Origin of the sequence: Streptomyces sp. NPDC004647 (genome assembly GCF_040609575.1) — a bacterium.
Taxonomy (GTDB): domain Bacteria; phylum Actinomycetota; class Actinomycetes; order Streptomycetales; family Streptomycetaceae; genus Streptomyces.
This window is the reverse complement of sequence record NZ_JBEXKU010000006.1, coordinates 1-115,343: the sequence shown is the minus strand read 5'-3', so window position 1 is coordinate 115,343 and position 115,343 is coordinate 1. Positions and strand designations below refer to the sequence as shown.

General features: G+C 69.9%; 92 protein-coding genes and 1 pseudogene (1 of these 93 running past the window's edge). 24 read left to right on the top strand and 69 right to left on the bottom strand.

The window, feature by feature from the left end; genetic code table 11:
* Positions 1 to 111, top strand: the final stretch of a protein-coding gene (locus ABZW18_RS04565; RefSeq protein WP_356181985.1) for a cytochrome P450. The gene continues 1,119 nt to the left of window position 1, outside the view; only the last 111 of its 1,230 coding nucleotides appear in the window; the start codon falls outside the window, past its left edge; it ends in the stop codon at positions 109 to 111.
* 53 nt (positions 112 to 164) lie between these two features.
* Here the strand turns inward: ABZW18_RS04565 and ABZW18_RS04560 are convergent, their stop codons facing one another.
* Positions 165 to 734: a dihydrofolate reductase family protein gene (locus tag ABZW18_RS04560; protein ID WP_356181984.1), complete on the bottom strand. Its 570-nt coding sequence runs from the start codon at positions 732 to 734 to the stop codon at positions 165 to 167.
* A 231-nt stretch (positions 735 to 965) separates the two neighbouring features.
* Here ABZW18_RS04560 and ABZW18_RS04555 point away from each other — a divergent pair, with 231 nt between their 5' ends.
* Complete coding sequence (locus tag ABZW18_RS04555) at positions 966 to 2,495, top strand: UDP-N-acetylglucosamine 1-carboxyvinyltransferase (protein WP_356181981.1); 1,530 nt, start codon at positions 966 to 968, stop codon at positions 2,493 to 2,495.
* Between the two features lie 73 nt (positions 2,496 to 2,568).
* Here the strand turns inward: ABZW18_RS04555 and ABZW18_RS04550 are convergent, their stop codons facing one another.
* The 6 genes from ABZW18_RS04550 to ABZW18_RS04525 all read right to left on the bottom strand — a co-directional run bounded on the left by ABZW18_RS04550 (position 2,569) and on the right by ABZW18_RS04525 (position 8,192).
* On the bottom strand, positions 2,569 to 3,474 hold the full coding sequence (locus tag ABZW18_RS04550) for an amino acid ABC transporter permease (RefSeq protein WP_356181978.1): 906 nt from the start codon (positions 3,472 to 3,474) through the stop codon (positions 2,569 to 2,571).
* A complete protein-coding gene (locus ABZW18_RS04545; RefSeq protein WP_356182032.1) occupies positions 3,471 to 4,136 on the bottom strand; it encodes an amino acid ABC transporter permease in 666 nt (221 codons plus the stop codon). The genes ABZW18_RS04550 and ABZW18_RS04545 overlap by 4 nt, the downstream gene beginning before the upstream one ends.
* A 91-nt stretch (positions 4,137 to 4,227) precedes the next feature.
* Positions 4,228 to 5,061: a glutamate ABC transporter substrate-binding protein gene (locus ABZW18_RS04540; protein ID WP_356181975.1), complete on the bottom strand. Its 834-nt coding sequence runs from the start codon at positions 5,059 to 5,061 to the stop codon at positions 4,228 to 4,230.
* Between the two features lie 67 nt (positions 5,062 to 5,128).
* A complete protein-coding gene (locus tag ABZW18_RS04535) occupies positions 5,129 to 5,911 on the bottom strand; it encodes an amino acid ABC transporter ATP-binding protein (protein WP_356181972.1) in 783 nt (260 codons plus the stop codon).
* Positions 5,912 to 6,558: 647 nt separating this feature from the next.
* Complete coding sequence (locus ABZW18_RS04530; protein WP_356182029.1) at positions 6,559 to 6,951, bottom strand: RidA family protein; 393 nt, start codon at positions 6,949 to 6,951, stop codon at positions 6,559 to 6,561.
* Between the two features lie 110 nt (positions 6,952 to 7,061).
* Positions 7,062 to 8,192, bottom strand: a complete 1,131-nt coding sequence (locus tag ABZW18_RS04525; RefSeq protein WP_356181969.1) for an acyl-CoA dehydrogenase family protein — start codon at positions 8,190 to 8,192, stop codon at positions 7,062 to 7,064.
* Positions 8,193 to 8,339: 147 nt separating this feature from the next.
* Between ABZW18_RS04525 and ABZW18_RS04520 the strand changes: the two genes are divergently transcribed.
* Positions 8,340 to 9,986 (top strand): AMP-binding protein, encoded by a 1,647-nt coding sequence (locus ABZW18_RS04520; protein ID WP_356181966.1) that lies wholly within the window; start codon positions 8,340 to 8,342, stop codon positions 9,984 to 9,986.
* A 4-nt stretch (positions 9,987 to 9,990) separates the two neighbouring features.
* Positions 9,991 to 10,824: a PaaX family transcriptional regulator C-terminal domain-containing protein gene (locus tag ABZW18_RS04515; protein WP_356181963.1), complete on the top strand. Its 834-nt coding sequence runs from the start codon at positions 9,991 to 9,993 to the stop codon at positions 10,822 to 10,824.
* Positions 10,825 to 10,929: 105 nt separating this feature from the next.
* On the opposite strand, the gene ABZW18_RS04510 is transcribed toward ABZW18_RS04515, so the two are convergent.
* The 24 genes from ABZW18_RS04510 to ABZW18_RS04395 all read right to left on the bottom strand — a co-directional run bounded on the left by ABZW18_RS04510 (position 10,930) and on the right by ABZW18_RS04395 (position 45,367).
* The gene (locus ABZW18_RS04510) at positions 10,930 to 13,284 is read right to left on the bottom strand and encodes a bifunctional salicylyl-CoA 5-hydroxylase/oxidoreductase (protein WP_356182026.1); all 2,355 of its coding nucleotides are present in this window, start codon (positions 13,282 to 13,284) and stop codon (positions 10,930 to 10,932) included.
* Between the two features lie 68 nt (positions 13,285 to 13,352).
* Entirely contained in the window at positions 13,353 to 14,180 is an 828-nt protein-coding gene (locus ABZW18_RS04505; protein WP_356181960.1) for an enoyl-CoA hydratase family protein, read from the bottom strand.
* A gap of 152 nt (positions 14,181 to 14,332) precedes the next feature.
* Complete coding sequence (argF, locus tag ABZW18_RS04500) at positions 14,333 to 15,340, bottom strand: ornithine carbamoyltransferase (protein ID WP_356181957.1); 1,008 nt, start codon at positions 15,338 to 15,340, stop codon at positions 14,333 to 14,335.
* A gap of 79 nt (positions 15,341 to 15,419) precedes the next feature.
* A complete protein-coding gene (locus ABZW18_RS04495; protein ID WP_356181954.1) occupies positions 15,420 to 16,646 on the bottom strand; it encodes an arginine deiminase in 1,227 nt (408 codons plus the stop codon).
* Between the two features lie 41 nt (positions 16,647 to 16,687).
* Entirely contained in the window at positions 16,688 to 18,409 is a 1,722-nt protein-coding gene (locus ABZW18_RS04490) for an acyl-CoA dehydrogenase family protein (protein WP_356181951.1), read from the bottom strand.
* 82 nt (positions 18,410 to 18,491) lie between these two features.
* On the bottom strand, positions 18,492 to 19,040 hold the full coding sequence (locus ABZW18_RS04485; protein WP_356181948.1) for a PadR family transcriptional regulator: 549 nt from the start codon (positions 19,038 to 19,040) through the stop codon (positions 18,492 to 18,494).
* 574 nt (positions 19,041 to 19,614) lie between these two features.
* Positions 19,615 to 20,523 carry a homocysteine S-methyltransferase gene (gene mmuM / locus ABZW18_RS04480; protein WP_356181945.1) on the bottom strand — a complete coding sequence of 303 codons (909 nt, stop codon included), beginning with the start codon at positions 20,521 to 20,523 and terminating at the stop codon, positions 19,615 to 19,617.
* Positions 20,524 to 20,820: 297 nt separating this feature from the next.
* The gene (locus ABZW18_RS04475; RefSeq protein ID WP_356181942.1) at positions 20,821 to 21,744 is read right to left on the bottom strand and encodes an LLM class F420-dependent oxidoreductase; all 924 of its coding nucleotides are present in this window, start codon (positions 21,742 to 21,744) and stop codon (positions 20,821 to 20,823) included.
* Positions 21,745 to 21,930: 186 nt separating this feature from the next.
* Entirely contained in the window at positions 21,931 to 22,404 is a 474-nt protein-coding gene (locus tag ABZW18_RS04470; protein WP_356181939.1) for a DUF6099 family protein, read from the bottom strand.
* A gap of 136 nt (positions 22,405 to 22,540) precedes the next feature.
* Positions 22,541 to 22,882, bottom strand: a complete 342-nt coding sequence (locus ABZW18_RS04465; RefSeq protein ID WP_356182024.1) for a nucleotide pyrophosphohydrolase — start codon at positions 22,880 to 22,882, stop codon at positions 22,541 to 22,543.
* A gap of 296 nt (positions 22,883 to 23,178) precedes the next feature.
* Positions 23,179 to 24,321, bottom strand: coding sequence for an ATP-binding protein (locus ABZW18_RS04460; protein ID WP_356181937.1), 1,143 nt, complete (start codon positions 24,319 to 24,321; stop codon positions 23,179 to 23,181).
* A gap of 74 nt (positions 24,322 to 24,395) precedes the next feature.
* Positions 24,396 to 24,806, bottom strand: a complete 411-nt coding sequence (locus ABZW18_RS04455) for a cell division protein SepF (protein WP_356181934.1) — start codon at positions 24,804 to 24,806, stop codon at positions 24,396 to 24,398.
* A gap of 438 nt (positions 24,807 to 25,244) precedes the next feature.
* Positions 25,245 to 25,997, bottom strand: a complete 753-nt coding sequence (locus tag ABZW18_RS04450) for an SDR family NAD(P)-dependent oxidoreductase (protein ID WP_356181932.1) — start codon at positions 25,995 to 25,997, stop codon at positions 25,245 to 25,247.
* A 14-nt stretch (positions 25,998 to 26,011) separates the two neighbouring features.
* Positions 26,012 to 27,361: a hypothetical protein gene (locus ABZW18_RS04445; protein ID WP_356181931.1), complete on the bottom strand. Its 1,350-nt coding sequence runs from the start codon at positions 27,359 to 27,361 to the stop codon at positions 26,012 to 26,014.
* A gap of 51 nt (positions 27,362 to 27,412) precedes the next feature.
* Positions 27,413 to 28,438: an NADP-dependent oxidoreductase gene (locus ABZW18_RS04440; protein ID WP_356181928.1), complete on the bottom strand. Its 1,026-nt coding sequence runs from the start codon at positions 28,436 to 28,438 to the stop codon at positions 27,413 to 27,415.
* 46 nt (positions 28,439 to 28,484) lie between these two features.
* Complete coding sequence (locus ABZW18_RS04435; protein ID WP_356181926.1) at positions 28,485 to 29,708, bottom strand: FAD-dependent monooxygenase; 1,224 nt, start codon at positions 29,706 to 29,708, stop codon at positions 28,485 to 28,487.
* A gap of 15 nt (positions 29,709 to 29,723) precedes the next feature.
* The gene (locus tag ABZW18_RS04430) at positions 29,724 to 31,208 is read right to left on the bottom strand and encodes an aldehyde dehydrogenase family protein (protein ID WP_356181923.1); all 1,485 of its coding nucleotides are present in this window, start codon (positions 31,206 to 31,208) and stop codon (positions 29,724 to 29,726) included.
* Positions 31,205 to 32,617, bottom strand: a complete 1,413-nt coding sequence (locus ABZW18_RS04425) for a cytochrome P450 (RefSeq protein WP_356181921.1) — start codon at positions 32,615 to 32,617, stop codon at positions 31,205 to 31,207. The genes ABZW18_RS04430 and ABZW18_RS04425 overlap by 4 nt, the downstream gene beginning before the upstream one ends.
* A 28-nt stretch (positions 32,618 to 32,645) precedes the next feature.
* A complete protein-coding gene (locus ABZW18_RS04420) occupies positions 32,646 to 33,503 on the bottom strand; it encodes an SDR family NAD(P)-dependent oxidoreductase (protein WP_356181919.1) in 858 nt (285 codons plus the stop codon).
* The gene (locus ABZW18_RS04415) at positions 33,500 to 33,925 is read right to left on the bottom strand and encodes an ester cyclase (RefSeq protein ID WP_356181916.1); all 426 of its coding nucleotides are present in this window, start codon (positions 33,923 to 33,925) and stop codon (positions 33,500 to 33,502) included. The genes ABZW18_RS04420 and ABZW18_RS04415 overlap by 4 nt, the downstream gene beginning before the upstream one ends.
* 12 nt (positions 33,926 to 33,937) lie before the next feature.
* Complete coding sequence (locus tag ABZW18_RS04410) at positions 33,938 to 36,358, bottom strand: KR domain-containing protein (protein WP_356181914.1); 2,421 nt, start codon at positions 36,356 to 36,358, stop codon at positions 33,938 to 33,940.
* Between the two features lie 5 nt (positions 36,359 to 36,363).
* A complete protein-coding gene (locus tag ABZW18_RS04405; RefSeq protein ID WP_356181912.1) occupies positions 36,364 to 42,435 on the bottom strand; it encodes an SDR family oxidoreductase in 6,072 nt (2,023 codons plus the stop codon).
* Positions 42,432 to 43,958: an acyltransferase domain-containing protein gene (locus tag ABZW18_RS04400; protein WP_356181910.1), complete on the bottom strand. Its 1,527-nt coding sequence runs from the start codon at positions 43,956 to 43,958 to the stop codon at positions 42,432 to 42,434. Before ABZW18_RS04400 ends, ABZW18_RS04405 begins: the two co-directional genes overlap by 4 nt.
* On the bottom strand, positions 43,955 to 45,367 hold the full coding sequence (locus tag ABZW18_RS04395) for an NAD(P)/FAD-dependent oxidoreductase (RefSeq protein WP_356181908.1): 1,413 nt from the start codon (positions 45,365 to 45,367) through the stop codon (positions 43,955 to 43,957). Before ABZW18_RS04395 ends, ABZW18_RS04400 begins: the two co-directional genes overlap by 4 nt.
* An 858-nt stretch (positions 45,368 to 46,225) precedes the next feature.
* Between ABZW18_RS04395 and ABZW18_RS04390 the strand changes: the two genes are divergently transcribed.
* From ABZW18_RS04390 to ABZW18_RS04380, 3 genes are all read left to right on the top strand, one after another.
* Positions 46,226 to 47,071 carry an IclR family transcriptional regulator C-terminal domain-containing protein gene (locus tag ABZW18_RS04390; protein ID WP_356181906.1) on the top strand — a complete coding sequence of 282 codons (846 nt, stop codon included), beginning with the start codon at positions 46,226 to 46,228 and terminating at the stop codon, positions 47,069 to 47,071.
* 83 nt (positions 47,072 to 47,154) lie between these two features.
* Complete coding sequence (lpdA, locus tag ABZW18_RS04385; RefSeq protein WP_356181904.1) at positions 47,155 to 48,561, top strand: dihydrolipoyl dehydrogenase; 1,407 nt, start codon at positions 47,155 to 47,157, stop codon at positions 48,559 to 48,561.
* Between the two features lie 13 nt (positions 48,562 to 48,574).
* Entirely contained in the window at positions 48,575 to 49,117 is a 543-nt protein-coding gene (locus ABZW18_RS04380; RefSeq protein WP_356181903.1) for an FABP family protein, read from the top strand.
* 524 nt (positions 49,118 to 49,641) lie between these two features.
* Here ABZW18_RS04380 and ABZW18_RS04375 read toward each other — a convergent pair.
* A complete protein-coding gene (locus ABZW18_RS04375) occupies positions 49,642 to 49,983 on the bottom strand; it encodes a hypothetical protein (protein ID WP_356181900.1) in 342 nt (113 codons plus the stop codon).
* 121 nt (positions 49,984 to 50,104) lie between these two features.
* On the opposite strand from ABZW18_RS04375, the gene pglW reads away from it, so the two are divergent.
* Both pglW and pglX read left to right on the top strand, forming a co-directional pair.
* Positions 50,105 to 54,829 carry a BREX system serine/threonine kinase PglW gene (gene pglW, locus ABZW18_RS04370; RefSeq protein ID WP_356181898.1) on the top strand — a complete coding sequence of 1,575 codons (4,725 nt, stop codon included), beginning with the start codon at positions 50,105 to 50,107 and terminating at the stop codon, positions 54,827 to 54,829.
* The gene (gene pglX / locus ABZW18_RS04365; RefSeq protein ID WP_356181896.1) at positions 54,826 to 58,455 is read left to right on the top strand and encodes a BREX-2 system adenine-specific DNA-methyltransferase PglX; all 3,630 of its coding nucleotides are present in this window, start codon (positions 54,826 to 54,828) and stop codon (positions 58,453 to 58,455) included. The genes pglW and pglX overlap by 4 nt, the downstream gene beginning before the upstream one ends.
* Before the next feature lie 36 nt (positions 58,456 to 58,491).
* On the opposite strand, the pseudogene ABZW18_RS04360 reads toward pglX, so the two are convergent.
* The 5 genes and pseudogenes from ABZW18_RS04360 to ABZW18_RS04340 all read right to left on the bottom strand — a co-directional run.
* A pseudogene (locus ABZW18_RS04360) lies at positions 58,492 to 58,885 on the bottom strand (transposase family protein); the annotation flags it as partial.
* Between the two features lie 113 nt (positions 58,886 to 58,998).
* Positions 58,999 to 59,841 (bottom strand): hypothetical protein, encoded by an 843-nt coding sequence (locus ABZW18_RS04355; protein ID WP_356181893.1) that lies wholly within the window; start codon positions 59,839 to 59,841, stop codon positions 58,999 to 59,001.
* Between the two features lie 17 nt (positions 59,842 to 59,858).
* Positions 59,859 to 60,158 carry a hypothetical protein gene (locus ABZW18_RS04350; protein WP_356181890.1) on the bottom strand — a complete coding sequence of 100 codons (300 nt, stop codon included), beginning with the start codon at positions 60,156 to 60,158 and terminating at the stop codon, positions 59,859 to 59,861.
* 517 nt (positions 60,159 to 60,675) lie between these two features.
* Complete coding sequence (locus tag ABZW18_RS04345; protein WP_356182022.1) at positions 60,676 to 61,920, bottom strand: DUF6596 domain-containing protein; 1,245 nt, start codon at positions 61,918 to 61,920, stop codon at positions 60,676 to 60,678.
* A gap of 8 nt (positions 61,921 to 61,928) precedes the next feature.
* Positions 61,929 to 62,336, bottom strand: coding sequence for a YciI family protein (locus tag ABZW18_RS04340; RefSeq protein ID WP_356181888.1), 408 nt, complete (start codon positions 62,334 to 62,336; stop codon positions 61,929 to 61,931).
* On the opposite strand from ABZW18_RS04340, the gene ABZW18_RS04335 reads away from it, so the two are divergent.
* Positions 62,335 to 62,892: a transposase gene (locus ABZW18_RS04335; RefSeq protein WP_356181886.1), complete on the top strand. Its 558-nt coding sequence runs from the start codon at positions 62,335 to 62,337 to the stop codon at positions 62,890 to 62,892. The two genes, ABZW18_RS04340 and ABZW18_RS04335, sit on opposite strands and share 2 nt — an antisense overlap.
* A 15-nt stretch (positions 62,893 to 62,907) precedes the next feature.
* Here the strand turns inward: ABZW18_RS04335 and ABZW18_RS04330 are convergent, their stop codons facing one another.
* From ABZW18_RS04330 to ABZW18_RS04315, 4 genes are all read right to left on the bottom strand, one after another.
* Positions 62,908 to 63,384 carry a nitroreductase family deazaflavin-dependent oxidoreductase gene (locus ABZW18_RS04330; RefSeq protein ID WP_356181883.1) on the bottom strand — a complete coding sequence of 159 codons (477 nt, stop codon included), beginning with the start codon at positions 63,382 to 63,384 and terminating at the stop codon, positions 62,908 to 62,910.
* Positions 63,385 to 63,721: 337 nt separating this feature from the next.
* Positions 63,722 to 63,916, bottom strand: coding sequence for a DUF397 domain-containing protein (locus ABZW18_RS04325; protein WP_356181881.1), 195 nt, complete (start codon positions 63,914 to 63,916; stop codon positions 63,722 to 63,724).
* A complete protein-coding gene (locus ABZW18_RS04320; RefSeq protein WP_356181878.1) occupies positions 63,913 to 64,122 on the bottom strand; it encodes a DUF397 domain-containing protein in 210 nt (69 codons plus the stop codon). The genes ABZW18_RS04325 and ABZW18_RS04320 overlap by 4 nt, the downstream gene beginning before the upstream one ends.
* Positions 64,104 to 64,946 (bottom strand): helix-turn-helix transcriptional regulator, encoded by an 843-nt coding sequence (locus ABZW18_RS04315; protein ID WP_356181875.1) that lies wholly within the window; start codon positions 64,944 to 64,946, stop codon positions 64,104 to 64,106. The genes ABZW18_RS04320 and ABZW18_RS04315 overlap by 19 nt, the downstream gene beginning before the upstream one ends.
* Before the next feature lie 178 nt (positions 64,947 to 65,124).
* On the opposite strand from ABZW18_RS04315, the gene ABZW18_RS04310 reads away from it, so the two are divergent.
* The 9 genes from ABZW18_RS04310 (at position 65,125) to ABZW18_RS04270 (ending at position 80,673) form a co-directional block, all read left to right on the top strand.
* Positions 65,125 to 65,469: a hypothetical protein gene (locus ABZW18_RS04310; RefSeq protein WP_356181873.1), complete on the top strand. Its 345-nt coding sequence runs from the start codon at positions 65,125 to 65,127 to the stop codon at positions 65,467 to 65,469.
* A 71-nt stretch (positions 65,470 to 65,540) separates the two neighbouring features.
* On the top strand, positions 65,541 to 65,720 hold the full coding sequence (locus ABZW18_RS04305) for a hypothetical protein (RefSeq protein WP_356182019.1): 180 nt from the start codon (positions 65,541 to 65,543) through the stop codon (positions 65,718 to 65,720).
* A gap of 335 nt (positions 65,721 to 66,055) precedes the next feature.
* Complete coding sequence (locus ABZW18_RS04300; RefSeq protein ID WP_356181870.1) at positions 66,056 to 69,958, top strand: DUF6079 family protein; 3,903 nt, start codon at positions 66,056 to 66,058, stop codon at positions 69,956 to 69,958.
* The gene (gene pglZ / locus ABZW18_RS04295; protein ID WP_356181867.1) at positions 69,955 to 72,861 is read left to right on the top strand and encodes a BREX-2 system phosphatase PglZ; all 2,907 of its coding nucleotides are present in this window, start codon (positions 69,955 to 69,957) and stop codon (positions 72,859 to 72,861) included. Before ABZW18_RS04300 ends, pglZ begins: the two co-directional genes overlap by 4 nt.
* A 114-nt stretch (positions 72,862 to 72,975) precedes the next feature.
* The gene (gene brxD, locus ABZW18_RS04290) at positions 72,976 to 74,310 is read left to right on the top strand and encodes a BREX system ATP-binding protein BrxD (RefSeq protein ID WP_356181864.1); all 1,335 of its coding nucleotides are present in this window, start codon (positions 72,976 to 72,978) and stop codon (positions 74,308 to 74,310) included.
* Positions 74,310 to 76,523 (top strand): DEAD/DEAH box helicase, encoded by a 2,214-nt coding sequence (locus ABZW18_RS04285; protein ID WP_356181862.1) that lies wholly within the window; start codon positions 74,310 to 74,312, stop codon positions 76,521 to 76,523. The genes brxD and ABZW18_RS04285 overlap by 1 nt, the downstream gene beginning before the upstream one ends.
* A 623-nt stretch (positions 76,524 to 77,146) precedes the next feature.
* A complete protein-coding gene (locus ABZW18_RS04280) occupies positions 77,147 to 78,151 on the top strand; it encodes an aldo/keto reductase (RefSeq protein WP_356181859.1) in 1,005 nt (334 codons plus the stop codon).
* Between the two features lie 46 nt (positions 78,152 to 78,197).
* A complete protein-coding gene (locus ABZW18_RS04275; protein WP_356181857.1) occupies positions 78,198 to 79,172 on the top strand; it encodes an LLM class flavin-dependent oxidoreductase in 975 nt (324 codons plus the stop codon).
* A 796-nt stretch (positions 79,173 to 79,968) separates the two neighbouring features.
* The gene (locus ABZW18_RS04270; RefSeq protein ID WP_356182016.1) at positions 79,969 to 80,673 is read left to right on the top strand and encodes a response regulator transcription factor; all 705 of its coding nucleotides are present in this window, start codon (positions 79,969 to 79,971) and stop codon (positions 80,671 to 80,673) included.
* A gap of 105 nt (positions 80,674 to 80,778) precedes the next feature.
* On the opposite strand, the gene ABZW18_RS04265 is transcribed toward ABZW18_RS04270, so the two are convergent.
* Positions 80,779 to 81,876, bottom strand: a complete 1,098-nt coding sequence (locus ABZW18_RS04265; protein ID WP_356181855.1) for an FAD-dependent oxidoreductase — start codon at positions 81,874 to 81,876, stop codon at positions 80,779 to 80,781.
* Positions 81,877 to 82,099: 223 nt separating this feature from the next.
* Here ABZW18_RS04265 and ABZW18_RS04260 point away from each other — a divergent pair, with 223 nt between their 5' ends.
* Positions 82,100 to 82,573, top strand: a complete 474-nt coding sequence (locus ABZW18_RS04260; RefSeq protein WP_356182014.1) for a MarR family transcriptional regulator — start codon at positions 82,100 to 82,102, stop codon at positions 82,571 to 82,573.
* A 33-nt stretch (positions 82,574 to 82,606) separates the two neighbouring features.
* Here the strand turns inward: ABZW18_RS04260 and ABZW18_RS04255 are convergent, their stop codons facing one another.
* The 20 genes from ABZW18_RS04255 to ABZW18_RS04160 all read right to left on the bottom strand — a co-directional run bounded on the left by ABZW18_RS04255 (position 82,607) and on the right by ABZW18_RS04160 (position 102,778).
* Positions 82,607 to 83,752 carry an acyl-CoA dehydrogenase family protein gene (locus tag ABZW18_RS04255; protein ID WP_356181852.1) on the bottom strand — a complete coding sequence of 382 codons (1,146 nt, stop codon included), beginning with the start codon at positions 83,750 to 83,752 and terminating at the stop codon, positions 82,607 to 82,609.
* 49 nt (positions 83,753 to 83,801) lie between these two features.
* Positions 83,802 to 84,383: an NAD(P)H-dependent oxidoreductase gene (locus tag ABZW18_RS04250; protein WP_356181850.1), complete on the bottom strand. Its 582-nt coding sequence runs from the start codon at positions 84,381 to 84,383 to the stop codon at positions 83,802 to 83,804.
* A 134-nt stretch (positions 84,384 to 84,517) separates the two neighbouring features.
* The gene (locus ABZW18_RS04245; protein ID WP_356181847.1) at positions 84,518 to 85,309 is read right to left on the bottom strand and encodes an SDR family oxidoreductase; all 792 of its coding nucleotides are present in this window, start codon (positions 85,307 to 85,309) and stop codon (positions 84,518 to 84,520) included.
* Between the two features lie 89 nt (positions 85,310 to 85,398).
* Positions 85,399 to 86,430 (bottom strand): methyltransferase, encoded by a 1,032-nt coding sequence (locus ABZW18_RS04240; protein ID WP_356181844.1) that lies wholly within the window; start codon positions 86,428 to 86,430, stop codon positions 85,399 to 85,401.
* Positions 86,423 to 87,727: an MFS transporter gene (locus ABZW18_RS04235; protein WP_356181841.1), complete on the bottom strand. Its 1,305-nt coding sequence runs from the start codon at positions 87,725 to 87,727 to the stop codon at positions 86,423 to 86,425. The genes ABZW18_RS04240 and ABZW18_RS04235 overlap by 8 nt, the downstream gene beginning before the upstream one ends.
* Positions 87,724 to 88,488, bottom strand: coding sequence for an SDR family oxidoreductase (locus ABZW18_RS04230; protein WP_356181838.1), 765 nt, complete (start codon positions 88,486 to 88,488; stop codon positions 87,724 to 87,726). Before ABZW18_RS04230 ends, ABZW18_RS04235 begins: the two co-directional genes overlap by 4 nt.
* 60 nt (positions 88,489 to 88,548) lie before the next feature.
* Positions 88,549 to 90,012, bottom strand: coding sequence for an FAD-dependent monooxygenase (locus ABZW18_RS04225; protein WP_356181836.1), 1,464 nt, complete (start codon positions 90,010 to 90,012; stop codon positions 88,549 to 88,551).
* The gene (locus ABZW18_RS04220) at positions 89,967 to 90,806 is read right to left on the bottom strand and encodes a 4'-phosphopantetheinyl transferase superfamily protein (protein ID WP_356181833.1); all 840 of its coding nucleotides are present in this window, start codon (positions 90,804 to 90,806) and stop codon (positions 89,967 to 89,969) included. Before ABZW18_RS04220 ends, ABZW18_RS04225 begins: the two co-directional genes overlap by 46 nt.
* Positions 90,807 to 90,835: 29 nt before the next feature.
* Positions 90,836 to 91,771 (bottom strand): aromatase/cyclase, encoded by a 936-nt coding sequence (locus ABZW18_RS04215; protein WP_356181830.1) that lies wholly within the window; start codon positions 91,769 to 91,771, stop codon positions 90,836 to 90,838.
* An 18-nt stretch (positions 91,772 to 91,789) separates the two neighbouring features.
* A complete protein-coding gene (locus ABZW18_RS04210) occupies positions 91,790 to 92,575 on the bottom strand; it encodes an SDR family NAD(P)-dependent oxidoreductase (RefSeq protein WP_356181828.1) in 786 nt (261 codons plus the stop codon).
* A gap of 34 nt (positions 92,576 to 92,609) precedes the next feature.
* On the bottom strand, positions 92,610 to 93,518 hold the full coding sequence (locus ABZW18_RS04205) for an alpha/beta fold hydrolase (protein WP_356181826.1): 909 nt from the start codon (positions 93,516 to 93,518) through the stop codon (positions 92,610 to 92,612).
* Between the two features lie 2 nt (positions 93,519 to 93,520).
* Entirely contained in the window at positions 93,521 to 93,784 is a 264-nt protein-coding gene (locus ABZW18_RS04200; protein ID WP_356181823.1) for an acyl carrier protein, read from the bottom strand.
* A 105-nt stretch (positions 93,785 to 93,889) separates the two neighbouring features.
* A complete protein-coding gene (locus ABZW18_RS04195; protein WP_356181821.1) occupies positions 93,890 to 95,008 on the bottom strand; it encodes an acyl-CoA dehydrogenase family protein in 1,119 nt (372 codons plus the stop codon).
* Positions 95,005 to 95,631, bottom strand: a complete 627-nt coding sequence (locus ABZW18_RS04190) for an antibiotic biosynthesis monooxygenase family protein (RefSeq protein ID WP_356181818.1) — start codon at positions 95,629 to 95,631, stop codon at positions 95,005 to 95,007. The genes ABZW18_RS04195 and ABZW18_RS04190 overlap by 4 nt, the downstream gene beginning before the upstream one ends.
* A 122-nt stretch (positions 95,632 to 95,753) precedes the next feature.
* A complete protein-coding gene (locus tag ABZW18_RS04185) occupies positions 95,754 to 96,434 on the bottom strand; it encodes an antibiotic biosynthesis monooxygenase (protein WP_356181815.1) in 681 nt (226 codons plus the stop codon).
* Between the two features lie 47 nt (positions 96,435 to 96,481).
* Positions 96,482 to 97,252 (bottom strand): SDR family oxidoreductase, encoded by a 771-nt coding sequence (locus tag ABZW18_RS04180; RefSeq protein WP_356181812.1) that lies wholly within the window; start codon positions 97,250 to 97,252, stop codon positions 96,482 to 96,484.
* Between the two features lie 97 nt (positions 97,253 to 97,349).
* Positions 97,350 to 98,354, bottom strand: a complete 1,005-nt coding sequence (locus ABZW18_RS04175; RefSeq protein WP_356181810.1) for an LLM class flavin-dependent oxidoreductase — start codon at positions 98,352 to 98,354, stop codon at positions 97,350 to 97,352.
* A 128-nt stretch (positions 98,355 to 98,482) separates the two neighbouring features.
* Entirely contained in the window at positions 98,483 to 100,525 is a 2,043-nt protein-coding gene (locus tag ABZW18_RS04170) for an SDR family oxidoreductase (RefSeq protein WP_356181807.1), read from the bottom strand.
* 290 nt (positions 100,526 to 100,815) lie between these two features.
* Entirely contained in the window at positions 100,816 to 101,520 is a 705-nt protein-coding gene (locus tag ABZW18_RS04165; RefSeq protein ID WP_356181804.1) for a hypothetical protein, read from the bottom strand.
* 43 nt (positions 101,521 to 101,563) lie between these two features.
* Positions 101,564 to 102,778, bottom strand: coding sequence for a ketosynthase chain-length factor (locus ABZW18_RS04160; RefSeq protein ID WP_356181801.1), 1,215 nt, complete (start codon positions 102,776 to 102,778; stop codon positions 101,564 to 101,566).
* Positions 102,779 to 103,056: 278 nt separating this feature from the next.
* On the opposite strand from ABZW18_RS04160, the gene ABZW18_RS04155 reads away from it, so the two are divergent.
* The gene (locus tag ABZW18_RS04155) at positions 103,057 to 103,389 is read left to right on the top strand and encodes a hypothetical protein (protein WP_356181799.1); all 333 of its coding nucleotides are present in this window, start codon (positions 103,057 to 103,059) and stop codon (positions 103,387 to 103,389) included.
* Positions 103,390 to 103,406: 17 nt separating this feature from the next.
* On the opposite strand, the gene ABZW18_RS04150 is transcribed toward ABZW18_RS04155, so the two are convergent.
* From ABZW18_RS04150 to ABZW18_RS04140, 3 genes are all read right to left on the bottom strand, one after another.
* Positions 103,407 to 104,678 (bottom strand): beta-ketoacyl-[acyl-carrier-protein] synthase family protein, encoded by a 1,272-nt coding sequence (locus ABZW18_RS04150; protein WP_356181796.1) that lies wholly within the window; start codon positions 104,676 to 104,678, stop codon positions 103,407 to 103,409.
* Positions 104,675 to 105,004, bottom strand: a complete 330-nt coding sequence (locus ABZW18_RS04145; RefSeq protein ID WP_356181794.1) for a TcmI family type II polyketide cyclase — start codon at positions 105,002 to 105,004, stop codon at positions 104,675 to 104,677. Before ABZW18_RS04145 ends, ABZW18_RS04150 begins: the two co-directional genes overlap by 4 nt.
* A gap of 241 nt (positions 105,005 to 105,245) precedes the next feature.
* Positions 105,246 to 105,848 carry a hypothetical protein gene (locus ABZW18_RS04140; RefSeq protein ID WP_356181791.1) on the bottom strand — a complete coding sequence of 201 codons (603 nt, stop codon included), beginning with the start codon at positions 105,846 to 105,848 and terminating at the stop codon, positions 105,246 to 105,248.
* 741 nt (positions 105,849 to 106,589) lie between these two features.
* Between ABZW18_RS04140 and ABZW18_RS04135 the strand changes: the two genes are divergently transcribed.
* Positions 106,590 to 106,895: a MarR family transcriptional regulator gene (locus tag ABZW18_RS04135; protein WP_356181789.1), complete on the top strand. Its 306-nt coding sequence runs from the start codon at positions 106,590 to 106,592 to the stop codon at positions 106,893 to 106,895.
* Positions 106,896 to 107,148: 253 nt separating this feature from the next.
* On the opposite strand, the gene ABZW18_RS04130 is transcribed toward ABZW18_RS04135, so the two are convergent.
* From ABZW18_RS04130 to ABZW18_RS04115, 4 genes are all read right to left on the bottom strand, one after another.
* Complete coding sequence (locus ABZW18_RS04130; protein WP_356181786.1) at positions 107,149 to 108,102, bottom strand: LLM class flavin-dependent oxidoreductase; 954 nt, start codon at positions 108,100 to 108,102, stop codon at positions 107,149 to 107,151.
* Positions 108,103 to 108,196: 94 nt separating this feature from the next.
* Positions 108,197 to 109,375 (bottom strand): ABC transporter substrate-binding protein, encoded by a 1,179-nt coding sequence (locus tag ABZW18_RS04125; protein ID WP_356181784.1) that lies wholly within the window; start codon positions 109,373 to 109,375, stop codon positions 108,197 to 108,199.
* A gap of 541 nt (positions 109,376 to 109,916) precedes the next feature.
* Positions 109,917 to 111,245 carry a class I SAM-dependent RNA methyltransferase gene (locus tag ABZW18_RS04120; RefSeq protein WP_356181781.1) on the bottom strand — a complete coding sequence of 443 codons (1,329 nt, stop codon included), beginning with the start codon at positions 111,243 to 111,245 and terminating at the stop codon, positions 109,917 to 109,919.
* A gap of 101 nt (positions 111,246 to 111,346) precedes the next feature.
* Positions 111,347 to 113,401 (bottom strand): APC family permease, encoded by a 2,055-nt coding sequence (locus ABZW18_RS04115; protein WP_356181779.1) that lies wholly within the window; start codon positions 113,399 to 113,401, stop codon positions 111,347 to 111,349.
* Positions 113,402 to 113,899: 498 nt separating this feature from the next.
* On the opposite strand from ABZW18_RS04115, the gene ABZW18_RS04110 reads away from it, so the two are divergent.
* Positions 113,900 to 114,568, top strand: coding sequence for a TrkA family potassium uptake protein (locus ABZW18_RS04110; protein ID WP_356181776.1), 669 nt, complete (start codon positions 113,900 to 113,902; stop codon positions 114,566 to 114,568).
* The gene (locus ABZW18_RS04105; protein WP_356181773.1) at positions 114,565 to 115,242 is read left to right on the top strand and encodes a TrkA family potassium uptake protein; all 678 of its coding nucleotides are present in this window, start codon (positions 114,565 to 114,567) and stop codon (positions 115,240 to 115,242) included. Before ABZW18_RS04110 ends, ABZW18_RS04105 begins: the two co-directional genes overlap by 4 nt.
* The last annotated feature ends 101 nt before the right edge of the window (positions 115,243 to 115,343 follow it).

Sequence of the window (115,343 nt, the reverse complement as noted above, 5' to 3'; positions counted from 1 at the left end):
GCCCTGGACGCCGACCCGGCCGACCTCGTCCGGCGTCCCAGCCTCCTACGCGGCCTGAGCCGTCTGCCCGTGCGGTACACCCCGGCCGCGGAACCCGGCGCGCGGGGCTGAGCCCTGCGCCCGGGCGTACGTCACTTCCGGGCTCTGTCACTTCCGGGGCTCTGTCACTTCCGGGCGTACGTCATGATGGCCGCGCCGCTCTCGAAGAGGCGACCGGCGGTGAGTTCGAACTGCAGGGGGCTGAACTCCGCCGAGAACATCGGGGTCCCGGAGCCGGCGACGACGGGGTAGATCTTCACGATCAGTTCGTCGATCTCGGGGAGCAGCGCCCCCGCGAGCTGTCCGCCGCCGGCCAGATAGATGCCGAGCCCGTCCTCCTCCTTGAGCTCCCGGACCATCGCGACCGGGTCGCCGGAGACGATGTGCACCGCGGGGTCGGGGCTGGCGGCGAGGCTGCGCGAGACCACGTACTGCCGCAGGTGCTGGTACGGGCTGGTGATGCCCTCCCTCAGGGCCGGGTCGTAGGTGGCCCTGCCCATCACGATGGTGTCGAAGTGCTTGTTCTCGGAGTCGACCCCGAGCGCCTTGCGCGCATGCGTCGGCAGCGTCTCCGGGTACTCCGAGGCGATGTGGGCGAGCAGGTCCTCGCCCAGGGGATAGAAGTCGGCGGAGCCGTCGGGGGCGGCGATGAAGCCATCGATGGTCAGCGCGATGTAGTACGTGAGCTTTCGCATCCGGTCCTCTTCACAGCGGGGGGTGGCGGCCGCCGGGTGCGGCAGCGGCTTCGCGGCAGCGGGGTCGCCGAGCACCCGACGATCGGGCCTCGGGCCTCCGGCCAGGCGGGATTCGCCTGATTGGCGGAATAGCGCCATACGGCCCAATCTGGAGATGAGGAGGGTATCGGCCATACGCGCGGCGCAGCCACCGATACCCGCTCAATCTCATATATGAGATAACCTCGACTCATGACTGATGACTACCTCGTACGCATCGGGAAGCTCATCCGCGACGCCCGTCAGCACAGGGGATGGACACAGTCGCAACTTGCGGAGGCACTCGGTACCAGCCAGAGTGCGGTCAACCGTATCGAGCGTGGCCACCAGAACATCAGCCTTGAGATGATCGCCCGGATCGGCGAGGCGCTGGACAGTGAAATCGTCTCCCTCGGCTATGCGGGCCCGATGCATCTGCGCGTCGTGGGCGGACGCCGCCTGTCCGGCAGCATCGATGTGAAAACGAGCAAGAACGCGTGCGTGGCGCTGCTGTGCGGCTCGCTGCTCAACTCCGGGCGCACGACGCTCCGGCGGGTCGCGCGGATCGAGGAGGTCTACCGGATCCTGGAGGTGCTGGGCAGCATCGGTGTCCGCACGCGATGGATCAACGGCGGCGGCGATCTGGAGATCGTCCCCCCGGCGCGTCTCGACCTGGACACCATGGACACCGACGCGGCACGCAGGACGCGCAGCGTCATCATGTTCCTGGGCCCCCTGCTGCATCGGATGGACCGCTTCCGGATTCCCTACGCGGGCGGCTGCGACCTCGGCACGCGGACCGTACAGCCCCATATGACGGCGCTGCGCCACTTCGGCCTCGAGGTGACGGCGACCGACGGCACGTACCACGCGCAGGTCGACCGCGCCGTCTCCCCGGGCCGCCCGATCGTGCTGACCGAGCGGGGCGACACGGTGACCGAGAACGCACTGCTGGCCGCGGCCCGGCACGACGGCGTCACCGTGATCCGCAACGCCAGCTCCAACTACATGGTCCAGGACCTGTGTTTCTTCCTGGAGCAGCTGGGCGTCAGGGTCGAGGGCATCGGCACGACGACGCTGACCGTGCACGGCCTGGCGCATATCGACCGCGATGTGGACTACGCGCCCTCGGAGGACCCGGTGGAGGCGATGAGCCTGGTCGCCGCCGCGGTGGTCACGGAGTCGGAGCTGACGATCCGCAGGGTGCCGGTCGAGTTCATGGAGATCGAGCTGGCCGTGCTGGAGGAGATGGGGCTCGACCACGAGCGCACCCCCGAGTACCCGGCGGACAACGGGCGCACCCGGCTGATCGACCTGACCGTACGGCCGTCGAAGCTGCACGCTCCGATCGACAAGATCCACCCCATGCCGTTCCCCGGGCTCAATATCGACAATGTGCCGTTCTTCACGGCCATCGCCGCGTCGGCCCAGGGCTCTTCGCTGATCCATGACTGGGTCTACGACAACCGCGCGATCTACCTCACCGACCTCAACCGGCTGGGCGCGGACGTCAAACTGCTCGACCCGCACCGGCTGTTGGTCGAGGGGCCGACGCGCTGGCGGGCGGCGGAGATGATGTGCCCGCCGGCGCTGCGGCCCGCGGTGGTGGTGCTGCTGGCGATGATGGCCGCCGAGGGCACGTCGGTGCTGCGCAACGTCTATGTGATCAACCGGGGTTACGAGGATCTGGCGGAGCGGCTGAACTCGGTCGGCGCGCAGATCGAGATCTTCCGCGACATTTGACGCTCTCCCAGGTCAGGAGACCTCTTCTCGGTCCCCGAACCTCCCGATACCAGCGGTCGGTAGGTTCGTCCCGTCACTTCTTCTCGTCGGTCGGGCCGAGGTGCTCGCCCGGCGTCGCGAGCTCCTCGACCGCGCCTGCGGTGACGACCGCGCCAGTGGACTTCCTGCCGCGACGCAGCCTGCCCTCCAGCCAGGTCGCGAAGGTGGTGAGCGCGAAGTTCAGCAGGACGAACATGACGGCGACAATGGTGAAGCTGGCGATGGTGTTCGCACCGTAGTTCGCGCTCATCGGGCGGACCGATGCCAGCAGTTCGGAGAAGCCGAGCAGCGCGCCACCGAGGGCGGTGTCCTTCACGATGACCACCATCTGGCTGACGATGGCCGGCAGCATCGCGGTTACTGACTGCGGCAGCAGCACGTACCGCATGGTCTGCCCCTTGCGCATACCGATCGCCTTGGCCGCGTCGGTCTGACCTGCGGGCAGGGACAGGATGCCGGCCCGCACCACCTCGGCGAGCACCGACGCGTTGTAGAGGACGAGACCCGTGACCACGGCGTACAGCGGCCGGGTGTCAGGGCTGATGTCGGTGTACTGGGCGTACAGCGCGTTGGCGAAGAACATCAGGATGAGCACAGGGATGGCGCGGAAGAACTCCACGACGGCGCCGGCCACGCCGCGCACCCACCAGTGGTCGGAGAGCCGGGCGATCCCGAAGAACGCTCCGAGAGGCAGCGCGATGACCATGGCGAGGGATGCGCTCTTCAGCGTGTTCTCGAGCCCTGGCCAGAGGTACGTCGACCAGGCGCGGGAGTCGGTGAAGAACGGCTTCCACTTGACCCATTCGAGCTGGTTCTTGTCGGCGAGACTCTGGATCACCCACCAGATGAGCGCCGCGAGGGCGACGAGGAACACCACCGTGTACAGGACGTTTCGCCGCTTGGCGCGCGGGCCCGGGGCGTCGTACAGAAAGGAGGTCATCGCTTCACCGCCACCTTCTTGCTCACCCAGCCGAGGATCAGTCCGGTCGGGAGGGTGAGGCAGATGAATCCGAACGCGAAGATGGCGGAGATGAGAAAGAGCTGAGCCTCGTTCTCGATCATTGTCCGCATCAGCGACGCGGCCTCGGCGACACCGATCGCCGCCGCCACCGTGGTGTTCTTGGTCAGCGCGATCAGCACGCTCGCCAGCGGACCCACCACCGAGCGGAAGGCCTGCGGAAGGATGATCAGCCGCAGCACCTGGATGAAGTTCAGGCCGACGGCGCGCGCCGCCTCCATCTGACCGACGGGGACCGTGTTGATGCCGGACCTCAGTGCCTCGCAGACGAAGGCGGAGGTGTAGCCGGTCAGGCCGAGCACGGCGAGCCTGAAGTTGATGGTCTCGAAGTTGTCGGCGCCGAGGGTGACGCCGAGCGTCTGGAAGAGGCCGAGCGAGGTGAAGACGATGATCACCGTCAGGGGAATGTTCCTCACGATGTTGATGTAACCGGTGCCGAAGGCGCGCATCAGGGGCACCGGGCTCACCCTCATGGCAGCCAGGAGCGTTCCCCAGATCAGGGAGCCGATGGCGGAGTAGACGGTGAGCTGTACCGTCACCCAGAAGGCCCCCAGCAGGTCGTAACCCTCAAGAAAGTCGAACACGATCTCCCGCACTTCCGCGTGTGTGGAGGACATGGGCGCGCCGCCTCGGTGGGCGGCGCGCCGGTAGTGCTCTGATTCAGCCGACGGTGCTTCAGCTGACGATGTTTCCGATCTTCGGGGCGGGCTCGTTCTGGAAGTTGGCCTCGCCGAAGTTGGCCTTCACGGCCTTGTCCCAAGTGCCGTCCGCCTCCATCTTCTCCAGGGCTGTGTTGATCTTGGCCTTGAGTTCGCTGCCCTTCTTGATGCCGACGCCATAGTTCTCGTTGCTCAGCTTGAAGCCGCCCAGCTTGAACTTGCCCTTGAACTCCGGCTGCGCGGCGTAGCCGGCGAGGATTGCGTCATCGGTGGTCAGGGCGTCGATGACCTTGTTCTCCAGGCCGGTCAGGCACTCTGAGTAGCCGCCGTACTCCTGCAGCTGGGCCTGTGGCGCAAGCTCCGTCTTGACGTTCTGCGCGGAGGTCGACCCGGTGACCGAGCAGAGCTTCTTGTTGTTCAGGTCTGCGGGCTTGGTGATGGAGTTGTCGTCCGCCCGGACCAGGATGTCCTGGTGTGCCAGGAAGTAGGGGCCGGCGAAGTCGACCTTCTGCTGACGCTCCGGGGTGATCGAGTAGGAGGCCGCGATGAAGTCGACGTCGCCACGCTGGAGGAGCGTCTCGCGGTCGGCGCTCTTGGCTTCCTTCCACTCGATGTCACCGGGCTTGTAGCCGAGCTGCTCGGCGACGTACGTGGCGACGTCGACGTCGAGGCCGGTGTACTTGCCGTCCGGAGTCTTCAGGCCGATGCCCGGCTGGTCGAACTTGATACCGACCGTGACCTTCTTGCCGCCGTCCGTGCCGCCTTCGCCTCCGCCATCGCCGCAGGCCGAGGCAGACAGGGACAGCGCGACCGCAGCGGCGGCCGCGATGGAGACCTTAAGCAGTTTCATGGTGATTCCCTAGGAATTGACGTGTGGAGATTGGTCTGCCGAGCGGGACGGGTTCAGGGCGTCGGGCTCAGTGGTGAAGGATCTTCGACAGGAAGTCCTTGGCACGGTCGCTGTTGGGGTTGCTGAAGAACTGGTCCGGCGTCGTCTCCTCCACGATCCGTCCGTCCGCCATGAACACGACACGGTTGGCGGCGGAACGGGCGAATCCCATCTCGTGCGTGACGACGACCATGGTCATTCCGTCACGGGCGAGCTGCTGCATCACCTCCAGCACTTCATTGATCATTTCGGGGTCGAGCGCCGAGGTCGGCTCGTCGAAGAGCATGATCTTCGGTTCCATGGCCAGAGCTCTGGCGATCGCCACGCGCTGCTGCTGACCGCCGGAGAGCTGCGCGGGGTACTTGTCCGCCTGATCGGCGACACCCACCCGTTCGAGGAGCGAGCGCGCCCGCCCCACGGCCGCCTTCTTGTCCTTCTTGCGGACCTTGACCTGGCCCAGCGTCACGTTCTCCAGCACGGTCTTGTGCGCGAAGAGGTTGAAGGACTGGAAGACCATGCCCACATCGGCCCGCAGACCGGCCAGCTCACGCCCCTCTGCGGGCAGCGGCGTGCCGTCGATGGCGATCCCGCCCGAGTCGATGGTCTCCAAGCGGTTGATGACACGGCACAGCGTGGACTTACCGCCCCCGGAGGGCCCGATGACGACGACGACCTCGCCAGGGGCGATGGTCAAGTCGATGTCCTGGAGCACATGCAGCGTGCCGAAGTGCTTGTTGACCTTGTCCAGTACGACCAGGGCATTCTCCATGCCCGGCACGGCATCTTCCTTGGTCACTGATACTCCGCTCATCGGCTCCTTGCTCCCTCCTCGCTCCCTCCTCCTCGAGTCGGTCCGCACACTGACGACCGAGCACGAAGCGGGTGCCGCAGCGGGGAAGCCGAGGTCAGGGAACGAGGACTGACCGAGGCGTCCCGGACCTCCCATGGGATCGAGCACCCGCTCGATCCGGAAGAATGCAGCACTATGTCCAATATTCTGATCCCTATGAAGCGGTATGTGAGCCCCGCCACGCTGAAAATGAGCTGGTCCGGGAGCCCCGCGAATGCGCGGGTGAGGACTGCGGCACATCGTGGAGCTCGGTCCGTACCGATGTCGTCGCCGTCCGTAATCCCACCCGTGTGGTCCGCTCGCTCCGGGAGGGCTGACGGCCCCCGGACACACCCGATCCCGAACGGCACGGCCGCGTGATCGACGCCGTCCTGGCACGCATCGCCGGAGAGGGCCTCGCCGGCGCCTCGCACCGCAAGGGGAGGTGAGGGGGCGGCGGGTCGGCCGTGTCGGCCTGCCGTCAGCGGGATGGTCAGCCGGCGAGGGCGACGGGCTCGCCGTCGACGGGTCCGTCTCCTGCGAGCCGGGCGCCGCCTCGCGCTCGGTCGCCGCCTCGGGCTGCGCCCCCGCTTCCGGGGCAGTCGGGGTCTCGGGCTCGGACTGCGTCGCTACGGCAGGACGGCGAAGCCATCGAGTTCCACCATCGCCTGTTCGTCCCAGAGCCGGACCGCCCCGATCACCGCCATCGCCGGGTAGTCGCGGCCGGCCAGCCGCCGCCAGATCCGGCCGAGTTCGGCGGCGTGGCTGCGGTACGCCGCGACATCCGTGGCGTAGACGGTGACACGGGCCAGGTGCTCCGGTGCCCCGCCGGCCGCGCGCAGGGCGGTGAGGAGATTGCTGAGCGCGGTCTCGAACTGGGCGGGGAGATCGTCGCCGACGACCTTGCCGTCCCCGTCGAGAGCCGTCTGGCCCGCCAGGAAGACCAGACGGCCGCCGGTGGCCGTCACGGCGTGGCTGAAGCCGGCCGGCCGTGACAGCTCGGCAGGGTTGATCCGCTCCAGGCCGGTCGGCTGCCCGGTCGCGGGAGGTCCTGTCACCGCTTGCGCTGTCGCCGACGGGCCGGGCACAGGTTGCCCGCCGCCCGCACGTGATTCCGAGTCCGGCAGCTCGCTCATCGGTACAGCTCCTTCGCAATGATGGTGCGCTGGACCTCGGTGGCGCCCTCGTAGATCCGCGGTGCCCGGACCTCGCGGTAGAGGTGTTCGAGGAGATGCCCGTGCTGGAGGGCGCGGGCGCCGTGGATCTGGACGGCGGCGTCGACCACGTACTGCGCCGTCTCCGTGGCGAGCAGCTTCGCCATCGCGGAGCGTTTGGCGATGTCCGGGGCGTCGCTGTCGTAGGCCGCCGCGGCCGCGTGGACCAGCAGCCGGGCGGCCTCGGTGCGGGTGGCCATCTCGGCCAGCTGGTGGGAGACCGACTGGAGGTCCTTCAGGGGACCGCCGAAGGCCGTGCGGCGGGCGGCGTGCGCCAGGGTCGCGTCGAGCGCGGCCTGCGCCATGCCCACCGCGAACGCGCCCACGCTCGGCCGGAAGAGATTGAGGGTCCGCATGGCGACGCCGAAGCCGTGTCCCGGCTCGCCGAGCAGGTCCGCGCGGGACACCGGCACGCCGTCGAAGCACACGGTGCCGATGGGGTGCGGGCTGAGCATGTCCAGGTGCTCACCGGACAGACCGGGGCGGTCGGCGGGCACGAGGAACGCGGTCACGCCCCGCGCGCCCGCGCCCTCACCCGTACGGGCGAATACGGTGTAGAAGTCGGCCTCGGGGGCGTTGGAGATCCAGCATTTCTCACCGCTGAGACGCCAGCCCGCCTCCCCGTCCGGCTCGGCCGCCAGTACGAGCGCGGCCGCGTCCGAGCCCGCACCCGGCTCGCTCAGCGCGAAGGCGGCGACCGCGCGGCCCGCCACCACCTCCGGAATCCACCGCTCGCGCTGCTCCCGGCTGCCGGACTGCACCACCGGATACGCGCCCAGCCCTTGCAGGGCGAGCGCCGTCTCCGCTTCGGTGCACTCCATGGCCAGGGACTCCCGCAGCAGGCACAGGTCCAGCGCCGACACCCGGTCCTCGCCCGGCGCCGGGAAGACCCTGGCCAGGAGTCCGAACTCGCCGAGCGCAGCCACCAGGGGGCGGTTGACCCGGCCGGGCTCGCCCTTCTCGGCCAGCGGGCGCAAGCGGCCGGAGGCCAGTTCACGCAGCTGCGCGCACCACTCCCGGCGCTCCGGCTGCAGCGCGGATACGGGCATCGGCGCACCTCCCTTATCGCGGACTGTTGACTGTCGTCACCATCACGTTACGCTCGTCTGCAACCGCACGGCCGGATCAACCAGGAATCCCCCGCCCGCCTCCGGCGGCCGGGCCCCATCGGACCGGCGCAAGGGGGCGCATCCACCATGGAGCTCGGGGCCTCAGCCCACGTGGACACCTTCGCCCGCGACCATCTCCCGCCGCCGGACCAGTGGCCGGAGCTGCTGTTCGACCTGCCGGGGCTGCGCTACCCGGACCGGCTCAACTGTGGTGCTGAGCTCCTGGACCGCACCGTGGAGAGGTTCGGTGCGGAGCGGCCCGCCTTCCTGGACGCCGCCGGACAGGTCTGGTCGTACGGCGAGCTGCTGGACCGGGTCGACCGGATCGCGCATGTCCTGACCTCGGACCTCGGCGTGGTGCCCGGGAACCGCGTGCTGCTGCGCGGCCCCACGTCGCCCTGGCTCGCCGCCTGCTGGCTCGCGGTGATGAAGGCGGGTGCGGTCGCCGTGACCGTACTCGCCTCGCAGCGGCCGCTGGAGCTCGCGGGCATCTGCGAGATGGCGCGGGTCGGGCACGCGCTCTGCGACAGCCGGTCGGTCGACGACCTGGTGAAGGCGGAGGTACCGGGACTGCGGATCGCGACCTACGGCGGGGAGGGCCCGGAGGACCTTCTGGACCGGTGCGCGCACACACCCGGAAGGTACGAAGCGGTTCGGACGTCCGCCGACGATGTGGCGCTGATCGCCTTCACCTCCGGAACCACGGGACGCCCCAAGGGCTGTATGCACTTCCACCGCGATGTGCTGGCCATCGCGGACACCTTCTCGGAGCGCGTCCTGCGGCCGCACCCGGATGATCTGTTCGCGGGCAGCCCGCCGCTCGGCTTCACCTTCGGGCTCGGCGGGCTGGTCGTCTTCCCGCTGCGCGCCGGGGCGTCCGCGCTGCTGCTGGAGCAGGCCGCACCGCCCCAGCTGCTGCCCGCGATCGGCAGGCACCGGGTGTCCGTGCTGTTCACCGCGCCGACCGCGTACCGGGCCATGCTCGAACAGCTGGACGGGCACGATGTGTCCTCGCTGCGCCGCTGCGTATCGGCTGGAGAGAACCTCCCGGCAGGCACCTGGAACACCTGGCACGAGCGCACCGGGCTGCGCATCATCAACGGCATCGGTGCGACCGAGCTGCTGCACATCTTCATCTCCGCCGCCGACGAGGCGATCCGGCCCGGCACGACAGGGGTTCCGGTGCCCGGCTTCCACGCGCGCGTGGTCGGGCCCGACGGTTCACCCGTGCCGGACGGGCAGCCGGGTCTGCTCGCCGTGCGCGGGCCGACCGGTTGCCGCTACCTCGCGGACGAACGGCAGCGCGAGTACGTCCGGGACGGCTGGAATCTGACCGGGGACACGTATGTGCGGGAGCCCGACGGGTGGTTCCGCCATGTGGCACGCGCCGACGACATGATCATCTCCGCGGGGTACAACATCGCGGGCCCCGAGGTCGAGGACGCGCTGCTGCGCCACCCCGATGTGCTGGAGGCCGCGGTGGTCGGCCGGCCCGACGAGCGGCGCGGGGAGAGCGTGGTGGCGTACGTGGTGGCGCGGGACGGCGCCCGGCGCGACGAGGAAGCGGTCGAGGCACTGCGTCGGTTCGTCAAGTCGGTGATAGCGCCGTACAAATGCCCGCGGGAGATCGTGTTCCTCGAAGCCCTGCCGCGCACGCCGACAGGGAAGCTGCAGCGCTTCCGGCTCCGGGGACTTGGGGCTCAGCACGCCGTGGGCAGCGACGATCTAGAGTGACCGCGTGGCAGAGCAGCACACTCCGCGGTCCCTGATCGTCACCTTCTACGGCGCGTACGGCCGCGGCCGCGGGCCGGGCGGCGGTCGGCCGGTGCCGATCGCGGCGCTGATCCGGCTGCTCGGCGCCGTGGATGTGGACCCGCCGTCCGTGCGTTCCGCGGTCTCCCGGCTCAAGCGCCGCGGGCTGCTCGTCCCGGCCCGTACGGAGAGCGGCGCCGCCGGTTACGTGCTCTCCGACGACGCCCGCCAGCTGCTCGACGACGGCGACCGGCGCATCTACGACCGGCCGGCCGCGCGGCTCGGCGACGGCTGGGTGCTGGCCGTCTTCTCGGTTCCCGAGCAGGAGCGGCACAAGCGCCATCTGCTCCGCTCCCGGCTGTCGCGGCTGGGCTTCGGCACGGCCGCGCCCGGGGTCTGGATCGCGCCGGCCCAGCTGCTGGAGGAGACCCGGCACACCCTGGAGCGGCTCGAACTCTCCTCGTACGCGGACCTGTTCACCGGTGCGCACGCCGGATTCGAACCGACGGCCCGGTCGGTGGGACGGTGGTGGGACCTGGAGGCGGTGGCCGAACTCCACCAGGCCTTCCTGGATGCGCACGAGCCGATGCTGCGGCACTGGGAGGGGCGGCGGACGGTGGACCCGGCGCAGGCCTACCGCGACCATCTGCTGATGCTGGACTCCTGGCGCCGGGTCCCGTACGCGGATCCGGGGCTGCCCGCGGAGCTGCTGCCGGGCAACTGGCCGGGAGGCAGGAGCGCCGAGGTCTTCGCGGCGCTTCATTCCCGGCTGCGGGACGCGGGCACGGCACACGTACGCGCCGCCCTGTCCGCCGAGTGAGGCCGGGCGGCAGGCGCTCCCCAGCTCAGCAGGCGCGGCTATGCCGCGGCAGGTGCTGTGCCCGTGCCACCCCAGGTGCTGCTCACGCCGCGGCCCCCGCCGCCGTCATCCGCCCGTGCGCAGCCTGGGGTTGGGGGCGTCCGTGCGGCCGGACGGAGGCTTGCGGCTGCCCGCCGCGTACGGGAGCGGCCAGGGGGCGCCGGGGCCGGTGTAGTCCTGCTCGGCGGCGGCGTGCAGCGTCCAGTGCGGGTCGTAGAGGTGCGGCCGGGCCAGGGCGCACAGGTCGGCGCGGCCGGCGAGCACGAGCGAGTTGACGTCGTCCCAGGAGGAGATGGCGCCGACCGCGATGACGGGAATCCCCAGGGTGTTGCGGATCCGGTCGGCGTACGGGGTCTGGTAGGAGCGTCCGTACTGCGGCTGTTCCTCGGGTACGACCTGGCCGGTGGAGACATCGATGGCGTCGGCGCCACGGGCCGCGAAGGCGCGGGCGATCTCGACTCCGTCGTCGGCCGTGGTGCCGCCGTCGGCCCAGTCGGTTGCGGATATCCGGACGACCATCGGGCGGTCGTCGGGCCATACCGACCGTACGGAGTCGAAGACTTCGAGGGGGAAGCGGAGACGTGCCGTGAGGTCGCCACCGTAGGCGTCGGTGCGCCGGTTGGTGAGGGGCGAGAGGAAGCTGGAGAGGAGGTAGCCGTGCGCGCAGTGGAGTTCGAGGAGGTCGAACCCGGCACGGACCGCGCGGCGTGCCGACTCCGTGAACTGCTCGCGGATCCGCGCCAGACCGGCCGTGTCGAGGGCGTGCGGAGTCTGGTTGACGCCGGGCCGGTAGGGCAGCGGCGAGGGGGCTTCCACCGGCCAGTTGCCCTCCGGCAACGGCTGGTCGATGCCCTCCCACATCAGACGGGTCGAGCCCTTGCGGCCCGAGTGGCCCAGCTGGACACCGATCGCCGTACCGGGCGACCGGTCGTGCACGAAGTCGGTGATGCGCCGCCACGCCGTCTGGTGATCCGGCGCGTACAGACCCGCGCAGCCCGGGGTGATACGGCCTTCCGCGCTCACGCACACCATCTCGGTCATCACCAGGCCCGCACCGCCGAGTGCGCGCGCGCCGAGGTGCACCAGGTGGAAATCGCCGGGTGTGCCGTCCTCGGCGGAGTACATGTCCATCGGGGAGACCACGACGCGGTTGCGCAGGGTGAGACCGCGCATCCGGAAGGGGGTGAACATCGGGGGCGTACCGGCGCCGGCCCCCTCGCCGGCCCCGTCCCTCATCCCGTCCCCGTCGCCTTCCTGGGGCAACACCTCGCGCTCCACGGCGGCGACGAACCCGGGGTCGCGCAGCCGCAGGTTGTCGTGAGTGATGCGGCGGCTGCGGGTGAGGAGGTTGAACGCGAACTGGCGGGGCGGCTGGTCCAGGCAGGTGTCGAGGTTCTCGAACCACTCCAGGCTGGCACGGGCGGCACGCTGGGTGGACTCGACCACGGGCCGGCGCTCGGCCTCGTAGGCGGCCAGGGCGGTCGGCAGATCGGGCTCTCCCTGGAGGCAGGCGGCGAGGGCGAGAGCATCCTCGACGGCCAGTTTGGTGCCGGACCCGATGGAGAAGTGCGCGGTGTGCGCGGCGTCGCCGAGCAGGACCGTACGGCCATGGCTCCAGCGCTCGTTGACGACCGTGGCGAACCTGATCCACGCGGAGCCGTTGCCGCGCAGCGGACGACCGCCCAGCGCCTCGGAAAAGATCTTCGCGCACCGCTCGGTGGACTCGGCTTCCTCGCACCGGTCCAGGCCCGCGCGCTGCCAGACCTCTTCGCGCATCTCGACGATGACCGTGCTCGCGCCACCGGTCCGCAGCAGGCCGGAGGTAGGCGACGAGGCGTGAGCGTACGGATAGCCGTGCAGCTGCATCACGCCGTACTCGGTCTCGGCGATCTCGAAGCGGAAGGCGTCGAAGGCGAAGTCGGCGGCGAGCCAGATGTAGCGGCAGCGGTGCTGGGCGAGACGGGGACGGAACACCTCCGCGTGTTCCTCCCGGGTGGCGCTGTGCACGCCGTCCGCCGCGATCACCAGGTCGTGGGTGCGGGCGAGTTCGGCGGCCGTGGGGGCTTCCTCGCGAAACCGCAGACGTACGCCGAGAGCACGGCAGCGCTCGTGCAGCAGCGCGAGCAGCCGGCGCCTGCCGAGAGCCGCGAAGCCGTGCCCGCCTGAGGTCAGGGTGCGGCCCCGGTGGACGACGTCGATGGCGTCCCAGCGCACGAACTCCTTCTGGAGAGCGCGGAAGACGTCCGGGTCCGCCTGTTCGATGCCGCCCAGGGTCTCGTCGGAGAGAACGACTCCGAAGCCGAAGGTGTCATCGGGTGCGTTGCGCTCCCAGACGGTGATGGCGCGGTCCGGGTCCATCCGTTTGAGGAGCGCGGCCGCGTACAGCCCGCCCGGTCCGCCGCCGATCACCGCGACACGCAGCGGCCCCGACGCCCGGCTCGGGCCCGGCGCAGCAGCCCGCCCCGGGACCGCGGTCCCACTCGGCACGGCTACCTGCCCTGCCACTTGGGCGGCCGCTTCTCGCTGAAGGCGGCGTGGAACTCGGCGTAGTCCGCGCTGTTCATCAGCAGCGCCTGGGTGGCCGCGTCCATCTCGATGGCGGCGGCGAGCGGCATGTCGAGTTCCGCCGTGAGCAGCGCCTTCGTCTGTGCGTGGGCGAGCGCCGGGCCGTCGGCGAGCCGACGGGCGAGTGCGGCGGCCTCCCCATCGGCCCGCCCCTCCTCCACCAGTGCGCTGATGAGCCCGATCCGCTCCGCCTCCGGGGCACGTACCGGCTCGCCGAGCATCAGCAGCCGGGTCGCGTGCCCGAGCCCGATCACACGCGGCAGCAGATAGGCGGCACCCATGTCGCCGCCGGAGAGCCCCACCTTGGTGAAGAGGAAGGCGAAGCGCGCCGACGGGTCGGCGACCCGGAAGTCGGCGGCCAGCGCGAGGACCGCGCCCGCGCCCGCGGCGACGCCGTGCACCGCGGCGATCACCGGGAAGGGGCACTCGCGGAGCGCCCGGACGACCTGGCCGGTCATCCGGTTGAAGTCGAGCAGCTGACCGGTGTCCATCCCGAGAGTGGCGCCGATGATCTCGTCGACGTCCCCGCCGGAGCAGAATCCGCGCCCCTCGCCCCCGAGCACCAGGGCGCGTACGGATCCGTCCCGGGCGAGTTCGGCGATCAGATCGCGCAGATCGGCGTACGCCCCGAAGGTCAGGGCGTTCAGCTTCTCGGGGCGGGCGAGGGTGACGGTGGCGACTCCCCCGTCCCGGGTCAGGCGGAGATGCCGCCACTCCTCGGTCGTCCGGGCGGAACCGGTGAACGGACTCATGGAGTACGGCCTCCTTCAGCCGGACGGGCTGCTGCCTGCCCACCGAAGTTATCACTCATTCATGACTGTCGTCATGAGTGCGCGATATGGACTCCGCGCCGAACGCAGGGCAGAGCCGCGCCAGGTCTGATCGGGAAGGCCGTGGCGGAGACCTATTCAGGTGTTGCGAGGGTGGCGACGAGCACGGCCTTGATCGTGTGCAGCCGGTTCTCCGCCTCGTCGAAGACGACCGAGTGCGCGGACTCGAAGACCTCGTCGGTGACCTCCAGCGAGGTCAGCCCGTGCCGCTCGTGGATCTCCCGGCCGACCTTCGTGCCGAGGTCGTGGAAGGCCGGCAGGCAGTGCAGGAACTTCACGTCGGGGCGGCCGGTGGCACGCAGCACATCCATGGTGACGGCGTACGGGCCGAGCAGCTCGATCCGCTCGTCCCACACCTCCTTCGGCTCGCCCATCGACACCCACACATCGGTGGCGACGAAGTCCGCGCCCCGCACGCCCTCGGCGACGTCCTCGGTGAGCGTGACGCGAGCGCCGCTGCCTTCCGCGAGCTCGCGGGCGCGTGCCACGACCTCCTCCGCGGGCCACAGTGACGTGGGCGCGACGATCCGTACGTCCATGCCCAGCAGTGCGCCGGTGACGAGGTAGGAGTTGCCCATATTGCTGCGGGCGTCGCCGAGGTAGGCGTACGCGATCTCGCCCAGCGGCAGATCGGTGCACTCGGTCATGGTCAGCACATCGGCCAGCATCTGGGTGGGGTGCCACTCATCCGTCAGCCCGTTGAAGACCGGGACCCCGGCGTGCGCGGCGAGCTCCTCGACGACGTGCTGGCCGTGCCCGCGGTACTGGATGCCGTCGAACATCCGGCCGAGGACACGAGCCGTGTCCTTCACCGACTCCTTGTGCCCGATCTGCGAACCGCTCGGGTCGAGATACGTCGTCGAGGCGCCCTGGTCCGCGGCCGCGACCTCGAAGGCGCAGCGGGTGCGGGTGGAGGTCTTCTCGAAGATCAGGGCGATGTTCCTGCCCCGCAGCCGCCGCACCTCGGCACCGCTGCGCTTGACGGCCTTCAGCTCGGCCGCCAGCTCGAGGAGGTGGCGGAACTCCTCGGCGCTGAAATCCAGCTCCTTGAGGAAGTGGCGGCCCGTGAGGTCTATCGCCATGAGGTGGGCTCCTCGGTTCACGACGGGACAGGGAATACCTGGAAGTGTATACGAGGGAACGTATCCCTATACAGGATCCCTATACAGGATCCCTTTCGACGGGACAGCTCATGCACCGCGGCCCGCCCCGCCCCCGCCCCAGCTCACTGCCCGGGATCGTTATCACCTCGATGCCGCGCTTGCGCAGATACGTATTGGTCGTCGCGTTGCGCTCGTACGCGACCACCACGCCCGGCTCCACGGCGAGCACATTGCAGCCGTCGTCCCACTGCTCACGCTCCGCGGAGTGCACATCCTGGGTGGCGGTCAGCACCCGGATGCCGTCCAGGCCGAGCGCGGCCGCGATCGCCCGGTGCATGTGCTCCGGCGGATGGTCGGTCACCTTCAGCTCGCGCTCGCCCGAGCCCGGCTCGATGGTGTACGAGCGCAGCATCCCCAGCCCCGCGTACTGGGTGAAGGTGTCGCCGTCGACCATCGTCATCACCGTGTCCAGGTGCATGAACGCCCGCCCCTTGGGCATGTCGAGCGCCACGATGGTCCGGGCGGACCCGGCCGCGAACAGGCCGCGGGCCAGCATCTCCACCGCCTGGGGCGTGGTCCGCTCGCTCATCCCGATGAGCACCGCGCCGTTTCCGATGACGAGCACATCGCCGCCCTCGATCGTCGAGGGATAGGCGCTCTGCCCTTCCGACCAGACGTGGAAGGCCCCCGAGTGGGTGAAGAGCGGATGGTGCCGGTAGATCGCCTCGAAGTGCACCGTCTCGCGCTGCCGGGCGGGCCAGCGCATGGCGTTGATCGACACCCCGTCGTAGACCCAGGCCGAGGTGTCCCGGGTGAAGATGTGGTTGGGCAGCGGCGCGAGCAGGAAGTCGTCCAGGTCCATGACATGGAAGCGGACCGAGGTGGGTTCGGGGTGCCGCTCCAGGAACTCCCGCTTCGTCATCCCGCCGACCAGCGCCTCCACCAGCTCGGGGATCGGCAGTTCGTCGAACGCCGCCCGCAGATGGTCGGTGGCCAGCGGGCCGTACTCCTTCTCGTCGAAGACCCGGTCCAGTACGAGCTTGCGGGCCTCGTGGACCTCCAGACTCTCCCCCAGCAGATCCCCGAAGAGGTGCACCTCGACGCCGAGCTCGCGCAGTACGTCCGCGAAGCCGTCGTGCTCCTGCCGGGCGCGGCGCACCCACAGCAGGTCGTCGAAGAGCAGCGCGTCCTTGTTGGTGGGGGTGAGCCTCTTCAGCTCCAGATCCGGGCGGTGCAGGATGACACGGCGGAGCCGCCCGGCCTCGGAGTCAACATGGAATGCCATCTCTCCATCCTGGCTGAGGCGGGCGGCCCGCGCGGCTTTACTTAAGGCTTCATTTCGTACGCGCCCGAGAGCGCCTCGACGCGGGCCCAGACACGGGCCGAGCGCTCGGAGTCGGTGACCGGGCGGCGGACCGCGCCGAGCGCCCACTCCTGCTGCGCCTCGGTGGCGGAGTCCTTGCCGTGCAGCTCCACCGCGTGGGCGGAGAAGTCGCGGACGAGGATGCCGAACAGCTCGTCGAGGATGTCGGTGTCGAGACCGGTGAGCGCGGCCTGCTCCAGGATCAGCTGGCCGTGGACGACGAGGGCGAAGAGCTGGCCCACGGCGAGGAGCAGGTCGAGGTCCGAGCTCTGCGACTCGTCGGGGGCGGCGGTGGTGACGAAGGCGCACAAGGCGTCGGCCTGCTCGCGGAAGCGGGCGACGTTGGGGACGCCGGCATGCGCGTCGTACGCGGCGCGCCAGTCGTGGAAACGGACGGCTCCGAGGCCGCGGGCCGGGCCCTGGCCGAAGAGGAAGCCGTCGTCCGCCGCGTCCAGACGGGTGGGCACGGGGGCGTACTCGGCCGGGTTCAGCAGGTAGTTCCCCATGAACTTCAGGATCAAGGCCAGGTTGACATGGACCGTGCCCTCCAGCTTCGGCAGACCGCGGATCTCCCGGGCCGCCTGCTCGAAGTAGGTGTCCTTCTCGAAGCCCTTGGCCGCGATGACATCCCACATGAGGTCGATGACCTTCTCGCCCTCGGTGGTCACCTTCATCTTCGTCATGGGGTTGAACAGCAGGTACCGGCGGTCGTCAGGACCCGCGCTGCGGAAGTAGTCGACGGCGCGGTCGCTGAACAGCTTCATACCCGCGAGCCGGGCGTACGCGTCCGTCAGCTCGCGGCGTACGTGCGGGAAGTCGGTGACGCGGCGGCCGTACAGGATCCGGTTGTGGGCGTGGGTGACGGCCTCGTATATCGCGTGCTCGCAGATGCCGATGGAGGCGGTGCAGAGGTTGAACTTGCCGACGTTGACGGTGTTGAGGGCGGCGTCGAAGGCGGCGCGGCCGGTGTGCAGCACGTCCTCCGGGCGTACCGGGTAGCGCTCGAGCCGGAACTCGCTGACGTACTTGGAGGAGTCGACGACATTCTTGACCAGGTTGTATGCCGGATGGCGGCTGTCCGCGGCGAAGAAGACGTAGCCCTCGGGGCCTTCGATGTCGGCGCGGCGGCCGAAGACGGAGACCAGCCCGGCCGCGTTGCCGTTGCCGATGTAGTACTTGGAGCCGGTGGCGTGGAAGCCGCCGTCGGGGTCGGGGGTCAGCACCATGTCGGTGGAGTAGATGTCGGCGCCGTGGGTCTTCTCGGAGAGGCCGAAGGCGAACACCTCGCCCTGGTCGAGGAGTTCGGCGGCACGGGCGCGCGCGTCGGCGTTGTCGCTCTGCCAGACCGGGCCGAGACCGAGGATCGTGACCTGCCAGGCGTACCAGTAGTCGAGGCCGTAGAAACCGAAGATCTCGTTGAGGGCGGCGATACGGGCGGTGTCCCAGCGCTTGTCCGCATGGTTCCCCGCCGCGGTGGCGGGGGTGAGGAAGGTCGCGAACAGGCCCTCCTTCGCGGAGAACGCGAGGAAGTCGTCCAGCCAGGTCCGGCTGCGGTAGTCCTCGATGAGCTTCCGCTTGCCGCGCTCCTCGAACCAGTCGACGGTCGCGCGCAGCAGCCGGCGCGTCTCGGGGTCGAAGTGGGCGGGGTCGTAGGTACGCGGGTTGAACAGCAGGGCGTCGGCCATGATGCTGGGCGCCTTCCTGGGCGGGGGTGAGTCGGTCAGTTCTGGTTTGCCGGTGCGGCGCAGAGTGGCGGGGGTGAGTCGGTCAGTTCTGGTTGCCGGTGCGGCGCAGAGTGGCGAGGACGTCCTCGAGCCAGGCGAGGGTCATCCGCTCGTACGCGATGCCACCGCGGAGCACGACATGCTGGAGTTCCTGGCCGGTGTCGAGCGCGCCGGGGTCCGGGAAGTCACGCCGCTCCCCCGCGAGGTAGCGGGCGAGCCGGTCGGCGTGTGCCTCCCGGTGGCGCTCCACCTCGGCGATCAGCCCGGCGGGGTCGTCGAACGCGGCGCCGCGGATCTTCACCGCCAGGTCGTGGCGGACGCTCTCGGGTTCCACCGGCTCGTGCAGCCACGCGGAGAGCGCGGCCCGGCCGGGGGCTGCGACGGAGTGGACCTTCTTGTCCGGCCGTCCTTCCTGGGGCACGTCGCGGACATCGATCCAGCCGTCGCTCTCCATCCGCTTGAGTACGCGGTAGATCTGCTGGTGAGTGGCGGTCCAGAACTGGCCGATGGACCGGTCGAACCGCCGGGCCAGCTCGTATCCGGACCCCGGCTGCTCCAGCAGGGAGACGAGAATCGCGTGCTCGAGTGCCATGCCCCGCATCCTGCTATGCAACTTGTTGCATAGACAAGACCGAACCACGCGGGTGAGACACGGCTCACTCCGGCGCCCCGAGGTCGGCGGTCCGGCGGCCGGAGGCCGGAGGTCCTGCGTGTCCTGCGGCCCGGTGGTCCGGCGCCCGGAGGTCGGCGGACGGCGGACGGCGGTCCTGCGTGTCCTGCGGCCCGGTGGTCCGGCGCCCGGAGGTCGGCGGTCCGGCGCCCGACGGCCGGAGGTCGGCGGACGGGAGCAGCCGCGCCCGTCGAGTACCCCGACGTACCTGAGGGCGCCAGATGCCGCGGTCCGGCGCACCGGCGCGGACAGATGGGGGCACGCTGCGGCAGTCCCACAGTGGCGCGGTCCCACGGTAGCGATCCCGCAGTCCCGCAGTCCCGCGCGGCGGCTATCAGTCCCGGCATTTCCGTAGCGCGGTGACGAAGTGGCCGCGGAGTACGCCAGGACGGAGGCGGCAGCGGAAGACGCCAGGACGGAGGTGGCAGAAACAGCCGGGAAAGGGAGCACCCGTCCCGGTGAAGGTCGGCCGCGCCCCTCCTTCACAGAGGTGCTGTCAACGGGCGGTGCCTGCCAGTTGGGCGACTTCGGCGATCCGGTCCGGTCCCACGCGGCAGCAGCCACCGATGAGCCGGGCACCGGCGGACCGCCACTCCCGGACGCGGGCGGGCTCGAAGGCCGAACCGCCGCGCCAGGCACGGGCCCGTGAGTCCCAGGTCTCACCACTGTTGGGGTAGACGACAGCCGGCTTGCCGGTCGTCTCCCGCACGATCCCTACAGCGCGGTCCGCGTCGCGCGGATGGCAGCAGTTGACGCCGGCCGCGATCACTTGGTCGTTTCCGGCAACGAGCGCCAGGGCCTGCTCCAGCGGCTGTCCGGCTCGGGTGGTACCGCCCGCCACGGTGTACGACAGCCAGACCGGCACTCCGGTGCCCGCCGCCGCCCGGAGCAGGGCCTCCGCCTCGTCGGCGTCCGGCACGGTCTCCAGGGCGAGCACATCCGGTTCCGCGGCGCAGAGTGCCTCGATCCGGGGTCGGTGGAAGCGCTCCAGCTCGCGCACGCTCAGTCCGTACCGCCCCCGGTACTCGCTGCCGTCGGCGAGCATCGCCCCGTACGGGCCCACGGACGCCGCGACCCATACGTCCTGCCGCGCCCCCGCCGCGTGCCGCGCCAGCTCCACGCTGCGCCGCAGCAGCGTCGAGGTCCTGTCCTGCCCCAACCCCCGCCGGGCGAAGCCCTCATAGGTCGCCTGGTAGCTGGCGGTGATGAGCACCCGCGCACCCGCGCGAACGTACGCCGCGTGAGCCGCCTCGATCTGCTCGGGAGCGTCCGCCAGCAGCCGGGCCGACCAGAGCGCGTCCGACAGATCGCAGCCCTGGTCGGCGAGCTGGTTCGACAGCCCTCCGTCGAGGATGACGGGCCCCTCAGCGAGGGCGGCGGCAAGCGGTGTGACGAGGGCGGGCATCGCGAGCTCCTGAGGTGCTCCTGTGGTCGTCCGGGAGCCGGTCGGGGAGACGACGGTCGGTTCGGGAGCCGGTCGGGCCGGGAGCGGATCGGGCTGATGGCCGACCGGGACGGAAGGCGCCCGGGACGGAAGGCGCCTGCCCGGGACGGAAGGCGCCCGGGACGGAAGGCGCCTGCCCGGGACGGAAGGCGCCCGGGACGGAAGGCGCCTGCCCGGGACGGAAGGCGTCCGGGACGGGAGCCGGTCTGTCGTGCGGCTGGCGGGCCGGTCGGCCGTCGGCTATCCGTCGGCTGTCGGTCAGGTGAGCTGGGGCTGCACCTGGGAGGAGATCAGCTCCAGTTGATCGAGGTCGTCGAGGTCCAGGATCTGGAGGTAGATCCGCGAGGCGCCGATACCTGCGTACCGGCCGATCTTGTCGACGACCTCGGCCGGCGATCCCGCGAGTCCGTTCTCCTTCAGCTCGTCCACCTCCCGTCCGATGGCCGCGGCCCGGCGGGCGATCTCGGCGTCGTCCTTGCCGACGCAGACGACCAGCGCGTTGGAGTACACCAGGTCGCTGCCCTTGCGCCCGACCGCCTCGGCCGCTGCCCGCACACGCCCGAACTGCCGCTCGCTGATCTCCACGGACGCAAAGGGCACGTTGAACTCGTCGGCGTACTGCGCGGCCAGCCGCGGAGTACGCGTCGGGCCGTGCCCGCCGATCAGCACCGGCAGCTTGGCCTGCGCGGGCTTCGGGAGCGCGGGCGAGTTCTCCAACTGGTAGTACGTCCCGTCGAAGCTGAACGTCCGGCCGATCTCCGTCTCCCACAGGCCGGTGACGATCGCCAGCTGCTCCTCCAGCCGGGCGAACTTCTCCTTCGGGAACGGAATCCCGTACGCCTTGTGCTCCTCCTCGAACCAGCCTGCGCCCAGGCCCAGTTCCACCCGCCCCCCGGACATTTGATCGACCTGTGCCACCTGGATGGCCAGCACACCCGGCACCCGGAAGGTGCCCGCGGTCATCAGGGTGCCGAGCCGGATCCGCCGGGTCTCGCGGGCCAGTCCGGCCAGGGTGATCCAGGCGTCGGTGGGCCCCGGGAGCCCGTCGGCGGACCCCATCGGGAGGTAGTGGTCGGAGCGGAAGAACGCATCGAACCCGAGGTCCTCGGTGGCCTTGGCGACAGTTCGCAGGGTGTCGTAGCTCGCCCCTTGCTGGGGCTCGGTGAAGATTCGAAGATCCATACCTCCATCCTGCCCTCTTCCACGCCGGCCGGCCCTGCTTCCACCGCCTGGTCCGGTCCGTACCGGCGAGGCGGACATCCAACGACCCGCCAGGGCAAGTCCCCCGCTCCGATGGCCGATGCGAGAGATGGGTACCGGCCCGGGCACCGCCGGGCCACCGTCCCGCGACGACCGAACGCGCCGGCCTCACCACGGCCCCGCAGCCGAGTCGGGCTGCGGCCTCTCCCGGTCCGCCAGCTGCCGCAGCAACCCCCGCACCCGGTCGCCGGACTCGTCGGCTGCGTCCATCGCTTCGATGCACTGCCAGTAGAGCCCCTCCTCGGCCGCGGCACAGGCGACCCCGACCAGCGCTATCCCCACTTCGCCGAGCAGTCCACCCAGCCCCAGCAGTGCGCTCCGCGGATTCTGCACTCCGGACAGCTGCGCCGCCCGCGCCCCGCCACCCTGTCCCACCCGGTGCAGCGCGCCGCACGCCCGGCCACCCGCCTCGCTCAGGCCATGTGCCTCGGACCGCAGCTCCGCCGGACCGCTGGCCAACAGATGGCTCCCCACCGCCTGGGCCAGCGCCTGCGCCTGCCAGGCCTCGGTCACGATCTCCTCCGGCGCCCGCGACTGCGCCAAGGCATGTCGGGTCGCACCGATCAACCGAATCGCGTCCATCCGCGCGTCCTCTCCCCCGCTCCCTGCAGCCATCGTCGGCCGTGACCCGACCACTACCCAGAGTGACTCCGAACGGCCCGAAAAGCTAGGGGGTTTCCGAATTTTGTGGACAACTGTGCCCTTGTTGATAACTCGCTCACTCCAGGGAGTGACGACCCGGCCGCTTCCCGGGCGGAACCGGGAAGCGGTGCTCGTTCCGGTCGATCTTCGCCGCCAGCGCCGCCAGTGCGTCGATCCCCAACACCTCGCAGAACTGCAGCAGATACGCGAGCACGTCCGCGACCTCGTCCGTCACCCGGTGCGCCGACTCCGGGTCCTCCATCACCCGGGCCGACTCCTCCGGCGTCAGCCACTGGAAGATCTCCACCAGCTCGGACGCCTCGACACTCAGCGCCGCGACCAGGTTCTTGGGCGTGTGGTACTGCTCCCAGTCCCGCGCCGCCGCGAAGGCCGCGAGCCTGCGCTGCAGCGCAGGCACATCGTGCCCGGCCGCCCCCGGGCCCTCCGCCGCGGAGGCCTCGGGTCCGGCACCGGCGGTTGCTTCGATCCCGGCTTCGGTCCCGGCTGCGATCCCGGCTTCGGCTCCACCTCCCCCCGTCGTGACGTCGGCCGTTACTCCGCCCGTGGCTTCGGTCGTTGCCTCCGCCGTGGCCTCAGCCGCGGCTTCCGCCCTACCTTCCGCGGTGGACCGCGCGATTGCCTCGGCGACGGTCCTGGGGGCGGTCTCAGGATCGGTCTCAGGATCGGTCTCGGGATCGGTCTCAGGAGCCTCGTTCACACCCCCAGGTCTACCACCGAGACCCCCTCCACACCGGCCGCGTCCGCCGCTTCCCGTACCGCACCCACCAGCCGCACATGCCCGCGCTCCCCCATCCGTACCGCCAGCGCCAGCAGTTCTCGCGACTGGCACCGGTCCAGGCACCGGTCGAAGCCGTCCGCCAGCACCGTCAGCGCCTGGCGGGCCGGCAGTACCTCGGCCACCGGTTCCATCGCCAGCACACCCGGCCCGGTCAGCAGCACCAGGGCCAATGCCAGATAGCGCAATTCCCCGTCCCCCAACCGCCCGACGGGCGTGGTCCCGAGCCCGCCCCGGTCCAGTACGGCCCGCACGGTGCCGTCGGCCAACTCCTGGGCCGCCAGGTCCTCGACCACGCCCGCGCACCCCGCGCGGGACGCCGCGACCAGCGCCGCGTGCCGCGTCGCGCACTCCGACCGGATCCGTTGCAACACCTCCGCCAGATTGCCGCAGCCGCCCCGCAACCGCCCCTCCCCCGCCGCGACCGGCGCCCGCATCCGCTCCGGCTGGGGGTCGCAGGCGAAGACCGAACGCAGTGCCACGACGGCCTGTTCCGCGGCGGCGAGCACCAGCCGCTGCCCCTCGGTCGTGCCCGCGACCCGCAGCGGCAGCAGCGTCGTACCCAGCCGGTCGTCCGGCAGCGGCGCGCGCGTCACCGGTACGGAACCCGCCGTGTGCCACGCCGCCTGGACCGTACGCCGCCCGGGGTCGCGGAGCGCCGTGGCCAGCAGGATCTGGCCGTTTCCGGTCAACCGTTCGCCCACGACGCGCAGTTCGGGCTCGGCCTGGACGGCGACATCGAGCCGTACCTGGCCCGCGGGGCCCTCGACCGTGCAGCCGATCCGGAATCCCCGCCGCCGTTGGGCGTCCGGCCTCGCCTGCTCCGGCACGCAGGCCGCCGCGTCGGGGAACACCTCCTCGAGCGATGCGCCGCCGCCGAGCCGGGACAGCGCCTCGTACGCCTCCAGCGCGCTCGACTTGCCGCTGCCGCTCGGCCCGGCGAAGACGGTCATCGGCCCCAGGGGAAAAGCCGCTCCACGGTGCAACCTGTAGGAGGAGAGCCGGAGTTCGGTCACTGCGGGGCGGTCTGCGGTCGTGGCTCGCGCGCTGGTTCGGTCCATGAACGGACCGTATGCACCGACCGGTCAGCCGAACCGTTCCGCCGACGTGACCTTCCTACGATCGGGGTACGCGATCAATCCAGCGCAACGGCGCCGGCCCCGAGCCGGGGCTGCTCGACCTCGGTGCCGGCCGGAGTCAGCAGGAAGACATTCTTCTCGACCCGGTGCATCTTCGCGCCCAGGCCGAAGGCCACCCCGCTCGCGAAGTCCAGGATCCTCTTGGCGACATCCGCTTCCGCGGCGCTCAGATCCAGCAGCACCGGCACCTGCCCCATCAGATGCTCCGCGACCTCGCGTGCGTCGGCGAAAATCTGGACCCGCAGGACGACGAAGCGCCGCAGGTCCTGGCCGCCCCCCGCGGCCTGGCGCCCGGCCTCCGGCATCGTGCGGCGCCCCGGCCAGGAGGGCCAGGCATCGCCGCCGCGCAAGGGGACGACCTCGGCGAGCCCCTCCCACTGCTCATCGGTGACGTCATGCCTGTTCACCGGACCTCCCCGCAGGCGAGCTCGCTGGATATACGCATCCCGCCACCCTAGTGACAACCACCCGAAGATCGGGCGGAGCGACACAAGTCGCGCCCCCCAGGTGTGACAAGGACCATCCCGTGCCGTGGTCCGTAACCGGTCACAGCACGGGGCCCTGTCAGCGAGTTGTCCCGCGGCATGAGGATCGCAACGCGCGCCCCATGCCGGCTTCCGACCCCGCGCTCACCCGGGCCAACCGCCACAGACGCACATGGCGTTGCACCGACTCGAAGCCAGCGGCCGATCTCCCCGTTCCCCACAACCGTTTCGCCGTCGAGCACGGGGTCCGGCACAAGCACGCAAGCGGCTTGCGAGGCCCCGGGGAACTGACGGGAGAGACGGCCCGGTTCACATGTCGGGTCGGCTCACAGGACCACGCATACGGCGGACCCGCCTGGTTCAGACCGCAGCATATCCGCCGTCCACCGGGTAGTAGCTGCCGTAGACGAACGATGCCCGATCGGAGAGCAGAAACGCGGTCAGTTCCGCCACTTCCTCCGTCGTGCCCATCCGGCCGGCCGGGTGCAGGCTGGTGAAGTATTTCTTGGCGTCGTCGTCGAAGTCCACGAGGAAGGGTGTCTCGACGAAGCCGGGGCCGACCGCGTTGATACGCACCCCCAGCGAGGCGTATTCGAGGGCCGCCGTCTTGGTGAGGCCGATCAGGCCGTGCTTGGCCGTTGTGTATGCGGGCGATCCCGGAAGCACCTTCGTGCTCAGAATCGACCCCATGTTGACGACCGCGCCACCGCCCGAGGCGACAATCGCCGGGAGTTCGTGGTGCAGGCTGTTGAAGACACCGGTGAGGTTGGTCGCGATGACCCGCTGGAACTCCTCGGGCGGGAACTCTCCGGTTATCCCCTTCGGGCCGGGGACACCGGCGTTGTTGACGGCGAGATGCAACCCGCCGAAGGTGTCGACCGCCGTACGGACGGACCTGGCGACCGCGTTCGGGTCGGTGACATCGGCGACGGTGGCAAGGGCCTGGTGGCCGGCCGCGGTGATCTCAGCGGCGACCTTCTCGATCTTCTCGCTGTCACGGCCGGTGACCACGACGGACGCCCCCGCCCCGGCCAGCCGGTGGGCGACGGCGCGGCCGATTCCCGACCCTCCCCCGGTGATCAGAGCGACCTTGCCGACGAATTCCATGGACATAAGGAGTCTTCTTTCTATGGGGAGTCGGTTGAGCCGAAGGATGGGGAGCGCCGGGCGGCGAGCAGGGCGCGCACGGCCATCCCGGGACGCATGACTGCGGTGGGCGGTGCGAGAAGCTGCTGTACGTCCATGAGCGCCCGGTTCACCGGCACCGACACATGGCTGGCCAGCAGCACGCGCCCGGTGTACCAGTTGAGGAAGTGTGTGCCGCGGGGCTTGGGCCCCGTGGTCTCCGGATATGCGAAGTCGCTCGCGGCCGCCATCTGCCAGGGGAAGTCGGCTATCTTGGCGACGGACGCGTAATACGTACGGGCCATTCCGGTGCCCGCGTCCCCTGCCCGGTCCAAAGCGTGGCCGAGTGCGACCGCCTGCTGTGCGGCCACCGTCATGCCCTGCCCGTACAGGGGGTTGAAACTGCAGAGCGCGTCGCCCAGGGCCACAAATCCGGCAGGCAGTGTCCGCAGCCGCTCGAAACGCCGGCGCTTGGCCGCGGGAAAGGTGAACTTCTTCGGGATGTCGCCGGCCACCGGTTCGGACCGGAGCACGATGTCGCGTACGGCCTTGCTCGGCAGCGCTGCCGCGAAGTCGGCGAAACCGGCCGGATCGGTTGGAGCATGTGTGTGGTGCCAGCCACCGAGGGTGACCATCCAGCGGTCGCCCTCAACCGCAAAGACAGACGCGGCCCGCTTGTCGCCCTCCGCCCCCGCCATCAGGAGGAGCAGCCCGTCACCGGCCAGCCGCTCTCCGAGACGCCGGTGGAAGAGCCGAGTGGTGTATCCAACGCCGACTTTCACGACATCGACCTCGGGAGCCGGGCAGCCGAGCGACCTCAGCCATCCGTCGGCGCCCGCCCCACCGCGGCCCGAAGCGTTGACCACCAGATCCGCGGGCAGGGTCTCGCCGTTCGCCAGTGCCACTCCGGAGACCCGGCCGGGCGTGCCCGTCAGCCCGTACACCGCTGTGCGGTCCCGTATCTCCACCCCGGGCAGGGCGGCGATCCGGGCGCGCAGGGTGAACTCCAGGAAGGCACGCGTGAGGCTGACGCCCTGGTTTCCGCTTCTGAAACGTCGGCGCAGAGCACCCTTCTGGTGCATGAGAAGGTCGTGGCCGGGGTCGAAGGGCACTCCGCCGCGGGTCACCAGTTCGTCGCCGATCCCCGGGAACAGCTCCTCCAGCTTCTGTTTGCCGCCGAGGAGGAGCGCGTGCCCGTGTTCTGCGTGCGGTACTCCGCGGCGCGGACGCACGGCGTCGGGCAGTTCGTCGCGGTCCAGCACCGTCACCCTGGCGAAACGCTCGATGAGAATGCGGGCTGCCGTCAGCCCGCCCATCGATCCGCCGATGACCACGGCATGTCTGCCGGCCACCCCCATGTTCCCTTCCTCTCCCGTGTATGCGTGTGGTGCTTGCCGCAGGGCCTAGTGGTCAAGGCGGACGATCATCTTTCCGGTGTTGTCACCGCTGAACAGGCCCAGAAATGCCTCAGTGCCTTTCTCGATGCCCTGGACGACGGTCTCGCGCCATGTCAGCTCGCCGGAGCGGACCCATGCCGAGACGTCCTCGGTGAACCGCGGCAGAAGCGTCTGGTGGTCCGTCACGATCATGCCGCGCAAGCTCAGCCGCTTGCCGATGGCCTCCGCGAGGTTGCGCGGTCCCGGCGGTGGCTCGATGTCGTTGTACTGGGCGATGGCACCGCACAGGGCGACGCGTCCGTACTCGTTGAGCGAGGAGATCGCGGCTTCCAGATGGTCGCCGCCGACGGTGTCGAAGTAGACATCGATACCATCGCAGGCGGCCTGCTCAAGCTGCTCGGCCACGGGAGCGGTGCGGTAATTGAAGGCCGCGTCGAAGCCGAACTCTTCCAGCAGCACCTTGACTTTCTCGTCGGTGCCGGCGGAGCCGATGACTCGCGAGGCGCCGCTCAGCCGGGCCAGTTGGCCGGCCTGGCTGCCGACCGCGCCGGCGGCGCCGGAGACGAAGACCGCGTCTCCCTTCTTGAAGGATGCGATCTCGAAGAGGCCCGCGTAGGCGGAGAGGCCGGTCATTCCGAGGACACTGAGATACGCGGTCAGGGGAACTGATTGGGCGTCGATGCCGGTGGCTTCCTCGGCCGGGACTTCGGCGTACTCGCGCCAGCCTCCGAAGTGCAGGACATCGTCACCGACGGCGAACCCGGGAACGTTCGAAGCGATGACTTCGCCGACCGCGTGTCCGCCCAGCACCTCTCCGAGTTCGTACGGTGGAAAGTAGGCATAGCCCGGTGTGACGCCCATGCGACCGCGCATGTACGGGTCGACGGAGAAGTAGTGGTTACGGACCAGGATATGTCCCTCGGGGGGCGCGGTTACCGGGGCCTCGCGCAGCGCGAAGTCTTCCGGCCTCGGCTCGCCCTCGGGGCGAGCCACCAGGTGCCATTCACGGCTGGTGGCGGGGAGTGCGGACATGCGGATACGACCTCTCTCGTACTCGTGGAGCGGCTGCCGGCGAATGTCAGTGCTCGTCGGCCGGGTCGATGCTGTGCGGGGTGTTGAGCAGCTTGTCGAAGACGCGGTACTTCAACGGAAGGGCGTTCAGAAGCCGGAATCTGGTGCGCCGCTTAACCGTCTGCCACGGCGTACGCATGGCCAGGGACGCCTCTTGCCGCTTCTGGAAGCCGGTCACAAAGGCCTTGTGCATACGCCGCACCGCGATGAATTCGGCGAACGTACTCGCCCGCACGCTGTGGTCCCCGCCGCCCTTCGCCAGTGCGGAGGCGATGAGCGGAGTCAGGCCCACCACATCCTGGATCGCCAGGTTGACTCCCTGCCCCAGCGTCGGCGTGGCGGTGTGGGACGCGTCCCCGACAAGAATGAGGCCGTCCCGTGTCCACTCGTCCAGCTCCGCGTTGAAGACCTCCAGAAAGCTGGTGTCGTCCCAGGAGCGCAGATGCTCCTCGACCAGTGGGGCCAGCCGGGGGTCGATGGAGGCCACCCGTCTGCGGAAGCTGTCGAAGCCCTTCTGGCGCAGCGCGCCCAGTCCACGCTTGGGCAGGTTGTGGCTCACCCGGAGAGCGTCCGGATACGTCGGCAGCACCGCGAGGTGCTGATCGTGGTCGACGACGAGCTCCGACTCCAAGGCCCAGTCAGCGGGCCGCGGCAGCCTGAACGAGAGCAGGTCCCGCTCTGCTTGGGCCAACCTCGGCTTGATGCCCGCGGCCTTGCGCACCTTGGAGAAGCGTCCGTCGGCGCCCACGACCAGCCGGGCCCGAACCTTCGTGGGCGCGCCGTCACCCTGCTTGAGCACCGCGCCGCACACTGCCCCGTCCTTCTCCAGCAGGCCGGTGAACTTGGTGCCGGCGGCGAAGTGGTGGTTGGGCAGCTCCGCCGCTCTCTCCTGGAAGGTGCGGATGAGCGGGGGCTGGGGGAATTCGATCGGCAGTGTGCCGATCGAGAACCGTTTGTAGTCGACGTGGAAGATCCGGCGTCCTTCCAACCACATGGCGACGCCAGAACTCTCCAGGTAGCCGTGACTGTCCAGTGCGTCGCCGAAACCCAGCTTCCGAAGGGTGATAACCGAGGGTGCCGCAAGGCTTTCCCCGCGAAAGTCGCGTTCGAAGTCGGCCTGCTTCTCCACGACGAGGACATCGATCCCCCGGCGGGCGAGAAGACACCCGAGCAGCGCTCCGGCAGGACCGCTGCCCACGATCAGCACATCTGTCTCGTTCGGAATTCCCATTGCAACTCCGGTGTTCTATCCGTAAACGATCCGTATAAGGCGCATCAAAGCATCCATCGTTCGAGGAGAGCGCTCGAAGGACAACGGCCGGAGAAAGGGACGCACCCGCTGCCTTGTTATGGATTGGGTACGCGTGAATTCCCGCAGTCCCTCCGGACCGTGCACCCGGCCGAATCCGGAAGCTCCGGTGCCGCCGAAGGGAAGTCCGGGAACCCCGGCGAATGCCAGCACTGAATTCACCGACACCATTCCGACACGCAGTTTCCGGGCGATCTGGGGGCCCCTGGCGCGGGAGTACACCGCCGCTCCGAGTCCATAGGCGCAGGCGTTGGCCTGTGCCACCGCCTCGTCCATCGTCGCGACCCGATTGACCACGATCACCGGGCCGAAGGTCTCCTCGGTGAGGGCCAGGGAGCCCTCGCGGACCTCGGTCAGAACCACCGGCTCCACAGTGGAAGGCCGCACCGAATCCGGGCCGCCCAAGGCGGCGCGAGCGCCGCGGGCCAGTGCGTCGCGGATGTGTTCCGCGACGATGGAGGGCTGCTCGCGCGTGGCCATCGGGCCGATGTCCGCATCGCGCCCGACACCGGTGCGCAGCGCCGCGGCGTTCTCGACGACCAGTTCGGTGAACCTTTCGGCTACCGCCTGGTGGACGTACACCCGCTCGACACCGACGCAGGTCTGGCCGGCGTTGGACAGTCCGCCCCATACCGCGGCGTCCGCCGCCGCCGCGATGTCGGCGTCGCGGTCGACGAGCATCGCGTCCTTCCCCCCGCACTCGAGAAGGACAGGCGTCAGGCTCTCGGCGCAGGCCGCCATCACGCGTTTCCCAGTCGAGGTCGAACCGGTGAAGGCCACCTTGTCCACGCCGGACGTGCACAGCGCCGCGCCGGTGTCACCGAATCCGAAGACCGCCTCCAACACGGTCTGTTCGCCCACGACTTCGCCCAGCGTGTCCGCGAGCCACTTCCCCACTCCCGGTGTGTACTCGCTGGGTTTGAACACCACGGTGTTCCCCGCTGCCAGGGCGTGCGCGATCGGACCGATCGGGATGAACGCCGGGTAGTTCCAGGGGCCGATCACTCCGACGACCCCGAGCGGATGGTGGTCGACCGTGGCACTGTGGTTGTACATCAGCAGGCCCGGACGCACGTGCCGGCGCCGCAGCACCTTCCCGGCGTGTGCGGCCGCCCAGCGCAGGTGGTCGACCACGAGGATGGCCTCCAGCTGCGCGTCCGCTGTGGTCTTGCCGGTCTCGGCCGAGATCAGCTCCACCAGTTCGGAAACGCGCCGCAGGATCAGCCGCCGCCAGGCGTCCAGTCTGCTGCGGCGGGCGGCGTAGCCCAGGCCGGACCACCAGCTCGCGGCCCGCCGCGCCGCCGTGACGGCCGCGGCCACGTCGGCGGCGGAGTGGAGAGGGTACCGGCCCAGCTCCCGGCCGTCGCGTGGATCGGTGGACACGACCTCCTCCAGGGGCGCATCCACCGGGGGCCCCGTCACGCGCGCACACCCTCGTCCTGCGCGGGGGCCCGTCCGCTGTCCGTATCACGCGGATGGAGCGTCACCAGGACTTCGCTCATCGGCCGCAGTGAGATCGATGTGTCGCCGTAGCGGATGAAGTTGCCCGGCAGCAGGCTCAGCCGGAAGCGCTGGCTGATCATGGCCACGGCTATCCGCAATTCCAGCAGCGCCATGAAGTTGCCGATGCACATCCGGGCGCCCGCACCGAAGGGGAAGTACGTCATCTTCGGCCGCTGCTTGGCGCGTTCGGGATCAAAGCGGTGCGGGTCGAACGCCTCCGGGTTCTCCCAGAAGCGCGGGTTGCGGTGGGAGACGAGCGGCGAAAGGAGGACCGAGGAGTTCGCGGGGATGGGGTAGCCGCCGAGCTCATCGGCGTCCACCGCGTCCCGCGGATAGACCCAGATCGGTGGGTAGAGCCTGAGGCTTTCGTCGATGACGCACTTGGTGAAGTGCAGGTCCTCCACGTCTTCCGGGCGGGGCACCCGTCCGCCCAAGACCCGGTCGACCTCCTCTTCCATCTCTTCCTGGACTGCCGGGTTGTTGGCGGTGGACAGCAGCGTCCACAACAATGCGACCGCGGTGGTCTCATGCCCCGCGAGAAAGATCGTGAGCATCTCGTCACGGATTTCCTCGTCGGTCCACCGAGCCCCGGTGACCGGGTCGGTCGCCGCCTCCATCAGCTCCATCAGGCGGCCCTCACCGGTCGCCGCGTGACGCTCCCTGATCTCGTCGACCAGCCTGGTGAAGATCCTGCGGTCCCGGGAGATGAGCCGGTTCCGCTTCGTCGGTACCCAGGAGGGCAGCATCTCCGTCACGGAACCATGCTTGAACATCACCTCGATGACGTTGTCCACAACGTCCTTGAGCACAGGCGTGGCGGGACGGATGTCGAACCCGAACAGCGAGCGGCTCAGAGTGATCAGGGTCAGCCGCAGAGTCTCGGTGATCAGGTCGACGGGCTCGCCGCGGCGCGCTCGTGCCTCCCAGTCGTCGAGCATCTCGTTCGTCGCGTCGACCGTATACGGCCCGACGGCGGACACCGCCTTGCGCAGGAAGGCGGGTTGGACGGCACGGCGGTGGGCTTTCCAGAACTCACCATCGGTGGTGAGGAGCCCGTCGCCCATGACGATGCGGAACTGGTCGTAGAGAGCTCCCCGGACGTAGTTGCCGCTATTCCCCTTCAGCACGTGGCCGACGGCGTCCGGATCGGAAACCAGATATACGTTCTGGGGGCCGAGTTTGATACGGCTGATTTCGCCGTAGTCACGCTGCACTCTGAGCAGGAATTCGGCGGTGGAGGCCTTCCACTGCGGAAGACTGCCCAGTATGGGTACGCCCCGCGGTCCCGGCACTTGCCGCGGGGCCGCCGTATGCGACACGGTGGTCATGCTGTCATCACCTCGTAGTCGGTTTCATTTACGGCACTGGGAACTGTCGGCGTACGAAGGTGTTGTCGAAGACCGAGTCGGGGGCCAGACGCCGCAGCGTGAGGGTGCTGGAGGCAAGGAAGCCAACCGGGTACCGCGCCCGCGGTCGGCGTGTCCGTACGGCCTTTTCGATGACCGCCGCCACCTGGTCCGCCTCGATGGCGAAGGTGCCCGCCAGGCTCCTTCTGGTGTGGCTGTAGATGGCGTTGTAGTACTCCGCCATACGCTCGTGGAAGCGCTGGTAGGGGGAGTTCTCTGCGCCGGCGGGCAGATGGTCCATGAAGGTTTGCCCCCAGGGCGTGCGCACGGGCCCCGGCTCCACGACCACGACCCGGATTCCGAAGCCCGCGACCTCCAGCCGCAGCGCGTCGCTCAGCGCTTCGACCGCGTGTTTGCTCGCGTGGTAGAAGCCGCCGCCCGGTACCGCGTATCGGCCGAAGATCGAGGAGACGTTGACGACCCTGCCGGATCCCCGTTGCCTCATGCCGGGCAACACGAGTTGCGTCAACCGGACCAGTCCGAAGACATTGGTCTCGAACTGATCACGTACACGGTCGAGTTCGGTCTCCTCGAAGGTGCCGGACAGGCCGTAGCCGGCGTTGTTGACGAGGATGTCGACACCACCGTGCCTGGCGTTGACGGCCTCGACTGCGGCGTTGACCGAGTCGCTGTCGGTGAGGTCCAGGGCCCGGGTCTCCATGCCCAGCTCCGCCAGCTCGGCGAGCGTCTGTGGCTTGCGCGCAGTGGCGACAACCCGGAGGCCGGCTTCGTGCAGCCGGAGGGCGGTGGCCCGGCCGATCCCCGACGAACAGCCGGTGATCAGTGCGACGGGCCGCGGCGCCGTCATTCCAGGGCCCCGAGCTGCTTGACCAGCTCCAAGCTGTCCATCGAGAACCAACTCTCGACGATCTTGTTGTCCTTGAACAGGTCGATGACGATGCCCCAGATCTCGAAGCTCCGTCCGGATGCCGGGATGCCGTGGTACTCCGCGCCCGTGTGCGAGCCGCGTGCGGTGAACCGCTGGACGACCTTGTCGCCCTCCTCGATCCAGTCCTCGACGACCACATGCAGATCGGGGAATGAGGCACGCTGGATCCTGACCCACTCCCGCAGGTGCGCGACGCCCTCGAAGCCCTCGGCCACCGTGCCGTGGCTGATGTGGTCCTGCACGGCCTTGGCGTGGACGGCGTCGAGGTTGCCCTTGTTCAGGCATTCCTCGTAGTAGTGCTCCAGGAGTTGACGGTTGGGGCTGGAGGCGGTGGTGGCCATGGGATTTCTCCTTCACTCATCGGTCGGCTGGGGCGGCGGTTCCGTCGGCCAGCTGGTGTGGCCCGGGGGCCGATGGAGCACGGCCACGGGGGCGCCGTTGGCGGCGTCCGTGACGCGCCATACCCCCAGCGCGGGATCTCCGTCGATACGGGTGCGGTCGGGCGCCGGTCCACGCAGGGAGATGGCGCTCACAGTCAGCGGGTCGGGTGTGGTCGACAGGCCGGGCATGCGCTCGGTGACGGCCCGGACGATGTTCTCGATCGCGGCGATGGGAAGCGCGAAGGCCGGCGGCTGCGGCAGCGCCCACAGGTCCCCGGGATGGCAGCGGCCCACTTCGGTGACTAGCTTGTTGGGCCCCTCGCCTCGCCATGCGGCGAGGGGCATCGCCAGGCCACCCCAATGGAGCACAGGCCGGTCGGTGAAGAGCACGGCCTCGCCGGCGGGCCGACCGGTGGGCGGCAGTTCTGAGCTGTTGTCGGCCTGCTTCTCGCCGTAGACCAGCCGGAGCCGGGCCGCCGGGCCCTCGTCAGTACCGTCGTCCGTACGGAACACGGCATCAACGGTCCACCGGCCGCCCCGGGTTTCCCCGCGGAGGTCGCGGCGCAGCCGCACGCGCCCGTTGGAGCCGCAGCGCAGCAGCGACCACGGCACCGAGAGGTCCTCCACCGCTAGCAGGGTCTTCCGGTGCAGACGCTCCGGGACGAGCCACTCGGCGCCGCGTACCGCGTTCTCCACCAGCAGGCCCACCGGTAGGGCGGGGACCCCGTGCACGGAGAAGTCCCGTACGGCCGGGGTGGTCTCCGCGTCGAACTCCACGAGGCCGACCAGCTGTGCCTGCGGCCGGTACACCTCGGGTGTTCCGAGGTGGAAGACCTTCGGATACGTGTCCACGAACCCGGGCAGGCACGGAGGCATGGGGTAGCTGACCGCCTGCACCGGGTCCAGTGCCTGCCCCAGCGGCCCGACGAAGCTGACTTCCCCGGACGTGGCGGCCAGCAGCTCGGCCCGCCAGTGATCCAGGCCCTCCGTCACGTCCATGGCGGCCATGTAGCGCAGGCTGGCCTCGAAGTTCGCGATCAGTCCCAGCCGTGCCCAGGTTGGCCAGGCCAGGGTCATCACAGGGAAGGAGACCTGCCGCTGGGCCCATTTGCCCAGCCGGGCCAGGCACTCGTTGGCCGCCGCGTAATCGAACTGGCCGACCATGCCGCCCAGCCGTCCGGTGAGCGAGCCCACGATGCACAGCAGCTTCAGTTTCCGGCCGCGTACCGCCTCCAGCACATGAACGAAGGAGTCGACCTTGGTCGCCACGACGTCGGTGATGTCGGCATCGGACTTGCGCGGCAGCCGGGTCGGGCGGTCCACCCCGGCGTTGTGCACCACCGCGGTGAGCCCGGACAGGCCGGCGACGAGCGCACCGACCTCTTCCCGGTTGGTGAAGTCGCACGGCAGATAGTCGATCCGCAGCCCCTCCGCTCGCGCGGACAGCAGATTGCCCACCACTTCCCAGGTGTTCTCCGCACGGGCGATGTCCCTCCGGATCCCGGCCACCGGCCGGCCCTCGCCGTGCTGGGCCCACAGGGCGTCCCGCCGCTTGTTCAGCGCAGCTGCCGTCAGTCCGGCCCAGGTCTCCGGAGGAGGCAGGTCGGAGCGGCCGGTGACCACCACCCGCATCCCGAACTCACCGGCGAGCCGACGGGCCAGAGCCATCCCGATGCCACGCCCGCCGCCACTGATGAGCACGGTGTCGGAAGCGTCCCACGCCACTTTGGCCGGCCCGGGTGCGACCACCTCCGGGGTCAGCGTCCAGCGCTGCCCGTCCCGGTGACCGATCTCGCTGAGGCCTGTCAGGCACAGCTCATCGGCGACACGTTCCGGTAGCTGGTCGAGGTCCGCGAGTGACGTGTCGACGATTCTGGCCGAGCAGTTGGGCAGCTCGCGGTGGAGCGTCTTGGCGAGTCCGGCCCACAGGCCACCCAGCGGCTGGGCGAGGTCGTCGTACTGGTGATAGCCCATGCCGCCGCCGAGGTAGGTGACGGCGAGATAGCTGAGCCGCCCAACGGCCGTCTCTTCGCTCCACTCCCCATAGCAGTGGCGCAGCCAATCGAACGTGCGCAGCAGTTCGTGACGCCACTGCCCGGTGTCACCGGGCACGAAGGGCTCTGACAGCGTCAGATCGACCAGCGTGTCGGGGACGCGTCCCCGCCGCTCCCCGACCAGGTCGGCGCCCCGGTCGAGCAGCTCCGCCCGCACGCCGTCGGCAACGGATGGCGTACCACCGATGACCGCGACGCGGCGGCCGGCAAGGGACCGCTTTCCAGCCTCGGCGTCCGCGGGCGCGAGGTTCCACACCATGCGCCGGACGGTCTGGGTCCCGTCGTCCGGGCCGCCGGTGGCCGCCTCGGCGGCCGGCGCGGCGCCCATCGGGACGGTCATGGCACTCACCCGGCCGCTCGGACCGGGACATCGCCCGCTTCCACGGACCGGGGGGGACGAACGACGCCGGTGTCCGTTTCCAGATAACCGATCACGACGGCGTCCAGCCCCTTCATCTGCGCCGCGACATATCCGCCAGGGGTGACCGCCACGAACCGGTTCTCGAGTCGCCGGCTCTCTTCGGAGCCGGAGAATCCGGGGTTGGTGACGTAGAGGTCGAAGTGACCGTGTGCTTGCATCAGCTCGATGTCGTTGGCCTGCTGGTAGAGGTCGATGCGCCGAATCGACAGGGGCGCGGCCACCGGCACCAGCCCATCGACCGGATCGAGCACCCCTGTACGGGCCAGTGCGTCGAGCAGCACGGTCGGCACCAGGAAGGACGGCCAGGGCCCCGCTTGCGTATCGAGCTGCGCCCGAAACTCCGACCGGGCACCCTGGGCGTGCCGACGGGTGTTCGTGGTCGCCTTGAAGGGCCCGGTCAGCAGCACGGGCGCGGATTCGGCGTGGTACGGGTCGGGGACCGGCTGTTCCCCCGCCCGGTTCCAGCTCCGCCACTTCGGCGCTGCGGGGAACCCGCTGCTCACCAGCACCCGTGCCGTGAAGTGCGTCCGGTCGGGGCGGAGCAGCACGCCCGACGGGGAGATCACGTCGTGGGTGACTCGCACGGCCACGGTGGTCACGTCGCCGACCTGCTCGACGACGTGGGCCGTGATCCGCTTCGGCGGCTGCCGCACGTCCCGGCGCACTTGGAGGAAGTGGAGGAACTGTACGTCCTCGAAGGCGACGACCGACCCGCCGGGCACCAGGGCGAGGGCGGCCTCGGCCGCGATCTCGGTGACGAAGGTGCCGGGCAGAGTGGGCACACCGCGGACGAGGTGGTGCTCCAGATAGCTGTCCGTGCCGAGGTCGAAGGGGCACTCGAACCGTACGGCGCGCGCACCGTCCTGCGGTGCCGCCTCCAGGGCTCGCCGCAGATAGAACCGGCCCCGTTCGGCGGGCCGCACGGGCTCGGTGGCGCCCGCGCAGCGGTCGAGGTAGCCGGGGTAGAACCGCTCGACGGTGGCCCGCTCGGCCTCGCCGACGTGCACGATCGACGGGACGCGCCGGGCCGTGCCCAGCTCCGCGAGGAAGTGGCGTACGCCCTCCGCGACCGGCATATGGCTGTACGAGCCCGCCTTCTTGAAGAAGTCGCGGGTCAGCTCATGGGCACCCATGCCCACTTCGTCCCAGAGTGTCCAGCCGATGACGAACTCGTCCGTGGCGGTGGTGGCGGCCGCGTACTCGGCCGCGGTGGCCAGGTAGTCGTTGCCTGAGGCGTAGTCGGCCTCACCGCGCTGTCCGAAGTAGCCGAGCAGCGAACCGAAGTCGCACCACATGCGCGGGGCACGGCCTGCCAGGGCCCGGTGCAGATTGCGGTGGGCCGTCACCTTCAGATCGCGGATTCTGCGGAACTCCGCGAAGTCCTTGTCGCGGATCAGCGCGGACCGGTTGAGTCCGGGTGCGTTGATCACCAGGTCGATGCCGCCGTGCTCGGCGATCACCGTGTCGATCGCGGCGTGCACGGAGTCCTCATCCCGTGCGTCACAGTGCAGATACGTCACCTTGTCCGCGCCGCTGCTCGCCGCCATGCGAGCCAGGTTCCGACGAGCCGCACGCGCATCCACCATGCGGTCGAAACGCCTGCTGATGTCGGCGACCGTGCCTCTGCCGCTTTTGAGCTCCGCGGAGATGAACGCAGCCCTCTTCGCCGCGAACTCCTCGTCGGTGCCGTCGAAGGTTTCGGCGGGGTAGTCGTCAATCGGGTTGCTGCCCAGCGCGTAGATACGGCTCTGGTACCGCTCGGCGAGAGCGGTCAGCAGCTCGGCGGTGATACCGCGAGCGCCACCCAGGGCCACGACCACGGAGCCGCGGCTCAGCGGCCGGGGTGTGTCGGCGTCAGGCTCCGGGTCCTGAGCCGGTTGCGGACCGAGGGCCGGCACCAGCCGCCGGGTACCGTCGTGGTGGACGACGGGGAAGACGCGCTCGGCGGCACGCTCCCGGCCGATCAGCGCGGCGGCTCGGTCGGCGTCAGCCGTCTCGGCGAGGAGGGCGAAGCAGTCCGCGCCGGCCAGTTCGAGATGCACGCACTTGGTGAGACCGGTGAACAGCCCCGCGTAGGGGTGGGGCGCCTTGTCCACCACCGCGCCGAGGAGCGCGAAGACCACGGAGGCCGCCGGGTCGTCCAGCTCTTCGTAACGCTCCTTGATGACCAGGAAGGCCAGGTCGTGCAGAGCGGTCACCGGCCCGGCGTCCGAGGTGAGTGCCGTGGCCGCCGGGGCAGTGCCGGACAGGTCGGTCACGACCACGACATTCCGCAGCGGTCCCGGCAGGGAGTCGAGAACCGATCGCACGGACTCGGGCGTGCTCTGTACGTGGTGACACCCGGGCTGCTCCCCGGCGAAGGCCGTCGTGCTCAGCACGGTGGTGCCTTCGGCCGGCCCGGCGAATTGCTCGGCCAGCTCGGGGCGGTCGGTGAGGAGCACGGCCCCGTCGGGCACGGCCGGGCGGACGGGGCCGCTGAGCACAGCCGGTTCGGGGCGCAGGGAGGTGACATAACGCTGCACCGTCTCCCGGCCCGCGTCGGCGTTGTCGGGGGCGGCTGTGTCATCGGCGGCGGTGACCACCAGGCGCGTGGCGATATCCACGCCCTTCTCGTGGCAGCCGATCTCGATGGAACCCGCAGGCTGCTGCAGGGCTCGCAGAATCTCCGCCCCGCCCGCGGCGCCGAGATAGCGGCCGTACGCGCCTGTCGAGCCGCAGTCGAGCACGGTGCCGGAGCCATCCGCAGGCTGCCGGTGCTCGAGTTCGTCGACGAATGCCAGTATTTCCACGCCGGCCTGTCTGGCCCTGCTCTCGGTGGTCAGTCCGAACAGGAATGCTCCCTCGGCGAGTTCGGTCCCCCCGCCCTCGAACACCTCGGTCAGCAGGGCCCCGTACTCGGGAAGGCTGTTGCCGTTGATGCCGCCCGCGAGCACGAAGTCCAGCTCGCCGCTGCGCAGATAGCGCATGGCGGTGGTGAAGGCGGACAGCGTGGACGCGAGCCCCGAGTCCACCGTGAGGTTGGGGCCGTGCAGATCGAAGTAGTTCGCCACCCGCGCGGAGATGATGTTCGGCATGATGCCGGGGAAGGAGTCCTCATTCGACGGCGGCACCATCGAGCGCACGCGCTCACGCAGCCGCTCCAGTGTTTCGGGGAGCCGGGGGGAGGAGGCGAGTGCGTCATCCGCGCGCAGGGCGCGTTCAATGTCATCGAGGTAACAGCGGCCGGCGTAGAGCATCGCCGCCCTGGTCGGCCCCATATGGCCGAGGACCACTCCGGTGCGCTCGGCGTTCTCCTGCCAGAAGTCGGGAAGCTGGTCGCGCAGCGCGTGGGCACACTGGACGGCCATCAGCTGGCAGCGGTCGATGGTCCGTACGGTCGCCGGGGGCATCCGCACCTGCTGGAACGGTGGGGCCGGGTACTTCTCGCCGTATCCCGTCTCCACCTCGCGCGTACCGGAGAGCCACTCCAGAACCTCGTCCCGGCTGTCCGCGCCGGGGAGCTTGGCAGACCAGCCGACGACGGCGATGCGGTCGTCGGACGCCGGCCGACCGGAGCGCGGCGGCGCGGGGCGGGGCCCTTCGGCCCCGGGCTCGGGCTCGGGCTCGGGCTCGGGCTCGGGCTCGGGCTCGGCGAGGATGAGGTGGGCATTGGTGCCGCCGAATCCGAACCCAGAGACAGCTGCCGTCCTGGTGCTTTTGGGAGAGGCGGGCCAGGGGCGCGAGGTTCCGGATATCTCCAGCTCCGTCGAGTCCAGTTCGAAAGCCCTGGGTGCTGAACGGAAGCGGAACTGCCCCGGGATGACCTGCTCCTGCAGGGCGAGGACGGACTCGATCAGAGACACCACTCCGGCCGCCCAACCGGTGTGTCCGATCAGGGACTTGTTGGAGGTCACCAGGGCGGGACGACCCACGCCGTAGTGTCCGCGCAAGGTGGTGAACTCCGCGAGGTCCCCGACGGGGGTGCCGGTGGCGTGCGCGTTGACCCAGTCGATGTCGTCACCGCTGATGCCACCCGCTTCCAGTGCGCGCCGCACAGCCAGGCTCTGCCCGGACGAGCTGGGGGCGTAGATGGCCTTTCCCTTCCCATCGGACGAGGAGCCGAAGGCCTTCAGCACGCCGAAGATACGGTCGCCGTCGGCCCTGGCCCGGCTGACCCGCTTCAGCACGACGACGCCGGCGCCGTCCGCGAAGATGACGCCATCGGCCTCGGCGTCGAGGGCGTGCACCGCGGCCCGCTCGGAGAGTCCCTTCAACTTGGAGAAGAGGACGGTGCCGCGCGGCGCGAGCGCGAAGGCGCCTCCGCACACGGCTATGTCCCGTTTGCCCATGAGCAGGTCTTTGCTGCCGATGTCGATGGCGTACAGCGAGGAGGAACAGGCGGTGTCCACCATCTGCAGCTGGGTGTCCTCGGGCAGCACCCCGGACATGGCCTCGCGGCCGACCTGGTGCGGAAGGAACCGCGGGGACTTGGCGCTTCCGCGGTGGTAGCGGCCGGACAGTACACGGTCGACACCGGACAGCAGCGCTTCGCGCTCTTCCCGGGCGATGTCCATCTCGGCGGTAACGGCCGAGGTGAGGTGCCTGGCCGAGGCGAGCACCCCGGCCTCCTCCAAGTGCTGACTGCCGTCGGCGGTGTAGCCCACGTGGAAGGAGTACCGGTCGGTTTCGGTCCGCCGTACGCCGTCCAGTGCCTGTACGAGCGAGTGGCGCAGCCACAGGGTGGTGAGCTCGGTGTCGTCCGGTGTACCGGACAGGCCCTCCAGAGCACCTGGTTCGGGGTGGAAGTCGGTGATGAACACGCAGGTGTCCTGGTAGGACTTGTCCTCGTCGGCGTGGTCGGGCGACGAAAAGCTCTCCCGCTCCCACCGGTCTTCCGGCACCTCGATGAACAGCTCACGTCCAGTCGTACGCAGCTGCCAGAACTCCTCCGGGCTGTTGGCTCCGCTGACCGCGAGCCCTATGCCGACGATGGCGATCTCGTCGTCCCAGTTCTCGGCGGCACCGACCTCCTCGGCGGCTCCGCCGACCGGGACCTCCTCGGCGTCCGTTCCGCCGGCGCCGGCCTCCCCGGCGGGTGACGCGGGCTCTTCCCGCGCAGCGGTGGTCTCCGGCGCGGCGGTGGTCTCCGGCGCGGCGGTGGTCTCCGGCGCGGCTGCGACCCGTTGGCTGGGGCCGTTCCGGCCGGTCCGCGCGGACGGATGGAGCTGAGCGTGCGGGGACATCAGGGAGGCGCCCAGGCTGAGACCACCGTCGGCGAGCACCACCTGGCCCGTGATCCAGCTGGCCTTGTCCGAGGCCAGAAATCCCACGACCTCGGCAAACTCCTCCGGGGTGCCCAGCCTTCCCAGTGGGGTCCCGGCGGCAACCGCGGCCTGCATGGCTGCGGCGTCGGGAAAGGCGTCGGCCACCTCGCTGCTCAGCATGGCTGCGGAAGCGGTGTTCACCCTGATGTTCAACGGGGCGAACTCCACCGCCAGATAGCGGGTGGCCGCCTCGGCCGCGGCCTTCGCGGGGGCGCAGGCCAGATAGTTGGCCATCACCATGTGGGAGCTGCCAAGCGCGGACACGGTGACGATGGACCCGCCGTCGTTGCGCGCCATGAGCGGCGCCGCGGCCCGCGCACAGCGCAGGCCTCCCTTGAAATTGACGTCCAATGCCTTGTCGAGATGGTCGTCGGCGATCTCATCCACCGGCAGCAGCGCGCCGTCGGCCGCGTTGTTGACCAGGATGTCGAGCCTGCCCCAGTGGCGCTCGATCTCCCCGAACATCTTCATGACCTGCTCGGGCCGGGCCACGGAAGCCCGCAGCAAATCCACCGCCGCCCCGCGGGCCCGCAGTTCCTCCTGTGTTCGCTTCGCCTGCTCGTGTGAGTGGAAGTAGTTGATGATCACATGCGCACCCCGGTCGGCCAGCGTGGTTGCGATCGCCTTGCCCACGTTTTTGGCACCGCCGGTCACCAGTGCGACTTTGCCCGTCAGATCTCTCGTCCGGCTCATGCAGCGGCTCCTTCGAGCCGGTGCCGCCTCAGTCCTTCTTCGATCATGCCTACGACCTTGCCGAGGGTGTCGTAGTCGGACAGCCGGAAGTCGGGATCCCGCGTGGACAGTCCGAAGAGCTGCGACGCGCGGCCCAGCAGCTCCATCTGCTTGACCGAGTCCACGCCCAGTTCTGCCTCCAAGTGGGCGTCGGGGGTCATCACGTCTTCCGGGTACTCCAGCGCCCCCGCGTACAGCGATCGCACGGCCGAGAACAGTTCACTTCCGCTCGGCACGGCGGCGGCAGCGACAGCGGGCTCCGGCGGGACCGGGGAAGCCTGGGGCACAGCGGCTGTGGGCTCACCCGCGTCGCTCGCTGCGGCTCCGCCGGCGTCACGCGCACCGCGGAACGCGCTTGCCCTACGGCTCACCAGCTCAAGGACCTCACGCCCGGCGGCCGCCCAGAAGTCGGCGAACTCCTCGTCCGAGAACTCGGGCGTCAGATACGGGCGCAGCGTCTCCACCCCGTATGCGGAGGCCATGCCCATCGTCCGCAGGGTCGTGAGGGTACTGGTCAGCGTGTCCTCACCTTCGCGTGCCTTGGAGAACGTGGCCAGTGAGACGACCTCGCCCCCGGCGACGTCCCGCAGGGCCTTGGGCACCATCGAGGTCAGAGCCGCGCGCCCGCCCGCCTCCACAAAGGTCCGCTCGCCGCTCTCGTACAGCGCGCGGATCGCCGAGGAGAACTTCACCGGACGTGTCAAGTGCTCGGCCAGTGGATCCGCGAGCTGCTCGTCAGGCGCGTAGAAGCGCTGCAGGACCGGTGAGTAGACCGGCACTGTCAGTGTCCGCTGAGGAAAACGGCGTACGAATTCGGCGAACTTCGGCGCCACTGCGGCCAGCGAGGGGTTGTGGAAGGCGAAGGGGGAGTCAACGTCCGCGACCCCGGTCTTCAACTGTCCGCTGATGACCCGCACCTGAGTGATCGCCTCGCGCGGTCCGCTCAGCACGGTCTGCTTGTCGTGATTCTCCACGGCGATGGCCAGCAGCGGGTCCTCGACCAGACCCACCAGATGCGCGGCCCGGCCCGGCGAGACCGCCAGGGCCACCATCGAGCCGCCCGTCAAGCCCCCTTCGGCGACGATGCTCGTACGGCGCGCCACGATCCGCGCACCGTCCTCCACGGTGTACGCACCGGCGGCCACCAGAGCGGTGATCTCCCCCAGGCTGTGGCCGACGACCGCGGAGGGCCGGACGCCGTGATCCGTCAGCCTACGGTGCGCGGCCAGGCCGGCACCGTAGACGGCCAGTTGGGACACCCAGGTCTCGTCCTCGAGGAGCTGGTGCAGCTCCACCGGCCCGCTCCGGAAGAGTACGTCGGAGATCCGCCTCGAGAAGAGTTCCGAGGTGACCGCGTCCATGCTCTCGAAGACGGCTCGGACCTGGGGGTGTTCCTCGTAGGCGAGGCTCAGCGCGGCGCCGTCGTAGCCGCCTTGACCGGGGAAGAGCAGTACTGGCCCGGTGGCCTTCTCCGTCGTGGTCATTGTTGCTTTCCCTCCATGCGAGGCGTACGGATCGTTATGGCCTCCGGCTTCCGGCTCCGCAGCAGCAACCGGCCCATCAGCCCGAGGCGGCCTGCAATCAGCCGGTCGGCCACGGCCGCCGGGACAGCCTGCGGCCCGGGTATTCCGTGCAGCAGCAGGCGGAGAAGCCGAATCTTCAAAGGCAGCCCACCGGCGTCGTTCAAGTAATCGAAGAGTTCGCGGAAGTTGCTCCGGGTGTAGAAGTCGGTCGGCGACACGACTGTGGCGAACAGGCCGATCATGTCCCGTGCGTGCCGGGGACTGCGGCTCATCGCCTCGATCAGCGCACGCTCCTCCGGCGAGTGCTCGGCGACGCGCGCGTAGTCGCACGTGTAGTCGTAGTGGTGGAGGACCATGTGGTCGCGGTCCCGCGCATAGGTGGCCATCGCCTGGGCCATCGGGCGGCGTCCGGACAGGCCCGTGTCGACGGCGTGGGCCAGCAGCTCCGCGCCCATCAGCGCGTAGGTGATGCCCGACGCCGTGATGGGGTCCCGCGTGGCGGCGGAGTCGCCGGTCAGGGCCCAGCCGGAGCCCTGCGGGACACGGAGGAAATTGGGCACGGCACCGGTCAGCCACCGATCAGCTCGCCGTGTGTCGCGCAACTGCTCCGCAAAATCCTCGTCGACGTCGGCGAACGCGTCGATGACGACCTGGTCGGTGGACTCCGCGGAACCGCGCGCGGGAAAGCTGTCCGCGGGCCATGCCACACCAACGATGGTGAGGCCGTCGTGCGTCGGCCAGGTGAACGGATGACGCTGGTTCTTCCGGTAGGTGCGCACCAGGGATTCCTGCGGAAGCCCTTCCCAGTATGTCCATGAGCTCCGACTCAGAACCGGCTGTTCTCGGTATTTCGTGGCACCGACAAGCTGCGCCACACTGGAATTCTTTCCGTCCGCCCCGATAACAATGGACGCCTTCTCCAGGAAACGCCCCTGCCCCCTGACCGTGCCGACGATGCCGGCGACGGCGCCGTCGTCATCCCGCAGCAGATCCTGTACGGAGACTCCCTCGCGCAGCTCGACCCCGGCATCGACGGCGCACTGCACGAGGGAGTGGTCGAGCGCGAGCCGCGGCGGCGAGAGCGCGTGCTGCACGTCCCCCACCGCGGGAAGCGGGGCCTCCAACCGGACCGAACCGGTCTGCAGGCGGTAGCGGGTGATCGCCGGGCCGGTGCGGTCGGCCAACCGGTCCAGCACGCCCCACTTGCGGAGCCGATACACCCCTGGCGGATGGATCAGGTTCGTGGACGAGGAGGTTGGGCTCGGAAAAGATGCCCGGTCCACCAAGAGCACCCGGTACCCGAGCTTGGCCAGCAGCATCGCGACCGAGGCCCCAGAAATACGTGCGCCCACGACAATGGCGTCGTACATACACGCTCCCCGTTGCATTCATCCACTCGGGCTGATTCATCAAGCAGGACTCATAAACTGCTCTTCATGCCCTCGGCCAGTGTCCCGACTGTGCCGATTTCCTCAACTGACACAGTTACGTTCGGCATTGACAATGACAAGCGCACTCGGCCACGTCAAGAACATTGAACCCGGACCCCGACTGATCACTTCTCTCACCGCGAGAAAAGAGGAGTGTTTCTCGGAAGGCGAGAAACACCAACTCTTCTCGGGGTGTGAGAAAATGCAGCAGGTGCACGACTTTTCACAGCGCCCAATCGCCTGGCGGCTCCGCGACGAGGGTGCCCCCGGGAAACGAAAGGGATGTACATCACACATCCGGGGCCACTACTCCTCCTGAAGGCAGGGCCCAACAGCCCACTCCCCGGACTCGGACCGAGTACGCCGCCGGATCCGGCTCGGACCGTCCAACCACTGATCACCACAGCCCGCCGTCGATACCGTCCACCGGCCCTGGACGGCGGGCGCGACCACCAGCCCCGGTGCGGCACCCGGGGCACACAAAACGGCAGAACATCACGAGAGTTCATAGCAGGCAGTCGCCTTGGGAAGACAGCTCAAAGAGGCCAACTGGGCGGCGAACAAAGATCGTTGACACCCTTCCGTGACTCACTTAGCCTGTGGAGCATGGAACATTCGTTCCGATTGGCAGAGGCACCGGGGGGAGGGCCAGTCAGCCACGAGACAAGTCCATGAACGTGCGCTCTGTGGAACTCCTCTTATGCTTGTGCATGCGGTGCGTGGTTCTGTCGCGCCCCTGGCACAGCGCCATTTGAAGGGGCTCTGCCATCGCTCGACATCAACACGGGGGAAGGACAATTGGTTCTCACCAGAGGGACCAATCATGCCGAGCGAGTCTTTCTCGTTCAGCAGGCGTTTACACAACTCGGCGGCGAGACACACACCCTCGGGGAGCTGGCGAGAGTATCCAAGCTCGACGATTCGACGGTGTACCGGATACTGCAGTCCGGCGTATACCATGGGACGTTCATGCGCGTGGGACGCGGAAAATACCAGCTGGGCCCGCCGGCCGCCCAATTAGCCACTCAGTTACTTTTCCACGCGCCGAAGACGGGCTGCATCTCTACTGCTCTGCAGCGACTGCGCTCGGCCGGCGACGGAGGCCTTGCGTTCTTTCACATCCTGACCTACTTCGGCGGGGCGCGGCGCGAATGCATCGAAATGGCGGTGGGAGACTCCGACCTGACGGAGCTCGGTATGACCCCGCAGCAGATCTTGGCGGCCAACCGATGCCTGCGCCTCAGCACTTCGGGCCGGGTGATGCTGGCGTACCTGCACGAGCCCTTTCGGGAGCAGGTCCTGGCCGCGCCCCTGCCCCCCGAGGCCGGGCCCGGAGTTTACCGCGACAACGACCGACTGCGCGTCTCGCTCACCCGCATCCGCGAGCAGGGGTATGCCGTTGGCCTCGAGGAATGCGTGGCCGACTGGAACTCTTACGCCAGCCCTGTCACCTGGGGCGACTCCGTTATCGGCGCCGTGACACTCCTCAAGCCGGCCTCCGTCGTGCCCGTGCCCGACGAGAGCTCCATCGCCGCCACCAAAGCAGCCGGCGCCGAGATCAGCTACCAGCTCGGTCACCTGCCCGGCCCCCGCCCGCCGGCGGGAGCCACCGGTTCGGGGCACGGCATCCCACAGCCCGTGTAACCCAGATCTCACCGAAGCCATAGCGGCGATCTTCATCTCGCCACCGGTAAAGAATGGCGGGAAGGAAGAGGAAGAAGGAGACCATGAGCAACCACTTCGATGTCGTCATTCTGGGCGCCGGCCCGGGTGGCTACACCGCGGCCGTCCGCTGCGCACAGCTGGGGCTGAAGACCGCGGTAGTGGAGGAGAAGTACTGGGGCGGGGTATGCCTGAACGTCGGCTGCATCCCCTCCAAGGCGCTCCTGCGCAACGCGGAACTCGCCCACATCGTGACGCAACAGGCCGCCACCTTCGGCATCCAAACGTCCGGGCCGGTCAGCGTCGACTACGGCGCAGCCTACAAGCGCAGCCGGAAGGTCGCCGAGGGCAGAGTCACCGGAGTCCACTACCTGATGCGCAAGAACGGCATCACCGAGTACGACGGCCGCGGAACCTTCACCGATGACCGCACACTGCAGGTCTCTCTCACCTCCGGCGGCAGCGAGACGGTCACCTTCGGCCACTGCATCATCGCCGCGGGCGCGACCACCCGCTTGTTGCCGGGCACACAGCTGAGCGATCGGGTCGTCACCTACGAGGAGCAGATCCTCACCGAGGAACTCCCGGAGAGCATCGTCATCGCGGGCGCCGGAGCCATCGGCGTCGAGTTCGCCTACGTGCTGCACAACTACGGGGTCAAGGTGACTCTGGTCGAGTTCGCCGACCGGATCGTGCCCATGGAGGACACCGAGGTCTCCAAGGAACTGGCCAAGAATTACCGGAAGCTCGGTATAGAGGTGCTCACCTCCGCCCGGGTGGACGCCATCGACGACTCCGACCCGGCTGCCCCGGTGCGAGTGACGGTCACCCGGGACGGAGCACAGCGGGTTCTGGAGGCCGGGAAGGTGTTGCAGGCCATCGGCTTCACTCCCCGGGTCGCCGGCTACGGCCTGGAGGCGACGGGCGTGCAGCTCACCGAGCGTGGCGCGATCGATGTGGACGGGCGTGGACGCACGAGTGTGCCGCACCTGTTCGCGATCGGTGACGTGACGGGGAAACTGATGCTCGCGCACGCTGCGGAGTCCATGGGAATCGTCGCGGCCGAGACCATCGGCGCAGTTGAGACCATGGAGATCGACTTCCTGATGGTCCCGCGGGCCACGTACTGCCAGCCCCAAATCGCGAGCTTTGGATACACCGAGGCCCAGGCCCGCGACGCGGGCTTCGACGTGCAGGCAGTGAAGTTCCCGTTCATGGCGAACGGCAAGGCCCATGGGCTCGGCGAGGCGGCCGGGTTCGTCAAGGTGATCAGTGACAGGCGGCACGGCGAAATCCTCGGCGCACACCTCATCGGCCCAGAGGTGACCGAGCTGCTGCCCGAGCTGACGCTGGCTCAGCAATTTGACCTGACGGTGCATGAGGTCGCCCGGAACGTGCACGCCCACCCCACACTGGGCGAGGCGGTCAAGGAAGCCGTGCACGGCCTCGCCGGGCACATGATCAACATGTGATGGAGCGTGCAGAATGACCACCCCTTACCTCGACACCCACACCATGCAAGAGGGCCCGGCCCTGCATCCATGGCTTCTCCCCGTACAGCCGTTCCTGGGGATCTGGCGTGGTCGGGGTAAGGGCGGGTATCCCACCCTTACCGAGGACTTCGCGTACGAGCAGGAGATCAGCCTCTCGCATGACGGACGACCGTTCCTCCGCTATGAGGCGCGCGCCTGGCTGATCGACGAAAACGGCACTCCGATACGCCCCTCCGGCCGCGAGAGCGGCTGGTTCAGGGTGGCGCCCGACGGGTACCTGGAGGCCCTGGTCAACCACCCGACCGGAATCTCCGAGATCTACGTCGGACAGGTCTCGGGGCCGACCATCGACCTGGCCACGCACGAGGTGACCCGGACCCCCCTGGCCAAGGAGGTCGTCTCAGGTCGTCGGCGCTACACCCTCGGCGACGGGGGCCTCTCGTACGAGCATGACCTCGAGGCCGTCGGCCGACCCACGTCCCCGCACCTCTCGGCGCACCTCAGGCGGGTGGCCGAGGTGGGCGAGAGCGACTGAACTCCATCGGGACGACGGTGACGCCGAAGGAGTCGGCGTCACCCTGCTCGCCCCCGGCCGGGCCCGCGGCGACCTGACGACGTCCGGCGGTGGCGCGGGGCTTCTTGGTCGTCGGACAGCTCGTGCCCCGAGCGTGCACGGGGATTCCCGATCGTGGATCTCTGAGCGCGCCGACATCCGTGACCACCCCGTCGATGAGGACGCCGGCCGCCCCGCGGGCGTGTGCGCGGCGGCGGTGATCGCGCCGACGGCCGCGTGCCTGTGGTCGCTGCCCATGTCGATGACCAGCACTTCGCAGTGGCCCAGCTCCACAATGGCCCGGTTGACCGAGCCGGCGTCCGGCTCGTCGAGCGCGAGCGTGGCCGCGATGCCGATCATCCGCTGCGGCAGGCCGACTTGACGGATCGACCTGTCGAGAAAGCCATGCTCGAGGAAGTGGCCGAGCGTCGGAAAGTCGACGCCCGCAACGCGTTCGAGGAGCCCGGCAAGAGCGGCAGGCAGGTCGTCACTGTGCACTGCGCTCGTCACGATCCGGGCTCCGCGCTGACGACGGCAAGCAGTCGATCTCCCTCGAGACACCCCAGAGCCCTACGCACACGGTCGTCCGCGCCCGGTCGGTGACCGGCGAACACGGTCTCGTACACCCGGTTGTAGACGGGGAGTTGCCCGGACGAGCTGAGGTAGGCGTTCAGCTTCAGGATGTGGTCGAGGCCGGAACCCGCGGTCCCGAGGCTCGGGGTGCCCCGCCCGAGTGCCCATCCCGCGCTCTCCAGCCGCACCGGGTGCCTCGGCTGTCCACCGTCACGGTGCCGAAGGCCCTCACCTACAGAGGTCGCGGGGGGCAAGCCGCGTGCTTCTTTTGTCACGACCAACTCCCTTACTCAGCACCGCCGTTAGGATTTTGACCGGGACTTCGCCGTCCGAGTGCCGAAGGGCGACGGCGGGCGGGCGGCCATCCAGCACAAGGATCGAGAAGCGGGGCAGCGCATGCGGGAAGGCCGGTGGACCACCGTCACCGAGTCCGGGTTCGACCATGAGCGCCGCGGCCTGGAGTCCATCCGGAAGGAGCTGCCGGACGCCGATCCGTGGCGGGCCTGGTCGAACTTCACTTTCACCGCGAACAGCGGCCACGTCCGCGAGGTGGACCTCCTCGTCATCGCCCCGGGCGGCGTGTGCATGGTCGAGCTGAAGAACTGGCACGGCTCCCTCACCAGGGAGAACGGCACCTGGGTGCAGACCGCCCCCACCGGCCGCCGCATCCCCCACGGCAATCCCCTGCACCTGGTCGACAAGAAGGCGAAGGAACTGGCCGGGCTGCTCGGCCGGAACGGCAGGCGCGTGTGGGTCGGCGAGGCCGTCTGCTTCACCGAGGGCTCGCTGCGCATCCGGCTCCCGTCCCATGACCAGAACGGCGTGTACACCGTCGACGAGCTGGTCGCGATGCTGAAGCAGCCGCCGCGTGACGAGCGCCAGCGCATCACCGCGGTCGACTCCCGTGAGATCAGGACCGCCCTGGAGCGGGTGGGTATCCGCCGCAGCGACGCCGAGTACAAGGTCGGCCCGTACCAGCTGGAGCGGAAGGCCTTCGACTCCGGACCGACGTGGGCCGACTATCTGGCCCAGCACAGCGAGCTGCCCGAGTCGGCCCGCGTCCGCATCTATCTGCGCGAGCGCGGCTCGGACGCCACCCTCCGGCGGTCGGTGGAGAACGCCGCCCGGCGGGAGGCCGCGGTCCTGCAGCGGTTCCGGCACCTGGGCGTCGTGCAGCTCAAGCAGTACAACCCGTCGGGCCACTCGGCGGGCCCCGCCCTGATCTTCGACTACGACCCCCAGAGCCTGCGCCTGGACGAGTATCTGCTCCAGTACGGAGCGAAGCTCGACATCCTCGGCCGTATGGCGCTCGTACGGCAGCTGGCCGAGACGATGCGGTCGGCCCACTCCAGCCGCATATACCACCGGTCGCTGGCCGCGCGCTCCGTGCACGTCATGCCCCGTAGCCGCGGCGGGCGGGGACAGGCGGTGGGCGAGGAGGCCGCCTGGCTCACCCCTCATCTGCAGATCTCCGACTGGCAGATCGCCACGCAGCGCGGCGGCACGGTCGGCTCCGCACCGGGCGCGACCCGGCACGCGCCGACGGCGCTGTCCACGACGCATCTGGCCGAGGCCTCCGACGCCTACCTCGCACCCGAATTGAGGGCCCTCAACGCCGACCCGGTGTACCTGGACGTGTACGGCCTCGGCGTCCTCACCTATCTCCTGGTCACCGGCACGGCACCGGCCGCAAGCCAGGCCGAGCTGCTCGCCCGCCTGGAGGCCGGTGAGGGCCTGCGCCCCAGCTCCCTGGTCGACGGCCTGTCCGAGGACATCGACGAGTTGGTGCAAATGGCCACCGCCTACCGCCCCGAACAGCGCCTCTCCACCGTCGACGCGTTCCTGGACATACTGGAGCTGGTCGAGGACGCCCTCACCGCCCCAGCCACCGCACCCACCCCCGAGGCCCCCGAGAAGGACCCCCTCGACGCCGTCGCGGGCGATGTCCTCGGAGGCCGCTGGGAGGTCCGCCGCCGCCTCGGCACGGGCTCGACCAGCCGCGCCTTCCTCGTACGCGACCTCGAGGCCGAGGCACGCAAGACGCGCGCCCTGGCCGTCCTCAAGGTGGCGCTGTCCGACAGCCGGGGCGACGTCCTCGCCCGGGAAGCGGAGGTGATGGGACGGCTGCGCCCCGACTCCCGCGTCATCCGCCTCGTCGAGCCGCAGCCCCTGCGCATCGCGGACCGCACGCTGCTCGCCCTGGAATACGTGGGCGACGAGCGCGAGGAGACGGGCGAGGGCGCCGAGTCCGGCAGCGGACGCACCCGCCGCCGCGAGGAGACGGTCGCCCGCCAGTTGCGCGAGGGCGGCCGCCTCCAGATCGACCAGCTGGAGGCGTACGGCGACTACCTGTTCGGCGCCGTGGATTTCCTGGAGGGCGAGAGCGTCTGGCACCGGGACATCAAGCCGGACAACATTGCCATCCGCATCCGCCCGAACCGCACCCGCGAGCTCGTCCTCATCGACTTCTCCCTCGCCGGCTACCCGGCGAAGGACTACGAGGCAGGCACGGACGGCTACCTCGACCCGTTCATCGGCACCCTGACCCGGACCGCCTACGACTCGCACGCCGAGCGGTACGCCGTCGCCGTCACCCTCCATCAGATGGCCTCGGGCGAGCTGCCCAAGTGGGGGGACGGCTCGGTCCTGCCCCGCCAGACGGACCAGAAGGAGTTCCCCCACCCGACCATCGCCGCCGACGCCTTCGAACCGGCGGTACGGGACGGCCTGGTCGCCTTCTTCCAGAAGGCCCTGCACCGCGATGCCGCCCGGCGCTTCCCCGAGCTGAAGCCGATGCGGGACGCCTGGAAGAAGATCTTCCTGGACGCCTCGCAGACCGTGCCGTCCAGTCACCGCTCCCGTCACCCCGATCCGGCGGCCCGGACCGCGCCCTCCGGTCACCCCGCCATCGCGGACGCCGAGCCGCTCACCGCCGAGCAGCAGCGCGACCAGCTGGCCAAGGACGTCACCCGCGATACGCACTTGTCCGCCGCGGGCCTCACCCCGGCCGCGGAGTCCTTCCTCTACGGCCTCGGCATCACCACGGTCGGCGGCCTCCTCGACTACAGCCGCCGCAAGCTCGTCAACGCGCCGGGCCTGGGCGCCAAGACCCGCAGCGAAGTGCAGGGCCGCCAGCGCGAGTGGGGCGAGCTGCTGCGCGAGGCCCCCGCGTCGCCGCTGACGCCACGTGGCCGGGCGGAGGCCAGGGAAGAGCTCGCGCAGTTGACCGCCACCGAGTCGGCCGTGCTCGGCGCCCTCGCCACGAGCGACAGGGCCGACGGCCTCTCGGAGACCGCGCTGCGCTCGGTCAGCCTCGACACGCTCGCCACGATCCTGGTCCCGGAGCTGAACAACAACGGTTCCAACCGCAACAAGGTCGACATGGTCCGGCTGCTGCTGCGGCTGCCGGACGAGCGCGGCGTGCTTCCGGACATCGGTGTCTGGCCGAAGCAGAAGGATGTCGCCGACGCCCTGGCGCTGTCCGCGGGCCGTATCCCGCAGATGCTCAAGGAAGAACGCAAGCGCTGGAAGAAACACCCGGCCGTGCAGGTGCTACGCGAAGAGATCATGGATCTGCTCGCGGGCCTGGGCCGCGTCGCCTCCGCCGCCGAGATCGCCGACGCGCTCGCCGTACGCCGCGGAACACAGCTGCCCGAGCGCGAACAGCGCCGCGCGCTGGCGCTCGCGGCGGTACGAGCCGTGGTGGAGGTGGAGCAACTCGAACCGGAGAACGCCCAGTTCCAGCACCAGCCCAACCGCAAGGCCACGGAAGAGGCCCTCGGCGCGGGCCTGCTCGCCCTGGACGTACGGGAGGCCGACGAGGACGAGGGGACGGACGGCGACCCGCCGGACACCCCGACGGCACCCGGCCTCCTCCACTACGCGATGCGCCTGGGCAGCGCGGCCGACCGGCTCGCGAAGCTGGACACGCTCCCGACGGCGACGACGGTGATCGGCAAGCTGGGCGCGCTGCCCCCTCCGCCGGGCGCGGTGGAATGGGACGAGCGGCGCCTGGTCGAACTGGCCGCCGCGGCCTCGGTGAACGCGGCGGCGACGCCACGCCTGGAGATCTACCCACGGGATCTGGATCTGGTCCGCGCACTGCGGCTCACCCAGGCCGGCCTGGTCCGCCTGATCCCGGGCGTGCCCGAGGAGCGGCAGCCCGGGCTGACCGGTGAGGACGTGCACGAGCGGGTACGGGCGCGGTTCCCGGAGCTGGTCGTGCCGGGCGGGACCGGCGGGGCCACGCACGACCTGCCGACGGCCGGCCCGCTGACGAAGGCGCTGCGGGACGCGGGCTTCGACCTCACCCTCTCGACCCGCGAGGACACCAGTACGCCGCGCTATCTGCCGACGCGGATGGACAACGCGTCCAGCTATCTGACGACCGGCGCCTGGCGCCACTCCACGGACGTGGGCGCGGTGACGCGCTACTCGGACGATCCGATGCTGGCGGGGGCGGTACGCGCCGAGGAGCGGATCGCGGCGTCGGCGCGGCGGGACGGGTACCGTGTGTTGACGGTACGTCAGGGCTTGTCGCGGGAAGCCGTGGAGGAGCTGGGCGCGACGGACGGCCGGATCGGCGCACGCGTGGTGTCCGTGACGGAGCTCTTCCTTCAGGCCATGCACGCGCTGGTCCCGCAGGGCACGAAGCCGACGTGGGAGACGCTGCTCAGGGCCGACGTGGCGGAGGCCGGATCCCGTGGCGCGATGAAGTTCGCGGAGTACGCGCGGACGGCGTGGGGGACGGTGGAGCCGCGGGTGCGGGAGCTGTTAGGAGGAGGCGGCGGTACGGGTTCCGCCGGCTCGGCCCCGGTGCTGCTGACGGATGCTTCCGTCTTCGCCCGGTACGACGCGATGGGCGTCCTGGACCGGCTCGCGGACGCGGCACGGCAGGGCGGACGGGGCCTGTGGCTCCTGGTCCCCCAGAGCGACCCGGCACGCGAACCGAAGCTGGGGCAGGTCGCGGTGGCGTACCAGGCGGGCCTGGGCGAGTGGATCGAACTTCCGGACTCGTGGGTGCAGAACGCGCACCGGGCGGGCGCGGTGCGCGGCACCCCAGGCGCGGCACGCGCGAAGGGCACTGAGGACATGGCCAGAACCGAGGGAGACGCCAAGTGATCGACCGCAAAGCCCTGTTGGACGACCTGAAGCAGCAGGTCAAAGCGGTCGAGAGTGATTTGGCGAAGCAGGTGAGGGCGGTCGCGGAGGTGGGCACGCGGCTGCGCGCCGAGTACGACCAGGCGCGGAAGCTGGGCCGTACGGCGGCGATGTGGAACGCGTGGCTCGACGAACGGGTCACGCAGGTCGCGGTGGCGTGGGTACTGGGGACGGTCTTCGTCCGTTTCTGCGAGGACAACCAGCTGATCCCGGAGCCGTATCTGACGGCCCCGGAGCACGACCGCCGGGACCTGGCCCTCGCCCGGTACGAGGAGTACGTCGCGACGGCGGACGACCCGACGTACCGGGGGTGGCTGGAGCGGGCGTTCGCGGAACTGGGCGCCGGACAGGCGGGCCGGTTGCTGTTCGACCGGAAACACAATCCGCTGTTCCAGATCCCGCTGTCTCACGACGGGGCGCGGGAGCTGGTCGACTTCTGGCGGGGGCGAGACGAGGCGGGCTCGCTGGTCCATGACTTCACGGACGAGCTGAACGAGGACGGTACGGAGGGCTGGGACACACGGTTCCTGGGCGACCTGTACCAGGACCTGAGCGAGGCGGCCCGGAAGACGTATGCACTGCTCCAGACTCCGGAATTCGTGGAGGAGTTCATCCTCGACCGGGCGATGGACCCGGCGGTCCGGGAGTTCGGGTATGAGGGGTTGAAGATGATCGACCCTACGTGCGGGTCGGGGCACTTCGTGCTCGGCGCGTTCCGGCGGCTGGTACGGCTGTGGGGGGATGGGCCGCGGGGCAAGGACCTGCACGAGCGGGTGCGGGCCGCGCTGGATTCAGTTCACGGGGTGGATCTGAATCCTTTTGCTGTGGCTATTGCTCGGTTCCGGCTGCTGGCAGCGGCTATGGCGGCGAGTGGCATGCGGAACATGGCTGAGGCGAGTAAGTACGAGTGGCCGATGCACTTGGCTGTGGGGGATTCGCTGATCAAGCACCGGCACCGGCAGGGGAACCTGTTCGACGACTCGGACGCCGAAGGCGCGGACGAACTGGCGGAGTTCAAGTATGAGACGGAGGACGTGCACGAGTACCCGGACATCCTGTGCCAAGGGCGCTACCACGTGGTGGTCGGCAATCCGCCGTACATCACAGTGAAAGACAAGAGACTCAACGCGCTGTACCGGGATTTGTACGATGCGTGTGCCGGGAAGTACGCGCTGTCGGTGCCGTTCGCACAACGGTTCTTCGAGCTGGCCAAAGCCGACGATTCCGAGGGGCGCGGCTACGGAATGGTCGGCCAGATCACGGCGAACTCCTTCATGAAGCGGGAGTTCGGCAGCAAGCTGATTGAGACCTACTTCGGGCACGAGGTGGAGCTGACTGAGGTTATCGACACCTCAGGGGCCTACATCCCTGGACACGGGACACCCACGGTCGTTCTTGTGGGCAAGCGGCGGGGTGGGAGCGACCGCTCCGAGACGATTCGTACTGTGCGCAGCGTTCAGGGGGAGCCCACTACGCCTGAGACGGGTGAAGACGGAAGGGTCTGGAGGGCGATTGTCGATCAGATTGACGAACCAGGATCCGTAAGTGAGTGGGTCTCGGTCGATGACCTCGGACGCGAGCGCTACTTCGGCCAGCAGCCGTGGGTGCTGGCAGACGGCGGTCTAGAACTGGTGGAAAAGCTCAGCGAGGCCAAGCAGGGGCTCTTGAAGCGCGAGATTGCACGTATCGGCTTCTACGGAATCATGGGTTCCGACGATGCGATGACTGCCGCCCCCCGTGTCTTCCATCGGGTTAACGCGGAAGAGCATTATTTTAAGCGTCTGGTTGTGGGTGATGAGATCCGCGACTATGGTTTCCTGGACGGAGATGCAGCTTTCCATCCCTACGACGGCAAGCGCAACCTCCAGCCGCTCACAGCCTTCCCTCGACTGAGCCACTGGCTGTGGCCATCTCGCACAGAACTAGGAAACCGTGCCACCTTCACTGGGGGAACCTATTTCAGCGACGCGCGCGCCTGGTGGGAATGGCATCAGGTCCCAAAGGATCTCAGGTCACATACATGGTCCATCACGTTCGCGGAAGTGGCGACGCACAACCACTTCATGGTTGACCGCGGGGAAAGGGTCTTCAAACAGACCGCGCCGTTGATCAAACTGGCCGAGGAGGCGAGCGAGGAAGAATATGTTCGACTCGCAGCATTGCTCAATAGTTCCACCGTCGCACTCTGGCTCAAAATGCGATGCCATAACAAGGGGAGCACTGTAGACGTCAAGGGCGCACGGCAGTCGACAATCCCATTCGAGGATTTCTACCAGTTCAACGGCACCAACTTAGCTGAGTTCCCTCTCCCCGCTATCTACCCTACCGATCTTGCAACGCACCTGGACGCCCTCACCCAGCGGCTCGACGCCTCCAGTCCCTCCGCCCTCGCCGCGAACGACACCCCCACGGCCCCCGCTCTCCGCGAAGCCCGCGCCACCTGGCACTCCACCCGCGCCCGCATGATCGCCCTCCAGGAAGAGCTGGACTGGCAGGTCTATTCGCTCTACAAACTGCACCCCGAAGACCTCCGCGTCTCCGAGGACCCCAGCTCTCCCGACATACCCGAACTCGCCCTCGGAGTACGCGCCTTCGAGATCGTGCTCGCTCGCCGCGTTGCTGCGGGCGAGGCCAGCGGCGAGTGGTTCAAGCGGCACGGGTCCACGCCCATCACCGAGATTCCCGCCCACTGGCCCGCCGCCTACCGTGAGGTCGTTCAGAAGCGGATCGATGCCATAGAGTCGAGCCGGGCCATCGGCATGATCGAGCGCCCCGAGTACAAGCGGCGGTGGGCCACCGAGGGCTGGGACGCCCTTCAGGAGAAGGCCCTTCGGTCCTGGCTGCTCGACCGAATAGAGAAGCGGGACCACTGGTTCGACGAGAACGGGATGCCCACCCTCGCCACCCTCTCCCGCTTAACCGACGCCCTCTCCCGCGACGACGACTTCGTCTCGGTCACCAAGATCTACGCGCCCCGCAAGGAACTCCCGGCCGTCGTCGCCGAGTTGATGACCGACGAGCACGTGCCATTCCTCTCCGCCCTGCGCTACAAGCCCTCCGGGCTGAAGAAGCGGGAGGACTGGGAGCACGTCTGGGACCTCCAGCGGAAGGAAGACGCCGCTCCGGACGAGCCGACCAAGCGGAAGATCCGCGACACCATTCCCGTACCGCCGAAGTACACCTCCGCCGACTTCCTGCGCCCCTCCTACTGGCGTGCGCGGGGCAAGCTCGACGTACCGAAGGAGCGGTTCATCTCGTACGGGCAGAGCAACGTCGCCACGCCCGACCTGTACGGTTGGGCCGGCTGGGACCACCGGGAGCAGGCATACGCCATCGACTCCTACATCGCTTCCCACGAGGCGCTGACCTCGGAAGAGTTGACGCCGTTCCTCGCGGGGCTGCTGGAACTCCAGCCCTGGCTCGACCAGTGGCACGACGAGTTCGACTCCACCTTCGGCGCCTCCCCGGCTGCCTTCTTCCGAGGCGACCGGCAGATGGTCCAGGGCGAGCACGGCCTCACCGACGACGACCTACGCACCTGGCGCCCGCCAGCGGCGGCACGCGGACGTCGTACGGCCAAGAAGTAATAGGGCTTGGTCGGGTTCACTGAGCCTTTTCCATCCTCAGTCTGAGCTGGCCAGATGCAGGCTGAGGACGGCTTGGACGAGGCTCGTAATTCGGGTGGTCGAGCACCGGACTTTGCGGAGGAGTCGCCAGGACTTCAGGGTGGCGACGGCTTGCTAGACGAGTGCCCGGATCTTTGTGTGAGACTGGTTAATGGCCTGCTGGCCTGCAGACAGCGTCTCCCGCCGGCCGCGGTGGGGAACGCGGAAGGTGCCTCCTTCGCCCTGGTAACCCTTGTCGGCCCAGCAGGCGGCGTTGGCCTCGGCGAGAGCGTCAACGATGCCGTGTTCGCGGGCCGCACGGACGTCGTGGACGGACCCGGGCAGAGCTGGCGAGGCCCACAGCAGGGGACCCGGAAGGATCGGCGATGGCCTGCACGTTCATCCTATTGCGCGACTGCGGCAGCGCGGCGAGGGTCCACCACGCCGTCCAGGCCGTCGCCACATGATCGGCAAGCCCCCGCCGCACACTCCAACCTGCCTGTTCGCGGCCTTCTGCAACACGCATTAGTTGGCGGCGGGCGGGGACGCTAGCGAGACGGTCACCACAACCTGCTCCGCGCATTCGGTCGCACGCAACGCATCACCCACCACTTCGACCAGCCACACCGCAACATCCGGCGACCACTCACGCGCACGACACACAAACCGCATCACACCACGCTCACGGCCCTTGTTGTAGCCATGCTCGCCGTGCACGTCCGCCATACCGGACAAGTCGAGTTCGTCGGCAGCAACTTCGACTTCCGCGACGTCACCGAGCCGTTCCCTCACAGCGCCGCACACAGCCGTCTCTTTCCTGGACACTTCGGGCCCAGCAGCGACGGTGACGCTCACGGGAACCGACACGGACGGATCAGTGAGAGCGAACCAGTTCCGCATCGCCTCTAGATCGTCGGAGGCATCGCCGACAAGTTCCTGCAGCGGGAGGACTGCATGCAGCCCGGTGAACCGAACGCGCCCGATCCGGTTCACCGCATCTGACAGGATGCGCGCCACATGAAGGATCGGGAGACGCGGCTCACGGACATCGACCGGGATGTCCGCCGACATCCACGCCAGCTCGCGGACCCTCCCATCCTGCGTCCAGTCCGCACCGGCCAGGCAATCGGCCCAGCGCCCCGGGTCTTGGACGACTCGGGCCTCGCCCCACCCTTCGTACTGGTAGATCCATCCGCCGGTTGAATACCAGCCGTAGGCTTCCGACCTGCGCATGGCAAGGTCGAACATCTCACTCCCCGTGTCCCCGCACGTGATGTGCTCCGCCCATGGGTACCGGTCGAGCACCCCGTGCAGGGCAACAAGTGTCTCGTAATACACGCGAAGGCCCTTTCTGTACTCGACCGGCACCCATGCACGGCCGGGCGCTAGATGCCGCAGTACAGCGTCTGCGTCTTGGAGACGAACTTCGAGTTACCGTCCGGAAGGCCGACGATGTCTGCATCGACCACCGACCGGAAGCAGTTCTTCGCGATGAGGTGGGTGCACTTCCGGTTGGCGACGGCCCTCTTGTTGCTTTTTCCGCCCGGCGGAACGGTCTTGACTCCCTTATCGAGAGTCCTCCACGAGCCACCGACCTTGACCTGCAGCCAGATGGTGATCTTGGCACGCGCGGCCGGCCCGCTGTACTTCTTCCACCAGCCGTGAGCGTTGATTCTACCGTTCACAGTGTGTGAGAAGTGAACGTTGTCCCCCTGGTCTCGAACGGGTGAGGGCGTCTGGTGCTGGTCTCCTCCTGGTAGCTGTCCGTGGATTTGCTGTGATGGTCGGCTTGCGCCGGCATAGCCGGACAGATCGACGCCGGCTGGGTAGACAAGCACGCGCAAGCTCCTGGCAGGACGGCTTGGATTCGACACCCACCCGTCTACCAGGAGCTTCTCTACGTCCGCACCGCAACTGCCCCACCCACCAAGCAGGTTGGAAAACGCTCACTGGCTCTTCGTAGATGAGCCTGGGTGAGCCGCTTTTCGGGCAGCCGAACCGTCGCAGATGGGTCACCTTCACCGGGCACTTCAGCGGGCGGGTCTATTGAGACACCACGCCTCCAGCGCGCCTGTCGTCGCCGCTGAGCTTCTCCGCCGGCAACGCGTCGCGCAGCTGGTCTCGACCCGCCTACTCACTTTGAGGCGACCGCTCTGGCCACGGGGCCGCGCCAAGTGCTGCGGGAAATCCGGGCGCGACCCGTCAGCGACACCCGCGGGCGTTGAGCCGGGCGGCCTGGCGCGTCAGGTGGTCGCGCTCGGCGAGGTTGGGTGCCTTTTGGGCCGCTTCGGCGTACAGCCGTGCCGCCGTCGCCAGGTCGCCGTTGCGCTCGTGGAGGTACGCCGCCACCGCGGCGTGGCGGGGGATGAGGTATCCCCTGCTCGAAGAGCTTGGGGAGGAGTCGTTCAGCGCCGCGAGCGCCGCCAGGCCGGCGCGCGGTCCGTCGGCCTCGCCGACGGCCACCGCGCGGTTGAGCCGGACGACCGGGCTGTCGGTCAGGCGCGCGAGCTCGTCGTACCACTCGACGATCTGCACCCAGTCGGTCTCCTCGGCGGTGGGCGCGTCAGCGTGGAGTGCCGCGATGGCGGCCTGGGCCTGGAACTCGCCCAGCCGGTCGCGGGCGAGGGCCGCCTGCAGGATCTCGACGCCCTCGGCGATCGACTCGGTGTCCCACCGGCCGCGGTCCTGCTCGGCGAGCGGCACCAGGCTGCCGTCGGGCGCGGTCCGGGCGGCGCGCCGGGCGTGGTGGAGCAGCATGAGGGCGAGCAGCCCCGCCACCTCGGGGTGGTCGATCGCGGCCGCGAGCTGCCGGGTGAGCCGGATGGCCTCGGCGGCGAGGTCGACGTCGCCGGAGTAGCCCTCGTTGAAGACCAAGTAGAGGACGCGCAGCACGGTGGCGACGTCGCCGGGCTGGTCGAACCTTCCCCGAGCTCTCGGCTTCGCTCGAGCAGGGGATACCCCAACGCCGGAGACGGTGCGCTTGGCCCGGCTGATGCGCTGCGCCATGGTCGCCTCGGGCACCAGGTAGGCCTGGGCGATCTGGTGGGTGGTCAGCCCGCCGACGGCGCGCAGCGTGAGCGCGACCGCGGAGGACGGCGTCAGCGACGGGTGGGCGCACAGGAAGTAGAGCTGGAGTGTGTCGTCCACCGCGGGCGCGGGCCCGGGCGCCGGTTCCTCGTCGACGAGGTCCTCACGCCGGCGGCGGGCGGCGTCCGCGCGGGTTGCGTCGAGGAACTTGCGCCAGGCCACGGTGACCAGCCAGCCCTTCGGGTCCCGCATGGGGTCTCCCCTGCTCGAAGAGCTTGGGGAAGGGTTGGCAGGCCAGATGCGGACTGCCTCGACCAGCGCGTCCTGCACGGCGTCCTCGGCCGCCGCGAAGTCGGCTCCGCGGCGGACGAGGATCCCGAGCACGCTCGGCGTGAGGCTCCGGAGCAGGAATTCGTTCACCTCAGGGGTCACTCCGTGATGGTGGGCGGCGCGGTCAGGAACGGGCGCAGCTCGAGCCACTCGTGGATCGGCTCCCCGCCCGCCCCAGGGGCGGCCGACAGCTCCCCGGCCAGCTCGAGGGCGCGCTCGTAGCTGTCGACGTCGATCACCATCCAGCCGGCGATGAGGTCCTTGGTCTCGGCGAATGGGCCGTCGGTGACCGGCGGGCGGCCCTCGCCGTCGTACCGGACGAACGTCCCCTCGGGGGCGAGCGCCTGACTGTCGACGAACTCGCCGGTCCCCTCGAGCCGGGCCGCGAAGTCGTTCATGTACTGCACGTGGGCCGAGATCTCCTCCGGCGTCCACTGGTCCATGGGCACGTCGTTGACCGATGCCGGGGCGCCGCGGTAGTGCTTGAGCAGCAAGTACTTGGCCATGGTGTTTCTCCTCGGTGCTGGTGCGACCCATTGTGGTCGCGTTCACTGCGGGGACGGAGCCAGCCACGGGTTTTCGACATCGCCGTCCGAATTTTTTGGCTCTCGCATGATGAGCCTGGGTGAGCCGCCTCGCGGTGTCCGGGTCCACGGCGTCGCGCGAGGGCGAGACGCAGCGAGGCCTTCCAAGATCAGCAGCGACCAAGCAACAGAATCAAGAGAAGGCCCCGCCGCCGGCCGCAAGACCGCCGAGAAGGTCCTTGAGTCACTCCACACCTGCCCGATCCCCGAGGTCGCCAGGCTCGGCCGGACGCTACGCCAGTGGCGCACTGAGATCCTTGCCTACTTCGACACCGGAGGCATGTCCAACGGCGGTACCGAAGCCATGAACGGCGTCATTGAGAAGACCCGCCGACTCGCCCACGGCTTTCGCAACTTCACCAACTACAGGATCCGGATCCTGCTCGCCGCAGACGGCACCCGCCCCTACCGGCGTCCGTCGACCGTGTGCGTAGGCCGGCCTGGCACTGCGGGCGCCATATCCCCTATGCGCATGTGAACCGGCTGTGCCGCGTCAGTGCTCCTCGGCCGTTGGTTCCAGAACGAAGACCGGGATCTCACGGTCCGTATTCTTCTGGTACTCGGCATAGTCCGGGTACGCCTCGACGGCTCGAGCCCACCACACGGCCTTCTCGTCCCCGGTCACCTCGCGTGCCAGCATGTCCCGGCGCATCGGGCCGTCCTGAAGCTCCACCCGGGGGTCGGCCACCACGTTGTGGTACCAGACCGGGTGCTTGGGGGCTCCTCCCAAGGAGGCGACCACGGCGTAGGAGCCGTCGTGCTCCACCCGCATAAGCGGGGTCTTGCGGATCTTGCCGCTCTGCGCGCCCAGGGTGGTCAAGATAATGACAGGCAGGTCCCGCTTCGGGTGTTCCGGACCGACCAGGCTGCTCAGCGTCGTTCCTTCCGTACCTCCGGAGCTTTCGTACAGCTCCACCTGGTCACGTACCAACTGCGTCGTGCTCGGCTCGTACTCGCCCTTGAGTGGCATGTCGCCCATCTCCATGCTGTCGAAAGAGTCTTCGTTTTGCACAACACACAAGGCGGACGCGATCATCCCCGGTGCGATCAACCGGCCCGCGCTCAGACGCATACGCGGACGTGGGAGCGCGCGCTGCGGATCGCGTTGAGCTAGCGATTCCCGCTGGCGATCAGCTGGGAGACGGCCGGGTCGGAGGCCACCGGCCGACAGGTCCGGCTCGGCCCCCAGCGTCGCCACATCGGCCCGGCAGTCCCCGCCCAGTGCCGCCGCCAGGGCCGCATCCAAGGCGGAGCCGGGGCTTCATCGCCTCCGGCCCATGGGACTCGGCCCACGTGCGGGGCCCGACTCAGGCGCCCAGCGCGCCGTTCTTCACGGCGTCGACGAATGACGACCAGCCGTCCGCCGGGAACACGAGCACCGGGCCGTGCGGGTTCTTGCTGTCACGCACAGGGACGACGGCGGCGAAGTCGTCGGAGACCTCGACGCACGCACCACCGTCCGAATTGCTGTAGGAGCTCTTGCGCCAGGTCGCAGCGCTCACCAGCCCAGCTCTCCGTTCTTCACGGCGTCGACGAATGACGACCAGCCGCCCGTCGGGAACACGAGCACCGGGCCGTGCGGGTTCTTGCTGTCACGCACAGGGACGACGGCGGCGAAGTCGTCGGAGACCTCGACGCACTCGCCGCCGTCCGAGTTGCTGTAAGAACTCTTGCGCCAGGTCACAGCACTCAGGTCAATGGATCGCACGGTACTTCCTCCAACATGCGCAGGACGAACTTCCGCGATTCAGCCGGGGACAGCGCCAAATCGCGCACCGCATCGTAGGCACGATTTAGCCGCTCAACCGGCACGTTCTCCTCGATGAGTTCGCCGCGATAGGCGTTCTCCGTGTACGCCACAGTACGCCCGTCCGGCAGTCGCAGAAACATCACGGCAGTGCTGTCCAAGCCATAGGGCCCCGCGCTGAACGGCAGCACATGAACCGTCGCCCCCGGCCGCTCCGCGACCTCCCCCAAGTACTCCAACTGCCCCCGCCACTCCCCCACATCCCGCAACGGCGTCCGCAGTACCGCCTCCGACAGGATCGTCCGAAACGGCGGTGCATCCTCCCCCTCCAGCAGCTCCCGCCGTCCCATCCGTGCCTCGACCTGCTGTTCCAGCTCCTCCCCCTTGAGGCCGCCCGCGGCCAGCACCTCCCGCGCGTACCCCGGCGTCTGCAGCAATCCCGGCAGCACGCTCACCGCGAAGTGCCACAGGCTCGTGGCTTCCGCCTCCAGGGCCATGTACCGCCGGTACCGCTCCCGGAACTGGGTCTGGTCGCTCACCGCCAGCTCCCACAGCGCCAGCAACAGCCCCGGCGTCCCGTAGTGCTGGTCGAGGGCCTGGACGACCTCCGGGCCGCCCACCGTCTCCCCGTTCTCCATCTTGCCGAACAACGACCAGTCCCAGCCCAGCCGTTCGCCGAGTTGCCGCAGGCTGTCACCGCGCTGCGTGCGCAGTAACCGCAGTTCCTCCGCGAACCGCGCGCGTGGTTCCCGGCTGCGGCCGGTGACCGCTCGTCTCGTCGGCATGGTGCTCTCCGTGGAAGGTGTGGAACTTGCGCTGTCCTGCGGGGAAGCACATCCCGTCGGCGGTGTATCCGCCCCGCTCCCGACGCATTCTCGTGATGCCCTCATCACGCACGGTAATTCACCCCGCGCGACCAGGGCAGGGGAAACCGCGCAACCGAACGGCTCAGGGAGTACGCCCATGGCGACCCAGCGACGCACGATCCACGACGACGGCGCCCGGACGACCGATGACCCGGCCGCCACGACCACCACGCGGGCCAGCAGGGCCAAGGTCCGGGAGGCGGTCGAGGCCCGCGACGCCCTCGCCGACGCCCTCACCCGGGCGGGCGTCCAGCTCCCCGCGATGGACGTCCGTACCCCCTGGCAGGACCTGGTGGGCGGCACCGACGACGGCGACGCCGGATCAGAGGCCGTATCGGACGCCGGATCAACCGCCCGCTACGCCCTCATCCACCTCGGCGTCTGCTCCGCCCCCATCGCCCACGCCCTGGCCGCCGTGATCGTGAAGGGAACCGGCCGGTGACCGGCAGCCCACGGCCGGGTCCGGGCACCTCACCGCCGGAACCGGCCGTCGGCGCCTCTGTCCGGGACACGTTGCTCGACCGCGTCGGTGTCGTCATGGGCCAGGAGGGGCCGTACCTCCAGCTCCGCCCGCTCAGCGGCGGTCGCGAGTGGGACGCCGACCCGAGCCGCGTCCAACTGCTCAGTCCGGCCGAGCTCCTGAGCGCTCGCGTCGCGGAGGCGAACGCGCGCAGCCGGAGGGACGGCTGCTGAGCGGCACAGGCAGAAGGGCGGGGACGGGCAGGAGAGGCGACACGGGCAGGAGGAGCGGGGACGGGCAGGAGAGACGGGGACGGGCGGCGCGCTCCGCCCGCTGCCCGGTGGCGCTTCAGGTGCGGCCCGTTCCCCCGCTCGGTGCTCTCGTGATGGGCGTCGCAGTCAGCACGCACGCGGTCCGATGCCGAACAACTGATGATGTGACGGACTGTCCGGAGAACCGTCCGGGTACCGGAGAATGTGCGAGGGGTTGTGAAGGCCCCGACGAAACCCTGCGCGCCCACGGACGACGACGGCGCGCAGCTGCCGCCGCAAGGAGAGCGAGACCCGCGATGGCCCTGGCCCAACAGGCGTCCTTACTCCGCGATGTCATCGACATCAAGGAGTCGATATCCACCTCAGATTTTGTTCTCCAACTGTCCGAGGCGACGACTGCGGCCGGGGCCGAGCACGCCCTGCGGGACTACGTGGTCACGGAGCGGCTGCTGGAGAACTTCGACGAGGCGCTGGGTCTCATCAAATCCGCGCTCGACGGGCACACGTCCAAGGCGGCCTATCTGCACGGGTCGTTCGGTTCCGGTAAGTCGCACTTCATGGCGGTGCTGCACGCCCTGCTCAGCGGCAGCCCGGCGGCCCGCGCCCGCGCCGACTTCGACCCCGTGCTGACCAAGCACGAGTGGCTGGGCACGGACGGGAAGAGATTCCTGCTCGTGCCGTATCACATGCTCGGGGCGAAGGCGCTGGAGCAGCGGATCCTCGGCGGCTACGTAAGCCACGTCAAGAAGCTGCACCCGCAGGCGCCGACGCCGCAGGTGTACCGGACGGACGCGCTCTTCGACGACATCCGGGCCATGCGGGCGCGCATGGGGGATCAGGCCGTCATCGGCGGGCTCGCGGCGGCGGACGGGTCCGGCGCGGGCGAGGACGACGAGTGGGGCGAATCCTTCGCCTGGCAGCCGGCGCTCCTCGACACCGCGCTCGCCGCCGAGGAAGTCCACGAGTCCGGCCAGGCCCTCAACCTGGTCAGCCCCTCCACTCCCGCCGAACTCCGGGCCCGCCTCGTCCAGGACGCGAGCACGAACCTGCTGCCCGGGTTCGCGAAGAACGCCGCCGAGGACGAGCACGGGTTCGTCTCCCTGGACGCCGGACTGTCCGTGATCGCCGAGCACGCCAAGTCGCTCGGCTACGACGGGCTGATCCTCTTCATGGACGAGCTGATCCTGTGGCTCGCCACCCTCATCCACGACCAGAAGTTCGTGGCCCGCGAAGCCAGCAAGATCACGAATTTTGTGGAGGGCGGCGACGCGCGTCGCGCCGTCCCGGTGGTGTCCTTCATCGCCCGCCAGCGTGACCTGCGCGAACTCGTGGGCGAGGAGGTGTCGGGGGCGGCCGAGTCGTCCATCCAGGACACCCTCAACCTGGCGTCCGGCCGCTTCGACAAGATCACGCTGGAGGACCGGAACCTCCCCCAGGTGGCGCACGCCCGCCTCCTCCAGCCGAAGTCCGCGGACGCGGCGGCGCTCATCGACGCCGAGTTCGAGAAGACCCGCAAGGTCCGCCAGGAAGTGTGGGACACCCTCCTCGGCTCGGACCGCGGCGCCGACGGCGTGGGCGCCGACGAGGGGAGCTTCCGGCTCACGTACCCCTTCTCGCCCGCCTTCATGGACACCCTCGTCCACGTCTCCTCCGCGCTCCAGCGCAACCGGACCGGTATGAAGCTGATGGGGCAGCTGCTCGCCGACCACCGCGACGAGCTGCGGCTCGGCGATCTGATACCCGTCGGCGATCTGTATCCGCTGATCACCGCAGGTGGCGACAAGCCGTTCACCGACAGCCTGAAGGTCGTCTTCGAGGCGGCCGACAAGCTGTACCGCACCAAGCTGCGCCCGTACCTCCTCGCCACGTACAACGTGTCGGAGGAGGACGTCGAGCAGTACACGCACCGCGGCCCCGGCAGCATCACCGATCCGGAACTGCGGGGCCGGGTGAAGACGTTCACCGGCGACAACAGGATCATCGGCACCCTGCTCCTGTCCGCGCTCGCGCCCAGCGTGCCCGCGCTCGCCGACCTGACCATCCGCCGGCTCTCCGCCCTCAACTACGGCTCCGTCGTCGCCCCGATCCCGGGACGCGAGTACGGCGTGCTGAAGGACAAGGTCGCCGAGTGGGCGGGCCGCTTCCCGGAGATCAAGGAGACCGGTACCAAGACCAACCCGGGGGTGCGTCTCGAACTCTCCGGTGTCGACGTCGACTCCGTCATCGCCAACGCCAAGGTCAACGACAACCCGGGCAACCGCCAGGCGCTCGCCAAGCGGATGCTGTCCGAGGAACTCGGGGTCGAGCACGGCCAGTTGACGAGCCGGGTGGACTTCGTGTGGCGCGGCACGAGCCGCAGCGCGGAAGTGGTCTTCGGGAACGTCGCCGACGAGGACGAACTGCCCGACCACGACCTGATGCCGCAGGAGGACGGCCTGTGGCGGATCGCCGTCGACCTCCCGTACGACGAGAGCGAATACGGGCCCGTCGAGGACGTCAACCGGATGCAGCGGCTGCGGGAGAAGCAGCAGGGTGAGCGGTCCCGTACGGTCGCCTGGCTGCCTACCCACCTCTCCGCCCAGCGGTACGCGGACTTCTGCCGCCTCGTCGTCATCGACAAGGCGCTCGCCGACGAGCAGCGCTTCGACAGCCAGTACGCCGGACACCTGGGCGCCGACAACCGCGCCCGCGCCAAGGGGCTCCTGGAGACCCAGCGGGAGTCCCTGCTCAAGAACGTCAGGGCCGCCTTCAAGCAGGCGTACGGCCTGTCCGACAAGAAGGCCGCCGACGTGGAGCTGGGCTTCGGCGACCACCTCCGGTCGCTGCGCGAGGTCGACGGGCTCACCCTCTCCTTCGGCCAGTCCCTGCGCGACGGCCTGCGGCACATCGCGGGCAGGCTCCTGGCGAGCCAGTACCCGGACCACCCGAATCTCGACCCCGAGAACACCGGCACGACGGTGAAGGCGGCCGACGCCCGCAAGGTGTTCACCCACATCCGGGCCGCCGCGGAGGCCCGCGACGGCCGCACCGAAGTCCCCTCCGGGGAACGGACGCTGGTGCAGCGCATTGCCGGCCCGCTGCGGCTCGGGCAGCAGAAGGAGGCGTACTTCGAGCTGTCCCTGTACTGGGCCGATCACTTCCGGCAGCTCGCGCGCGAACGCGGCGTCACCGGCGACCTCACCCTGATCACGCTGACCGACTGGACCGACAGGCCGCAGCCGCGCGGGCTGCCCGACCATCTCGCCAAGCTGGTCGTCGCCTCGTTCGCCGAGATGGACGACCGGGTGTGGGTGCGCGGCGGCATGCCGCTCGACCCGGCCCCCGAACTGTCACAGATCAAGGATCACGACGCGCTGCGCAGCCAGCCGCTCCCCGCCGAGGAGGACTGGGAGAGCGCCCGGCAGCGCTTCGCGACGCTCTTCGGGAAGCCCGCGCCGACACTGCGGCGAGGCCGCATGGTCAACCAGTTCGCCCGCCAGATCACGGAGGAGGCCCGCTCCCACCAGGACCACGCGGCCGATCTCGTACGGCAGTTGGAGGAGCACGCCGGATTCCTCCGGCTCGACGAGACCGACGAAACGGGGCGGCTCGCCCTCGCCCGGCGGTGTGCCGAGCTGCTCAAGGCCGTCACTCAGGCGGCGGGCCAGGGCGCCGCCGGAGCGAAGAAGACGGTCGAATCGCTTGCTTCCTTCGATCTCGGACGCGTCAGCGCCGACCGCTTCGGCACCTCGATCACGCAGGCACGGGCAGTCGCTCAGGCACTGGACTCGGCGTCCTGGACCACCCTCGACCTGGCGTCGAACGAGGGCCCCGAGGGCCAGGCCCTGCTGGACTCGCTGCGGAACGTGGCCCACAGCGACCAGCGGACGAACGACCTGCGCGACGCCCTGACACGTACCCAGCGCGACGTGCTCGCGCTGGTGAAGCGCAACCGGGCCCCCGCAGTGCCCCCGCCCCGGCCCGCTCCGGTTCCCCCGGGCCCGGGGGACGTGCCGCTGAACACGGTCACCAGCCACCCGCCCGTCCCCGAGGACACGTCCCCGGCGAACGCCTCCGCCAGGGTCCGGGTCCGGCGTTCCGGCGGCGGCCGGACCACCGCGGCCCGCGCCGCTGCCGAACTGCACGCGGAACTGGCCGAGTTGACCGCCCGGGAGCCCGGCGCCACCATCGAGATCACCTGGCGGGTCATCGAGTCATGAGTGCAACGGTCACCTCGGTGGCGACACGGCTGAAGGTCGCGACCGTCACCCAGTACCTGTCGTCCCAGACATCGCTTGCCGCCTCCCTCACCGGCGGCGACAGACGACGAGCGGTCCTGCTGCGCTCCGCGCCCCAGTGGGACGGCCCGGCCGAACCGGTGTGGGGCGACGGACACACAGCCCGGATCGCCGCCGCGCCCTCCCCGCTCGCCGTCCACGAGCTGGTCCTGGACCATCTCGCGGAGCGGGCGACGGAACCGGCCCCCGCTGTCCTCGTCGTGCTGACCGATCGCGAACAGAGCGAACTCGACCCGGCGATCCTGGCCCGCGCCCACAAGAAACGCATCGACACCGTCGACAGCTGGGACGTGGTGCGCGAGGCCTTCGGCGCCGAACAGGTCGATCCCCGGCTCAAGAACGCGAACTGGGCTGCGGAGGCCCTGCTGGACGCCACCCCGCCCGGTGGCTGGCCCCGGCTCGCCGGTGGCATGTTGTCCTGGCGCACGGCCCTGTCCGCCCTGACACTGCGTCGGTTGCGGCTGGGACGCTACGACAGCGAGTCGGGCCGGTCGCACCGCACCCAGGCGGGTGACGCCCTGGACACGCACGCCCTGCTCAGGTGGTCCCTGAGCCCCGGTGGTCCCGAACGGCTGCTGGAGCTGCGCGGCCCCGAACGCGCGGGCCTGGTGGAGTTCCTCGGCGAGGAGGACCAGGCAGGGCCGGCCGGGGAGGCGCTCCTGGACCTGGTCGAGGCCGAGCACGGCGAGGAGGCGGTCGCGTTCGGGCTCGTATGCGGCGCGCTGTGGCTGCACGCCGCACCGGACGCCGACACCTACCGTGCGCGGGGCCGCGCCGAGCGCTGGTTCGGCGACCAGCCGCCGGAGGGCGGTGAACAACTCGACGTCCTCGCATCCGTGTTCGGGCGGGCCTGCGAGGAGTATGTCGACGTGCTGCTCACCACCGCGGCACGCGGCACCGGCAGCGACACGGACGAAGCCCGTGAGGCACGCCGGATCAGTGACACCGTCCTGGACCGGGCGTCGGCTCTGGTCCGCCGGTTCGGCGCGGAGACCGCCGCCCTGGCGAGCCCGCTGCTGCCGACGGGACTGGAAGCCAGGTTCGCGGCCGTGGGACGGGCTCTGCAAGCCGCCCCACTCGGTCCCGTCGCGGAAGCTGTCCGCGCCCTGAGCGCGCACCGGCGTACCGAGGGTCCGGAGACCCGGGCACGGATCGAGCGGGCGCGCATGGGCCGGCGCCTGGCCCAGTGGCTCGCCGGCGACCCGGCCGTCGAGTGCGACACCGCAGCGGCCGGTACAGCGCGCCACATCGCCGAGACCGGGTGGGTGGACCAGGCACTCGAGCACATCGAGGCCGGCGGCGACCCCGACCCCGTACTGAAGTCCGCGTACGACAAGCTCGCCGCTCGCGTACGGGAACGGCGGCACGAGATCGACCGGCACTTCGCACGCTCGCTGGCAACCTGGACTGCCGCGGGCACGCCGCCGGGGTCCATGCTGACGGTGGAGTCCTTCCTCGACCGGGTCGTGAAACCGATCGTCCGGGGCGGAGAGGGCCGACGGGTCATGCTGCTCGTCCTGGACGGGATGAGCGCGGCGATCGCCGGTGAACTGGGTGAGGAACTCCGGGCCTCGTGGGCCGAGTTCGACCCGGTGAAGGAGGGTGTTCCGCGCCGCCGGGCCATGGCCGCCGCCCTGCCGACCCTGACCGCCGTATCCCGTACGTCGCTGTTCGCAGGCAGGCTGACGCAGGGGACGCAGGCGGACGAGAAGCGGCTCTTCCCCGCCCAGAAGCTGTGGGGCGGGGCACCGGCCGCCGTGTTCCACAAGGACGACCTGCGCGCCGAGAGTGCCGGGGATACCTTCGGCCCTGATCTCGGTGAGGCGCTCGCCGATGGGCGCACGCATGTGGCGGTCGTCCTGAACGCCATCGACGACAGGCTCGCCAAGGAACAGAAGCTCGGTGACGGGGCATGGCGGGCCGACCACATCCCGGGGCTCGTCGAACTGCTGCGTGTGGCCGCGGTGCAGGGCATGGCGGTGCTCATCACCAGCGACCACGGGCACGTGGTGGACCGGCACGGCACGAAGGTCGACGCCGACACCCCGGAATCCGCTCGTCACCGCACACCCGGCGGAGCTCTGGGATCCACCGAGGTCGCGCTGAGCGGTCCGCGGGTGGTCGGGCCCGGTCCCGGTGCGTCGATCGTCGCCCTGTGGGACGCCGACTCGCGCTACACCGCGCTCAAGGCGGGCTATCACGGCGGGGCATCCCTTGCCGAGTTCACCATCCCGGTCCTCGCGTTCCTGCCCTTCGGCGCCACTCCGCCCCGGGAGTGGCGGGAGCTGGGTGACCAGCGGCCCGCCTGGTGGTTCGTGGACGAACGAGCACCCCAACCTGCCGTGGCGGGGGCCGGCACAGCACCCGTGGCGAGAAAGCCCACCCGTCAGAAGCCGTCGAAAGCGCAGGCCGATCTGGCCCAGACGCACGACTCCCTGTTCGATGTCACGGTGGTTCCAGCTCCCGAGGGCGGAGAGACCCTGGTCACCCCGGCTCTGGTCGCTCCGGCCGAGAGGCTGGTCGCGGCGCTCTTCGCTTCGGCTGCCTTCCGGGACCAGCTCGAACTCCTCGCCCGCAAACCGCGCGAGCGCGACATGGACAAGTTCCAACAGGCGGTCGGGGCTCTCCTCGATGCGGGTGGCACCCTGCCCGTGACGGCCCTGGCGCAGCGCGTCGACTTTCCCGCCACCCGGGCGGACGGCTTCGCCGCAGTCCTGCGCCAGCTCCTCAACTACGACGGGGTGCAGGTTCTGGAGACATTGCCGGACGGGCGGACCCTGCGTCTGCACCAGGGACTGCTGCGGGAGCAGTTCGGACTGGGCTGAACCCGGAGGCAGCGTGAGTGCCACACAACGACCGTTCGCAGAAAAGGAGTTGACCGCTGTCGTGGCCGTACCACGGCCCCGGTGCACCATCCTGACGGGTGAGAGACTGGACCGGTGAGTTCAGCCGAGCCGAATCCCGTCTCTCCCGCCTCCGCCGCCCGCAGACGCACGGTCATCGACGCACTGCGACGTGGTGCCGTACCGGAGAGCGGGCTCGATCTGCTGGCCACCGGCCTGGGGCGGTTCGAGTCGGCGCTCGATGCCGAGCTGGACGCTGCCGCCTCGGGCGGGTCGGTGTTCAAGGCCGTACGGGGTGAGTACGGGTCGGGCAAGACGTTCTTCACCCGGTGGCTGGGCGAGCGGGCCAAACGCCTCGGCTTCGCCGTGGCCGAGATCCAGATCTCGGAGACCGAGACACCCCTGCACAAGCTGGAGACCGTATACCGGCGTCTCACCGAACGGCTGGCCACGGCGAGCTTCCCGCCGAGCGCGCTCCGGCCGGTGGTGGACGCCTGGTTCTACGCCCTCGAGGAAGACGCCCTCGCGGCCGGGGCGAGCGAGGAGGACCTGGCCGGCGACGTGGAGAAGCTGCTGACCGCGCGGCTCGCCGAGGTGTCCCGGCACGCCCCGTCCTTCGCGACGGCGCTGCGCGGTTACCGGGCCGCGCTCGCCGAGGGCGACGAAGGGACGGCTGCGGCAATTCTGGCCTGGCTGGGCGGCCAGCCGCACGTGGCCGCGGCAGCACGACGCTCCGCCGGGGTTCGCGGCGACCTCGACCACTTCGGGGCTCTCGGTTTTCTGCAGGGACTGCTGACGGTGTTGCGTGACTCGGGGCACCGGGGGCTGTTCGTCGTCCTGGACGAGGTCGAGACGCTCCAGCGTGTGCGGTCGGACGCCCGCGACAAGGCGCTCAACGCGCTGCGTCAGCTCATCGACGAGGTTCACTCGGGCCGCTTCCCCGGGCTGTATCTGGTGATCACCGGAACGCCCGCCTTCTACGACGGACAGCAGGGCGTACAACGTCTTGCCCCGCTCGCGCAGCGCCTCGCCACCGACTTCACCACCGACCCGCGCTTCGACAATCCGCGCGCGGTGCAGTTGCGGTTGCCCGGCTTCACTCAGGGATCCATGGTGGACCTCGGCGTGACGATCCGGGACCTCTACGCCGCCGGAGCCGGGGCCCCCGACCGCGTCAAGGCGCTCGCGGATGACGCGTACGTGGCCGACCTCGCCCGGGCGGTCGGCGGGGCACTCGGCGGCAAAGTCGGAGTGGCGCCCCGGCTGTTCCTGAAGAAACTGGTGGGGGATGTCCTCGACCGTATCGACCAGTTCGAGGACTTCGCCCCCCGGCAGCACTACCGGCTGACGGTGTCGAGCAGCGAACTCACGGATGTGGAACGGAATGCGGCGGCTGCGACCTCTGCCGACGCCATCGAACTGGACGTGTGATGACCGGCACCGGAGACGCGAGCGCCGCTCCTCCGGGCTCCGCTCTCCGCCCGGGCCGGGAAGACCCTGTCGACCGGCTCGACCCGGTCGTCCTCCATCACGTGGTGAACACCCTCGGCTGGCCCGACCTGCGGCCCCTGCAGCGCGCCGCGATCCATCCGCTGATGGACGGCGAGGACGCCGTGGTGCTCGCTCCCACGGCGGGGGGAAAGACCGAGGCGGCATGCTTGCCGATCCTGTCGGCCATGTCCGAACAGCGCTGGTCCGGCACGTCCGTGCTCTACCTGTGCCCCCTCAAAGCGCTGCTCAACAACCTGGTGACGCGCATCGACGCGTACGCCCAGTGGCTCGGACGCCGGGCGGCCCTGTGGCACGGGGACACCCGGGAATCCCAGCGACACCGCATCCGCACCGAGCCACCGGACATCCTGCTCACCACACCCGAGTCGCTGGAAGCCATGCTCATCGGCGTGAAGACCGACCATGCCCGCCTCCTCGGGCAGGTGCGGGCGGTCGTCGTGGACGAGGTGCACGCCTTCGCGGGTGACGATCGTGGCTGGCACCTGCTCGCCGTGCTGGAGCGGCTGGAAAGGGTCGCCGGGCGGCCCATCCAGCGGATCGGGCTGTCGGCGACCGTCGGCAATCCGCAGCAACTGCTCGCCTGGCTGCAGGGTGCGGGTGCCGGGAAACGACCAGCGCGCGTCGTCGCCCCGCACCTCGACCTCCCACCGGATGCGGCGCCGGGACACGGGGCGACCCCGGACAGCGTGCTCCCGGCGGGCGAAGTGGAGCTGGACTACGTAGCGTCCCTCGGCAACGCCGCCAAGCTCATCGCTGCTCTGCACCGGGGTGAGAAGCGGCTGGTGTTCTGCGAATCGCGGCGGCAGGTGGAAGAGCTGGGGGCGGTGCTGCGCGAGCGCGAGGTGACGGTGTTCCTGTCGCACGCCTCGCTGTCGGCGGAGGAACGGGCCCGGTCCGAGCAGGCGTTCTCCGAGGCACGGGACTGCGTCATCGTCTCCACCTCCACCCTGGAGCTGGGCATCGACGTCGGTGACCTGGACCGGGTCGTGCAGATCGACTCACCCGGCACGGTCGCCTCGTTCCTGCAACGCATCGGACGTACGGGACGGCGCCCGGGGAGCACCCGCAACTGCCTGTTCCTCGCGACCCGCAAGGACAGCCTGCTCCAGGCCGCAGGGCTGCTGCTGCTCTGGGGACGAGGGTGGGTCGAGTCGGTGACTCCACCGCCCGAGCCGCGCCATCTGGTGGCCCAACAGCTTCTCTCCCTCACCCTCCAACAGCACAGGGTGGGCGACAGGTTGTGGCCCGACGCGTGGAACGGACTGGCTCCCTTCGACCGCTCGGCGGTGCCCATCCTGCGTCACCTGGTGGGCGAAGGCTTCCTCGACGAGGACGGCGGACTGTTGTTCATCGGCCCCGAGGCCGAACGGCGCTTCGGCCGACGGCACTTCATCGAACTGACCGCCTCTTTCACCGCGCCCCCGCAGTTCACGGTCCTGTCCGGGCGCACCGAGATCGGGCAGACGGACCCTTCCGTCCTGACCATGGAACGGCCCGGCCCCCGCCGGCTCCTGCTCGGCGGGCGCAGCTGGCAGGTGACCTTCATCGACTGGGGACGCAGACGGGTCTTCGTCGAGCCCGCCGACTGCGGCGGTATCGCCAAGTGGAGCGGTGGCTCGCTCGCCGGACTCTCGTATGCCCTCACCCGTGCGATGCGGGAAGTGCTCCTGGGAGCCGACCCCTTGGTGTCGCTCACCCGGCGGGCTGAGATGTGCCTGGCCGAATGGCGGCAGGAAGACGCTCCTGACCTCGTACATCCCGGCGGAACGCTGGTGGCACGGCTGGGCGGCGAGGTGCGCTGGTGGACCTGGGCCGGCTACCGCGCGAATGCGACACTCGCGGCGACGCTGCCGTCGATCGCCGATCCGGTCCAGCGGCCGACTGACTGCTCCATACGCCTGCGCGAGGATCTGACGCCCGGCATGTGGCGCGCGGCCCGTGACGCCACCGACGGTGGCACGGCACTGGTGTTCCCGGATGTCGACCACCGCGCGGTCCACGGGCTGAAGTTCTCCGCCGCACTGCCCCAACGACTCGCGACGGCAACGGTCGCAGCCCGGCTTGCCGACTTCGACGGAGCGCGTGCCGCTCTGGGGGAACCCGTGCGTTTTCACGGAAGCTCCTGTGTTTGAACGATCACCGGTTGACTTACCAAGTGCTGAGCATGGCGCTTCACCCCAACCAGCGCCTTCCTGTTTCCCTGAAACAACCGAGTACAGCGGGCCGACCCCACAGGCTCATGCTTTCCGGCAAGCCACTCTGCGGAAAACCCGTCCTCCATGGACGTCTGAACTGCACCTCAAGCGAGGTGACGACCCATCAGGGCGAGCTTCGAACAGCGTCAAGATATCCCTGTGACGCACGTGACGCACGTGACGCACACACTGTTCGGTCGCCGGTTCGCGGACCCGGCCGAGTGAATTCTCGCCGTACGAATCACGGGATGTCAAAAGCCGGCGCAGGCGCTGTTCCGCAGCCGCTCCGCTGCTACTCGGACCACCATCAGACGTCCCGCCCCGAACAGAGCCGACGTCGTCGGCCACGATGGGGGGATCCACCCAAGAGGATCTTGCAGTTCGCAGAGCGAACTAATACAGTTCGTGCTACGAGTTATGGTCAGAGGAGGGGATGGGCACGACCGAGGCGGTCACGATCTCCGGTGCGGGGAGCGGGGCGGCTGCCGCGGCGCAGACTCCCGACCGATCCGGGATCAGCCGCTTCGCCCATCCGTTCGGCAGCATTTGGGGGTTGACACTTGGAATACATCCATCTGGGTCGCAGTGGCCTTTCCGTGTCCCGGCTGGTGCTCGGCACCATGAACTTCGGCACGGAGACCTCCGAAGAGGACAGCCACCGGATCATGGACCGTGCGCATGAGCACGGCATCAACTTCTTCGACACGGCGAATGTGTACGGCTCCAGAGGCGGCACCGACCTCACCGAGTCGATCATCGGCCGTTGGTTCGCCGCCGGCGGCGGACGTCGGGAGCGCACCATCCTGGCGACCAAGGTCTACATCCCCACGGGGGAATGGCCCAACGAGCGGTTCCTGTCCGCGCTCAACATCCGGCGCGCAGCCGATGCGTCGCTCAAGCGCCTGGGCACCGACCACATCGACCTCTACCAGATGCATCACGTCGACCGGAGCACGCCGTGGGACGAGATCTGGGAAGCGTTCCAAGTCCTGCGCCAGCAGGGCAAGGTGCTCTACTTCGGGTCCTCCAACTTCGCCGGCTGGCACATCGCCCTGGCGCAGGAAGCCGCTCGGTCGCGCCACTTCCTGGGGCTGGTCAGCGATCAGTCGGTCTACAACCTGATGAACAGGTGGATCGAGCTGGAGGTGCTGCCCGCCGCGCGGCACTTCGGTCTGGGCGTGATCCCGTGGTCGCCGCTCAACGGCGGAGTACTCGGCGGAGTGCTGCGCAAGGCGAAGGAAGGCGGCGCCTTGCGCGGCAACACCGGTCGCTCGGTCGCGACCCTCGCCGGACACCGGGAGACCGTCGAGGCGTACGAGAAGCTGTCCGCCGACATCGGTGAGGACCCCGCCCATGTCGGGCTGGCGTGGCTGCTGGCCCAGGACGGTGTGACCGGGCCGATCATCGGCCCGCGCACGGTCGGGCAGTTGGAGAGTTCTCTGCGCGCGCTGGACATCACCCTGGACGAAGCCGTGCTGGCCGCACTGGACCGGATGTTCCCGGCTCCCGGCCTCAACCCGGCGGTGAACGGGTCCCGACCCGCACCCGAGGCGTACGCCTGGTGAGCGAGCGGCGCGCACGCACCCGGTCCCGCATTCGACGGTGTACCCCATGACCGACCACGGCGCGGTTGACGCGACACGAAAACAACCCACGAAGGGCAGCGCATTGGTGGCACAACAAGTCGTCTTCGGATTCGGGGCGCACGGCACGATCGACGCCGGGCCTGAGCTGCTGCGCCTGACCCGACAGGCCGACCAGGACGGGCTGGACCTGTTCTCCCTGTCGGACCACCCGTACGTCGGCGAGCGGCTGGACGCGTACGCCACGCTCGGGTTCGTCATCGGGCGCACCGAGCGACTGGCGGGCTTCGTGAACGTCAGCAACCTGCCGACCCGGCCGCCGGCGCTGCTGGCCCGGGCGGTGACAACGCTCTCCGCGTTGTCCGGCGGGCGGGTCGTGCTCGGCCTGGGCGTCGGCGGGCTGTGGGACCGGATCACCGACCTGGGCGTCCCGCGGCTGACGGCCGGCCAGGCGGTGGACGCCTTCGAAGAGGCGATCGTCCTGGTCAAGAAGCTGTCGGGGGGTGGCCCGCCGGTCACTTTCGAGGGCGTTCACTACCGAGTCAACCGGATCGACCCAGCACCGGTCGCCGCGCCGCCGGTGTGGACCGGTTCAGTCGGTCCCAAGTCCCTTGCCGTCACCGGCCGGGTGGCCGACGGCTGGATTCCCGGCCACGCGGCGGACTGGCTCAGCAAACGCTACCGGACCTCGCGCCCGATCATCGACCAGGCCGCGACGGCGGCCGGCCGCGACCCGCGGGACATTCGCACCGTCTACAACCTGCCGGGTCAGATCACCACCCGGCCCTCGTCGTCCACCCGTGACCGCGAAGGCCGCTGGCTCGGCGGCTCGGTCGACCAGTGGATCGATGAGCTCACCGGAGCGGTGCTGGAGCACGGCGCGTCGGGCTTCGTGCTCTTCTCGCCCCAGGGCGACACCGCCGACCTCGCCTCACTGCAGCGCTGGAGTGGGGAGATCGTGCCCGCGGTCCGTGCGGCGATCGCCAAGGAGAGGGATCACTGAGTTCGACGAGTCTGCGCGTGAGGGTCACGGGGGTCGTGTCCGGCCGAGCCGGTCGACACGACCCCCCACTGTGTACGTAAGAAAGGTGTGTGCAATAGACCACGCATCACGGGTCACGATTCTTGATTCACGCTCCACGTGACCAGTGCGCGAGCGGTCAGGGGCCTTCGAGATAATTAAAGGTTATGTAAAAATTTCCCGGTGCGGCTTTGTGATTATGCCAAGGCCGATCTCCATAATCCCAGGCAGCGTGGTTAATTGCACGGCGGGGCGAAGGGGGCTGCTTCAATCGCCCTTGACCTGAACGCGAGGCGTCATGTAATTTTCAAGGAAATGGGCGTTTTCGTTGCTGCGGGGGAAGCTGGCACTTCGAGGGGGGCGTGCGGAGCCAGCATCGTAGTTTGCAAACCGGGACGACCGTTGAAGCGCGTGCTGCACGGAATATGCTGTGGATCGGGGGGCTACGTTTCCGGCGCCGAGTAGTTCGCGCGTGTCGGCGTTTTATGTCGCAAAGACAAACGCCGTGATCGGTGGCCGTCCATGGAGAGTTCGCTCGTCGGTTCCTCGCCCCCTGAAGTCCTCCGGGCCCTTCGTCCGTCACGCTCGTGACGCCGGCCCGGCGCCGGGGAGGGAAGGGTGCCATAACTCAATCCGCCCCTCGACGGCCTCATGTACGTGTGCAGACACAAAATCCTCCGGACCCCCGCCTGGCTGTCGCCACATTCGGAACGCGCCTGAGACTGAGTCAAGGCTCTCTTCGAAAGGATCTGTCTGCACCATGGCGGACCACCCCGGGATGAACCCAAATGCCGCTGGCGAGCGCGACTTACCCGTGCGGCCCAGCGGCTGGCGTGTGCTCGTGGTCGAGAGCGACCGCGGCGACGCGCGAGTGCTGACGCAGGGGCTGCGCAGGCAGGGGCACGATGTCAGCCTCGCCAAGAACGGCAGTGAGGCCCTGGATGCCTTCGGCGGCGCCGAGTTGGTGCTGATCGACCTCGATCTTCCCGACTTCGACGGGCTGGAGGTCTGTCGAAGCATCCGTGCCGTCTGCGACACGCCGCTGATCGTGGTCACGGGACGGGAGAGCGAACTCGACCGGGTGCTCGGCCTGCAGGCCGGCGCCGACGACTATCTGGTCAAGCCGTACGGCTTCCGGGAGCTGATGGCACGTATAGAGGCGGTGATGCGGCGCATCACTCCGCGGAGCACATCGGCGGACGTCGTCGCGCACGGACGGCTGCGGATCGACATGACCTCGCGCCAGGTCACTTGGGACGGCAAGGATGTCCAGTTGACGCCCAAGGAGTTCAAGTTGCTGCACCTGCTCGCCTCCCAACCGGGCAGCGTGATTCCACGTAAACAGATCATGGTGCGGATATGGGGCGGCTCGTGGTCCTTACGGACCCTCGACACCCACGTCAGCAGCCTGCGGAGCAAGCTCGGCACCAGCGAGTCGATCATCACGGTGCGCGGTGTGGGGTTCCGGCTCGGAGACGTCTGACGAAGGCCGGAACCGGCACCGCGACGCGTACGGCGTGGAGTGACGGGCGAACCGGCCGGCCCGCCCCCGACGGACGGCCGACGGGGGCGCGCGACGACCGCGGGGTCAGCCGGCGGTGGGGCCGAACTGTCCGATGAAGCGGCCGGTGAACAGGTCCGAGCCCTTGTACTCCGAGACGACCGTGCGCGGGGCGGCGAACGGGCCCTCCGCCGAGGGCAGCTGTCCGACACCGCCGCTCGGGCCGAGCGGGAGCAGGATCATCGGGTGAGGCAGCGGCTGGTAGACCGCCTCGGGCTGCTCGCCCTTGATCTGCGCGAGGATGTTCTTCGCGACCACCTCGGCGTGCTGCATCGCGTACCCGGCCATCTTGGTCTCCGCGACGTCGGTGATGTCACCGACCGCGTAGACGTGCTCGTGGCCGTCCACGTTGAGCTTCTCGGTCACCGGGACCTGGCCCTGCGGGGTCAGCGTGGTCAGCCGACCGTCGGCGAGGTAGCCGCTGTTGATGTCCACCCCGAAGGCGCGGAACCAGATGTCGGCGGTGATCTCGTCGCCAGCGTCGGTGGTGACCTTGAAGGTGCCGGTGCGATTCGGCTCGGTGCTCGGCAGGGCCTTCAGGCTGGTGCCGAGCCGCAGCTCGACACCGAGTTCGTCGAGCTGCTGGTGCAGGTCCTCGACGACCTCGGGCTTGAAGCCGGGCAGGAGTTCGACGATCGGGTCGACGATGGTCACCTGCTTGTCCGGCCAGATCTCCTTGATCTCGCCGGCCAGTTCGAGGCCGACCGGCCCCGCGCCGAGGATGAGTACGCGGTCGGCGTCAAGCACCTCCTTGTGGGTGCGGCGGAAGTCCTTCAGCGCCTCGCTCACCGTGTCCGAAACGGGCTTGGCCGGGTAGGCGTAGGCGGAACCGGTGGCCAGCACGACGTAGTCCGCGTCCACCCGCTCACCCGACTCCAGGGTGACGCCGCGGGGGTCGACCGACGCCGCACGGCCGCGGATCACCTTGCCCTGGGTGAGCAGCGTGTCGAAGGGGTAGAAGACGTTGCCCGCCCAGTCCGGCCGGGTCAGCGCGCGCAGCGAGGCGGCGGCGTTGACGAACGCGTCCCGGGGATCGATGAGGATGACGTCGGCTTCGGCTTCGAGAGCCTTGGCGACGGCGGCGCCGCCGTATCCTCCGCCGACGACCGCGACTGTTGCACTCATGGTTCACCCTCCAGAATACGGATTGCAAATCATTGGGTTCGCGTTACGAACGATACTAGTTCGTAGCACGAATTGCAATCGCCATGACACGTGCGGGGCATACCCTCGCCAGTGATGCCACGGCCGCATCCGAACGGTGCACACCCATCGGTGGTTCATGGCGCGAACTTTATGACCGTTCGTAAGGTACGCTGACGGTGTGGCTAAGCATGATGAAAGCCAGATGGGGATTGTGAGCGCACTGGTCAGATCCTCGTTCCTGGTGGACTCCGTGTATGCCCGGGCTGCCCGGGAGTACGACCTCACATCTCAGCAGGGCCAACTACTGTGCGCACTGATGGCGCAGCCCTACGGCATGGGCGAGTTGAGCTCCGTGCTGGGGCTGGCGAAATCCAGCCTCAGCGGCCTTGTCGACCGCAGCGAGAGCAACGGCCTGGTCCAGCGCGAGGCCGATCCTCGGGACAGCCGCGCGGTGCGGGTGGCGCTCACCGACCGGGGAGCGCGGATCGCCGACCGCTTCTACACCGATGCCTGCCGCCGTATACAAGACCTGTCGACCGGGCTCGGTGACGACGAGCGCGATACGCTGGCCCGCCTGCTGGCCCGCCTTGTGCTCGACAACAAGGTTCCGGTGGTCTTCGTCGGTGACCGGACCGCCGGGCCCCAGGACGGGACCGAACTCGGTACGAGCGCCTGACACATCCGCGTGGCCGTGCCGGGCTCTCCGGCGTCAGGCGAACCGCAGCCCGGGTGCGTAGCCGATCGCTGCGGGCTCGAACCGTAGGGCGCTGTGCGCGCCCGCAGCGTGCACGTCCCGCCAGATGCGCTGCATCGCGTGGGAAGACGCCTGGCCCTGGCTTCCGGCCGCCCGGAACAGCCGGTCCACCGCCCCGACCAGCATTTCCGCCGCCAGGGTGCTGTCGCGCCGGCCGCGTGCGGCCGGCGCGTCGTCGAACCGGCGCGCGTCGGCGGTCTCGGCCACGCGGAACAGCAGCAGGGCCGCCGCGTCAATCTCGGCGGCCGAGCGGGCGAACGCGACCCGGCCCGGCATCCGTACCGAACTCCTCGCCACGCTCCGGCGTGGCCGCACCGCGAGGCGCTCCTCGGCCAGCCGCAGGGCGCCGCGTGCCGCGCCCAGGATCGGCGTCGCGAACGCCAGGCCGGTCACCGCGGCCAGGGGAGCCAGGTGGGCGGTGGCCGTGGGACCGGGCGCGCGGCCCCGCCGCATGTCGTCCCACACGAAGCCCCGGTGCTCCGGGACGAACGCGCGCTCCACGACCAGGGTGTGGCCGCCGGTGGCCCGGATACCCAGCGTCGAGGAGTCGCCGCGGTGGGTGAAGGAGTCCCGGTCCACGGCGAACACCAGCACCGACCGGTCTCCGGTGCGCGGCGCCGCCGAGCTGAGCAGCGCCCAGTCGGCGGACTCCGCTCCGCCCGCGCAGCGCCACGCACCGGAGAGCAGCCAGCCCCCGGCCACCGGGGTCGCCCGCACCCCGCTGCCGGCCGTCGAGCTGACCAGCCGCGCCTGCGGGTCCTTCGCCCACATCTCCGCCCGCCCTTCGGCCGGCAGGAAGGCGCCGAGCCGACCGCTGTACGCCCACAGCGACGCGATCCAGGCAGCGGCGGCGCACTCCTCGCCGATCGCCGCCACTGCCCGCGTCGCCGCGCCGAACGTGGCGCCGGCCCCGCCCAGCGGTTCCGGTACGAAACAGCCGGGGAAGCCGGCCGCGGCCAGCGCCGCGACCGTCTCCGGCGCCAGGCTCCCGGACACGTCCGCGTCCAGGGCGTGTCGGCCGGCCGTGGCCGCGGCGGCCCGGATCAGCCCGGCGTCCGGCCACGGCGCGCGGTGGCCGCCGCATACCCGGGCAGCACTCATCTCGTCCCCCTCGCTGAGCACCTCGCGGCAGGGTGGTCGGACACCTTGATCAGGCGGAGTAGGGCCGCAGCACACGGGCGTCCTTCAGCGCCGCCGCCCACCACTGGAGCTTCTCCAATATCACCTTGGCCGGGATGGTGGCGTCGGAGCCGCGCAGCCGGCCGTCCTCGCCGATCCGCTCCCACACCTGGTGGAAGCTGACGGTGTCGCGGATCGTGGCGGCGTGCAGTTCGGCGAAGACCTGACGCAACTGCTCCACGGCCCGCAGCCCGCCGGACAGCCCGCCGTAGCTGACGAAGCCCACCGGCTTGGCCTGCCACTGGGTGCGGTGCCAGTCGATCAGGTTCTTCAGCGGTGCCGTGAAGCTGTGGTTGTACTCGGGGGTGATCACGACGAACGCGTCCGCCGACTCCAGGCGTGCGCCGAGGTCGGAAACCACTCGCGCGAACTCGGTGCTGGGTACCTGGGTCAGCGTCAGGGGCAGTTCGACGTCGCCGAGATCGACCACGTCGACATCGAACAGCCCGAAAGACCTGGTCTCCTCGACGAACCACCTCGCGACGGCCGGACCGGTGCGGCCCTCGCGGGCCGATCCGATGATCACGACGAGCCGCAGTTTTCCCTCGTCCATGGAGATTCCCTTCCTCTGTGGCGCGCATTACGGCGGAGCAGCGCGGCGAAAGCAGCGGCGGGCGGGGCTGGACGGCCTGACGCGGGCGCCGCCACCTGCTCCGGCGCCCGCACCGTTCGCGACCGTCTCCTCGATCAGGCGGCGGGCCGGCCGGTACGGATCGCCCGCATCTCGGCCACCCACCGGTCGGGGTCCTGGGCGCGCAGTTGGAAGGACTCCGCCGAGCCGGTGTGGGTGTAGATGTGTATCCGGTTCTCCTCCACTCCCTTCAGCGCCGCCGCCGCCACCTGCTCCGGCTCCAGCACCTCCGAGTGCGCCTTGAGCAGGGCGAGTTGCTCGCTGCTCTCGACACCGGCGGCCAGCATCGGCGTGTCGACCGCCTGTGGCAGCAGGCACGAGACGCCGATGCCCTGGCCGCCGTGCTCGATCGCGATGTACTCGGCGAACGCCACCGCGCCCTGCTTGGCGACCGAGTACGCCGCCGCCCCGAACGCGGTGAGTACCCCGCACGCCGCGATCGTCTGGAGCAGGTGGCCGCGGCCGGTCGTCAGCATCGTCGGGAGCACCGCGCGCGCGGCGTACACGTGCGCCATCAAGTTGACATCGAGGACGCGCTTCCAGTCCTCGTCCGACGTCTCGTACCCGCCCGCCACAGGGAGGCCCGCGTTGGAGACGAACAGGTCGACGGCGCCGAACCGTTCCTGGGCGCGCGCCACCAGCGCCCGGACGGCGTCCTCGTCGGCGACGTCGGCCTGCACCGCGAGCGCGGCGTCGCCGATTGCCGCGGCCACCTTCTCGGCGCCCTCGCCGTCGATGTCGGAGACCACGACACCGCGTGCGCCGGCCTCGACCAGCGCCTCCGCGATGGCCTTGCCGATGCCGCTGGCCGCCCCGGTGACGACGCCAACGCTGTTTTCGATCTTCATGTCAGGACTCCGGAGAGAGTTGGTGGTGAGGGATGGCCCGCCGGACTCGCGGTGGGGCGGCACCGCCGACGCGCCCGGCGCCGCGGCTGTCAGGCGTCCTTGTGACCGATGACCAGCACGTCCTCGTGCAGGTCCGGGACCTCGGCGGTCTCCGGCCAGAAACCCGCCTCCCGCAGCCAGCCGTGCAGTTCCTTGACGGAGTACTCGTGGCCGCCCCGCGACCACACCAGCATCGCCAGCCCCGCCAACACCGCGTGCAGGGACGGCTGCTCGCCGCCGGCCATCGGGTCGTAGACGAACACGGCGCCACCCGGCCGGACCGCGTCGTAAACGTTCTTCAGCAGCTGGACGCGGTCTTCCACACCCCAGTTGTGCAGCACGTGGCCGAGGACGATCACATCGGCCTCGGGGAGCTTGTCCTTGAAGAAGTCGCCGCCGTGGAAGGTGATTCCCGAGGCGGTCGCGCCCAGCCGCTCGATGTGCCGCTTGAAGGTGCCCTCCAGCGGGGGCAGGTCGAAGACACCGGCGGTCAGGTGCGGGTTCTCGGTGACCACCTGGTGCGCGAAGTTGCCGCGGGCGCCACCGACGTCGATGAAGGAGGAGTACCGGCTCCAGTCGTACCGGCTGATGGCCAGTCCGATCGGAGTGCTGAGCAGGTCCATGCTGTCCAGGAAGCCGTCGGTGGCGTCGGGGTCGGAGTACAGGGTGTCGTACGGGTTGCCGACGACCGCGGCGCGGTTGGCCGGCCGGCCGGTGCGCAGCGAGGTCGCCAGGCCGTCCCAGGCCGGGTTCAGCTCCTGCTCGCAGAACCGCAGGTACCCTCCGAGGAACTCCGGGCGCCCGCGGACCAGGAAGCGGTCGGAGACGGGGGAGTTGCCGAACTTGCCGTCCGCGACCTGGAGCAGGCCGAGGTGGCCGAGGCCGGTGAGCAGGTCGTGCGTGCCGAGCTTGACCAGGCCGACGCGGTCGGCGACCTCGCCGGAGGTGGCCGGCCCCTTCGACAACTCGGTGAAGATGTCGTGCTCCAGGGCCGCCAGCAGAATCCTCACCTGCCAGTAGCCGGACATCAGGCCCATGATCGGGCCGGGGTGCACCTGCGTCTCGGGCGATTGGTCAGCCATGGGGGACGTCTCCTTGTGGTGGTGTGCGGGACGGGTACGGCGCGGGCCCGCCGGGGGCTCGTGGGTCAGGGCCGGGGCTGGACCTGGCGGAAACGCGGCGTACGGCGAGCGGGACCAGCAGGCCCAGCGCGCCGGCCGCCGTGATGAGGGTCAGCGCCGGGCGCGGCCCGTCGCCGTGGGTGAGCAGCAGCGCGACCAGCGGCAGCAGCACCGCGGCGCCCAACTGCACGCACATCTGGTACAGCGACACCGCCGCGCCGCGGTCGGCCGGGGCGAGTGACGCGGTGGCGCGCATGTTGAGGGCCACGAACGAGCAGCAGAAGCCGGCCTCCACCAGCAGCAGCGCCGGGAGCATCCCCTGCACGTACGGGCTGCCTTCGGGCCGGGCGAGGTACAGGCCGTAGCCCAGCAGGGGGAAGAGCGCGCCGAGCGTGATCAGCCGGCCGCCGCCGTACCGGGCGATCAGTCGGCCGGCGAAGGGAATGGTCACCGCCAGCGGCACGCACGCGGGCAGCAGCGCCAGCGCGGTGCACCACGGCGCCCAGCCGAAGCCGCCCACTGACTGGAAGACCATCACCAGCAGCAGGCTCTGATAGGTGCCGTTGAGCGAGGCCGCCCCCAGCGCCGAGCCCAGCAGGGAGCCCTCCCGCAGCAGCGCCGGACGCGGCAGCCCCGGCCGTGCCCCGCCCTGGTTCCTGGGCAGCACGCGCATGCCGCCCAGGAACAGCACCAGGGCGACCGGCGCGGGGAAGACGAAGACCCAGCGCCAGCCGGCCTCCAGCAACGCCCCGCCGAGCAACAGTCCGGAGGTGAAGCCGCCGGCGCCGAAGAACGAGTACACCGCGAGGGCCCGCCGCCGCTGCGGCCCGTCGGGAAAGATGTCGCTGATGATGGCCAGTCCCGCCGGGGCGGTCAGGGCCGCGCATGCGCCCTTCAGCAGCCGGATGACCACCAGCACCGCCAGACTGTCCGCCAGCCCGCCGACCACCGAGGCCAGGCCGAACAGCAGCATCGCGCCCAGGTAGACCGGACGCCGCCCGACCCGGCCGGCGAGCGCCGGGCCGAGCGGCAGCAGCGCGGCGAAGCCGAGGGCGAAGCCGCTCATCAGCCACTGAGCGGCCAGCGGGCTCAGGCCCAGCCGGTCGGCGATGGTGGGCAGCGCGATGAGCACCACCGACACCTCGACCGCGTCCAGCAGCATGTTGCCGGACAGCACCGCCAGCAAGATCCGCCGGCGTGCGTCCCACCGCTCCCGCACCGCCGAGCGGCTGGCAGGCGCCGGACGGGGACCGGTCACCAGTCCAGCACCTGTCCTTCGAGCGTGCCGTTCTCGCCCAGGAAGGTGGCCGTCGGCCCGTCCTCGCCGAGTGTGGCCAGGAGCACCGGGATGTGCGCGCCCTGCTCGGGGGTGAGGATGCCGTGATGGCCGTTGATGTCGGTCGCCACGAAGCCCGGAGAGGCGGCGTTGACGAGGATGCCGGTGCCGCGCAGTTCGTTGGCGTACGTCACGGTGACCGAGTTGAGCGCGGCCTTGGCCGTGTTGTACGCCAGCAGCGTCGGGAACTCGCCGGGCGGGTGCACCCCGGTCGGGTCGAGGTTCGCCGCCGCCGCCGACAGCGAGCCGACCGCGCTGCTGACGTTGACGATCCGGGCCGACCCGGCCCGGCGCAGGAGCGGCAGCAGCGCGTTGGTCACGGTGATGACCCCGAAGACGTTGGTGTCGTAGGTCTCCCGCACCTGCGCGGACGAGGTCTGGCTGGGAGGCAGGTAAGGGCCGCCGACACCGGCGTTGTTGACCAGCGCGTGCACCACCCCCACCTCCTCCTCCAGCCGTTTGGCGGCCAGCGCCACGGACGTCTCGTCGGTGACGTCCAGGTGCAGGAAGCGGATGTCGAGGCCGTCGGCGCGCAGCGCGCTCGCGGCCTCCCGGCCGCGTTGCTCGCTGCGGGCCCCCAGGTAGACGACCAGGCCGCACTCGGCCAGCTGCCGGGCGATCTCCCGGCCGATCCCTTTGTTGGCTCCGGTGACAACGGCGATGCGTGCGGACTCAGCGGTCATGGGCTTCTCTCTCACACAGGGGATGGGGCGGGCGGCGTCCGCGGCGTGTCCTCGGAGGCGTCACGTCGCCGGCCCGAACCAGCGGGTCAGCGACGTCACCAGGTCCTGGTGGCTGCCGGGCGCGGCCCACGCCACATAACCGTCGGGGCGTACCAGCACCGCCGTGGTGCCGCCCGGAGGGACGTGCTCGGGATCCGCGGTCACGGTCATGATGTCGACCCGGTTCCGCCACGGCGCCGCGCGGTCACGCAGCTTGGCGTTGTCGTCGAGGTCCAGCAGCACACCGCGGCCGGCCCGCAGCAACTCGGTGGTGCTGGTGGTACGGGCGCCGGCGGTCAGCGGAAGGTGCGGCAGCCGGCGGCCCAGCAGCGGGTTGGTGCCACCGCCGACGTCGTAACGGATGTCCAGACCACTGGCCTTGGCCGCCAGGTGGCGCACGATCTCCGGGTACTGGAGCAGCTCAGACAGCACCTCACGCAGCGGCTGCGCCTCCTCGCCGCCCAGGATCAACTGGCTCTGCGCCCGCGTGTTGGCCAGCAGCCGTCGCCCCACCTCATGGCGCTCGCTGTGATAGGTGTCGAGCAACTCCTCCGGGGCGTGGCCGGCAAGCACCGACGCCAGCTTCCAGCCCAGGTTGTAGGAGTCCTGGATGCTGGTGTTCATGCCCTGCCCGCCCGCGGGCAGGTGCACGTGGGCGGCGTCGCCGGCCAGCAGCACGCGACCGCGACGGTACTCGGTGACCTGCCGCGCGGCGTCGCCGAAGGCGCTGACCCACAGCGGCTCGGCGTGCGAGATGTCACTACCGGTCAGCCGCTTCCACACGTCGGCGACCTCGGAGAACGGCGGCGGGCCGGTGCGTCGGCGCGGCGCGATGCCGCGTTCGCCCACGATCAGCCGGTGGATGCCGCCGGGCAGCTTCGCGACCATCAGGAAGCCGTTGCCGATCTGCTGGCCGCTCATCCGCGGTTCGAGTTCCACCCCGCGGACGTCCGCCAATAGCATCTCGGTCGTGGCGTCGGTGCCCGGGAAGTCGAACCCGGCCAGCTTGCGCACGGTACTGCGCCCGCCGTCGCAGCCGACCAGGTAGCGGGCTCGAAGCGTTTCCTGGCTGTCGCCGCGGGCCACCGTGACGGTCACCCCGTCACCGGTGTCCTCCAGCGCCTGGACCTCTTGCCCGCGCCGGATGTCGGCGCCCAACTCCCTGGCCCATCCCTCCAGGGCCTGTTCGGTCACCGACTGCGGCACGGTGCGAGCCGCCCCGTGCGCCGCCCCCAGCACCCCCAGGTCCAGCGGCAGACCGCCGAAGTGCCCGGCGGTGACTGTCTCGATCGAGCCGAGCCGGCGCAGCACCCCGCGCTGGTCGAACACCTCCATGGTGCGGATGGTGAAGCCGATTCCGCGGGACTCGCCGGTGCGCTGTTCCAGGCGTTCGAGCACCGTCACGTCGACGCCCGCCAGGCGCAGTTCCCCGGCGAGTATCAGCCCCGCAGGGCCCGCTCCCACGATGACCACCGAAGCGTCCATGAACCTTTCCTCCTCCAAGCCAGTAGCGGCGCCGCGGACAGCGGCTGTCCCGCGTCGCCGCCGTACAGGCATGACACGGGCAGTGAGCGCAGGGTGATGGTCGGTTCTGTGGCCACGGCCAGGGCGGCAGCGGCGGTGTGCCGCGACCCGACCGGCACGTCCCGGACGATCCAGCCGAACGGGTGAGGCGGAGCGCAGAGATCCGCCGCGTCCCCCACGTAGTCCAGCGCCGGGCTGCGCCGCAGGCCCGTGCCCAGACCTTTCAGGTACGCCTCCTTGCGGGCCCACAGCTGCCCGAAGGCGGCAGGCTGCCGCGCCGCGGGCCGCTTGGCCAACTCGCTCCATTCCGCCGGGTGCAAGGAGGGCCCGCACAGCTCCACCGTCTTCTGCGTCGGCACGCGCTGCACGTCCACACCGACCACCACCGACGCCGTGCCGATGAGGATCAGGCCGTGGCTGTGGGACAGCGATAAGTGCACCGGGGCCGGCGGGTCTACCAGCACCGGGCGGCCGGTGAAACGCGTCCCCGGCGGCCCGGGCTCCCGCCCCAGCCGCAGTGCCCCCGGCGGACACCCGGCACGGGCCGCCAGCACCCGGCGCAGCGCGATGTGCGCGGCCAGGTACTGCACCCGGTCCTGCGGGCGCACGAACCGCCCCGCCCGCCCGGTCTCCGACGCGTCCAGCTCGCCGACCGCCAGCCGGGACGCCGCGGGAGTGTCCGGCCGTGGCGGCCGGACCACCCACAGCGACAAGTCCGCCGGCTCGCCGGGCCCGAGGGCGTCAGACGGCCTCACGGCTCACCGCCATCCGTCCTCTGTGGGCCTCAGCGCCGACCCTCGGCATACGCCTTCGCGTGGCCGAGGGTGGCCCGGCTGTTGGTGCTCAGCGCGTTGCGCACGTACTCCCGGGCGTCGGCCACCGTGGCGTCATTGCCGAGAACCCGGGCGATGTTCGCGGTGTTGAGCACCACTGTGTGCTGCGAGGACGCGGTGACGCCGCTGTCGGTCTCGGCGAACGTCCAGTAGCCGGTGTGCAGGTTCATCAGCGCGGGCAGGGTCACCTGCTTGTAGGCGATCCTGTAGTGCGGGAACGTCACCCGGTAGGACTTGGTGGTGTGCACCGAGCCGTCCTGCGCCCGGGTGTCCATCTCCAGCGACTGGAGCCCCGGGGTGCCCTCGGACAGGCGCACCTTGGCCACGTGCGGCAGCCGCTCGGACCACAGGTGTGCCTCGTTGATGAAGTCGTAGACGTCCTTGGCCGCGCCGTCCACCGCGACGGTGTCCTCGAAGGAGAAGGTGAGCTCGGCCTCGGCGTGGGCGCGCTCGACGTTGGCGCGCAGCGCGGCCAACTCCGAGCGCGAGTTGCGGTCCACGGCCTCGTCGATCCACTTCAGGTTCTCCGGGGCGTCGTCCACCGCCCGGTAGTCGTGCAGCAGCCGGATCTTCGAGCGGGTCGCCATGGCGGGCTCGATGATCCACGTGCCGCCCATGGCCGCCACCGGCGGTGTCGACACCTCCTGGCGGAAGTCGATCCGCAGGTCGGCGGGGGCCAGGGTGCGGCGCGACGTCCAGTTCTTCGGCTCGCCGTTGGCGGTCGCCCAGATCCGGATGCGCTCGTGGTCGGCGCCCCGCTCCACGTACTCCACGTGGATGGTCGGCGGGAAGATCCGCGGCCAGTTCTCCACCTCGGCGATGAGCCGGAAGACGGTTTCGGCCGGGGCGTCGGCGATGATCTCGTGTTCGACCTCACGGGTGGTCATGGGTCATCTCCTCGAAGGTCAGAAGTTGCCGAGTCCGCCGCAGACGTTGAGTGCCTGCGAGGTGATGGAGGCCGCGGTGTCGGAGGCCAGGTAGCCGACCAGGCCGGCCACTTCCTCAGGGGTGGAGTACCGGCCGAGCGGGATCTTGGCCTGGAACTTCTCCAAGATCGCGTCCTCGGTGGTGCCGTAGGCGTTGGCGTAGCCCTGCCGGACCCGCTGTGCCATGGGCGTTTCCACGTAGCCCGGGCACACCGCGTTCACGGTGATGCCGGTGGGCGCCAGCTCGTTGCCCAGCGCCTTGGTGAAGCCGACGACGCCGTGCTTGGAGGCCGAGTACGGCGCGCCGAGCACCACGCCCTGCTTGCCGGCCGTGGAGGCGATGTTGATGACCCTGCCGCGGTCCCTGCCGCGCATTCCGCCGGTATTGAGCACTTCGCGGGTCACCCGGAAGACGCTGTTGAGGTTCGTCTCGATGACGTCCTCCCACAACTCGTCCTCGATGTCCGCGGTGACCCCGCCGCCGCTGCGCCCGACGTTGTTGACCAGTACGTCGACGGGCCCGTAGGCGTTGACCGCTGCCTGCACGAAGGCGCGCACGTCGGTGCCCGACCGGACGTCCACGACCGAGCCGTCGACCTCCACGCCCTCGTCCCGCAGCTGCTTCACGGTCGAGGTCACGTTGTCGGCGCTGCGCGAGCCGATGTACAGCTGGTAGCCCTCCCTCCCGAGGAGCCGGGCGATCGCGAGGCCGATCCCGCTGGTGGCTCCGGTGACGAGTGCGGACCGCTTCTCCTGTTGCGACATGTCCTGTTCTCTCCCGTGATTCGGTGTGGCGCGTTCAGGGATGCAGCGGGTGTTCGCGACGCCGGGCGTCCGAGGCCAGGCACTCCTCCAGGAAGCCCAGTGCCCTCAGGTGGTACGAACGCGCGCTCCAGCCCAGGCTGATGTTGTGGCCACTGTCCGGCTGGCGCTCCACCAGCACTCGCGGCGAGGAGGTGAACCTGGCCCGCAGATCGCCGACGGCGGTCTCGTCGTGCCGCCACCACGACTCGTGCTCGGCGAAGGTGAACCGGACCGGCGTGCGGACCGCGGCGGCGACCTGGGCGAACTGGCCGGGCCACCGCCGTGCCTCGGCCCGTTCCTGCTTCGGTACCGGCGAGACCAACGACTTGCTGAGCGTGAACGTGCTGGGCGGGTAACAGCGCAGCGCCCCCCAGTTCTTGGTCCAGTGCTCCGAGCGGCGGTCGTCGAGGAGGTCGTCGGGCACGGCGTACTCCTGGCCGCAGCCCGACACGTCAACGCCCAGCAGATCCGCGCCGGCGGGCTGGGCGGCCGCGGTCAGCGCGACCTTGCCGCCGTAGGAGTGGCCCAGCAGGAAGAACCCCGCGCCCACCGGGTGGCGGTCGGCGAACCACGCCAGGGCCGCGTGGACGGCCGCGGCCTGTTCGTCCAGGGTCCGGCCGTGCGGCGCACCCGCGGCGGAGGCGCCGTACCCCGGCCGGTCCAGTGCAAGGACGGTGAAGCCGAGCAGCGTACCCAGGGCGGCCAGCGACACGTCCTGGTGGGCCTTGCCGTGGAAGTACTCGGCGCTCATACCAGCGCCGTGCAGGGCGACCACCACAGCCCGGGGCGGTGCGCCCTCCGGCTCGCCGAGTAGCCCCGACAGCGCGAGGTCCCCGGCACTCACCCGGATGCGGCGCACCCGTGCGCCCACCGCCGACAGCGGTTCGCCGCTGGTGCGGGTCATCGTCAGTCCGTCGTGTTCAGGTGGGCGTTGACCAGTTCGATCAGTTTGCGAGGCGTGTGCTCGATGCTCAGCGCGTCATCCTCCAGCGTGATGCCGTACTCGCGCTCGATGCGACCGCCGGTCTCCAGCAGGGCCAGCGACTCGTAGTTGAGGGACTCGAAGTCCGTGTCGAGGATGTCCACTTCCAGGTTGACGGACTCGTCGGCGCCTGCCGCTTCGACCAGGATGCGAAGCAGGTCGTCGAGGGTGAATTCCCGGGCAGCCATGGGGATCCTTTCGGGCTTGGAATGCGGTCACAGATCACCGGCCCTGCGCGCGGGGGCGCAGGCCGGCAGACCCGGGCGCGGACGTCAGCGGCCGGCCCGGACCGGTCACGCCGACAGCAGGCGGCGGGCGTAGCCCAGGCCGGCCGGTTCGAACTGCAGGGCGGCATGCGAGCCGGCGGTGTGCACGTCGCGCCAGATCCGCTGCATGCGGTGCGACCTGGCCTGGCCCCGGGTGCCGGTCACCCCGAACAGCCGGTCCACCGCGCCCACCAGGATCTGCACCGCCACGGTCGCGTCGCGGTGGCTGCGGACGGCCAGGTCGTCGTCGAGCAGGCCCCCGTCGGCGGTGTCGGCGACCCGCTGCAGCAGGAGGTCCGCGGCGTCGATCTCCGTCGCCGCGCGTGCGAAGGCCAGCAGGCTCGACTCCCTGGCCGCGGCGCGCGGGCCGTTGGGCTGCACGGACAGGTGCTGCCCGGCCACGCTCTGGGCGCCGCGGGCCGCGCCCAGGATCGGCGCGGCGAAGGTCAGGCCGTTCACCGAGAACAGCGGGGCGGACTGGGCCCGGGTGGCCGGTCCGGCCAGGATGCCCTGCCGCATATCGTCCCAGACGAACGCCCGGTACTCCGGCACGAACGCGTCGGCCACGGTGAGGGTGTGGCTACCGGTGGCGTGCATGCCGATCGCCTCCCACGTGTCCTCGTACGTGAACACGTCGCGGGGCACGGCGAACACCCGCACGTTCCGGTCAGCCTCCCGCGGCAGGGAGGAGCTGACCAGCGCCCAGTCGGCGAACTCCACGCCGCTGACGTAGAGCCAGGAGCCGGAGAGCTGCCAGCCGCCGGGCAACGGCTCGGCCCGGACGCCGGATGCCACCATCGAGCTGACCAGCCGGGTGTGCGGGCCCTTCGCCCACACCTCCTCCTGGCCCTCGGTCGGGAGGTAGGCCGCGAATCGCCCGTTGTAGGCCAGCAGCGAGGCGATCCAGGCCGCGGACGCACAACCCGCGCCGACCTCCGCCACCGCCTTGACCACCGCGCCGCAGGTGGCGCCCGCGCCGCCCCAGCGCTCGGGCACGAAGGCGCTGGGGAAGCCGGCCTCCGCCAGCGCCTCGACGGTCTCGGCGCCGACCCGCCCCGAGGCGTCCGCCTCGGCGGCGCCTCGGCCGGCGGACTCGGCCGTCACCCGGACCGCCGCCGGGTCCGGCCAGCCGCCGGCGGCGGTCACGACCGGCCCCGGATGTACTCGAGCCGGCTGAGGTAGATCTCGACGCTGATCAGGTCCTCCACCGCCGACCGCGACCGCTGCTTGCCGAGGTAGGACCGGAAGGCCGCCTCGTCCGCCCACTGGGCGTATTTGATGACGTGCCTCCCGGACCGGTCCCGGTGCACCGCGTCGGAGACGAACCCGGGAGCGTCGGCAAGCTCCGGGTCGTCCTGGACCAGTTCCTTCAGCACTTCGGCCTGGTGCTCGGGGGTGGTGATGATCACCACGACCGTCGTGAGCAGGCCGTCGTCCACCGACAGGCGGGGGGCCGGCTGCCAGGTGTGGACCACCTCGGTGGCGACGCTGTCCATCCGGGAGAAGGTCAGGGCGTGGTCGAGTCGGCCCTTGGTCGCAGTCTCGGCCCTGAAGGCGTCATAGGCCGCCTGGCTCTCCCACTGGGCGTAGTTGAGGACGGAACGGCCGTCGGTGCCGCGGTGGATGTTGCCCGAGACCAGACCCGGCTGGACGTCCGCCGGGGGCAGCCCGCGGAACGTCTCGAACAGCTGGTCCTGCCCCGGCGCCCCTTCGGTGTGGAAGATGTTGAACAGCGAGAGGTAGCCGTCCTCCACCCTGATCGAACTCATGTCGTCTCCGTAGGTTGTCGGGAAGTACGCGGGTCACGCTCGGCAAACATCCCCGAGGCACGCCGTCGCCGGCCGCGCGCCGGCGTCCCCGGGTCGGCCGCGACGCCTCCCAGGTGCCGGTGTCACAGGCTCCCGAAGGGGTTGGTGATGATGTAGCGCCACTGCCCCTGGGCGTTCTTCTTCAGCACGTCCAGACCCCGCCCGGTGCCGGTCAGTTCCGGGGCCCCGGGCACCTCCAGGCTCCAGTCGACGACCAGCGCGGCAGTGTCACCGACCACGTAGGTCTCCCGCACATCGGCGGTCAGCCGCGGCTCACGCTTGAGGAACTCCACGACCGTGTCGCGGTGTTCGGCCGCGGTGACCGCCTGGCCGGGCTGCCAGACCGACTGGGCGCCGGGCGCGTAGACCGACAGGAGGCCGTCGATGTCCCTGGCGTTGTAGGCGTCGACGTACCGCTGGTTCATCTCCGCCGGGTCGGTGGGAGCGGCGGCCGGTTCCGACAGCGGGCCGACCAGCGTCAGCTGATGGACCTTCAGCTCCTCCCGCAGGTAGTCCGGCAGGCTGGTCAGGAACTCCTTCATGTACGGCTGGTCCAGGTGCCGGTCCACGTCCGCCTGGGACTCCCACGTCTCGTAGAAGACGAGGAGGTTCTCCTCGGCGATGTCGCGGTGGATGTAGGTGTGGACGCTGCCCTGCTCGGTGCGCGCCCGCGTGGCGAGCGCGACCAGCTTGGCGCCGAACTCCTCGGCCACCTCGGGCCTGGGGCGGGCGAAGCCCACCGCCGACACGGTCGTGTTGCTCATCGTCGTCTCCTCAGCTGATGCTGTCGTCGTGCGGGGTGGGGGTCTGCTCAGCCGAGCAGGGTGCCGCCGGTGGCGTCCACGAACGCGCCGGTCATCCAGCGCGCGTCGCCGGACGCGACGAACGCCACGATGGCGGCGACCTCCGAGACCGTGCCGACCCGGTTGAAGGTCGACTGCGCGGACATCGCCTTGACCGCCTCGGGGTTGCTGAACACCGGGTCGCCGGTGTCGGTGATGCCCGCGGCCACGGTGTTGATGGTGATGTTCCGCTGCGCCAGCACCGGCGCCAGGTGCAGCGTGATCTGCTCCAGTGCGCCCTTGCCCATCGCGTAGGCGATCTGCGGCGGGAAGGTGGCGTGGGTGACGCCGGAGGAGATGTTGACCACCCGTCCGCCGTCCGGGATGAGCCGCAGCGCCTGCTGGGTGAGTAGGAAGGGCACCTTGGCGTTGAGGGTGTAGCAGTGGTCCAGGATCTCCTCGGTCACCGCCTCCGGCGCCGTGCCCGCGAAGCCGGTGGCCGCCGCGTTGTTCACCAGGATGTCCAGCGTCGGGCCACCGGTGTGCTCCACCAGGCCGGCCTCCACCGCCGACAGCAGCTGCTGGATCGAGTCCGGCGTGCCCAGTTGGGAGCGCACGGCGAACGCGCGGCCACCGGCCTCCTCGATCAGCGCCACCGTCTCCTTCGCCGCGCTCTCGTTCGTGGCGTAGTTGACGGCGACCACTGCGCCGTCCTCGGCCAGGCGCTGCGCGATGCCCCGCCCAATGCCCCGGCTGGCCCCGGTGACCAGCGCTGTTCTGCCCTGCAGTGTGCTGCCCATGGATACCCCTCAGCGATGTGGGAAGTGGTGTGGGTGCTGCTGACGAACCTGATGCGCGCCCGGTGCGGACCTGACGCGTCTGGTGCGGGCCGGGCCCTCAGACGCCGACGGGCGCGTCGGCCCCGACTTCGGCCGCCGCCCGCAACAGCGGCGGCAGCGCCTGGCTGATCAGTTCGATGTTCCGTACGACCAGGTCATCGGGCATCCCGGCCACGCTCGCCCAGAAGATGAGCTGGGTGACCGGCAGCCCCCGGGTCAGATCGGTGATGCGCGTGGCCGCGTCCTCGGGCGTCAGGATCTCCAACATGCCCCACGGCCCGTCGGGGTCCCGGTTGCGCAGCTCCTCGGCGCGGATCAGCGGCGGCGGCGGGGTGTCGGTGCCCTCCACCGACGCCTGCCGGTAGCTGTTCATCTGGTGGGCCAGGTAGGGCGCGACCCGCGCCCAGGCCGCGTCCGGGTCGTCGGCGAGGATGATCGGCACCAGGTCCCCGACCCGCGCGGTCTCCGGCGGGTGCCCGCCCTCGGCCAGGCCCTGCCGGTAGTGCTCGAACATCGTCGGGTTGATGTGCAGCAGCCCGATACCCAGCCGGCCGGCCAGGCGCGCCCCGCGCGGCCCGTAGAAACCGCCCCACAGCGGCACCGGGTCCTGGATGGGCAGCGGCGTGATGCCGCGCTCCTCCCACAGCCGGCGCATCTCCACGATGTTCGCCTCCGTGCGCCGGAAGCGGGTCTTGATGTTCGCGCCGAACAGCTCATACTCCGGCACCCGGTAGCCGGCGCCCACGCCCAACTCCAGCCGGCCGCCGCTGATCAGATCGACCACCGCCGCCTCCTCGGCCAGCTGGGCCGGCACGCGCAGCGCGGGCTGGAGGATGGAGGTGCCGATCCGCACCCGGCGGGTGCGGGCCGCGGCCGCCGCCGCGAGCGTCAGGGGCTGCGGAAGATAGCCGTCGGGGAAGAGGTGGTGCTCGGTGAACCACACCCCTTCGGCGCCGCGCAGCTCGGCCTCCTCACACAGCTCCAGGATCTGCGCGTAGTGGTCCGCCCAGGGGCGCTGCCACCCCTCGGGGTTGCGCGCGTCGAACAACAAGCCAACCTTCATGCTCCACTCCCAATCTTGTGCGGTCGCGCGGGTGGCGACGTCGGCCGCGCTCGCGCGTGCCGTACGTCGCGGGGTCGGGGGGCCGCCGGGTTCGCGCGACCCCCGGGGCGGCATGCCGGGGCCAGGCCCTACAGCAACGTGCCGCCGGTGGCGTCGATGAATGCTCCGGTGATCCAGCGCGCCTCGTCGGTGGCGAGGAAGGTGACCACGTCGGCGACGTCCTCGGCTTTGCCGACCCGCTTGAAGGCCGACAGCTGCGCCATTTGCTCCACCGCCTCGGGGATGTCGAACACCGCGCCGCCGTTGTCGGTGATGCCGGGAGCGACGCTGTTGACGGTGATCAGCCGCGGCGCCAGGTGCCGGGCCAGGTGCAGCGACAGCTGTTCGATGGCGCCCTTGGTCATGGCGTAGGCGGTCTGCTCCGGGTTGGAGAACCGGGTCAGGCCGGAGGAGATGTTGATGATCCGGCCGCCCGTGGGGATGATGCCGAGCGCACGCTGCACGATGAAGAACGGAGCCTTGGCGTTGACCGCGAACAGGTGGTCGAACTCCTCCGGGGTGGTGTCCTCCGGCTGCTGGCCGGCCGGGGTGATCGCGCCCGCGTTGTTGACGAGGATGTCCAGCCTGGCCTCCCCGATCCGCTCCTTCAGTCCCTTCTCCAGGCCCAGGAACAGCTGGTGCACGTCGCCGGGCGCGCCGAGCTCGGCCCGCACCGGGAACGCCCGGCCGCCGTCCTTCTCGATCAACTCGACGGTCTCCAGTGCCGCGTCGGCGTTCGAGGCGTAGTGCACGGCCACCAAGGCGCCCTCGGCGGCGAGTTGGGTGGCGATGGCGCGCCCGATGCCCCGGCTGGAGCCGGTTACCAGCGCGGTCTTGTCGATGAGCCTGCTCACGGTGGTCCTCTCAGGTGTCAGGTGGGACCGGCTGGGCGCCGGCGCGGGTGTCGGCCGCAGGACGCCGGGTACCGGTGCGGCCGTGTCGAGCCCGCTGATCATCCCGGCCAGGTGACGGCGGACCGCCCGGTCCTCCAACAGCTCCCCGAAGGTGGACCGCAGCGGCTCCACCTGCTGGTCGCCGAGGAGCAGCAGTGTCTGGGCGCGGATGTTGGACAGCGTGCGCGCGCCCACCGGATGACGGCTGTCGTGGTAGCTCTCCAGGACCTCGTCGCCGCCCCGCCCCAGCACCCGCGCGGCCAACTTGCCCCCCAGGTCAGCGGCGTCCTGCAGACCGAGGTTGAGCGCCTGGCCGCCGACGGGCATCTGAAGGTGCGCGGCGTCGCCGGCCAGCAGCACCCGGCCCTGCCGGTAGCGGGTGACCTGCCGGCTGGTGTCGTCGAACGCGTTGAGCCATAGCGGCGTGCCGTGTCCGACGTCCTCGCCGGTCACCGTGGCCCACGCGTCGGCGACCTCGGCGAAGGAGGGCGGACCCGAGCGTGGCTGCGGCCGGTGGCCGTACAGGTGCACCATCAGCCGCGTCGAGCCGTCCGGCCACCGGGCTGCTGTCGCCATGCCCCGCGGCAGACGCTCGAAGCGGCGGTTGGGCACGTCGATGCCGGCGACGTCGGCCCGCAGCATCTCCCGCCCGGCGCTCCGGCCGGCCAGAGTGAAGCCTGCCAGCTCCCGTACGGTGCTGCGTTCGCCGTCGCACCCGACCAGGTAGGGTGCCCGTGCCGCGACGCGGGAGCCGTCGGCCGACTCCAACTCGACCTCCACCCGGCGGGCGGTCTGGGTCAGCGTGACGAGCCGGTGCCCGCGCAGCAGCCGCGCTCCCAACTCGCCCGATCGCCAGGCGAGTTCACGCTCCAGCAGTGTCTGCGGGCACTTCCACTGTCCGGCGTGCGGGTGCTGCGGGTCGGCCTCGGCCAGGTCCAGCCGCAGGCCGCCGAAGTGGCCGGGACCACCGGGCGGCGGCGGGCCCAGCCGCTGCAACAGGTCCCTCGCGGCCAGCACCTCCATGGTGCGCGCGTGCAAGGTCGAGGCACGCGACTCGGTGATCGGCTCGGTGAGCGCCTCCACCACTGTCACTCGCACCTCGACGGACGCCAGATCGCCGGCCAGCAACAGCCCGACCGGACCGGCACCGACGATCAGCACGTCCGGCTCCAGCGAGTCGGCGTATGGCCCGACCGGACCCCCGCCGACGTGCGCGCCGACCTTCTCCGGCCCGCTCATCGGGTCAGCATCCCGCTTCCGGGGATGCCGTGGCGGGAGCGGCCCGGTGGACGACCGGCCGGCGACGGGACCTTCGACGGGCCGGCCGCGCCCACCGTGACGGTGGGAGTGTGCGGCGCGCCGCACACGGGCTGACCGCTTCGGTGGCGAGTAACCAGGATTCGGTGACGAGTAACCATGGCGACTGGATGCACTCCTTGGACGCGGGCACGCGACTTCGCGGCACTGCCGAGTGGGTGGTCGGGTCGCAGGCGGGCCTTCCTCCTGGGGCCGACCCGCGCGCGGCACCGTCAGCCGGCCGCCTTCTCCGGCGCGTTGAGCGTCGTGTGGTGCCGGTACAGCGCGCCGGCGTCGCCGCCGAAGTGCGCCAGGATCGGGTCCCACACGTCGGCGATGTGCTGCGAGGCCGCCTCCTCGGAGAGCCACTCCGACAGGACCAGCACCCGGGTGCCGTCCAGGCTGACGTGGAAGTTGGCCGCGATGGCGCCCGGGTAGGCGCGCTCGTCGCCCTCGTTCTCCTCCTCCGCCGACAGCAGGCCGTCCACCCACGCCGTCGCCGACGCCTCGTCGGCCATCGTGAAGAACGCCACCGGGAAACTCACTGGCACCGGATCCTCCTCGGTGACCGCGGTGCCGCGCACGGTGCGATAGATCCCGAACGGCAGCGGCCCGGTGGTCCGCACCCCGTTGTCGGCGCCCTCACCCAGCAGCGCGCCCGGGGCGTTCGCCCACGACACGCTCCCGACGTCCTTCAGCGACTCCTCCAGCGCGCCGCGCGCCGACCACTGCGCGTAGGTCAGCACGGAGGTACCGTCCCCGCTGGTGAAGACGCTCAGCGCGACCTGCTCGGCCGGCCACGGGCCGGCCTGCCAGCGCGCGGCCACGGTGTCGGCGAGCTCCGCGGCGTTCGGTTTCGGCAGCGACGCGGTGGTGACCACCACCGCCTTGACGTCGGAACGGCCGAAGGCCGGTGGGGCGTCGGAGGCTACAGGCATCGTCTTTCACTCCCGGTGTCGTCGGTTCGATCAGTCAGTCAGGTCAGTCAGCGGAGCGCACGACCATCGCCGAGTTGAAGCCCCGGTGACCGCGCGCCAGGACGAGCGCCGTACGGACCTCGGCGGTGCGCGGACGGCCGACCACGATGTCCAGGCCGTAGCCCTCGTCCGGCTCGGTGTTCACCGTCGGCGGGATCAGACCCTCCTCGATGGCGAGGAAGACCGTCGCCAGATCGAGCGCGGCGGCACCGGAGTACAGCGAGCCGGTCGCCGTCTTGGGCACGGTGACCGGCACTTGCCGGGCACCGAAGACCGCGTTGATCGCCTCAGCCTCCACCCGGTCCAGTTCCGGCAGAGCCGCGCCGTTGGCGAAGACCACGTCCACGTCGGCGGCCTCCGCGCCGGCGTCGGCCAACGCGGCCTCGATCGCCGCGCGCAGCGCCGGCGGACGGTCGCTGCCCGGACGGGGGTCGAAGGTGGCGCCGTAGCCGGCGATCTCGCCGTAGACCCGCGCGTCGCGCGCCTCGGCCAGGTCCCGGCGCTCCACGATGAGGATGGCGCCGCCCTCGCCCGGCACGTGCCCGGAGGCCCTGCGATCGAACGGCAGGTACGCCGTGCTCGGGTCGTCGTCGGTACTCAGCAGGCCGCTGGTCAGCTGGGCCACCCAGCCCCACGGGCACAAGGAGGCGTCCACCCCGCCGGAGACGATCAGCGGCGTGCCCCTGCGGATCTGCCGCCGCGCCTGCGCGACCGCGTCCAGCCCGCCCGCCTGGTCGCTGACGACCACTCCGCTGGGGCCGCGCATGTTGTGGCGGATGGAGATCTGACCGCTGTTGACCGCGTAGAACCAGGCGAAGGACTGGTACGCGCTCACGTACTCGCTGCCCTGGCTCCACAGCCGTTGCAGCTCGCCCTGGCCGAGCTCGAAGCCGCCGGAGGCACTGGAGGTGACAACGCCCATGTCGAACGCGGGCAGTTCCCGCGGGTCGACGCCGGCGTCCTCCAGCGCCCAATCCGCCGCCACCAGCGCGAGCCGGGTCATCCGGTCGGTCTGCGGCAGCAGCCGGTTGGGCAGGTGGTCCTCGGCCACGAAGCCGTGGATCTCGCCGGCCAGCCGAGAGGGGTACCCGGTCGGGTCGAACCGGGAGATCCGGCCGATCGCGCTCGTGCCGACGCGCGCGGCCGCCCAGTACTCCTGGGCTCCTAGTCCGTTGGGGGCGACCACACCGAGGCCGGTCACCACCGCCGAGACGCTCATCAAAGGTCCATTCCTTCTGCAGCCCTCTTCGGTAGGGTTGTGACCTCTTGGTCCCGGTGGGCGCACGGCCAGATGCGCGAGCCGTTCGACGGCCGGCGTGAGTCCCGCCGGCCCCACCGGACCGAGGCCGTCTGATCGGCTTCAGGGACACGCCCCGCAGAAGGCCGATCAACGAACTCCCGGCAGACGTCCTCGCCCCCGAACAGGTGCTCCGTCGCAGGCACAGGGGTACGACCTTCGCGTTCATCGGATGGGACCGGGCGACCGAGACCCATGACGTGACCGTCATGGACGAGTCCGGCAAGCGCGTCGAGCGGTGGGAGTTCGCCCACGCTGAGGAGGACTTCGCCACGACCCTGGCCTCGCTGGGCAAGCACGGGGCCCCGGCCGATCTGCCTGTGATGATCGAGGCCAGCCGCGATCAGGCCGTCGAGAACAACGACGACGCCCGCACCGGCGACAAACGGCACCCCCCTGCCATCCGCATCCTCGCCCGCGCCTGGCTCCGCGTGATGTGGGCCCGCAGGCGCGACGGAACCTGCCACGACCCCGCCACCCACCAAACCAACCGCAAGATCAACACGACCGCCGACACACCCTTGGCGGCATAGAGGTTGACTCAGCGAACTCATGCGGCGTTCCTTTCGGGGCGGGCCAGCACCATCGCGCTCTGGAAGCCGCCGAAGCCGCTGCCCACGGTCAGTACCGCGTCGGTCCGGTGTTCCCGGGCGGTCAGGGGCACGTAGTCCAGGTCACACTCGGGGTCGGGCGTGTGAAGGTTCGCCGTCGGCGGCACCACGTTGTAGGCCATCGCCAGGGTCGAGGCGGCGATCTCGATGGAGCCGATGGCGCCCAGCGAGTGGCCCACCATCGACTTGATGGAGCTGACCGGCGTGGCGTGGGCGTGGCTGCCCAGGCTCTTCTTGAACGCCGCCGTCTCGTGCCGGTCGTTCTGCTTGGTGCCCGAGCCGTGTGCGTTGATGTAGTCGATCTCCTCCGGGTTCATCCGCGCCTCGTCCAGCGCGGACCGGATCGCCTCGGCCATCTCCGCACCGTCCGGACGCAGCCCCGTCATGTGGTAGGCGTTGCTGCGCGTGGCGTACCCGGCGATCTCGACGTAGATGTGTGCGTTGCGCCGCCGGGCGGACTCCAACTCCTCCAGCACGAAGAACGCCGCCCCCTCCCCGAGCACGAACCCGTTGCGGGTGCCGTCGAACGGGCGGGAGGCCTTCTGCGGTTCGTCGTGCCGCGGCGTGGTCGCCTTGATCGCGTCGAAGCACGCCATGGTGATCGGCGAGATCGGCGCGTCCGAGGCGCCGGCGATCATCACGTCCGCCGATCCCTCACGGATCAACTCGAGCGCGTAGCCCACCGCGTCGATGCCGGAAGTGCACCCGGTGGACACCACCGCGTTCGGCCCCTCGGCCGACACCGCCCAGGCCACCTCGGCCGCGAAGGAGCTGGGCACCAGGTAGTTGTACAGGTGCGGCACCGCGTAGGTGTGGTCGACCAGGTCCAGCCGACCGCCGTCGCTGACCACCCGGTACTCCTCGTCCAGGCCCATCGTCGCGCCGACCGCCGTCCCCACCGTCACGCCGACCCGGTGCGGGGCGTAGCCCTCCAACTCCAGGCCGCTGTCACTCAGCGCACCGCGCGCGGTGACGACCGCGAACTGCGCGGCACGGTCCATCCGCCGGATCTCCTGCGGATGGAGTCCTTGTGCCTCTGGGTCGAAGTCGATCTCGGCCGCCACCCGGGAGCGGAACGGCGACGGGTCGAAGAACGTGATGCCCCGCGTCGCGGTACGCCCCTCGCTCAGCAGCGACCAGAAGTCCTTGGCGCCGACGCCACCAGGGGCCAGCACCTCCAGGCCCGTGATGACCACGCGACGACCACTCACGACGCGCCCTCCCACTGGTAGAACCGCGTCGCCATGGCGTCGGCCGGAGACCGCCAGGTGGCCGGGTCGTACGCCTGGATATACGGCTTCAGGTCATCGCTGATCCGGATGAAACGCGGGTCTTTCCGCGCTCCCTGGATCTGCTCTTCGCCGTTGTCGGAGTCGAAGTCCTGCAAGTGGAAGTAGAGCCCCTGGTAGTGGAATAGCTGACGTCGGCGGGTACCCATCAGGTGTGGCATCTCCGTTTCGTCGAATTTACGAAACAGATCGGCAACGTGCCCGAATTCTTCGGGGTCCATGCGCGCCACAATCAGGGTGCTGTGCATACGTGTCTCCTCCACGTCGTTCCGTTGTCGGTCGAGCGGGAAACGGGCACCGTTCTTCTTTCGGCGTGGAAACCCCTTCTGGGCATGGGGAATCCGGGGTGGATAGGCCGGATCGGGAAGACTGGAGCGAGAGGGCTGCCGCAGCAAGCGCTGAGCAGAAGAGCCGATGGGGAAGGCCCGCGCGGGAAATACATCGCGGAACATACAGCGATGGCGGACCTGGGCGTCGTCCTCTGGCCTGTCACCGCCGGACGGCCCGCTCCTTGCGCCGGCTGAGGCTCGCGGCCACGTCGTTTTCCGCGTAGTACGTGCGCCCTGCGCGGGAGACGCGGCGCCACTTCTGCTCGCTGGCGAGCCGGTAGACGGTCCCGGTCGGCGTGTTCCACAGCCGGGCGATGTCCGGGGCGGCCAACCAGTGCTCGCCGGTGGGCGGTGAGCTGCGCCGGGTCTCCCGGTGCAGCTGTGCCCACTCATGCTCACCCCACCGGTGGTCGGGGTGCGCGGTGCACTGCACCTGGGTGTCGCCGGCCCGGCCGCCGCGTATGGTCGCCGAGAGTGCGCCGTCGCACCCCCGCATCACACACGGCCCGACCGCGACCCGCTGCACGGAGCTGGGATCGGCGGCGCGGCGCGCGAAGCCCGCGGCCCGCGCGACCTCCGCGGTGAGCTCGCCCGCCGCCGGGTGGGCCGCGAGCCAAGTGAGGTGGGTCAGCAGGAAGTTCGACAGCGCACCGACCTGCCGAACCGGCGGGCACACCGCGCGCTGGTCCGCGACCAGGCCGCTCCACGACCCGAGCGTGGTGATGATCCGGGTCCTGGCCTCGGCCGCGAAGCCGTTGAACACCAGCCCCGGCGACGGCGACCCGCCGCTGGTCTTCTCCCGGACTCCTGCCGCGGCTCCACCGCTGAGCGCCTCCTCGCACTCCGCGTACAGCCGCGGCAGATCCCGAATTCCCGCTGAAAGCAGGCCGAAGCACTCATGGCATAATCGGCCTCGGGCGGCGGGCCGTCGCCCACCGCCGTCAAGAGCCGCTCTACGGCAACGATAACTGTCGCACTGATTTGCTTCGTAACTGCTCGACTGCATCGTTTCCCATTCTCTTCTGACACGCCAGTATCGGGGTCCGATCGGACACTGTGGTGTTTCGGCTGCCGCGGCTTGTTCGGTGCGTCGACACCCAGGTGATTCGGCGGTTACGAGGACCGGCCATACCTGGTCGGATGGAGAGACGGGGGCGGTCGCGGAGGGCATTGGCCACAAAGCTCCGGACCCTGACATCCATATTCTTCGGAAGGCGCCTCGGCATCAAGAGAAAAAGCGTCAAAGTCAGGTCCGGTTCGACAGGAAAATCACACCTGTCTTCGGATATCGTCAGGCGAACGTCAGAGCTGGGTCAGAACGCCCGGTCGGGACGCGGTGGGGGCCGGGCTTCGCACCGCGTCCCGCGCTTCGCGGGCCTGCCGCCGGGCGTGCGCGTTCTGTCATCCTCGTCCCCGAGAGATCATGACATCAGCGAAGACACCGGCGGCGAGCGCGCCCATGCCCCGAACGCCTGGCGAGCCCCCCACCCCAAAGGCGGCGGTGGTGCCCCAGGACGCGGGGCCCGCCGAGGCTCTGGTCGATCTGTCGCACCACGTGCTGCACCTGTTCGCCGATGTCGGCCGTAGCCACAAGCTCAGTCAGCAGCAGGTCGAACTCGTCTGCGCGGTCGTCGTCCGCGGCTCGGTCGGCATGACCGAACTGGGCGGGGTACTGCACGTCGAGAAGTCGAACCTCAGCAACCTCGTGGACCGGCTCGAACAGCGCGGCCTGGTCCTGCGCAGCAGGGACCCCGCCGACCGGCGTGCCACCCAAGTCACCCTCACCGACGACGGTCTGGACGTGGCGTGAGGATCTACGAGGACGTCACCGCGCGAGTGCGAGGGCTACTGGCGCGGCTGGCGGTGGACGACCAGCGCCACCTTGCGGCGGTGACCCGCAAGATCGTGCGGGACGAACCGGCCTGACGGCCGAAACCGCCGCGACTCCACCCGGCTCGACGGGCCGCGGGGGCGGTGATGGCGTCACCGCCCCCGCGGCCTTCGTGCCCCACGCTCTCGCCGCTCCGGCCGGGACTGCGCCGCCCCTGCCGACACGGCCCCCGTCACCGCTGCCCGATCGCCTCACGCACCTTCGGCACGACTTCATGAATCCACCGGCCAACGGTGAGATCCGCCGAGGTCGGGTCGTCGATCCTGTGATGGACGAATCCCGCCGCGCCGAAGTCATTGACCGCGGTGACGAGTTCCTCGACCCACTGGCCCACCGAGCCGCCCAGCCAGAGGCCGCTCTCGGCGCGGGTGACGGTCAGCGGCTTCTCTGTGATCCTGCCGGTGACGTTGTAGATCGTGGCGATGTCGCTCGGCTTGCGGCCGACGGCCTCGGCAGCCTCGTCGATGATCGGACGTGACCAGGCGACCCGTGGCCCGCGCCAGTCCGCGGCGTGGCCGGGCGCGAGCCCGATGCCGGGAATCCAGCCGTCCGCCAGCCTGCCGGTCACCGCCAGGGACTTCGGGCCGTTGGAGCCGGTCCAGATCGGCGGCGTGGGCGTGGCCGCCGGCGCCAGGCCCTTGACCTGGTAGAACTCGCCGTCGAAGTCGACCGGTTCGCCGCCGCCGGACAGGGCCCGGATCAGCAGGATGCCCTCTTCGAACGCCCGAACGGCCTCGGCGGGCGTCAGCTTGCGGACGCCGAACTTGGCGATCTCGTCCCACAGCCCGCCCGCGCCGATTCCGAGCACGAACCGGCCGCCCGACAGCTCGGACAGCGAGGTGACGGTGCGGGCCAGCATCGGGGCCGACCGGCTCGGCAGGTTGGTGACGCTGGCGAGGACCGACAGCCGGGAGGTGCGCCCGAGCAGCACACCCAGGGCCGCGTAGGCGTCGACCCGGTCCGCGAGGTACGGGTGGTCGGAGACGGTGACGAGGTCCAGGCCGCCCTGTTCGGCCTCGTCGGCGTGGCGCAGACGCTCGGCCGTCCCTTCAAGCGCGGTGGTCAGCCCGGTGCCGAACACCACGCGTCGGCGGCCGGGGACTGAGGTGACGGCTTCACTGGTCATCGGCTGATCCAAGCGTCGTGGAGGATGAGATGACCGGACGGGTTGAACGCCAGGCCGTGCGCCTTCCCCGAGAAGGCGAACTCGGTCACGTAGTTCACCACGGGGATGACGTCGGCGTTGCCCAGGAGGATCCGCTGGGCCTGCGCGATGAGCTGGGCGCGCTTGGCCGTGTCGGTGGTCGCGTTCTGCTGGTCGAGCACGGTGTCGAGCGAACTCGGCGCGAATTGTAGGAGTTGACCAACTTGGTGGAGAACTGCGTGCGCAGGATGTCGGCGTCGGGGCGCTGCGCGCTGGCGACGAGGATGTCGTAGGCGCCCGACTGCTGCACTTCGTTGACGGCGGCGACCGGAATCTCCTTGATGGTGATCTTGACGCCGATCTCCTTCAGCTGCTGCTGGATGAGTTCGAGCTCCGGGCTCACGCTGCTGATCGCACCGGGGTTGCCGATGCTGATGCTCAGTGGCCTGCCGTCCTTGGTGCGGATGCCATCGCCGCCAACCTTCCAGCCGTCCGCGTCGAGCAGCGCCTTGGCCTTCGCCGGGTCGTAGGAGACGAGCGAGGACTCGTCGGAGTAGCCCGGCGTGGTGGGCGACAGGATGCTGGTGGCCGGCGTCGTCCCGGACGGGAACAGACTGACCAGGTCCTGCCGGTTGATACCGTACATCAGGGCCTGACGTATCTTCACATCCTTGACCAGCGGCGCGGCGTGGTTGATCCACAGCGCATTGGTGCCCGACAGCGTGACCGTGCGCAGTACCTGGCCGGAGGACGCCAGGGCCGCTTCGTCCGAGCGGATCAGGCCGGCGATCAGGTCGACCTGGCCGGACCGGAGGGAGCCGGTCCGCACCCCGTTCTCGGGCACGATCTTGAAGACCACCTTGTCCAGGTAGGCCGCGCCCTTCTTCTTGAACGGCACCGATCCCCAGTCGTAGCCCTTGCGGTTGGCCAGGGTGATCGACTGGTTCGGCACGTGGCCGGCCAGCGTGAACGGGCCGGAGCCCACGACGCCCGTGGAGCAGCGCTGGGCCGGCGTCTTCTTCAGGCTGGCCTCGGAGATCAGGCCCAGCGACGGTGTGGAGGAGGCCTGGAGGAAGGAGGCGTTGGGCTGCTTGAAGGTCACCTTCGCCGTCAGGTCGTCGACCACGGTGGTGCCGGCGTACCCGCTGAGGTACGCGATGCCCAGGCTCGCGAGTCCACCGAGCTTGGTGGTGATGTCGTCCAGGTTGTCCTTGACGTCCTGCGCCAGGAGGCGCTGACCAACACGGTCAAGCACGCGGGCGCGTCCCGCACCCGGGTCCGCCTGCTGTGGGAGGGAAGAACCGGAACAGCTGCACGTCCGCATCTGTGACGACGGGCCTGGCGGCGCCGGTGGGACCACGGCACGCCCCCCGTTGCCGCCGATGGCTCCGGTCAGTTCCTCCGTTGCTCGTGATGCCGTCGTGGTCGGGCAGCTGAAGTACGGCGTGGACGCAGTATCCGCCGCCGGGCCGTGGGCCGGTATGCAGAGTGCCGCCTGTCGCGGCGATCCGCTCCCGCATCCCCAGCAGACCATGAGTGAGGTGCCCGCGGACGTCGCGATATCGGAATCACCTCACGATCACCCCGGTGACCACAGCCACGACGCTCGGCCAGAGCTACGGAGCAAGCGTCATCCGAGCGTCGAGAGTCCTCGAACAAAGTTCGAAATCAAAGCGATTCAAACGCTGTCGCCAGAAACCACAGGTCAATTGCTCTCCCGGGTCAGCCGGTCCGCTCGACTGCTTATCCGAAGGGAAAACAGGTCGAGCGATCAACCCTGGCCACAGAACCGCAGGTCAGGCGTCCTTGGCCGCAGGCTTAAGGATCGCCACGCACTCCACATGGTGCGTCATCGGAAAGAGGTCGAAAGCACGTAGCGAGGCCAACTGGTAGCCCTCGGCCCGGAAGTACCCCAGGTCACGGGCGAGCGCCGCCGGGTCGCAGGCGATGTACGCGATCCGGCGCGCGCCCAGCCCGGCGAGATGGGTGACCGTCTGCTTGCCCGCCCCGGCCCGCGGCGGGTCCAGCAGGATCAGATCCGCCTCGGTGATCCCGGTCCGCGGCAGCACCTGCTCGACCTTGCCGTGCTCGATGCGGACCCGGTCCAGATCCTGGAGGTTGTGCCGGGCGTCCTCGACGGCGCGCTTGCCGGACTCGATACCGAGCACCGCGCCGTTCTCCCCCACCCGTTCGGCCAGCGCGCCCGCGAACAGCCCGACACCGCAGTACAGATCGAGGGCCATCTCGCCCTTGCGCGGCATCAGCCCCTTCATGGCCGCCTCGACCAGCAGGTCGGCGGCCTTCGTGTGGACCTGCCAGAAGCCGCCGGCGCCGACCCGCCAGGTGCGGCCGGCGGCCCGTTCCCGTACGAAGGGGCGTCCGTGCACCCGGTGCACGCCGCCGGTCTTCTCGTCGACCCGCATCACCGAGACCGGGGTGTCCAGTTCGACGATCGGCAGCCGGCCGCCCGGCTGCGGGGTGAGGATCACCTGCCGGTCGTGCGAACCGGTCGCGGCGATGGCGTCGATGGACGCGATCTGCGGCCACTCCCGCTTCTCGACGCCCAGTTCGCTCACGCCCGGCGCCGCGATCAGGCAGTGGTCGACCGGCTGCACCTCGTGCGAGCGGTGCTTGCGCAGACCCGCGTGGCCCTCGGCGTCCACCGCGTACTGCACGCGCGTACGCCACGCCGGGACCTCGCCCTTGGGCACCTTGTCACCGGGCACGGGCTCCACCGTCCCGTCCCAGCCCGCCTCCTCGGGGGTGAGCCCGGCGAGATGGCTGAGCTGTTCGGTCACGACCGCGGCCTTGAGCCGGCGCTGGGCACCGGGGGCCACGTGCTGCCAGTCGCAGCCGCCGCACTTGCCGGGACCGGCGTACGGGCAGGGGGCCTCGATCCGGTCCGGGGACGCCTGAAGCACCTCCACCGCGTCCGCGCGCAGGAAGCGCGAGTCCTCCTGGCCCTCGGTGACCCGGGCGAGGATCCGCTCACCGGGCAGCGTGTGCCGTACGAACAGCACCCGGCCCCCCGGCGTCCGGGCGATACAGTGCCCGCCGTGCGCCACGGGTCCGACCTCGACCTCGTACTCCTCGCCGACCAGCGATGCGGTGGATGGGTTTGTCACGGGGGAGGTGCTCCTGAGCTGGGGGTGCGGGGTGGGGTGCGGGGCAGGGCGGCCACTGCGGACTGCAGCCGTCCAGTCTACGGCGCCGCGACCCACCGGCCTCACTTCCGATTGTTGGCCTTCTCCTTGTCCCGGTCCACGCCCACCGGACCGCGCCGCACGGAGCCCGGGGCGTTCCACTCCGCCCGCTTGCGCGCCCGCTGCTTCGCCGCCTCGGACGACTCCAGCTGGTACGGCACCGAGGTCACCATCACGCCGGGGGTGAACAGCAGCCGTCCCTTGAGCCGCAGCGCGCTCTGGTTGTGCAGCAGGTGCTCGTACCAGTGGCCGACGACGTACTCGGGGATGTAGATGCTCACCGCGTCTCGCGGGCTCTCGCGCCGGATCCGCTTGACGTAATCGATGATCGGGCGGGTGATCTCGCGGTAGGGCGAGTCCAGGACCTTCAGCCGTACGTCGATGTTGCGCCGCTCCCACTCCTCCTGGAGCGCCTTGGTCTCGGCGGTGTCGACGTTGATGGTGAGCGCTTCCAGCTTGTCCGAGCGCATCAGCTTGGCGTAAGCGAGGGCGCGCAGCGTCGGCTTGTGCAGCTTGGACACCAGGACGATGGAGTGCACACGGGAGGGGCGCACCACGTCGTCGCCCGGCTCTTCCGGAGCGGCGATCTCCTCGGCGACCCGGTCGTAGTGCCGGCGGATCGCCGTCATCGTGACGTAGAAGATGACCATGCCGAGCAGCGCGACCCATGCGCCGTGGGTGAACTTGGTGCCCAGCACGACGACCAGCACCAGGCCGGTGAAGAAGGCGCCGAAGGTGTTGATCGCGCGGGAGCGGATCATGTGACGGCGCTTGGCCGGGTCGGTCTCGGTCCGCAGATGGCGGTTCCAGTGCCGCACCATGCCGGTCTGGCTGAGGGTGAAGGAGACGAACACACCGACGATGTAGAGCTGGATCAGCTTCGTGGAGTCGGCACCGTAGATGTACACGAGCAGCGCGGCGGCGGCGGCCAGCAGCACGATGCCGTTGGAGAAGGCGAGCCGGTCCCCGCGGGTGTGCAGCTGGCGCGGCAGATAGCGGTCCTGGGCGAGGATCGAGCCGAGCAGCGGGAAGCCGTTGTACGCGGTGTTGGCGGCCAGGAACAGCACCAGCGCGGTGGCCGCGGCGAGCACCACGAACAGGAAGGTCCCATCCCCGAAGACCGCCGCCGCGACCTGCGAGATCACCGGGTTCTGCACGTAGCCGGCGCCGACCGCCGTGCCGTCGCGCAGCAGATCGTGCGCCGGGTTCTCGGCCATCTTCACATCGGTGGCCATCGCCAGCCCGATGATGCCGCAGAACATCGTGACGGCGAGGGCGCCCATGTACAGCAGCGTGGTGGCGGCGTTCTTGCTCTTGGGCTTGCGGAAGGCGGGTACGCCGTTGCTGATCGCCTCGACACCGGTCAGCGCGGCACAGCCCGAGGAGAAGGCGCGCAGCAGCAGGAAGACGAGGGCGAAGCCGGCCAGTCCGGTCTCCTCGGCCCTGATCGTGTAGTCGGCGGTGGGGGCGTTCATGTCGTCGCCCAGCACGAGGCCGCGGACCCCACCCCAGACGATCATCAGGAAGACAGCGGCGACGAAGATGTAGGTGGGAATCGCGAAGAGCTTGCCCGACTCCTTGACGCCGCGGAGGTTCATCAGGGTCAGCAGCACGATCATGCCGACGGCGCAGAGCGTCTTGTGCTCGACGAAGAAGGGGATCGCGGAGCCGAGATTCTCCACGCCGGAGGAGATGGAGACCGCGACCGTGAGGACGTAGTCCACCAGCAGCGCGCTGGCGACCGTCAGCCCCGCCTTGGGCCCGAGGTTGGTGTTGGCGACCTCGTAGTCGCCGCCACCGCTCGGGTAGGCGCGCACATTCTGCCGGTAGGACGCGACCACCGTGAACATCAGCACGACGACGGCGAGGGCGATCCAGGGGCTGAAGTGGTACGCCGAGACACCCGCGACGGAGAGTACGAGCAGCACTTCGCCGGGCGCGTACGCCACGGATGACAGAGGGTCGGACGCGAAGACGGGAAGAGCGATCCGCTTGGGGAGGAGCGTCTCCCCGAGCCTGTCGCTGCGCAGCGCCCGGCCGATCAGAATCCGTTTGGGCAGGTCGGTCAGTTTGGACACGCAGAGGATCGTATGCGGTTACTCCGAACGGCGCCTACCCGCCACCCGCCCCTGGTCCCGGCCGGGGTGCTGCCGGCCCGCGCAGCCGTCACGGATGCACGACCCTGCGGTTACTGTCCGCCGCGCCCGGGGCACAGTGCGCTGGTCCGGGACTCCCACGGACGGTCGCGGGAAGCGGTGCCCAGCCGGAAGGCGTCGCGCACCGCGGAGCCGTACGGAGCCCTTGCGGGAGGCCGGTTCCGCCCGGTGTCGGAGCCGGTGAGCAGCTGATCGCCGCGCGGCCCGGGTACGACGGGGCGTTACCGGGCGCGACCGATCGGGCGTTCGGGCTTGCGGCTACGGTTGTGTCAGGCACCCGCGCGGACAAGACTCCAGTGGGGGCCGCGTCGATACCGCGAGCTGTTGCCCCGGGTATTGCCCGTGAGCCGGACAAGGAAGATGTGAGCAGGGTGTTTTCGCAGTTCAGCACGGTAAGCAGGAGTGCGGGGTAAGGGTCGAATGCACATCGTCATCATGGGCTGCGGGAGAGTGGGATCCGCTCTCGCCCAGACCCTGGAGCAGCAGGGGCATACGGTCGCCGTGGTCGACCAGGACCCCACCGCCTTCCGCCGTCTCGGCTCCGGTTTCGGCGGCCGCCGGGTCACCGGTGTCGGCTTCGACCAGGACACGCTTCGCGAAGCGGGAATCGAGGAGGCCGGTGCGTTCGCCGCGGTGAGCAGCGGCGACAACTCCAACATCATCGCCGCCCGGGTGGCCCGCGAGATGTTCAGCGTCGAGAACGTCGCGGCCCGCATCTACGACCCCCGTCGCGCCGAGGTCTACCAGCGCCTCGGCATCCCGACGGTGGCCACGGTGCGGTGGACGGCGGACCAGATGCTGCGGCGGCTGCTGCCGTCCGGCGCGGAGCCGCTGTGGCGGGACCCGAGTGGCGCGGTCCAGCTCGCCGAGGTGCACGCGTCCCCGGCCTGGGTGGGTCACAAGGTGAGCAAGCTGCAGGAGGAGACCGGCGTACGGGTCGCCTTCCTCACCCGACTGGGGGAGGCGATGCTGCCCACTTCGCAGACGGTGCTGCAAGAGGGCGACCTCGTGCACGTGATGATGCGCAGCAACGAGATCGAGAAGGTCGAGGCGGCCTTCGCCGAAGGGCCCGAGGAGGAGCAGCGATGAGAGTCGCGATTGCCGGTGCGGGCGCGGTGGGCCGCTCGATCGCGGGTGAGCTGCTGGAGAACGGCCACGAGGTGCTGCTGGTCGACAAGGCTCCGACGGCGATCTCCGTGGAGCGGGTGCCGCAGGCCGAGTGGCTGCTCGCGGACGCCTGCGAGATCACCTCGCTGGACGAGGCCGCGCTGCAGCGCTGCAATGTGGTCATCGCGGCGACCGGTGACGACAAGGTGAACCTGGTCGTCTCGCTCCTCGCGAAGACCGAGTACGGGGTCCCGCGGGTCGTGGCGCGGGTGAACAACCCGAAGAACGAGTGGCTGTTCAACGAGTCCTGGGGCGTCGATGTCGCGGTGTCCACGCCGCGGCTGATGTCGGCGCTGGTGGAGGAGGCGGTGAGCGTCGGCGACCTCGTACGGCTGCTGCGCTTCAGCCACGGCGACGCGAACCTCGTCGAGCTGACCCTGCCTCCGGAGTCGGCGCTGGCCGGCACCCGCGTGGGGGACGTGGACTGGCCGGAGGACACCTCGCTGGTCACGATCATCCGGGGCAACCGGGTGCTCACCCCGAACCCGGAGGACGCTCTGGAGGCCGGGGACGAGCTGCTGTTCGTCGCGGCGCAAGCGCGGGAGGAGCAGCTGGAGGACCTGCTGTCGGTGCGGCGGGAGCCGGCCGAGGGCTGAGCGCCCGGGGCCAACGCGCCCCGTCATACGGAAGGTGGGGCCCGGGACCGGGGGGGGGCCCGGGCCCCCCGGCCGGTGGGCGGCCGGCCGCCCGGGGGGCG

What these genes read in the sequence shown, in the direction of transcription:
- ABZW18_RS04175 (WP_356181810.1), bottom strand. Translation starts at nt 98,354, where the DNA reads ATGAAGGTTGGCTTGTTGTTCGACGCGCGCAACCCCGAGGGGTGGCAG.
- ABZW18_RS04475 (WP_356181942.1), bottom strand. Translation starts at nt 21,744, where the DNA reads ATGGATCTTCGAATCTTCACCGAGCCCCAGCAAGGGGCGAGCTACGAC.
- ABZW18_RS04380 (WP_356181903.1), top strand. Translation starts at nt 48,575, where the DNA reads ATGACCACCCCTTACCTCGACACCCACACCATGCAAGAGGGCCCGGCC.
- ABZW18_RS04250 (WP_356181850.1), bottom strand. Translation starts at nt 84,383, where the DNA reads ATGGACGAGGGAAAACTGCGGCTCGTCGTGATCATCGGATCGGCCCGC.
- ABZW18_RS04130 (WP_356181786.1), bottom strand. Translation starts at nt 108,102, where the DNA reads ATGACCAGTGAAGCCGTCACCTCAGTCCCCGGCCGCCGACGCGTGGTG.
- ABZW18_RS04525 (WP_356181969.1), bottom strand. Translation starts at nt 8,192, where the DNA reads ATGCCCGTATCCGCGCTGCAGCCGGAGCGCCGGGAGTGGTGCGCGCAG.
- ABZW18_RS04265 (WP_356181855.1), bottom strand. Translation starts at nt 81,876, where the DNA reads ATGAGTGCAACAGTCGCGGTCGTCGGCGGAGGATACGGCGGCGCCGCC.
- ABZW18_RS04285 (WP_356181862.1), top strand. Translation starts at nt 74,310, where the DNA reads ATGACCGGCACCGGAGACGCGAGCGCCGCTCCTCCGGGCTCCGCTCTC.
- ABZW18_RS04395 (WP_356181908.1), bottom strand. Translation starts at nt 45,367, where the DNA reads ATGTACGACGCCATTGTCGTGGGCGCACGTATTTCTGGGGCCTCGGTC.
- ABZW18_RS04400 (WP_356181910.1), bottom strand. Translation starts at nt 43,958, where the DNA reads ATGACCACGACGGAGAAGGCCACCGGGCCAGTACTGCTCTTCCCCGGT.
- ABZW18_RS04185 (WP_356181815.1), bottom strand. Translation starts at nt 96,434, where the DNA reads ATGAGCAACACGACCGTGTCGGCGGTGGGCTTCGCCCGCCCCAGGCCC.
- ABZW18_RS04495 (WP_356181954.1), bottom strand. Translation starts at nt 16,646, where the DNA reads ATGGCATTCCATGTTGACTCCGAGGCCGGGCGGCTCCGCCGTGTCATC.
- ABZW18_RS04315 (WP_356181875.1), bottom strand. Translation starts at nt 64,946, where the DNA reads ATGCCGACGAGACGAGCGGTCACCGGCCGCAGCCGGGAACCACGCGCG.
- ABZW18_RS04410 (WP_356181914.1), bottom strand. Translation starts at nt 36,358, where the DNA reads ATGACCGTCCCGATGGGCGCCGCGCCGGCCGCCGAGGCGGCCACCGGC.
- lpdA (WP_356181904.1), top strand. Translation starts at nt 47,155, where the DNA reads ATGAGCAACCACTTCGATGTCGTCATTCTGGGCGCCGGCCCGGGTGGC.
- ABZW18_RS04180 (WP_356181812.1), bottom strand. Translation starts at nt 97,252, where the DNA reads ATGGGCAGCACACTGCAGGGCAGAACAGCGCTGGTCACCGGGGCCAGC.
- ABZW18_RS04460 (WP_356181937.1), bottom strand. Translation starts at nt 24,321, where the DNA reads ATGGACCGAACCAGCGCGCGAGCCACGACCGCAGACCGCCCCGCAGTG.
- ABZW18_RS04145 (WP_356181794.1), bottom strand. Translation starts at nt 105,004, where the DNA reads ATGCACAGCACCCTGATTGTGGCGCGCATGGACCCCGAAGAATTCGGG.
- ABZW18_RS04300 (WP_356181870.1), top strand. Translation starts at nt 66,056, where the DNA reads ATGGCCCTGGCCCAACAGGCGTCCTTACTCCGCGATGTCATCGACATC.
- ABZW18_RS04105 (WP_356181773.1), top strand. Translation starts at nt 114,565, where the DNA reads ATGAGAGTCGCGATTGCCGGTGCGGGCGCGGTGGGCCGCTCGATCGCG.
- ABZW18_RS04310 (WP_356181873.1), top strand. Translation starts at nt 65,125, where the DNA reads ATGGCGACCCAGCGACGCACGATCCACGACGACGGCGCCCGGACGACC.
- ABZW18_RS04425 (WP_356181921.1), bottom strand. Translation starts at nt 32,617, where the DNA reads ATGACCACCGTGTCGCATACGGCGGCCCCGCGGCAAGTGCCGGGACCG.
- ABZW18_RS04330 (WP_356181883.1), bottom strand. Translation starts at nt 63,384, where the DNA reads ATGCCACTCAAGGGCGAGTACGAGCCGAGCACGACGCAGTTGGTACGT.
- ABZW18_RS04505 (WP_356181960.1), bottom strand. Translation starts at nt 14,180, where the DNA reads ATGAGTCCGTTCACCGGTTCCGCCCGGACGACCGAGGAGTGGCGGCAT.
- ABZW18_RS04245 (WP_356181847.1), bottom strand. Translation starts at nt 85,309, where the DNA reads ATGAAGATCGAAAACAGCGTTGGCGTCGTCACCGGGGCGGCCAGCGGC.
- ABZW18_RS04260 (WP_356182014.1), top strand. Translation starts at nt 82,100, where the DNA reads ATGGGGATTGTGAGCGCACTGGTCAGATCCTCGTTCCTGGTGGACTCC.
- mmuM (WP_356181945.1), bottom strand. Translation starts at nt 20,523, where the DNA reads ATGCCCGCCCTCGTCACACCGCTTGCCGCCGCCCTCGCTGAGGGGCCC.
- ABZW18_RS04270 (WP_356182016.1), top strand. Translation starts at nt 79,969, where the DNA reads ATGAACCCAAATGCCGCTGGCGAGCGCGACTTACCCGTGCGGCCCAGC.
- ABZW18_RS04225 (WP_356181836.1), bottom strand. Translation starts at nt 90,012, where the DNA reads ATGGACGCTTCGGTGGTCATCGTGGGAGCGGGCCCTGCGGGGCTGATA.
- ABZW18_RS04255 (WP_356181852.1), bottom strand. Translation starts at nt 83,752, where the DNA reads ATGAGTGCTGCCCGGGTATGCGGCGGCCACCGCGCGCCGTGGCCGGAC.
- ABZW18_RS04215 (WP_356181830.1), bottom strand. Translation starts at nt 91,771, where the DNA reads ATGACCACCCGTGAGGTCGAACACGAGATCATCGCCGACGCCCCGGCC.
- ABZW18_RS04490 (WP_356181951.1), bottom strand. Translation starts at nt 18,409, where the DNA reads ATGGCCGACGCCCTGCTGTTCAACCCGCGTACCTACGACCCCGCCCAC.
- ABZW18_RS04210 (WP_356181828.1), bottom strand. Translation starts at nt 92,575, where the DNA reads ATGTCGCAACAGGAGAAGCGGTCCGCACTCGTCACCGGAGCCACCAGC.
- ABZW18_RS04200 (WP_356181823.1), bottom strand. Translation starts at nt 93,784, where the DNA reads ATGGCTGCCCGGGAATTCACCCTCGACGACCTGCTTCGCATCCTGGTC.
- ABZW18_RS04335 (WP_356181886.1), top strand. Translation starts at nt 62,335, where the DNA reads ATGGTGTTTCTCCTCGGTGCTGGTGCGACCCATTGTGGTCGCGTTCAC.
- ABZW18_RS04450 (WP_356181932.1), bottom strand. Translation starts at nt 25,997, where the DNA reads ATGTCCATGGAATTCGTCGGCAAGGTCGCTCTGATCACCGGGGGAGGG.
- ABZW18_RS04230 (WP_356181838.1), bottom strand. Translation starts at nt 88,488, where the DNA reads ATGACCGCTGAGTCCGCACGCATCGCCGTTGTCACCGGAGCCAACAAA.
- ABZW18_RS04190 (WP_356181818.1), bottom strand. Translation starts at nt 95,631, where the DNA reads ATGAGTTCGATCAGGGTGGAGGACGGCTACCTCTCGCTGTTCAACATC.
- ABZW18_RS04275 (WP_356181857.1), top strand. Translation starts at nt 78,198, where the DNA reads ATGACCGACCACGGCGCGGTTGACGCGACACGAAAACAACCCACGAAG.
- ABZW18_RS04165 (WP_356181804.1), bottom strand. Translation starts at nt 101,520, where the DNA reads ATGCCTGTAGCCTCCGACGCCCCACCGGCCTTCGGCCGTTCCGACGTC.
- ABZW18_RS04170 (WP_356181807.1), bottom strand. Translation starts at nt 100,525, where the DNA reads ATGAGCGGGCCGGAGAAGGTCGGCGCGCACGTCGGCGGGGGTCCGGTC.
- ABZW18_RS04160 (WP_356181801.1), bottom strand. Translation starts at nt 102,778, where the DNA reads ATGAGCGTCTCGGCGGTGGTGACCGGCCTCGGTGTGGTCGCCCCCAAC.
- ABZW18_RS04470 (WP_356181939.1), bottom strand. Translation starts at nt 22,404, where the DNA reads ATGGACGCGATTCGGTTGATCGGTGCGACCCGACATGCCTTGGCGCAG.
- ABZW18_RS04435 (WP_356181926.1), bottom strand. Translation starts at nt 29,708, where the DNA reads ATGGGAATTCCGAACGAGACAGATGTGCTGATCGTGGGCAGCGGTCCT.
- ABZW18_RS04560 (WP_356181984.1), bottom strand. Translation starts at nt 734, where the DNA reads ATGCGAAAGCTCACGTACTACATCGCGCTGACCATCGATGGCTTCATC.
- ABZW18_RS04540 (WP_356181975.1), bottom strand. Translation starts at nt 5,061, where the DNA reads ATGAAACTGCTTAAGGTCTCCATCGCGGCCGCCGCTGCGGTCGCGCTG.
- ABZW18_RS04535 (WP_356181972.1), bottom strand. Translation starts at nt 5,911, where the DNA reads ATGAGCGGAGTATCAGTGACCAAGGAAGATGCCGTGCCGGGCATGGAG.
- ABZW18_RS04550 (WP_356181978.1), bottom strand. Translation starts at nt 3,474, where the DNA reads ATGACCTCCTTTCTGTACGACGCCCCGGGCCCGCGCGCCAAGCGGCGA.
- ABZW18_RS04405 (WP_356181912.1), bottom strand. Translation starts at nt 42,435, where the DNA reads ATGAGCCGGACGAGAGATCTGACGGGCAAAGTCGCACTGGTGACCGGC.
- pglZ (WP_356181867.1), top strand. Translation starts at nt 69,955, where the DNA reads ATGAGTGCAACGGTCACCTCGGTGGCGACACGGCTGAAGGTCGCGACC.
- ABZW18_RS04485 (WP_356181948.1), bottom strand. Translation starts at nt 19,040, where the DNA reads ATGGCACTCGAGCACGCGATTCTCGTCTCCCTGCTGGAGCAGCCGGGG.
- ABZW18_RS04205 (WP_356181826.1), bottom strand. Translation starts at nt 93,518, where the DNA reads ATGACCCGCACCAGCGGCGAACCGCTGTCGGCGGTGGGCGCACGGGTG.
- pglW (WP_356181898.1), top strand. Translation starts at nt 50,105, where the DNA reads ATGCGGGAAGGCCGGTGGACCACCGTCACCGAGTCCGGGTTCGACCAT.
- ABZW18_RS04520 (WP_356181966.1), top strand. Translation starts at nt 8,340, where the DNA reads ATGGAGCTCGGGGCCTCAGCCCACGTGGACACCTTCGCCCGCGACCAT.
- ABZW18_RS04415 (WP_356181916.1), bottom strand. Translation starts at nt 33,925, where the DNA reads ATGGCCACCACCGCCTCCAGCCCCAACCGTCAACTCCTGGAGCACTAC.
- argF (WP_356181957.1), bottom strand. Translation starts at nt 15,340, where the DNA reads ATGGCGATAGACCTCACGGGCCGCCACTTCCTCAAGGAGCTGGATTTC.
- ABZW18_RS04110 (WP_356181776.1), top strand. Translation starts at nt 113,900, where the DNA reads ATGCACATCGTCATCATGGGCTGCGGGAGAGTGGGATCCGCTCTCGCC.
- ABZW18_RS04420 (WP_356181919.1), bottom strand. Translation starts at nt 33,503, where the DNA reads ATGACGGCGCCGCGGCCCGTCGCACTGATCACCGGCTGTTCGTCGGGG.
- ABZW18_RS04555 (WP_356181981.1), top strand. Translation starts at nt 966, where the DNA reads ATGACTGATGACTACCTCGTACGCATCGGGAAGCTCATCCGCGACGCC.
- ABZW18_RS04240 (WP_356181844.1), bottom strand. Translation starts at nt 86,430, where the DNA reads ATGGCTGACCAATCGCCCGAGACGCAGGTGCACCCCGGCCCGATCATG.
- ABZW18_RS04440 (WP_356181928.1), bottom strand. Translation starts at nt 28,438, where the DNA reads ATGTCCGCACTCCCCGCCACCAGCCGTGAATGGCACCTGGTGGCTCGC.
- ABZW18_RS04340 (WP_356181888.1), bottom strand. Translation starts at nt 62,336, where the DNA reads ATGGCCAAGTACTTGCTGCTCAAGCACTACCGCGGCGCCCCGGCATCG.